96 protein-coding genes (1 of these 96 running past the window's edge) are annotated in these 115,343 nt (G+C 72.5%); 49 read left to right on the forward strand and 47 right to left on the reverse strand.

Going from position 1 to position 115,343, the window contains the following annotated elements; translation table 11 throughout:
• The 4 genes from ACWCPW_RS24865 to ACWCPW_RS24880 form a co-directional block, all read left to right on the forward strand.
• Positions 1-1,455: glycoside hydrolase domain-containing protein (locus tag ACWCPW_RS24865; RefSeq protein ID WP_449763805.1), on the forward strand; the 1,455-nt coding region annotated here is incomplete at its 5' end.
• Entirely contained in the window at positions 1,455-1,937 is a 483-nt protein-coding gene (locus ACWCPW_RS24870) for a hypothetical protein (RefSeq protein WP_449763806.1), read from the forward strand. The genes ACWCPW_RS24865 and ACWCPW_RS24870, both read left to right, overlap by 1 nt.
• Positions 1,934-2,362 (forward strand): hypothetical protein, encoded by a 429-nt coding sequence (locus tag ACWCPW_RS24875; protein ID WP_449763807.1) that lies wholly within the window; start codon positions 1,934-1,936, stop codon positions 2,360-2,362. The genes ACWCPW_RS24870 and ACWCPW_RS24875 overlap by 4 nt, the downstream gene beginning before the upstream one ends.
• Positions 2,359-2,721 (forward strand): hypothetical protein, encoded by a 363-nt coding sequence (locus tag ACWCPW_RS24880; RefSeq protein ID WP_449763808.1) that lies wholly within the window; start codon positions 2,359-2,361, stop codon positions 2,719-2,721. The genes ACWCPW_RS24875 and ACWCPW_RS24880 overlap by 4 nt, the downstream gene beginning before the upstream one ends.
• Before the next feature lie 69 nt (positions 2,722-2,790).
• Here ACWCPW_RS24880 and ACWCPW_RS24885 read toward each other — a convergent pair whose 3' ends face one another.
• The 7 genes from ACWCPW_RS24885 to ACWCPW_RS24915 all read right to left on the reverse strand — a co-directional run bounded on the left by ACWCPW_RS24885 (position 2,791) and on the right by ACWCPW_RS24915 (position 7,140).
• Complete coding sequence (locus ACWCPW_RS24885; protein ID WP_449763809.1) at positions 2,791-3,279, reverse strand: hypothetical protein; 489 nt, start codon at positions 3,277-3,279, stop codon at positions 2,791-2,793.
• Between the two features lie 13 nt (positions 3,280-3,292).
• Positions 3,293-3,736 (reverse strand): Panacea domain-containing protein, encoded by a 444-nt coding sequence (locus tag ACWCPW_RS24890; RefSeq protein WP_449763810.1) that lies wholly within the window; start codon positions 3,734-3,736, stop codon positions 3,293-3,295.
• A 425-nt stretch (positions 3,737-4,161) separates the two neighbouring features.
• The gene (locus tag ACWCPW_RS24895) at positions 4,162-4,407 is read right to left on the reverse strand and encodes a hypothetical protein (protein WP_449763811.1); all 246 of its coding nucleotides are present in this window, start codon (positions 4,405-4,407) and stop codon (positions 4,162-4,164) included.
• A gap of 70 nt (positions 4,408-4,477) precedes the next feature.
• A complete protein-coding gene (locus ACWCPW_RS24900; protein ID WP_449763812.1) occupies positions 4,478-4,726 on the reverse strand; it encodes a hypothetical protein in 249 nt (82 codons plus the stop codon).
• The gene (locus tag ACWCPW_RS24905; RefSeq protein ID WP_449763813.1) at positions 4,723-4,998 is read right to left on the reverse strand and encodes a hypothetical protein; all 276 of its coding nucleotides are present in this window, start codon (positions 4,996-4,998) and stop codon (positions 4,723-4,725) included. Before ACWCPW_RS24905 ends, ACWCPW_RS24900 begins: the two co-directional genes overlap by 4 nt.
• 55 nt (positions 4,999-5,053) lie before the next feature.
• Positions 5,054-5,602, reverse strand: a complete 549-nt coding sequence (locus ACWCPW_RS24910) for a flavoprotein (protein ID WP_449763814.1) — start codon at positions 5,600-5,602, stop codon at positions 5,054-5,056.
• Positions 5,599-7,140: a hypothetical protein gene (locus ACWCPW_RS24915; RefSeq protein WP_449763815.1), complete on the reverse strand. Its 1,542-nt coding sequence runs from the start codon at positions 7,138-7,140 to the stop codon at positions 5,599-5,601. The genes ACWCPW_RS24910 and ACWCPW_RS24915 overlap by 4 nt, the downstream gene beginning before the upstream one ends.
• A gap of 36 nt (positions 7,141-7,176) precedes the next feature.
• Between ACWCPW_RS24915 and ACWCPW_RS24920 the strand changes: the two genes are divergently transcribed.
• The gene (locus tag ACWCPW_RS24920; RefSeq protein ID WP_449763816.1) at positions 7,177-7,311 is read left to right on the forward strand and encodes a hypothetical protein; all 135 of its coding nucleotides are present in this window, start codon (positions 7,177-7,179) and stop codon (positions 7,309-7,311) included.
• Positions 7,312-7,619: 308 nt separating this feature from the next.
• Positions 7,620-7,826 (forward strand): hypothetical protein, encoded by a 207-nt coding sequence (locus ACWCPW_RS24925; protein WP_449763817.1) that lies wholly within the window; start codon positions 7,620-7,622, stop codon positions 7,824-7,826.
• A gap of 85 nt (positions 7,827-7,911) precedes the next feature.
• On the opposite strand, the gene ACWCPW_RS24930 is transcribed toward ACWCPW_RS24925, so the two are convergent.
• On the reverse strand, positions 7,912-8,316 hold the full coding sequence (locus ACWCPW_RS24930; RefSeq protein ID WP_449763818.1) for a hypothetical protein: 405 nt from the start codon (positions 8,314-8,316) through the stop codon (positions 7,912-7,914).
• 83 nt (positions 8,317-8,399) lie between these two features.
• Between ACWCPW_RS24930 and ACWCPW_RS24935 the strand changes: the two genes are divergently transcribed.
• Positions 8,400-9,179 (forward strand): GntR family transcriptional regulator, encoded by a 780-nt coding sequence (locus ACWCPW_RS24935; RefSeq protein WP_449763819.1) that lies wholly within the window; start codon positions 8,400-8,402, stop codon positions 9,177-9,179.
• A gap of 485 nt (positions 9,180-9,664) precedes the next feature.
• Here the strand turns inward: ACWCPW_RS24935 and ACWCPW_RS24940 are convergent, their stop codons facing one another.
• The 3 genes from ACWCPW_RS24940 to ACWCPW_RS24950 all read right to left on the reverse strand — a co-directional run bounded on the left by ACWCPW_RS24940 (position 9,665) and on the right by ACWCPW_RS24950 (position 12,520).
• Positions 9,665-10,816, reverse strand: a complete 1,152-nt coding sequence (locus tag ACWCPW_RS24940) for a bifunctional RNase H/acid phosphatase (RefSeq protein ID WP_449763820.1) — start codon at positions 10,814-10,816, stop codon at positions 9,665-9,667.
• A complete protein-coding gene (locus ACWCPW_RS24945) occupies positions 10,813-11,556 on the reverse strand; it encodes a zinc ribbon domain-containing protein (protein WP_449763931.1) in 744 nt (247 codons plus the stop codon). The genes ACWCPW_RS24940 and ACWCPW_RS24945 overlap by 4 nt, the downstream gene beginning before the upstream one ends.
• A gap of 136 nt (positions 11,557-11,692) precedes the next feature.
• Positions 11,693-12,520: a Nif3-like dinuclear metal center hexameric protein gene (locus tag ACWCPW_RS24950; RefSeq protein ID WP_449763821.1), complete on the reverse strand. Its 828-nt coding sequence runs from the start codon at positions 12,518-12,520 to the stop codon at positions 11,693-11,695.
• A gap of 168 nt (positions 12,521-12,688) precedes the next feature.
• On the opposite strand from ACWCPW_RS24950, the gene ACWCPW_RS24955 reads away from it, so the two are divergent.
• The 9 genes from ACWCPW_RS24955 (at position 12,689) to ACWCPW_RS24995 (ending at position 28,429) form a co-directional block, all read left to right on the forward strand.
• A complete protein-coding gene (locus tag ACWCPW_RS24955) occupies positions 12,689-13,996 on the forward strand; it encodes a PASTA domain-containing protein (RefSeq protein ID WP_449763822.1) in 1,308 nt (435 codons plus the stop codon).
• Positions 13,997-14,196: 200 nt separating this feature from the next.
• The gene (locus tag ACWCPW_RS24960; protein ID WP_449763823.1) at positions 14,197-14,967 is read left to right on the forward strand and encodes an SDR family NAD(P)-dependent oxidoreductase; all 771 of its coding nucleotides are present in this window, start codon (positions 14,197-14,199) and stop codon (positions 14,965-14,967) included.
• An 86-nt stretch (positions 14,968-15,053) separates the two neighbouring features.
• Positions 15,054-16,316: a sensor histidine kinase gene (locus tag ACWCPW_RS24965; protein ID WP_449763824.1), complete on the forward strand. Its 1,263-nt coding sequence runs from the start codon at positions 15,054-15,056 to the stop codon at positions 16,314-16,316.
• Complete coding sequence (locus ACWCPW_RS24970) at positions 16,313-16,984, forward strand: response regulator (RefSeq protein ID WP_449763825.1); 672 nt, start codon at positions 16,313-16,315, stop codon at positions 16,982-16,984. Before ACWCPW_RS24965 ends, ACWCPW_RS24970 begins: the two co-directional genes overlap by 4 nt.
• A gap of 340 nt (positions 16,985-17,324) precedes the next feature.
• Positions 17,325-20,459: a class IV lanthionine synthetase LanL gene (gene lanL, locus ACWCPW_RS24975; RefSeq protein WP_449763826.1), complete on the forward strand. Its 3,135-nt coding sequence runs from the start codon at positions 17,325-17,327 to the stop codon at positions 20,457-20,459.
• Positions 20,456-22,282, forward strand: coding sequence for an alpha/beta fold hydrolase (locus tag ACWCPW_RS24980; protein WP_449763827.1), 1,827 nt, complete (start codon positions 20,456-20,458; stop codon positions 22,280-22,282). The genes lanL and ACWCPW_RS24980 overlap by 4 nt, the downstream gene beginning before the upstream one ends.
• A 79-nt stretch (positions 22,283-22,361) precedes the next feature.
• Entirely contained in the window at positions 22,362-22,499 is a 138-nt protein-coding gene (locus tag ACWCPW_RS24985; protein WP_406281762.1) for a VenA family class IV lanthipeptide, read from the forward strand.
• A gap of 346 nt (positions 22,500-22,845) precedes the next feature.
• Positions 22,846-24,612, forward strand: coding sequence for an ABC transporter ATP-binding protein (locus ACWCPW_RS24990; RefSeq protein ID WP_449763828.1), 1,767 nt, complete (start codon positions 22,846-22,848; stop codon positions 24,610-24,612).
• Between the two features lie 2,104 nt (positions 24,613-26,716).
• Positions 26,717-28,429, forward strand: a complete 1,713-nt coding sequence (locus ACWCPW_RS24995; RefSeq protein WP_449763829.1) for an ATP-binding cassette domain-containing protein — start codon at positions 26,717-26,719, stop codon at positions 28,427-28,429.
• Between the two features lie 135 nt (positions 28,430-28,564).
• On the opposite strand, the gene ACWCPW_RS25000 is transcribed toward ACWCPW_RS24995, so the two are convergent.
• From ACWCPW_RS25000 to ACWCPW_RS25015, 4 genes are all read right to left on the reverse strand, one after another.
• A complete protein-coding gene (locus ACWCPW_RS25000) occupies positions 28,565-29,713 on the reverse strand; it encodes a hypothetical protein (protein WP_449763830.1) in 1,149 nt (382 codons plus the stop codon).
• A gap of 179 nt (positions 29,714-29,892) precedes the next feature.
• Positions 29,893-30,822 (reverse strand): 3-oxoacyl-ACP reductase, encoded by a 930-nt coding sequence (locus ACWCPW_RS25005; RefSeq protein WP_449763831.1) that lies wholly within the window; start codon positions 30,820-30,822, stop codon positions 29,893-29,895.
• A gap of 148 nt (positions 30,823-30,970) precedes the next feature.
• Positions 30,971-32,047, reverse strand: coding sequence for a Zn-dependent alcohol dehydrogenase (locus ACWCPW_RS25010; RefSeq protein WP_449763832.1), 1,077 nt, complete (start codon positions 32,045-32,047; stop codon positions 30,971-30,973).
• A 581-nt stretch (positions 32,048-32,628) separates the two neighbouring features.
• Positions 32,629-33,489, reverse strand: coding sequence for a MaoC/PaaZ C-terminal domain-containing protein (locus tag ACWCPW_RS25015; RefSeq protein ID WP_449763833.1), 861 nt, complete (start codon positions 33,487-33,489; stop codon positions 32,629-32,631).
• Between the two features lie 148 nt (positions 33,490-33,637).
• On the opposite strand from ACWCPW_RS25015, the gene ACWCPW_RS25020 reads away from it, so the two are divergent.
• Complete coding sequence (locus ACWCPW_RS25020; protein WP_449763834.1) at positions 33,638-34,342, forward strand: PaaI family thioesterase; 705 nt, start codon at positions 33,638-33,640, stop codon at positions 34,340-34,342.
• 151 nt (positions 34,343-34,493) lie between these two features.
• Here ACWCPW_RS25020 and ACWCPW_RS25025 read toward each other — a convergent pair whose 3' ends face one another.
• The 4 genes from ACWCPW_RS25025 to ACWCPW_RS25040 form a co-directional block, all read right to left on the reverse strand.
• Positions 34,494-36,068 carry an ABC transporter substrate-binding protein gene (locus tag ACWCPW_RS25025; protein ID WP_449763835.1) on the reverse strand — a complete coding sequence of 525 codons (1,575 nt, stop codon included), beginning with the start codon at positions 36,066-36,068 and terminating at the stop codon, positions 34,494-34,496.
• Between the two features lie 819 nt (positions 36,069-36,887).
• The gene (locus tag ACWCPW_RS25030) at positions 36,888-36,992 is read right to left on the reverse strand and encodes a DUF397 domain-containing protein (protein WP_449763932.1); all 105 of its coding nucleotides are present in this window, start codon (positions 36,990-36,992) and stop codon (positions 36,888-36,890) included.
• Positions 36,971-38,005: a helix-turn-helix domain-containing protein gene (locus tag ACWCPW_RS25035; protein WP_449763836.1), complete on the reverse strand. Its 1,035-nt coding sequence runs from the start codon at positions 38,003-38,005 to the stop codon at positions 36,971-36,973. Before ACWCPW_RS25035 ends, ACWCPW_RS25030 begins: the two co-directional genes overlap by 22 nt.
• A 416-nt stretch (positions 38,006-38,421) precedes the next feature.
• Positions 38,422-39,036, reverse strand: coding sequence for a TetR/AcrR family transcriptional regulator (locus tag ACWCPW_RS25040; RefSeq protein ID WP_449763837.1), 615 nt, complete (start codon positions 39,034-39,036; stop codon positions 38,422-38,424).
• Positions 39,037-39,535: 499 nt separating this feature from the next.
• Between ACWCPW_RS25040 and ACWCPW_RS25045 the strand changes: the two genes are divergently transcribed.
• The 4 genes from ACWCPW_RS25045 to ACWCPW_RS25060 all read left to right on the forward strand — a co-directional run bounded on the left by ACWCPW_RS25045 (position 39,536) and on the right by ACWCPW_RS25060 (position 43,124).
• Positions 39,536-40,435 (forward strand): SDR family NAD(P)-dependent oxidoreductase, encoded by a 900-nt coding sequence (locus ACWCPW_RS25045; protein ID WP_449763838.1) that lies wholly within the window; start codon positions 39,536-39,538, stop codon positions 40,433-40,435.
• Between the two features lie 92 nt (positions 40,436-40,527).
• Complete coding sequence (gene rarD, locus ACWCPW_RS25050) at positions 40,528-41,508, forward strand: EamA family transporter RarD (RefSeq protein ID WP_449763839.1); 981 nt, start codon at positions 40,528-40,530, stop codon at positions 41,506-41,508.
• A complete protein-coding gene (gene merB, locus ACWCPW_RS25055; protein ID WP_449763840.1) occupies positions 41,505-42,155 on the forward strand; it encodes an organomercurial lyase in 651 nt (216 codons plus the stop codon). Before rarD ends, merB begins: the two co-directional genes overlap by 4 nt.
• 324 nt (positions 42,156-42,479) lie before the next feature.
• Positions 42,480-43,124: a LysE family translocator gene (locus ACWCPW_RS25060; RefSeq protein WP_449763841.1), complete on the forward strand. Its 645-nt coding sequence runs from the start codon at positions 42,480-42,482 to the stop codon at positions 43,122-43,124.
• 207 nt (positions 43,125-43,331) lie between these two features.
• Here ACWCPW_RS25060 and ACWCPW_RS25065 read toward each other — a convergent pair whose 3' ends face one another.
• A complete protein-coding gene (locus tag ACWCPW_RS25065; RefSeq protein ID WP_449763842.1) occupies positions 43,332-45,014 on the reverse strand; it encodes a long-chain-fatty-acid--CoA ligase in 1,683 nt (560 codons plus the stop codon).
• Between the two features lie 181 nt (positions 45,015-45,195).
• Here ACWCPW_RS25065 and ACWCPW_RS25070 point away from each other — a divergent pair, with 181 nt between their 5' ends.
• Positions 45,196-46,494 (forward strand): NYN domain-containing protein, encoded by a 1,299-nt coding sequence (locus tag ACWCPW_RS25070; protein ID WP_449763843.1) that lies wholly within the window; start codon positions 45,196-45,198, stop codon positions 46,492-46,494.
• Positions 46,495-46,646: 152 nt separating this feature from the next.
• On the opposite strand, the gene ACWCPW_RS25075 is transcribed toward ACWCPW_RS25070, so the two are convergent.
• Complete coding sequence (locus ACWCPW_RS25075; RefSeq protein ID WP_395869481.1) at positions 46,647-47,849, reverse strand: lipid-transfer protein; 1,203 nt, start codon at positions 47,847-47,849, stop codon at positions 46,647-46,649.
• A 121-nt stretch (positions 47,850-47,970) separates the two neighbouring features.
• Positions 47,971-50,175 (reverse strand): acyl-CoA dehydrogenase, encoded by a 2,205-nt coding sequence (locus ACWCPW_RS25080; protein WP_449763844.1) that lies wholly within the window; start codon positions 50,173-50,175, stop codon positions 47,971-47,973.
• 193 nt (positions 50,176-50,368) lie between these two features.
• Here ACWCPW_RS25080 and ACWCPW_RS25085 point away from each other — a divergent pair, with 193 nt between their 5' ends.
• The 7 genes from ACWCPW_RS25085 (at position 50,369) to ACWCPW_RS25115 (ending at position 58,545) form a co-directional block, all read left to right on the forward strand.
• Positions 50,369-51,007: a class I SAM-dependent methyltransferase gene (locus tag ACWCPW_RS25085; RefSeq protein ID WP_449763845.1), complete on the forward strand. Its 639-nt coding sequence runs from the start codon at positions 50,369-50,371 to the stop codon at positions 51,005-51,007.
• 747 nt (positions 51,008-51,754) lie between these two features.
• Positions 51,755-52,747: a hypothetical protein gene (locus ACWCPW_RS25090; RefSeq protein WP_449763846.1), complete on the forward strand. Its 993-nt coding sequence runs from the start codon at positions 51,755-51,757 to the stop codon at positions 52,745-52,747.
• Entirely contained in the window at positions 52,737-53,840 is a 1,104-nt protein-coding gene (locus ACWCPW_RS25095; protein WP_449763847.1) for an N-acetylmuramoyl-L-alanine amidase, read from the forward strand. Before ACWCPW_RS25090 ends, ACWCPW_RS25095 begins: the two co-directional genes overlap by 11 nt.
• Positions 53,841-54,082: 242 nt before the next feature.
• The gene (locus tag ACWCPW_RS25100; protein ID WP_449763848.1) at positions 54,083-55,117 is read left to right on the forward strand and encodes a hypothetical protein; all 1,035 of its coding nucleotides are present in this window, start codon (positions 54,083-54,085) and stop codon (positions 55,115-55,117) included.
• Between the two features lie 111 nt (positions 55,118-55,228).
• Entirely contained in the window at positions 55,229-56,239 is a 1,011-nt protein-coding gene (locus ACWCPW_RS25105) for a hypothetical protein (RefSeq protein ID WP_449763849.1), read from the forward strand.
• 180 nt (positions 56,240-56,419) lie between these two features.
• Complete coding sequence (locus tag ACWCPW_RS25110; protein ID WP_449763850.1) at positions 56,420-57,298, forward strand: hypothetical protein; 879 nt, start codon at positions 56,420-56,422, stop codon at positions 57,296-57,298.
• A 233-nt stretch (positions 57,299-57,531) separates the two neighbouring features.
• Positions 57,532-58,545: an LLM class F420-dependent oxidoreductase gene (locus tag ACWCPW_RS25115; RefSeq protein WP_449763851.1), complete on the forward strand. Its 1,014-nt coding sequence runs from the start codon at positions 57,532-57,534 to the stop codon at positions 58,543-58,545.
• A gap of 69 nt (positions 58,546-58,614) precedes the next feature.
• Here the strand turns inward: ACWCPW_RS25115 and ACWCPW_RS25120 are convergent, their stop codons facing one another.
• From ACWCPW_RS25120 to ACWCPW_RS25135, 4 genes are all read right to left on the reverse strand, one after another.
• Positions 58,615-60,483: a serine/threonine-protein kinase gene (locus ACWCPW_RS25120; RefSeq protein WP_449763852.1), complete on the reverse strand. Its 1,869-nt coding sequence runs from the start codon at positions 60,481-60,483 to the stop codon at positions 58,615-58,617.
• A 339-nt stretch (positions 60,484-60,822) separates the two neighbouring features.
• Entirely contained in the window at positions 60,823-61,893 is a 1,071-nt protein-coding gene (locus ACWCPW_RS25125) for a prenyltransferase (protein WP_449763933.1), read from the reverse strand.
• A gap of 59 nt (positions 61,894-61,952) precedes the next feature.
• A complete protein-coding gene (locus tag ACWCPW_RS25130; protein WP_449763853.1) occupies positions 61,953-62,720 on the reverse strand; it encodes a class I SAM-dependent methyltransferase in 768 nt (255 codons plus the stop codon).
• Between the two features lie 65 nt (positions 62,721-62,785).
• The gene (locus ACWCPW_RS25135) at positions 62,786-64,201 is read right to left on the reverse strand and encodes a glycosyltransferase family 4 protein (protein WP_449763854.1); all 1,416 of its coding nucleotides are present in this window, start codon (positions 64,199-64,201) and stop codon (positions 62,786-62,788) included.
• A gap of 197 nt (positions 64,202-64,398) precedes the next feature.
• On the opposite strand from ACWCPW_RS25135, the gene ACWCPW_RS25140 reads away from it, so the two are divergent.
• The gene (locus tag ACWCPW_RS25140; protein WP_020554687.1) at positions 64,399-65,004 is read left to right on the forward strand and encodes a TetR family transcriptional regulator; all 606 of its coding nucleotides are present in this window, start codon (positions 64,399-64,401) and stop codon (positions 65,002-65,004) included.
• 133 nt (positions 65,005-65,137) lie between these two features.
• Here ACWCPW_RS25140 and ACWCPW_RS25145 read toward each other — a convergent pair whose 3' ends face one another.
• Both ACWCPW_RS25145 and ACWCPW_RS25150 read right to left on the reverse strand, forming a co-directional pair.
• Complete coding sequence (locus tag ACWCPW_RS25145; RefSeq protein WP_449763855.1) at positions 65,138-65,368, reverse strand: ferredoxin; 231 nt, start codon at positions 65,366-65,368, stop codon at positions 65,138-65,140.
• A gap of 82 nt (positions 65,369-65,450) precedes the next feature.
• Positions 65,451-66,914 (reverse strand): aldehyde dehydrogenase, encoded by a 1,464-nt coding sequence (locus tag ACWCPW_RS25150; RefSeq protein ID WP_449763856.1) that lies wholly within the window; start codon positions 66,912-66,914, stop codon positions 65,451-65,453.
• Positions 66,915-67,224: 310 nt separating this feature from the next.
• Between ACWCPW_RS25150 and ACWCPW_RS25155 the strand changes: the two genes are divergently transcribed.
• Positions 67,225-68,265: an MBL fold metallo-hydrolase gene (locus ACWCPW_RS25155; RefSeq protein ID WP_449763857.1), complete on the forward strand. Its 1,041-nt coding sequence runs from the start codon at positions 67,225-67,227 to the stop codon at positions 68,263-68,265.
• Between the two features lie 96 nt (positions 68,266-68,361).
• Positions 68,362-69,672, forward strand: coding sequence for a prenyltransferase/squalene oxidase repeat-containing protein (locus ACWCPW_RS25160; protein WP_449763858.1), 1,311 nt, complete (start codon positions 68,362-68,364; stop codon positions 69,670-69,672).
• A gap of 55 nt (positions 69,673-69,727) precedes the next feature.
• Here the strand turns inward: ACWCPW_RS25160 and ACWCPW_RS25165 are convergent, their stop codons facing one another.
• Both ACWCPW_RS25165 and adh read right to left on the reverse strand, forming a co-directional pair.
• A complete protein-coding gene (locus ACWCPW_RS25165) occupies positions 69,728-70,177 on the reverse strand; it encodes a DUF779 domain-containing protein (protein WP_449763859.1) in 450 nt (149 codons plus the stop codon).
• A complete protein-coding gene (adh, locus tag ACWCPW_RS25170) occupies positions 70,177-71,694 on the reverse strand; it encodes an aldehyde dehydrogenase (RefSeq protein WP_449763860.1) in 1,518 nt (505 codons plus the stop codon). Before adh ends, ACWCPW_RS25165 begins: the two co-directional genes overlap by 1 nt.
• 436 nt (positions 71,695-72,130) lie before the next feature.
• Here adh and ACWCPW_RS25175 point away from each other — a divergent pair, with 436 nt between their 5' ends.
• From ACWCPW_RS25175 to ACWCPW_RS25185, 3 genes are all read left to right on the forward strand, one after another.
• On the forward strand, positions 72,131-74,425 hold the full coding sequence (locus ACWCPW_RS25175) for a collagenase (protein ID WP_449763861.1): 2,295 nt from the start codon (positions 72,131-72,133) through the stop codon (positions 74,423-74,425).
• Positions 74,426-74,508: 83 nt separating this feature from the next.
• Entirely contained in the window at positions 74,509-74,829 is a 321-nt protein-coding gene (locus ACWCPW_RS25180) for an antibiotic biosynthesis monooxygenase family protein (protein WP_449763862.1), read from the forward strand.
• Between the two features lie 41 nt (positions 74,830-74,870).
• On the forward strand, positions 74,871-75,086 hold the full coding sequence (locus ACWCPW_RS25185) for an FmdB family zinc ribbon protein (RefSeq protein WP_449763863.1): 216 nt from the start codon (positions 74,871-74,873) through the stop codon (positions 75,084-75,086).
• 234 nt (positions 75,087-75,320) lie between these two features.
• Here the strand turns inward: ACWCPW_RS25185 and ACWCPW_RS25190 are convergent, their stop codons facing one another.
• Positions 75,321-75,995 (reverse strand): restriction endonuclease, encoded by a 675-nt coding sequence (locus ACWCPW_RS25190; protein WP_449763864.1) that lies wholly within the window; start codon positions 75,993-75,995, stop codon positions 75,321-75,323.
• A 179-nt stretch (positions 75,996-76,174) separates the two neighbouring features.
• Positions 76,175-76,996 carry an SDR family NAD(P)-dependent oxidoreductase gene (locus ACWCPW_RS25195; protein ID WP_449763865.1) on the reverse strand — a complete coding sequence of 274 codons (822 nt, stop codon included), beginning with the start codon at positions 76,994-76,996 and terminating at the stop codon, positions 76,175-76,177.
• Between the two features lie 229 nt (positions 76,997-77,225).
• On the opposite strand from ACWCPW_RS25195, the gene ACWCPW_RS25200 reads away from it, so the two are divergent.
• From ACWCPW_RS25200 to ACWCPW_RS25220, 5 genes are all read left to right on the forward strand, one after another.
• The gene (locus ACWCPW_RS25200; protein WP_449763866.1) at positions 77,226-77,531 is read left to right on the forward strand and encodes a GNAT family N-acetyltransferase; all 306 of its coding nucleotides are present in this window, start codon (positions 77,226-77,228) and stop codon (positions 77,529-77,531) included.
• A gap of 43 nt (positions 77,532-77,574) precedes the next feature.
• Positions 77,575-78,069 carry a (4Fe-4S)-binding protein gene (locus tag ACWCPW_RS25205; protein ID WP_449763867.1) on the forward strand — a complete coding sequence of 165 codons (495 nt, stop codon included), beginning with the start codon at positions 77,575-77,577 and terminating at the stop codon, positions 78,067-78,069.
• 120 nt (positions 78,070-78,189) lie between these two features.
• Positions 78,190-78,723 carry an arsenate reductase/protein-tyrosine-phosphatase family protein gene (locus ACWCPW_RS25210; protein WP_449763868.1) on the forward strand — a complete coding sequence of 178 codons (534 nt, stop codon included), beginning with the start codon at positions 78,190-78,192 and terminating at the stop codon, positions 78,721-78,723.
• A gap of 11 nt (positions 78,724-78,734) precedes the next feature.
• Positions 78,735-79,547 (forward strand): serine hydrolase domain-containing protein, encoded by an 813-nt coding sequence (locus ACWCPW_RS25215; protein ID WP_395869538.1) that lies wholly within the window; start codon positions 78,735-78,737, stop codon positions 79,545-79,547.
• Positions 79,548-79,743: 196 nt separating this feature from the next.
• A complete protein-coding gene (locus tag ACWCPW_RS25220) occupies positions 79,744-80,685 on the forward strand; it encodes a hypothetical protein (protein ID WP_449763869.1) in 942 nt (313 codons plus the stop codon).
• Positions 80,686-80,741: 56 nt separating this feature from the next.
• Here the strand turns inward: ACWCPW_RS25220 and ACWCPW_RS25225 are convergent, their stop codons facing one another.
• The gene (locus ACWCPW_RS25225) at positions 80,742-81,002 is read right to left on the reverse strand and encodes a hypothetical protein (protein WP_020554669.1); all 261 of its coding nucleotides are present in this window, start codon (positions 81,000-81,002) and stop codon (positions 80,742-80,744) included.
• Positions 81,003-81,278: 276 nt separating this feature from the next.
• On the opposite strand from ACWCPW_RS25225, the gene trxA reads away from it, so the two are divergent.
• On the forward strand, positions 81,279-81,635 hold the full coding sequence (gene trxA / locus ACWCPW_RS25230; protein ID WP_449763870.1) for a thioredoxin: 357 nt from the start codon (positions 81,279-81,281) through the stop codon (positions 81,633-81,635).
• 467 nt (positions 81,636-82,102) lie between these two features.
• Here trxA and ACWCPW_RS25235 read toward each other — a convergent pair whose 3' ends face one another.
• From ACWCPW_RS25235 to ACWCPW_RS25260, 6 genes are all read right to left on the reverse strand, one after another.
• Positions 82,103-83,266, reverse strand: coding sequence for a PrsW family intramembrane metalloprotease (locus tag ACWCPW_RS25235; RefSeq protein ID WP_449763871.1), 1,164 nt, complete (start codon positions 83,264-83,266; stop codon positions 82,103-82,105).
• Positions 83,263-83,853, reverse strand: coding sequence for a hypothetical protein (locus tag ACWCPW_RS25240; protein ID WP_449763872.1), 591 nt, complete (start codon positions 83,851-83,853; stop codon positions 83,263-83,265). The genes ACWCPW_RS25235 and ACWCPW_RS25240 overlap by 4 nt, the downstream gene beginning before the upstream one ends.
• 117 nt (positions 83,854-83,970) lie before the next feature.
• Entirely contained in the window at positions 83,971-84,426 is a 456-nt protein-coding gene (locus ACWCPW_RS25245) for a tellurite resistance TerB family protein (RefSeq protein ID WP_395869548.1), read from the reverse strand.
• 274 nt (positions 84,427-84,700) lie between these two features.
• Positions 84,701-85,936, reverse strand: coding sequence for an Ig-like domain-containing protein (locus ACWCPW_RS25250; protein ID WP_449763873.1), 1,236 nt, complete (start codon positions 85,934-85,936; stop codon positions 84,701-84,703).
• 235 nt (positions 85,937-86,171) lie between these two features.
• The gene (locus ACWCPW_RS25255) at positions 86,172-87,737 is read right to left on the reverse strand and encodes a DEAD/DEAH box helicase (RefSeq protein ID WP_449763874.1); all 1,566 of its coding nucleotides are present in this window, start codon (positions 87,735-87,737) and stop codon (positions 86,172-86,174) included.
• Positions 87,738-88,116: 379 nt separating this feature from the next.
• On the reverse strand, positions 88,117-88,320 hold the full coding sequence (locus ACWCPW_RS25260) for a cold-shock protein (RefSeq protein ID WP_020554660.1): 204 nt from the start codon (positions 88,318-88,320) through the stop codon (positions 88,117-88,119).
• A gap of 348 nt (positions 88,321-88,668) precedes the next feature.
• Between ACWCPW_RS25260 and ACWCPW_RS25265 the strand changes: the two genes are divergently transcribed.
• A complete protein-coding gene (locus ACWCPW_RS25265) occupies positions 88,669-89,145 on the forward strand; it encodes a hypothetical protein (RefSeq protein ID WP_449763875.1) in 477 nt (158 codons plus the stop codon).
• On the opposite strand, the gene ACWCPW_RS25270 is transcribed toward ACWCPW_RS25265, so the two are convergent.
• Complete coding sequence (locus ACWCPW_RS25270; RefSeq protein WP_449763876.1) at positions 89,136-89,900, reverse strand: rhomboid-like protein; 765 nt, start codon at positions 89,898-89,900, stop codon at positions 89,136-89,138. The two genes, ACWCPW_RS25265 and ACWCPW_RS25270, sit on opposite strands and share 10 nt — an antisense overlap.
• Positions 89,901-90,107: 207 nt before the next feature.
• Here ACWCPW_RS25270 and ACWCPW_RS25275 point away from each other — a divergent pair, with 207 nt between their 5' ends.
• A complete protein-coding gene (locus ACWCPW_RS25275; protein ID WP_449763877.1) occupies positions 90,108-91,070 on the forward strand; it encodes a DMT family transporter in 963 nt (320 codons plus the stop codon).
• Positions 91,071-91,088: 18 nt separating this feature from the next.
• Complete coding sequence (locus tag ACWCPW_RS25280) at positions 91,089-92,732, forward strand: tetratricopeptide repeat protein (RefSeq protein ID WP_449763878.1); 1,644 nt, start codon at positions 91,089-91,091, stop codon at positions 92,730-92,732.
• 46 nt (positions 92,733-92,778) lie between these two features.
• On the opposite strand, the gene ACWCPW_RS25285 is transcribed toward ACWCPW_RS25280, so the two are convergent.
• Positions 92,779-93,264 (reverse strand): DUF1269 domain-containing protein, encoded by a 486-nt coding sequence (locus ACWCPW_RS25285; RefSeq protein WP_449763879.1) that lies wholly within the window; start codon positions 93,262-93,264, stop codon positions 92,779-92,781.
• A gap of 95 nt (positions 93,265-93,359) precedes the next feature.
• Complete coding sequence (locus ACWCPW_RS25290; protein ID WP_449763880.1) at positions 93,360-93,860, reverse strand: DUF7144 family membrane protein; 501 nt, start codon at positions 93,858-93,860, stop codon at positions 93,360-93,362.
• Between the two features lie 251 nt (positions 93,861-94,111).
• On the opposite strand from ACWCPW_RS25290, the gene ACWCPW_RS25295 reads away from it, so the two are divergent.
• Complete coding sequence (locus ACWCPW_RS25295) at positions 94,112-95,341, forward strand: hypothetical protein (protein WP_449763881.1); 1,230 nt, start codon at positions 94,112-94,114, stop codon at positions 95,339-95,341.
• Between the two features lie 65 nt (positions 95,342-95,406).
• Complete coding sequence (locus ACWCPW_RS25300; protein WP_449763882.1) at positions 95,407-96,213, forward strand: YhjD/YihY/BrkB family envelope integrity protein; 807 nt, start codon at positions 95,407-95,409, stop codon at positions 96,211-96,213.
• On the opposite strand, the gene ACWCPW_RS25305 is transcribed toward ACWCPW_RS25300, so the two are convergent.
• From ACWCPW_RS25305 to ACWCPW_RS25320, 4 genes are all read right to left on the reverse strand, one after another.
• The gene (locus tag ACWCPW_RS25305) at positions 96,204-97,022 is read right to left on the reverse strand and encodes an AraC family transcriptional regulator (protein WP_449763883.1); all 819 of its coding nucleotides are present in this window, start codon (positions 97,020-97,022) and stop codon (positions 96,204-96,206) included. The genes ACWCPW_RS25300 and ACWCPW_RS25305 overlap by 10 nt on opposite strands.
• Before the next feature lie 46 nt (positions 97,023-97,068).
• Positions 97,069-97,983 (reverse strand): carbohydrate ABC transporter permease, encoded by a 915-nt coding sequence (locus tag ACWCPW_RS25310; RefSeq protein WP_449763884.1) that lies wholly within the window; start codon positions 97,981-97,983, stop codon positions 97,069-97,071.
• Positions 97,980-98,894, reverse strand: coding sequence for a carbohydrate ABC transporter permease (locus ACWCPW_RS25315; protein WP_449763885.1), 915 nt, complete (start codon positions 98,892-98,894; stop codon positions 97,980-97,982). The genes ACWCPW_RS25310 and ACWCPW_RS25315 overlap by 4 nt, the downstream gene beginning before the upstream one ends.
• A gap of 141 nt (positions 98,895-99,035) precedes the next feature.
• On the reverse strand, positions 99,036-100,436 hold the full coding sequence (locus ACWCPW_RS25320) for an ABC transporter substrate-binding protein (RefSeq protein ID WP_449763886.1): 1,401 nt from the start codon (positions 100,434-100,436) through the stop codon (positions 99,036-99,038).
• A gap of 414 nt (positions 100,437-100,850) precedes the next feature.
• On the opposite strand from ACWCPW_RS25320, the gene ACWCPW_RS25325 reads away from it, so the two are divergent.
• Positions 100,851-102,572 (forward strand): beta-galactosidase, encoded by a 1,722-nt coding sequence (locus ACWCPW_RS25325; protein ID WP_449763934.1) that lies wholly within the window; start codon positions 100,851-100,853, stop codon positions 102,570-102,572.
• 75 nt (positions 102,573-102,647) lie between these two features.
• On the opposite strand, the gene ACWCPW_RS25330 is transcribed toward ACWCPW_RS25325, so the two are convergent.
• A complete protein-coding gene (locus ACWCPW_RS25330) occupies positions 102,648-103,535 on the reverse strand; it encodes a LysR family transcriptional regulator (protein ID WP_449763887.1) in 888 nt (295 codons plus the stop codon).
• Positions 103,536-104,001: 466 nt separating this feature from the next.
• Here ACWCPW_RS25330 and ACWCPW_RS25335 point away from each other — a divergent pair, with 466 nt between their 5' ends.
• The gene (locus tag ACWCPW_RS25335; RefSeq protein ID WP_449763888.1) at positions 104,002-111,219 is read left to right on the forward strand and encodes an SDR family oxidoreductase; all 7,218 of its coding nucleotides are present in this window, start codon (positions 104,002-104,004) and stop codon (positions 111,217-111,219) included.
• Positions 111,216-115,343: the 5' portion of a beta-ketoacyl synthase N-terminal-like domain-containing protein gene (locus ACWCPW_RS25340; protein WP_449763889.1), read on the forward strand. It continues 447 nt past the right edge of the window; 4,128 of the gene's 4,575 nt are visible here — the first part of the coding sequence; its start codon is at positions 111,216-111,218; its stop codon lies beyond the right edge, outside the window. The genes ACWCPW_RS25335 and ACWCPW_RS25340 overlap by 4 nt, the downstream gene beginning before the upstream one ends.

The raw sequence follows: 115,343 nt of genomic DNA on the forward strand, positions 1-115,343 counted from the left end.
GCCAAGTCCGCCGGCCACAGCTTCGCGATCTCGTACCTCACCGACCTCGACACCTCCCACCGCGTCAAGGCGTGGACTCTCGCCGAGGTGCAGGCCTACCGCGCCGCGGGCCTGGGTGTGGTGGCGGTGTGGCAGGGCGGCGGCTCTGACCGCACGACGGCGTGGAAGGGCGGCTACGACCGCGGCAGGCGTGACGCACTTCGGGCGGCGACGCAGGCGACTGCGCTGGGGCGGCCTGCGGGCAGGCCCGTGTACTTCGCGATCGACGCGGACGCGACGTCGGCCCAACTCGTGCTGATCGGCCTGTATTTCGATGGCGTGGCCAGCGTGTTCGATCGCGCGAACGTCGGCGTGTACGGCGGCCGGACGGTCATCGAGTGGGCTCAACGCACGCGCGCCGCCTCGTGGTTCTGGCAGACCGGGGCGTGGAGTAACGGCGTCGTGGTCCCCGGCATCCATCTCTTCCAGCGGATCCCGCCGACTCGCCTCGCGGGCTACGACATCGACATCGACGACGCGATGCGGGCCGACTACGGCGCGTGGTTTGACGCGCCCACGAAGGGACACATCATGCAGCTCGTTCCCCGCAGCGCCTGGGGCGCGCGGGCGTACAAGTCCCCTGGCGGGGCGACGGCTTACAGCGGGTCCCGCCGCGGGGTGAAGGTCCACTACCTCGGGACCGCCTATCGCCCTGGCGGTCACGACACGTGCGCGGCCTACGTGCGGTCGCTGCAGGCATCGCACATGGACGGCAACGGCTGGTCGGACATCGGCTACTCGTTCCTCGTGTGTGTGCACGGCTACGTGTACGAGGGGCGCGGCTTGAAGCGGCGCAACTCGGCGAACGGCACGACGTCGTTGAACGAGGCGCATTACGCGGTGTGTGGCCTGGTCGGCTCGTCCGGGCACACCCAACCGACGACCGAACAACTCCACGGGATCCGGGACGCGATCGAGTACTGCCGCGCGCAGGGCCCGGCCGGTTCGGAGATCCGCGGTCACCGTGACGGCTACTCGACCGACTGCCCCGGGGGCCCGCTGTATGCGTGGGTCCAGGTCGGGGCCCCACGACCCACCACCGCACAGGGAGATGAGTTCGATATGGCCAACGTTGACGAGGTCGTGGCCAAGGTCACGGACGCGGTCGAGCAGCGTCTGCTGCGGACGCCGATGCTCGACACGACCTTCCCTCTCGGCGAGGAGCCCAAGTACGCGCCGATGGGCCGAGAGGGCACCCGCGGCTCGATCCTGGCCCAGCTCGCGGCCGAGGCGGCTCGGGACGGCGTGGCCGCGCTGTCGGCGAAGGTCGACGCGTTGGCGGAGCGGATTGGCGCGCCAACCCCGGTGACGGTGGACGCGGTGGCCGTGGCCGCAGCTCTGGCGGCCGACAAGTCGTTCCTCGCGGCGATCGCCAAGGCGGTCGCGGACGAGGACCACAAGCGGACGGAGGCGTGATGGCGACCGCGACTCTGACCTCGGGTGCCGCTCTGGCCGGCCTGGCCGAGCGGGCCGGCTGGACGTTCCTGCAGGTGTTCCTCGGCGGCCTGATCACGGCGAACTCGCTGGACCTGTCGGTCGCCCAGGCGGCCGCGCTCGCCGCTGTCCCGGCCGGGTTGAGTGTGCTGCTCAACGCGGTGCGCGGATGGTCGGACAACCGGGCGCTCGACCAGACCCTGCGCACCGGAACGGCCTGGTTCGTCGACTTGCTCCAGCGGACTGCGGCCACGTATGCCCTGGCTGCGGGCGGGGCGTGGATGCTGTCGGGCCGGTATGACCTGTCGACGGTGCAGGTGGCCCTGTATGGGGCGATCCCGGCGGCGCTTGCGGTGATCAAGGCTGCCGTGGCTCGGCGGGTCGGTGATCCGGGGTCGGCGGCGACGTTGCCGGGGTCGCTGGATCCGGCGGCTCCTGTGCCGGTTTTGGCGGCTGCACGGTGAGGCTCGCGGCGGCTCGTGCGCGGCAGCGTCTGGGCCGCCGCGGCATCTACCTGCTGGGCGCGGGCCTGGGGAAGGTGTGTCTCGGTGTCAGTTACCTGACGGGTCCGCTGACGACGGTGAGCCCGCTGACGTCCGTGATGCCCGTGTGGGCGTGGGCGTGGCTGTGGATCGTCGTGGGGGCGGCGGTGTTCGCGGGTGCGTGGATGCCGGTCGGCCGTGACGGCCCGGCGTTTCTCGTGGCGCTTGTGCCGCCGGTCGCGTGGGCGGGGACGCTGTTGTGGGCGTGGTGGACCGGCGACTATCCCCGCGGCGCGGCTTTGTGGGGGTGGCTGATGTGCGGCCATGTGTGGGTGATCCTGTGGGCGAGCACGGTGCCTGAGCACTCGGTCCCGCCTGCGGACCAGGTGAGAGCGAGTGACTCGTGAGTGAGATATGGGGCCTGGCGGGGATCATCGGGAGTGCTGCGATCACCGCTGCCGGCGGGTGGTTCACTCTGCGGGCGACGCATCGGGCGACTCAGGCGGGTATCGAGGCTCAGCGTGCGGTGGCCGAGGTTGCGGCGGAGCCCGAGCAGCGGCGTCAGGATCTTGAGGCGTTCCGGGCGATTCGGGCGGAGCAGTCGGCTGAGATAGACGAGATGCGTGCGGAGACGCGGTCGCTTCGGTCGCTGGTGCGGGCGTTTGCTCTGTATGTGGGGCAGTTGACCGCGCAGATGCGTCAGCAGGGGATCGAGCCGCCGGCGCCGCCGGATCGGGTGGACGAGTACAACCGAACTGGAGTGTGACCTCCGGACGCACGTGAGCCCCCGCTGCTGCCCTTCGTGGGCGGCGGCGGGGGCTTCTCTTCGTTTGCCTCAGGTGCCTTTCTTGGGGGCGGGCCAGACCTTGTGGTCCGGATCCCACCACAGGATCGAGAACTCATGCCCACGTCGAATGCCGTACAGGCGCTTCGTGCCGCTGAGACGAAGGCGACTGACGCCGTCGACGGCCTCCAAGTCCAGAGCAATCAGGCGCCTGGGCGCCTCACCGTTCGGACACTGGGTCATGTTGTTGTAGTCCTTGCCCGGGCCGGTCCCACTCTGGGAGAAGACCTCGGCGACGGTCATGCTCTCGAAGCCTCGCAACTTGCCGATGAGGTCCGCATGGTCTTCCGGAGTGATGTGCGTCAGACACCAGGGCCCTCCGACGTCGACACGGTCGAATCGGAAGCGCAGACAACGCCGTTCCTCGCCCGCCGACGGCGTCTCCACGGGCCGCCGACCGCCGTAGCCGCCGGCGGCCGCAGGGATCCTCTTGCCGTGGGTGGCGGCGGCCTTGGGCTTCTTGCTGTTCCCCTTGCTCACGAAGGCCCCCGCCCTACTCGTCCGTGCCAACCAGCCCGTCGTAGTACTCGTGCATCGCCGTGGTGGTGATGACGGCGTTACTGCGGGCCCCCGCGGGGAGGTCGCCGCGGGCGTCGCGCCAGGGCGATTCGCGGTGCGTGAGTTCGCTCAGCTCGTGAGCGGGGCGGCCGCCGTAGAAGCCGAGGACGATGTCGACGGTGGATGCCTCGACGGGCGAGAGGGCTTCGGCTTTGCCACTGGGCCAGTCGCCGACCTGAAACTGGCCGCGGTGGTGGTTGTACAGCTCGGGGCAGACGGGCCCGTTCGCCCAGGCTTCGAAGTTCTCGGGGAAGAGGGGCTTCTCTTCCCAGACGAGGTTCCATGCCTGCGAGTAGTAGCAGAGCTTCTGGAGCTTCATCGCGGTCATCGGGCCGCGCTTTTCGAGAACGTACGCGGCTACGTCGTGGACGCTGACCATGCTTGTACCCCTCTCATGCGCCTCGGCTCGTTTTCCTTCAGGGTAACGAGCGTGAGGTCCCCTATCGCACGTGGGATCCGTACTCCGTATTGATGACATTGTGGCGCCCCCCACCGACATTCGCATGTCCGTTCGAATGCTGGACACTGTCCGTTGAGTCTCCGGACTGTAGTCGCGTCCGGCGCCGGGTTCGATGGCTTCACGGAATCGTCATGCTGTTGTCGCACGGGCGGCGTAGTGCACCGGAGTGCTGTCCACAACCCGCCCGCTTATCCACAGGTCCCCCGCGGCCGCCCGCTTCCGCCCCTTCGCCCCGCCACGCTCTCCCCACGGGCCGCCCGGCCCTCGAGGAGGCGTCATGTGGGATGCGGTAGCGGCGGTTATCGGCGCGGTGGGCAGTGTGGCGGCGGTGTTGGTCGCCCGCCCTACTCGCCCGCGGCCTGCCGCGCCCGGTACAGCGCGACGACGGCCGCCCGTGCCTCGGCCTGCACCCGCTCCCACTCCCCGACCCAGGCGGCGTGCTCGGCGTCCCACGCGGCCCGCTCGGCCTCGTCCTCGGGCGGGGTCGCGTCGTTCCGCCGGCCGGTCCGGGCGTGGGCTTTGACCGCGGCGTCGGCCGCGTCCCATCGTGCTTGGGCGGCGTCGAGCGTGGTGTCGTGCGAGTCGTGCATCCGTCCGACGCTACCTGCCGGGTCCGACACCGGGCTCGTGGGCGCGGCCGGCGTCCGGGTGGCGGCTCGGCTACCAGGCCAGCGCGCGAACCACGGTGACGGTGAGGACGGACGCCGACACCTCGTACTCGATGATCACCGTGGACACCGAGGCGGACCGCCGGTCCTTGTCGCCGCGCACGGCCGAGGACCCACAGCCGTAGGGGTCGCGGCCGATGGTCCGCTCGATCTCCGCTTTGACGTTGGCCCGGCTGGTGGACGACAGGCCGGCCAGGCCCGTCTCGGCCCGGTCGGTGTAGGCGACGTAGTAGCGGCTCACTGCGGCTCCGGGGGCTCGAAGGGCGTGCCGTCGGCGTTGTGCAGGCCGGAGAAGTCGCCGGCGCGGAGACGGGCGATCTGCTCCTCGTCCTCTTCGTGGGCCTCGTCGGGGAGCGCGAAATCGAACAGAGCGACCTGGGCGATCTGCCGGAGCGGGGTGCTCCCGATCACGCGGTCGAACTCTTCGCGTCGTTCCTCGGGGAGGTTGGCGCGGATTTCGTCGAGGGTGTCGGGCAGGACGATGGTCTTGCCGCGGACGTGTGTGATGGGCATGCGCCCAGCGTGGCATCGCGCCGCCCGTGATCGGTAGCCGGCGCACTCGCGCGGGTTACTCGCCGGTCGTGCGCCCCTCTAGGGCGTCGAGCACCCGGGCCCACGGGTAGGTCGGGATGCGGCTGCCGCCCGTGCCCGGCGGGTGCGGCCGGAACCCCTCGTCGCCGTACAGGACCCGGACCCCACAGCCGCGGAGGGTCGCGACCGCCCGATCGACGGCGGGGTGGGCAGCCTGGGCCGCGTTCCAGAACGGCATCGCGACGAGGGGCAAGTCGAGTCCGATCGCTTCGGTGAGGACCCCCAAGGCGTAGGTGTCCGCGTGCCCGTCCGCCCACTTGGTGGCGGTGTTCATGGTCAGCGGTGCCACGGCGACGGCGTCCGCCTTCGGCCACCGGCCGGGCTCGTCCGCGCGCCGGTAGCGGTGCCGGATCGGACGCCCGGTCGCCGCCTCGATGGCTGCGCGATCGACGAACCCACCGCTCTCGGCCGCAGGCGTCGCGATCGTGCAAACGTCCCAGCCCCGCCCGATCGCGTCGTTGATCAGCGTGACGACGTGCGGCGCGGGTCCCGCCGCGCACACGACCAGGTACAGGACACGACTCACAGGGGTACTCCCGATCGGACGGCCAGGGATCGCAGTTCCGGGAGTCGACCGTACTCGTCGCGACGCACCAATTCGCCGGTGAGGTTCCGGGCCACGGCGCGGGAGTGGATCTCCTCGGGCGCCTGCTCCTCGGCGGTCAGGAGTGCGATCCCGGCCTGCTCGGTGCGTCCACATGCCGCGAGGGAGCGCGCGACGTCGAGCCAGAACACCGCCCGCCGCTCGGCCACTTCAAGCTTTGACACGTCGACGCCGCGCGCCGCTTCGACGGCGTGGCCGGCATTGCCCAGGGCGAGGGCGAGCGACACGCGGTGGACCTTCACGTTAGTGGGGCCGAATGCGGTCCATTGCCGGTTGCCGTCGCCGTCGAGCATCCGGGCGGCCTGCTCGGCGTCGGCGAGGAGGGCGGCGGCGGTGTCTCCCTGGCCGGCTTCGGATGCAGCCCACGCCGCTCGCAGCAGGAGCGCGCCGAACACCGAGACCAGTTCGGGTGTGTCCTTCCTGAGGTAGTGGGTGAGGTCGTCGGCCGCGAGGGCGCCGTGCTTCACGGCTTGTCGATGGTGGCCGACGGCGCCCATGGCGTGGACGACGATGCGCGTTGCGCTGCCGGTCGCCGCGGGGTCGTCGAGTATGTGGGCGGCACGCGCGGCGCGGTCGGCTGCGATCCAGGCCGAGGCGGCATCACGCCGCTTGAGAAGGAGGCTGGCCGCCACGTGGTAGGCGGTGACCGCGGCATGCTGCACGCGGGGATCGTCGGTGTGGTCCTGGGTTCCGCGCACCGCAGCGAGGAGGCCCGGGAGGCCGGCGAGAAGGACCTCGTAGCGGCACGCCTGCATGTGACCTTTGGCCGATCGGGCACCGCGCAGCAACTCGTCGGGATCCATGGTGGGTCCGCCGTGTGCGGTGAGTTCGGCGCGCACGGAGTCGAGGGGGTCCGCGGGCGGGTCGGCGAGAAGCTCGGCGGGGCTGCGCGGCAGTCGCGGCGGGACGACGGAGACGGCTACGGACGAGGCGAGGAACGTTCGTCGGTTCATGTCTTCATCGTCGGGTGCCGCGTCCTCGGCTCCGGCAGGGAGGGTGACGCTGGGCGGGATGAATCCGAGGCGCTCGATGGGCGTGTCGAACAGGGCGGCGAGCACTCGTCTGGCGGGTGGGTGCGGCCAGCCGGGATTGGTCGATTCCCAGCGGCGGACCTGGCGCGCGGAGACCGCCACACGTTCGCCCATCTGGAGAGCACGCAGGTCGAAGGCCTCGGCGAAGTCTTCCTGTGAGTGCCAGCCCTTGGCGTGGCGTGCGGCTACGAGGGCGGGATTGCCTGGCGTATACGGCCGCATGGTGGCGTCCTCCGGGGAGCGAATCGTCCCTTCACGGTAGGTGCTCGGCGGTCGTTCGGGCACGGAAATGGCCGGATGAATGGCCTCGACAGTGGCCTTTGATCCGGCCTCGTCTATGGCCTTGTCTCGCGGTTCGCTAGGGGCATGCACAATCCGGCGATCACGGGAGTGGACATGACGGTGTCTCAGGTTGATGACCGACCCCATGTCGGCCCGTCCGGCGATTCACACCGTCCGATCCGCGTGAAGCTGCCGGACCGCGAGCCGACGGACATGACTCACGACGAACTCGTCGCGCTTCAGCACGAGATCCGCGTGTACCTGCTGTACCGGGTCCCGGCTCCGCCGATCGGCCGGATCTCGAACTCGGGCGGCTGAGCCCCGCCCGACGCCGCCCGCAATCAATCTGCGGCGGCACCCCCGGCTGTTCGCCCTTCGCCCGGCGGACGGCCCGGCCCGGCGGCTGGTAGACCGCCGGGCCCTCGACTCCGGTCCCGCCGCCACCGGCGCGGTAGCGGGGCCGGCCCACTGTCGCCCGCCCTTCCGTTCGACGGGCGACACGGCCCGGTGGCGCTGGTATCGCCGCCGGGCCCCCAACACCTTGCCCGGCCGGAGGAGATCGCGCCCAGCGCGCCGGCCGGGCGAGGTTCCACCACGCCCGCCCACCCACCTGATGGAGATACGTGATGGCCCACGACGCGCGACCGCCCGGAGACGGCGACCACGTCGAGTACACCCTCGATGCCCAAGGGCGTTCGCCCGGGATCGTGCAGGGCCGCCCCCAGCGCGGCCGGGTGTGGGTGAAGCCGAACAACGGGGACGCGAAGTGGTCGGCTCCGATCAAGGACGTTCGGGTGATCCGCAGGTACCAGGCCACCAGGCCCACCTGGTAGGCCCCATAGACCACCGCCGGTCCAGGCGGTGCCGCACGGGCGGGGTCAAGTCTGCGGAGGCACGGCCCCGCCCGATGACCAGTTTCTACTCCATCCAGGTGATTCGCGCACGCATGACAACCACCCCGTCCTGCTCGATCCGATGCTCAAGCGAGTCGGAGAGTGCATCCACCAGGACCAGCCGCGGATGTTCGCTCAGGTCTGCCGGATCGGCCGACGGTTCCGGCCGGCGCTCGCGCGAGGTGACGATGACGGTGCACTCACGGTCGGACCGCTGTACTTCGGCCTCAATGTCACCCTCGGCTCCTTGCTCGATGGCCTCAGCAAGAAGTTCGGCGACGACCTGCTCCACGGGCAGGCACCCGTCGGAGTCACCGAGGTTCAGGCGGACCCACGCACGCACGAGCGGAGCGCTCGCCAGGTCGGCTGGGACGGTGATTCGTGCGGAATCCATGCGGGCACTCCAGCCCTCGGCGCCACTGATGGTCACTCAGCGTACAGGTTATGGGCATAACTGGAGACCGTCGCAGAAGGTGACATCCTTGGCCCTGCTGAGTGGCTGGAGGAGTCCTGGTGGCCGGTGTCCCGCACGGAGAGAGACCCGCCTACGTGCGCGTCGCGGACGAGCTGCGCGAGCGCATCCGAGCGGGCGAATTTCCCCCTGGGTCCCGCATCCCGTCACGCGCCGAGATCATCGCGACGTACCACGTCGGCAACACGAGCGCCCTCGAAGCACTGAGGCTGTTGACGTCCGAAGGGCTGGTCGAAGGCCGACAGGGCAGCGGGACGTACGTCAGGCAACGGCGGCGGGGGGTGCAGATCGTGCGCCATTGGCATGAGCGCCTCGGCTACAACATGCCGTACACGGCAGCGATGGTCGGCCAGGAGGGCACGGCCCCGACGTGGACCGTCGACACCGAGACCGCCGTCGAGGCGCCGCCCGCGATCGCCGCCCGCCTCGGCATCGAACCGGGAGACCGGTGCGTCAGATCGGTGTACGTGTTCCGGATGTCCGGCGCCGTCGTGATGCTGCACACGAGCTGGGAGCCCTACGCCATCACGGGCGGTACGCCGGTCCTCCTGCCCGAACGCGGACCCTTGGCGGGCGCGGGGGTGCCCACCCGGATGACGGAGATCGGCTACCCGGTCGTGCGTGCGGTCGAGCGCCTGGTGGCTCGCCCCGCACTGGCGTCGGAGGCCATCGCCCTGGAGGTTCCCACCGGGACGAGCCTGCTCGTCGTCGCGCGCGAGTGGTGGACCGCCGACCAGCCAGTCGAGTCCGCGGACATCCTGATCCCGGGGCCGAACGAGGTCCAGTACGACCTGCCGACCCACCCCCCTGCGGCGCGCTGACCTGCACACAAGGGTCCGGTTTCCAGCGGTGTCAGGGGGAGTCTCTGGGGAGTTCGGGGAGTTTCTGGGGAGAGCCAGAGCGACACCGCGTGAAACCACAGGACCCCACCCGACACCGCGACTCAGCCTCTTTATGCAGTTCAGGCCCTGTTCGACTCCGGTAAGCCCAGCTCAACCAAAATCGGGAGACAGAACCCGGCGTAGAGGCCGACTCATCCGTCGTCTTCCTTTTTCTCGCCCCTCCCCTGCCGACGCGGCTCGCCGGTCGGCGGCGCGGGAGGCGCGGGGCCGGCCGTGACGAGCCGTCCCGGGCCGCTCGGGCGAAGACGAAAGCCCCGGCCTGAACCCAGGCTCGGGGCTTTCGGAAGTTTGGTCCTCCGCGTGGTCCGCCCGGATTCCTACTGGCGGGCACGCTGAAGGCGCTTCCGACTATGACACACGTCGGGCGGCGCCGTCAAACCTTTGTTCGACCACGCCGCCCGATGTCAGACGCCGCGCAGGTGCGCGGTCTCGTTGAACACCCGCAGCGACGCGTTGCCGTCCGACCACCACTGGACCGCGCTGATCGCCGCGGCGGACAGTTCCATCCGGAACATCGACTCCGGCGGGGCGCCGAGCGCGATCCGCACCAGTGTCTTGATCGGCGTCACGTGGGTGACCACGAGCACGGTCCTGCCGGGGTGCCGGGCGATCGTCTTGTCCCGGGCCACCTCCACCCGGCGGGCCACCTCGGTGAAGCTCTCGCCACCGGGCGGGGCCGCGTCCGCGTTGGTCAGCCACGCGTCGAGGGCGTCCGGGGTCTGCTCGCGCGCCTCGGCGAAGGTGAGTCCCTCCCACGCGCCGAAGTCGGTCTCCCGGAAGCCGGGTTCCTCGCGCACCTTCAGGCCCAGTCGTTGTGCGACCGCCTCCGCGGTCTGCCGGCAGCGGCCCAGCGGCGAGGACACGATCGCCTCGATCGTGCCGCGCTCGGCGAACGCCTCGGCCGCGCGCGCGGCCTGCCAACGACCACGCTCGGACAGGTCCGGATCGGCGCCGGTGCCGGAGAAGCGCTTCTGCGGGGTGAGCACCGTCTCGCCGTGCCGCAGCAGCACCAGCGTGGTCGGGCGGCCCAGGTCCGGGCCCCAGCCGGGGGCGGTCGGGCGGACCTTGGTGGTGATCGGCTCCTCGGCCACCGGCTCCGGGGTCCGGGGCGTGGCGAACGCGGTGGACTCCTGCGGGGTCCAGGCCCGACCCTTGGCCGCCGCGTCCATCGCCTCGTTGGCCAGCCGGTCGGCGTGCTTGTTCTGCTCCCGAGGGATCCACGTGTAGGTGACCTGCCCGGGCGGATGGATGCCCCGGGCCTTGGTCGCCAGGTCGCGCATGTCGGCGTGCTTGATCTTCCAGCGCCCCGACATCTGCTCGACCACGAGCTTGGAGTCGGCCCGCACCTCGACGGTCGCCGTCGGGTCGATCGCGTGCGCCGCGCCCAGGCCGGCGATCAGACCGCGGTACTCGGCCACGTTGTTGGTGGCCACGCCGATCGCCTCGGCCACCTCGTGCAGCACCTCGCCGGTCTCGGCGTCGCGCACCAGCGCACCGTAGGCCGCCGGCCCCGGGTTGCCCCGGGAACCGCCGTCGGCCTCGACGACGAGCCTCACAGGCCCGACTCGGCCGTGCGGACGAGGATGCGCCGGCAGTTCTCGCAGCGCACGATCGCGTCCGGCGCGGCCGCCCGGATCGCGCCGAGGTCGGTGATCCCCAGCTCCAGCCGACACCCCTCGCAGCGGCGCTGGAACAGCGGGGCCACGGCCACGCCGTGCGACTGCTCGCGGATGCGCTCGTACAGCTTCATCAGGTCGGCCGGGATCGCCGCCGCGATCACCGCGCGCTGCTTGGTGGTGGCGGCCGCCTCGGTGTCGATCTCCGCCTCGGCGGCGGCCCGCCGGGCCTCGGCGGCGTCGCGCGTGGCCTGCGCCTCGTCCCGCTCGGCGACCAGCTTGGCCAGCCGGCCCTGGATGTCCTCGCGGCGTTCCATCACCTCCAGGACGACCTCTTCGAGGTCACCCTGGCGCTTGGCGAGCGAGGCCACCTCGCGCTGGAGGTTCTCCAAGTCCTTGGGCGAGGTCACGTGGCCCGAGTCCAGTCGCTGCTGGTCGCGTTCGGCGCGCTTGCGGACCTGGTCGACGTCCTGCTCGGCCTTGGTCTGGTCGCGGGCCGCGTCGCTCTCCTCGGTCTCGCCCGCGACCACGAGGTCGCGCAACCGGGCGAGCCGGGAGCCGAGGCGGTCGATCTCCTCGTTCTCCGGCAGCGTGCGCTTCTTGTGGGCGAGCAGGTCGATTCGCGAGTCGAGGGCCTGGAGGTCGAGCAGGCGGAGCTGGTCGGCGGGCGCGGCGTTCAGCGGGGGCTCCTTGGATGCGGCTCGGGTGGGCGGGAGATTGCTTCCCACCCGCCCACCCGTTGCGTTTCGGTGGGTGGCTTCGGGTGTTGCGGACGACGGTCGGGCCGATCGGGCCACATGCGCGTCGTCACGGCGCTCAGCGGTGCGGTGTGTGGAACGTCCACGGGTCCGTGACTAGTTCCGACACGTGGGTTTCCACCGTAGTACCGGTCGCGGCGAGCGCACGGGTCAGTTCCTCGGCCGCGTACGCCAGCCACGGCCACTCGGTGGCCCAGTGCGGGGCGTCCAGCAGCGCGGGGCCGCCGTGTTCCAGCGCCTCCGAGGCCGGGTGGTGGCGCAGGTCGGCGGTGACGTAGACGTCCGCGCCGCTGCGGCGGACCGCGTCGAAGAGGCTGTCGCCCGCACCGCCGCACACCGCGACGGTGCGCACCAGGCGGTCCGGGTCGCCGGCCACCCGCAGGCCGGTGGCGGTGGCGGGCAGCGCCCGGGCGGCTCGGGCGGCGAACGCGGCGAGCGTCTCGGCGGCGGCCAACTCGCCGATCCGGCCGATGCCCCGGCACTCGCTCGGGTCGGCCGGGGCCGGGTCGAGCGGGGCGGTGACGGCCAGTCCGAGCGCGGCGGCGAGCGCGTCCGAGACGCCGGGGGCCGCCGAGTCGGCGTTGGTGTGCGCGACGTGCAACGCGCAGCCGCCGGTGATCAGCGTGTGCACGACGCGCCCCTTGAAACCGGTCGCGGCGACCGAGTGCACTCCGCGCAGGAACAGCGGGTGGTGGGTGACCAGGAGGTCGGCGCCGCGCGCGAGCGCCTCGTCGGCGACCGCCCGGGTCGGGTCCACGGCGAACATCACCGAGCGCACCTCGGCGTCCGGGTCGCCGCAGACCAGCCCCACCGCGTCCCAGGATTCGGCCCACTCGGGGTGGTAGATCCGTTCGAGGGCGCTGACGACGTCGGAGAGCTTGGGCACGAAGGGAGGTTACCGCTCCGAGGTCGCCGCCCGGATTCGGGCATCCGGGGCGGACGGTGACACAGTGCACCGGAGTGCCCCCGGATTGTGGGAACTCGGTCCCATCCGAAGCGTTTGTGCGGTAGGCAGGCTCGCACTGTCGTACGACCGACGAGGGGGACGACGACGATGGTGCACTGTCTGCTGTGCGGTACGCCCTATCTGGAGACGGACGCGTACTGCCCGGGCGAACAATGCGGCACCGACCTGCACGGCCAGCGCATGGGCGATCCGGCCTGCGCGGTCCAGGCATGGTGCGAGCCTCGTCGGACCACCGCGGCTCCCGGCGAGACGGTGATGGTGACGCTGACCCTGCGCAACGCGGGCAGCGCGCCGGACCGCTACGACCCCGAACTGCCCCGGGACCTCGGCCGGCGGATCGGCCTGGACCACTCCGGTTCGCCCGACGTGTATCCGGGTGAGACCCGGATCTGGACGATCGTCTACACGGTGCCTCCGGACATCGAGGACCAGGTCGCGCCGGGCGCGATGTTCGGTCTGGGCGAGGTGGGCGCGGACAGCGGTGGCAGCGCCTTCGAACCGGTGTCCCGGGTGGTCGAGGAGAGCGAGGTCCCGGTGCGGGTGGTGTCCGCCCGGGACATGCGGGTGTCCGCGTGCGCGCCGTTCTCGGTGCGGGTGGTGTCCACGGACCGCGACCCGGACGGTGGTCGGCGACCGGTCGGCGCACCGGCGGATCCGTACCACGACGATCGTGAGCGTCGGGGCGGCAAGCGGCGGACCAGGATCACCGGCGCCGTGGCCGCGACGGTGGCCGCGATCGTCGCGGCGCTGCTGATCGGCATGGCGATGGCGGGCTCGGACGACAGGAAGCCGGCGGCCAAGACCGACCCGACGGGGTCGACGGGGTCCTCGGCCACGTCCTCCCCGGCCGCCGTGCCGACCACCGAGCCACCGGTGACCAGCACGCCCGACCCGTCCGACTCGGCCTCGCCGAGCACCGGCGCGCCCGGGAAGCTGACCGTGCCGAACGTGGTCGGGATGACCGAGGCGCAGGGGGTCGCGCTGCTGCGGGAGAAGGGCTTTCGCGGCGTCGTCAAGGGCACCGGCGGCACGATCGCCTCCACCGACCCGGCGGCCGGGAGGAAGGTGGACCGGGACAAGGCGGAGATCGTGGTGACGATGTCCGGGGTTCGGACCACGCCGCCGGTCATCCGGCCGCCGATCACGATCAGGCCCACCGATCCCGCCGCGTCGTCGGCTCCGGCGACGACCACGGTCCCGCCGCTGTCCGGCCTGACCGTCGCCGACGCGACCACGGCGCTGAAGAACGTCCGCCTGAACATCGCGCTGCCCGCCGGGGCCTCCCGGAGCGACGTGGTCACCGGCTCGACCCCGGGTTCGGGCGCGGTGGTGGCGATCGACACGACCGTGACGGTGAGCGTGGCCCCGCGCGCGACCGAGACCAATCCGGGCTGACGCGCGGCGGCCGGCCGGGCCGGCGCACCGCGGGCAGACCCGGGCCGGCGCACCGCGGGCAACCGGGGCCGGCTCGCCGCACGCGATCCAGGCCGGCCCGGCCCGCCCACCGGAGCTGACCCACCGTCAGATGCTCTGGTCGCCTCCCCTCCCCATGCAATAGCTTGCCTCAGTCAAGAACAAGCGAGGGGAGAACACTCATGCTGGACCTCACAGGCGCGTCCGCGATCGTCACCGGCGGGGCTTCCGGGCTCGGCGAGGCGACCGCCCGCCGACTCGCGGCCGGCGGCACCTCGGTGGTGATCGCGGACAAGAACGAGGAGCGCGGCAAGGCGGTCGCCGCCGAGATCGGCGCCGGCGCCGTGTTCGTCGCGACCGACGTCACGAACGAGGAGCAGATGCGCGCCGCCGTGGACGCGGCCGTCGCCCTCGCGCCGCTGCGCGCGCTGGTCTCGTGCGCCGGCACCGGGATGGGCGCGCGCACGGTGGCCCGGGACGGCTCGCCGCACCCGCTCGCCGCCTTCGAGTTCATCGTCCGGCTCAACCTGATCGGCACCTTCAACGCGGTCCGGCTCGCCGCCGCCGCGATGGCGAACGCTTCGCCGCAGGCGGACGGCGAACGCGGCGCGATCGTGTGCACCGCGTCGGTGGCCGCCTTCGACGGGCAGATCGGCCAGGCCGCGTACGGCGCGTCCAAGGCCGGCGTGGCCGGCATGACGCTGCCCGTCGCGCGCGATCTGTCCGCGATCGGCGTACGGGTCAACACGATCGCGCCCGGCACGATGGACACCGCGCTGTTCGCCGCCGCACCGCAGGCGGTCAAGGACACCCTCGGGCGGCAGGTGCTGTTCCCCAAGCGCATGGGCGTCCCGGACGAGTTCGCGTCGCTCGCGTACGAGTTGCTCACCAACAGTTACCTCAACGCCGAGGTGATCCGGCTCGACGGCGGGATTCGCTTTCAGCCGAAGTAGTGGGAATCGGTCCCAATCAGGACGATCGCCGCGCCGGTCGGCGCAGACGGTCGGCAGGCCCGCCCCAATGATGTTGGGATGGGGGCGTGAGCGATCCGACCTCGGCGTGGCAGCGCCCCCTGCCCTTCCATCTCCCCGGCCTCGCGCCGCCGATCCGCCGCGACTGCGCGATCGGTGCCGTGGTCCTCGCGGGCGCGCTCGTCCTGCTCGTCACCAACTCCTACCTGATCTGGGGCGCGTGGGACCCGAACCGGTGGCTGCGCCTGCTGCCGCTGCTGCCGTTGACCGTCGCCGAGTGCCATCGCAGCACGTCGCCGCGCTTCGCGGTGTTCCTGGGCCTGGCCTGCGAGAGCGTGGACATCGCGCTCGGGCCCTCCATCGGCGGCCTGATCATGTGGTCCGACGTGCTCTACGCGGCGTGCCTGTACGGCACGTCGCGACTGGCGTTCGGGCTGCTGTACGGCAACGTGGTGGCGCTGATCCTGGGCGCGGGCACGGTCTGGGCGGTGACCCGCGAGTTCCGGCTGTTCGTCCTGTCCATCTTCTATATCGGACTGGTCGGCATCTCCCCCGTGCTCACCGGCTTCTCGGTGCGCGAACACCGCGAGAAGGCCGAGGTGGAACGGTTGCGCGCGACCCAGACCGCGCGGCTGGCCGAACTCGACCACCAGGCCGCCGTGGTCGCCGAACGTGCCCGGATGGCACGCGAGTTGCACGACGTCATCGCCAACCACCTGAGCGCGGTGGCGGTCCAGTCCACCGCCGCGCTGTCGGTGAAGAGCATGGACGAGGCCCGACTGCGCGAGACGCTGGAGGTGATCCGGGAGAGCAGCCTGCAGGGACTCACCGAGATGCGCCGGATGATCGGCCTGCTGCGCTCGGAGAACACCCCCGAGGAACCGGTGTCGGTACCCCGTCTGGCGGAGACCGATCGGCTGGTCGAGCACGTGCGTCGGGCCGGGCTGATCGTCGACATCGAGGTCACCGGCGTGGTGCGGGAGTTGCCCACACCCGTCGACCTGGCCGCCTATCGGGTGGTCCAGGAGACCCTGACCAACGCGCTCAAGCACGCCACACCGCAGCGGTTGCGCATGGTGTTCGCCTATCGTGCGGACGTCGTGGTGATCATCGGGGACAACGGGATCGATCCCGAGCACGTGACCCGACTGCCCGGCGCCCGTGCGGGACTGGTGGGCATGTCCGAGCGCGTCTCGCTGCTCGGCGGCGTGTTCGAGGCGGGGCCGCGCGACGGCAGATGGTACGTACGGGCCGAACTCCCGTGCGGTGACGACGTGGTGCGCGGCGCCGGAGACAACGCCTCGATGGGGCCGAAGGGTGGGACCGGGTGAGCGACATCGAGACACTGCGCGTGCTGGTCGCCGAGGATCAGGCGGCGGTCCGGGCCGGACTGGTGCTGATCCTGGACGCGGCAACGGGCATCGAGGTGGTGGGCCAGGCCGTCGACGGCGAGGACGCGGTGGAACTGGCCCGGTCGTTGCGCCCGGACGTGGTGCTGATGGACGTGCGGATGCCCCGCCTGGACGGGATCAGCGCCACCCGCGAGCTGACCGCGGAAGGGCTCGACGTACTGGTGTTGACCACGTTCGACCTGGACGAATATGTGTTCGGCGCGCTGCGTGCGGGCGCCGCGGGGTTCCTGCTCAAGACGGTGGACGCCGAACGCCTGGTCGAGGCGGTCCGGTTGGTCGCGCGCGGCGACGGCTTCGTGGCGCCGGAGGTCACCCGCCGGTTGATCCACGCGTTCGCGAGCCCGACGCGCCCGGGACCGGCGGACGGGCCCGAGGTGGGCGCCGAGGCGCTCGCGTCGCTCACACCGCGCGAGGGCGACGTGCTCGCGTGCCTGGGCCGGGGCATGTCGAACCAGCGGATCGCCGAACACCTGGACATGGCCGAGGCCACGGCCAAGACGCACGTGAGCCGGATCCTCACCAAACTGGGCCTGCGCAGCCGGGTCCAGGCCGCGATCCTGGCCCAACAGCGCGGAATCGGCGAGTAACCCGATCAGCCCATTCCCAGCCGCATGGTTGCCCTCATGCCATCCCGTTGACCTGCACCGATGTCGACTGTTCGGAAATATGCAGATCAACTGACCAACCAACCCTCAATGCGGGTCACTTCACTCAAAGGGGTGAAGGCTGCCGCAACTCGTTGAGGTGGCCCGAACGCGCTGCGTACGGTCATGCCGTCCCGCCGGGGGGAGCGATCCGAGGCGGGGCTGCCACGTCGGCGGCCGAGTCACAACGGTCGTTCGACAACCGTTTCCGGGCACCGGTCGACGAGCGTGACGAGCGTCGTCGACCGGGGCGCGAGGACACAGTCGAGGGGGAAGTCCAGGGATGGCGACGACGACTCGTGGGCACCGTGCGGAGCGCACCGGCGGCCACGGCGCGCCGGGTACGAACCTGGTCGACCGTGTCCGTGCGGCGCTCGACCGCGTTGCGGTCGGTGCCCGGGAACAGGATCACGACGTTCGGGCCGCCGGTCGGTCCGACTCGGCCGAGGCGGGCGCCGGACGGGCCGCCGGTCGGTCCGACTCGGCCGAGGCGGGCGCCGGACGGGCCGCCGGTCGGTCCGACTCGGCCGAGGCGGGCGCCGGATGGGACGTGCGCTCGGACGACTTCTGGTGCACCGTACGACCGCCGGGCCACGCGGCCCGCGCCCAGGGCTGGAAGATCCACGTCAGCGCGCGCACCGGGGACGCCCCGCACGTGCTCGGCCGGGTCTGCGACGTGCTCCTGCCGCGCCGGGTCGCGTTCAAGTTCGCCGGCGACGTGGAGCGGCTGCGGATGCTCAACTCGCGGGAGGCGGACCGGGCATCGGCGGGCAAGTTCATCACCGTCTACCCCGACGACGACGAGCAGTTCATGGAGTTGGTGGACGCGCTCGACGAGGTGACGCGCGAGCTGAGCGGACCGGGCATCCTCTCCGATCGGCCGTGCCGACCGGGCAGCGTCGTGCACTACCGCTACGGCGGGTTCGGCCGACGTGCGGTGCTCGGCAACGACGGCGGCTACCGGGCGGTGCTCACCGACCCCGACGGGCTGACCGTGGACGACGCCCGGGAGGCCTGGTTCACCCCGCCGCCGTGGGCACCGGATCCGCTGGTACGGCGGGCCCGTTCGGCGCCCGCCGCCGCGCCCGCGCCGGCCCGGCCCCCAGGGGTGCTGATCGCGGGCCGCTTCGCGGTCACCTCGGCGCTGCGGCACTCGGCCAAGGGCGGCGTCTTCGTCGGCCGGGACACCACCGACGACACCGATGTCGTGGTCAAGCAGGCCCGCGCGCACATCGAGGTGGACCGCTCCGGGCGGGACGCGTGCGCCGCGCTTCGGCACGAGGCGATGCTCATGCGGCGGCTCGCGCACACCGGCCTGACCCCTCGGCACGTCGCGCTCGTGGAGGAGGCCGAGACGATCTTCCTGGCCCAGGAGCGGGTTGCGGGCGAGCCGCTGCGCACCTGGGTCGGCCGACACGCGCGGGACCCGGACGTGCCCTGGGACCGGGCCCGGGGCCTCGTCGAGGAACTGATCCGACTGGTCCGGACGGTGCACGACGAGGGCCTGGTGATCCGCGACCTGTCGCCGACGAACGTGCTGGTCGGGCCGGACCACGCGGTGCGTCTGGTGGACCTGGAGCTGGCCGCCGAGATCGGCTCCCGGGCGGGCGCGGCGGGTACTCCCGGCTATCGGGCGCCGGAGCAGCGTCCCACCGCCGACGGCGGGCACCCCGTGCACCCCGCCGCCGATCTGTACGGCCTGGGCGGCCTGTTCTTCCTGTTGGCCACCGGCGCCGACCCGGCCCTGCCCGAGGACGTGGGGGCGAGTCGCAGCACGGTGGAACGCCTGGGCGCGTGGCTGGAGTTGGCGGCACGGCAGGGCGACACGGCACGGCGGCTGGCGCCGGCGATCCGCGGCCTGTGGCACGAGGAGCCGACGGCGCGGTGGACGGTGGAGCGGTTGGACGCGTACGTCGCGGGGGTGGGTGACGGGGTCGGGGCGGGCTCGGGCTCCGGAGTGGGCTCGGGAGTGGGTGTCTCCGGTGGCGACGGGGAGGGTGCGGACGGAGATCGGGACGGCGGGGACTGCGCGGACGGCGGGGAGCGCGCCGCGGTCGGCCGGGATGGTGATGGCGGCGCCGTGGCCGGGCGGGACGACGGCGGCCGGGGGGTCGCGGGGGCGGGCGCGAGTGCCGGGATCGGTGTGGCCGCGCGGCAGGACGCGCCGGACGGGCCCCGGCCGCATCCGGACACCGAGGGCGACAAGGTCCCGCCGCATCCGCAGCCGCCGGAGGACGACCCGCTGCTTCTGGACGGGCTCGCCCACCTGATCGCGACGATGACGCCGGGGCGGGTGGATCGGCTGTGGCCGATGACGGCCGGCGCGGCGGCGATGGATCCGTGCAGCGTGCAGTACGGCGCCGCCGGTGTGCTGGGCGTACTGGCCCGGGCCGCGCACACCACCACGCTCGAACCTCGACTGCGCTACGCGCTGCATCGCGCGGTCGAGGACGGCGCGGTGTGGCTGCGCGATCGGGCGGCGGCCGAACCGGTGGTCCTGCCCGGCCTGCATTTCGGGCGTTCCGGCACCGCGTGGGCCCTGCAGGACGCGGCGGCCCTGCTCGGCGACGAGAAGCTCGCCGCCGCGGCCGTCGACGAGGCGCTGCGGGTACCGATCGCGTGGCCCAACCCGGACGTGTGCCACGGCGCCGCCGGGGCCGGTCTGCTCCAGGTCCGGATGTGGCGGGCGACCGGCGACGAGCGGTTCCGGCAGCGCGTCCTCGCGTGCGCCGACGCGCTGCTCGGCGCGGCCCGGCAGGCCGGCGACCTGACCCTGTGGCCGGTCCCGAAGGACTTCGACTCGCGCCTGGCCGGCGCGGCACACCTCGGCTTCGCGCACGGCGTCGCCGGCGTCGGCACGTTCCTGCTGGAAGCCGCCCTGGCCACCGGCCGCGAAAGCTGCCTCGACGGCGCCCGGGCCGCGGCCCGCACCCTGACCCGGACCGTGCGCGCCGACGGCGACGCCGCATGGTGGCCGCAGGGCCCCGGCGATCCGGCGGGCGTACGACTGGCGCACTGGTGCAGCGGTTCGGCCGGCGTCGGTACCTTCCTGGTCCGGCTGTGGCGCGCGGACGGCGATCCGCAGCACCGCGACCTGGCCGAGCGGGCGGGCGCGGCGGTACATCGGGCCCGCTGGCACTCGGGCACCGCCGCGTGCCACGGCCTCGCGGGCAACGGCGAGTTCCTGCTCGACCTGGCCGAACTGCTCGACGACGAGAGCCATCGCACGCGCGCCGCCGACCTGGCCGACCAGCTCCGGGCCCGGACCGCGCTGATCGAGGGCCTGCGGGTGCCCGCCGACGAGACCGCGATCGGCGTCTCGGCCTCGTACGGCACCGGTGCCGCGGGCGTCCTCGGCTTCCTGCTGCGGCTCGGCCACGGCGGCGGCCGGCTCTGGTTGGACGGTGAGGACGCGTGAACACCGTGGTGACGACGCGGCCGCTGCGCCGGATCAGTTGGTCGTTCGCGGCCGACGGAGGGCACGCGGCGTGTCTGGCCACGCCGGGCGACGGCACCTGGCGGGTCGAGTCCTGGTCGTTGCGGCCCGGCCGGGCCAGTGGCGCGCTGCCGGTGGGCACCGGGGCGCCCGAGCGGCTGCACAGCCAGTTGCTCGCACTCTCCGACGGCCGGGTGCTGATCTGCCGACACCAGCCCGGCCGGCACGAGTTGGCCCTGTTGGAGGCCGACGAAGCGGGCAGCGAACGGCACTTGACCACGGTTCGCCTCCCCGGTCTGCGGCTGCTGCCGTCGCCGAGTCCGGACGCGCTCGCACTCGCGCTCGGGGCCGACACGACGCCGTCGACCACGGTGTGGCTGGTCCGCGAGGACGGCCGGTTGGACCCCGTGGCGGAGTTGTCCGGCCTGTACGGCGGCGGGGTCCGACTCGACCCGGACGGCCGGCGGTTGGCTCTGGACCAGGTGTGGGACGGCCGGATCAAGACCGTCGTCCTCGACGTCGAGGCCGCCACCGTGCGGCCCTTCCTGGAGCTGACCGAGGCCAGCAACGACCGGCTGCTGCTGGCCGATCCGGTCGGCGGCCTGCTGGTCATCGCGAGCGACGCGCCGGGCGGCGACCGGCTGGGCTGGATCCGGCTGCCCGCCGACCGCGCGCAGGCACCGGGGCGGGTGCGCTTCCCCGAGCTGGTACATCTGCCCGACGCGGCGGTGCGGCCGATCGCGATCGCGCCGGACGGCCGCCGGGTGGCGCTCCAACTCGACCGGGGCGCGATCTCGCGGCTGGCGGTGTGGACCCCCGAGGACGGCACGCTGGTGGAGGTCGCGACGCCGGACGGTTGCCTGGGGGCGGTCGGCCGGTGGACCGAACAGGGGCTGCGGATCCCGTACTCCGCGCCGGATCGGCCCAGTTGCCTGGCCCGGCTGGACCCGGACCGGCCCGGCACGTGGCGCCAGGACGGCGAACCGGGCCCGTTCATCGGGTTCGACGACGCGTCCCGCCCGGCCTGGCGACCGGCCCATCTGGAGCTGCTGGTCGGCGGCACGGGGCCGGTCGAGTCGATCGTGTACGGCGGTCCGGACTGGCGCGCGGCCGAGCACGTGCTGCTGGCCCTGCACGGTGGGCCGGCGGCGGCGTGGCGGTTCGAGTTCGACCCGCTGTTGCAACGGCTCGCGGCGGCGGGCATCGCGGTGGTGGCGCCGAATCAGCGGGGCAGCACCGGGTACGGCGCGCGGTTCGCCCGCGAACTGCACGGCGCGTGGGGCGGCCCGGATCTCGCCGACGTGACCGCGATCGGCCGCACGATCGGCGCCGAGCGGGCCGCGTTCGGGCTCGCCCCGCCCGCCCTGTTCGGGGTCAGCTACGGGGCCTATCTCGCGCTGTTGGCCGCCTCGTTCGCGCCGAACGTGTGGTCGAGGTGCCTGGCGGTGGCACCGTTCCTGTCCGGACCGCGGTTGATCGCCGAGGCCTCGGTGCCGATCCGGGCACTGATGACCCGGCTCGGTGGCGACAGCGAGTACACCGACGAACAGGGGCCACGCGACGTGGTCGCGGTGTGCGATCGCATCGCCGTACCGCTGCTGTTCGTGCACGGCGATCGGGACGACACCGTCCCGGTCGGCCAGTCCCGCACCCTGCGCCACACCCTGCTCGGCCACGGCCGGGTCGAGGGCACCGAATTTCGCTACCTGGAGCTTCCCGGTCTGGGCCACGACGTCCTGACCGGGGATGGGGCACCCGATCTCCACGCCCGCCTGACCGGTTTCCTGCAAACCGGCCGGGTGTGACGACAGGGGGGAATCGCCCCGCACCACCCGTCGCGGGCGACCGCTCGCGACGGCGGCACCGTCCCGAAGGAGAATCACCATGGAGCACATCGAGACCGACCTCGCGGCCCTGCAGCAGCTCCCCGAGACCGAGTCGGTCGAGCTGGGCGGCCACGGCGGCAACGGGTGTCAGTTCACCTGCCTGCTCATCACCTGCCTGATCTTCACGATCAGCTAATTCCGGGATCGCGTCGCCGGCCGGTCGGGTGGTGTACGCGTCGACGTACCGGCATCCGTCCGGGTGAACCGCTGTTCGCGGCGGTGAGCCGGTGGTCGAACAGCCGGTGGTCGAGCCGGTAAGTACGAACCCGGGACCGGGAGTTCCTGCCGGAATCAGGAGCTCCCGGTCTCGGGCCGGTCCTCAGCATGGCAATCGCGGACGGTTCCGGGTCGGCGGCACGCCGCTCGTGCTTCGTTCTTGCTTCCTGCTTCCTCGACTTGCTTCTTCGACTTGCTTGTTCGTCGCGACGGTGCCGTAAGGGCGCCGCCCCGTTCCACGGTCCGCGCACCCGAGGAGTCACGCTGTGGCCGATGTGCCGATAGCCACGCAGACCGCCCCGAAGCGGGTGGATCGCACCGGCACCGGGTTTCGTGCCGCGCTGCGCACCGCGCCCGGGCCGACCCTCACGCTCGCCTTCGCCGTCCCCGCCGGGTCGATCGCCGCGTTGTTGCTGCCCGCGGCCGTCGCCGGCTCCGTGGACGCGGTGGTGCGCGGCGACTCCGCGACGGGACCGACCGTGCGACTGGTGGCCGTACTGGCGCTGGGATTGCTCGCGGGCATGCTGGCCGAAATGGCCGGTCCCGGATTGGCCGCCGACCTGACCGCGCGGTTGCGCCGGCGGCTGGCGGTACAGGTCACCGATCTGGGCACCGGCGCGCGGAATCCTTTTGCCGCCGGAGACGTCACCTCCCGGCTGGTCGGCGCGGCGCCGGACGCGGCCGGCCTGGTCCCCTCGCTGCTGGGCACGCTGGGCGCGCTGGTCACCTCGATCGGCGGCATCGTCGCGCTGGCGCTGATCGATCCGTGGCTGGCGGTCGGCTTTCTCGGCGGGCTGCTGCCCGGGCTGCTCGTGGTACGGCTGTTCATGACGCGCGCGACCGGTCTGTTCACCGACTACCAGGTGGTGCAGAGCGGCCTGGCCGCCCGGCTGACCGACGCGCTCGCGGGAGCCCGGACGATCCGGGCCTGCGGCACGCGGGATCGCGAGATCGCCCGGATCCTCGCCCCGCTGCCCGAGTTGTCGGCGGCTGGCCACGGCCTGTGGCGGGCCCAACGCAACGCGGTCGCCCAGGTGTTGCTGCTCGCGCCGATGGTCGAGTTGACCGTGTTGTCGATCGCCGGGTGGCTGCTCTCGCAGGGGCGGATCCCGCCCGGCCAACTGGTCGCGGCGGCCGGGTACGCGGCGCTGGGACTGGGCTTCCTGGAGCAGGTCGAGGCACTGGTCGGGGTCGCCCACGCACGGGCCGGGCGTACTCGGGCGGCGGAGTTGCTCGCGGTCGAGCCCGCCGGGTACGGAACGGCACGCACGCTGCCGCCGGGGCGCGGCGAGTTGACCTACCGACGGGTGAGCGTGCGGGTGTCGGAACCGGGTGGGAACGCGGACCGGGTGGTGCTCGACGGGATCGACCTGACGGTGCCGGCGGGCGCGTGTGTGGCCCTGGTCGGGGTGTCCGGTTCGGGCAAGTCCACCCTGGCCGCGCTGGCGGGGCGGTTGCGCGAGCCGGACGAGGGCGAGGTGCTCCTGGACGGGATGCCGGTGACCCGATTGGCGCGCGGCGAGTTGCGACGCGCGATCGCGTACGCGTTTCCGCGGCCGGTCCTGGTCGGCGCGGATCTCGCGGGGGCGCTCGCGTACGGGCGGCCCGGGGCGGATGTGGAGGCGGTGACGGAGGCGGCTCGGATGGCGTTCGCGGACGACTTCGTCCGTCGGTTGCCGGCCGGCTACGCGACCCGGACCCAGGGGCTCGCGCTGTCCGGCGGCGAGGTGCAACGGCTGGGCCTGGCACGGGCGTTGGTACAGGACGCGCGGGTGCTGGTGTTGGACGACGCGACCAGCGGCCTGGACACGGTCACCGAACACCACATCCACGACGCGTTCCGAACCGGGCTCGCGGGCCGCACTCGACTGGTCGTCGCCCACCGCGCGACCGCGGCGGCCGGCGCGGACTTCGTGGCCTGGTTGGCCGCGGGTCGCATCAAGGCGATCGGCACCCACGCCGAACTCTGGAGCGACCCCGCCTACCGCGCGATCTTCGCCACCCGCACCCCCGACCCGAACACGACCCGATGAGGCACGGGGTCACATGACCGACGACACCAACGAACCTCCGCCGAACCACCGCCCCACCCCACCCGTACCAGGAGACGGGCAACGCGGACAGCCGGCACGGGGAGCCGGCAACACGCGGGTCGCCCCGAACCAGCCGACAACCCACGAACCACCGAAGGCCGACGACACACGGGACCGGCCGAACGACCGACCGGGACACGTCCGAGCGGAGAAGGACCCCGGGCGGGGGGATCCCGAGGAGCGAACGGGACGCGCGGCGGCGGCAGGCGCGACGGATGCCGACGGCCGGCAGGGCGCCCCGGGTGAGCGGGCGGGGCGCGCGGCGATGGACGGCGACGGCGGGTCGAGTGCCCCGGATGAGCGGGCAGGGCGCACGGCGGCAGGCGGCACTGTGCGGGACCGCCCGGGTGAGCGGGTAGGGCGCGCGGCGGTGGAGGGCCGGGCCGGCGAGTGGGCTTGGTGTTCGGCGGTGACCGTGCACGCGGCGCGCTCGGCGCTTCCGCGGAAGGGGCGACCGGCGCCGATCGCCGCCGAGGACAGCACGGAGCCCGGCGATCCGGCCGGGGCCGAGGCCGAAGGGGGAAGCCGGATGACCGACGACGGACCGCACGACGACCGGACCACGGAGCCGAACCCCGCCCCTGACCAGCCCACCGGGCGACGCCGACGTGTGGTGGTCCCGGTATGGGACCCGAGTCGACGTCGCGCCGGACCACCAGGCATGGACGGGCCCGAGGAAACATCCCGTGCGGCGCGCGGGTCGGTGGGCAAAGGCTCCCGGACGGAGCCGGGGTGGGACCCGGACACCTCCCGCGCCTCGCACACCACCGGCCCGGACTCCGGCGAGGCCCTGGCGGCCGAGGCCCCCGGCCCGCGTGTCCGGCGGTGGCGCTCCCGAGCCGCACGAGGGCGGAGCGCTCGGCGACGGGCGTCGTGGGCGAGCGGATCCCCGGGGGTGACCACGGACTCCTCGTACGGTCCCGCCACCGGCGGCGAAGGCACGGAGACTGCCGGCGAGGGCACACGCCGGCGCGCGCCCCTGGCGGACGCGGACCCCGTGCCGAACGAACACTCGTCCCTCGCTCCCGAAGACGACAGCGGCACAGCCCCGGCTCCCGATCGTCCCGGACGCCGGCGACTGGTGTGGGCAGGCGCCGACCCACAATCGCAGGAGCTCCCCGCACCCACACCGCAGAACGATGCCGACGCGTCCCGGGACCCCGATCGAAAGGGGCGACGGCGCCAGGCGCCCTGGGCAGGCGCGGGCTCGGAATCGGAAGGATTCGCCGCACCCACACCAAAGGTGCACACAGACGCAGCCGAGACCCCTGCCCGGAGTAGGCGACGGCAGGTGCCCTGGGCAAACGCCGGCCCACCATCGCAAGAGCCCCCCGCGCCCGCGCCGGAGGACGACGCGGACGCCTCCCGGGCCCCCGGCCGACGTGGGCGACGGCGGCGGGTGTCCTGGGCCGGCGCGGACCCGGGATCGCGGGAATCCTCCGCACCGGCACCGGCGGACGACCCGGGCACGTCCCAGCCTCCCGGCCGAACGGGGAAAAGGCGGGAGGTGTCGTGGGCGGGCGGCGGCTCGGCGTCGGGAGGGCTCTCCGCGCCGGTGCCGGAGGAGCACACGGGCGCGGGCGAGACTCCTGGTCGGAGTGTGCGGCGGCGGGTGTTGTGGGTGGGGGGCGCAGCGGAGTTCGGGGAAGACGCGGTGCGGGCGGACGCGGACGAGGGTCCGACCACCGAACCCGTCGCTCGCGGGCGCCGACGGCGGACTCGGGGGGCCGAACGGTCGAGCCGCCGGGAGGACGCCGGGCGAGGCGCCGAAGTCGCCGATCCGGGTCCGGGGTTGTGCTCGATCGCGGAGCACGGGAGCGAGCCGCCCGGATCCTGGCCGGAGCCGGCCGCAGACCCCCCGCCCGGAGCCGGCACCTCCCCGCGCCGGCCCCACGACTCCCCCCGTGCCCCCCGGGCCCGGCCGCCCCGCCGCAGGCGGCACAGTGCCGGACCCTACGGTGGTGGGCTGCGGGCCGGGCAGGCGTTGTTGGCGGGGTTGTTGGGGGCGCGGCGGGCGGCCTTGGGGCGGGTGCTCGGGTGGTCGGTGGCGGAGGGCATTCCCGCACTGTTGTCGGGGGCGTTGCTCGCCGCCGCGCTCGATCGCGGGTTCCTGGCCGGGCGGCTCGGTGTCGGGTTCGTGCTGCTCGGCGTGCTCGCGTTGGCGATGCTGATTCGGGCCGCCGCCACGTACGCGATGTTCCCGCATCTGGCGGCCGTGGTGGAGCCGATCCGGGACACCCTGGTGCGCCGGGTGGTGTCCGACGCCGTGCTGGACGCGACGTCCGGGCGTCCCGGCGCGGGAAGGCGCGCGGACGCGGCGGTGGCCCGGCTGACCGAACAGGTGGAGAGCTGCCGCAACCTGACCGCGTCGCTCCTGCGCACGCTGCGCCAGCTCGGCGTGACCATCGTGGCCGCGCTGCTGGGCCTCGCCGTCCTCGCGCCGATACTGCTTCCGCTCGTGGTGATCCCGCTCGGCCTGGCCACGTGGTTGTTCGTGCGCCTGCTGCCGCCGCTGGCCCGGCGCCGGCGCGCCCTCGTACTCGCCGACGAGGAGATCGCCGCCCACACCGGCCGCACCGTCGCGGGTCTGCGGGACGTGGTCGCGTGCGGCGCGCAGGAGCGCGTCGTGGCCGAACTGGGCACCGCCGTGGACGCCCGAGCGCGCGCCGCCAAGCTGCTCGCCCGCGCCTCCTCGCTACGCCTGCTCGTGGTCGCCCTCGGCGGCCAACTCCCGTTGCTCGCCGTGCTGATCGCGGCGCCCTGGCTGGTCCGCGACAACACCCTGAGCACCGGCGAGGTGGCGGGTGCCGCGTTGTACCTGGCCCAGCACCTGGAGCCCGCCGTGCGCGCCGCGACCGCGACCGTGGGCGGCTGGTTCCTGGAGTTGCTCGTGGTCGCCGGCCGCCTGGCCCAGACGACCGACCCCGCGCCGGTGCCCGCCGCCCGCCCCGCGCCGCCCGCCCCGTCCGGCTCCGGCGGTCTCGTCCTGGACCGGGTCACCTTCGGCTACGGCCCGTTCGCCGAGCCGGTCGTCCGCGATCTGACGATGACCGTCTCCGCCGGCTCGCATCTCGCGGTGGTCGGCCCGAGCGGCATCGGCAAGTCCACCCTCGCCGCCCTGCTGGCCGGCCTGCTGGCGCCGGATCAGGGCACCGTCGCCCTCGCCGACACCCCGCTCCCGAACTGGCCCGAGCCCGCGCTGCGCCGCGCGATCGCGGTGGTCCCGCAGGAGGCGTACGTCTTCGCCGGGTCCGTGCACGAGAACCTGAGCTACCTCGACCCGAACGTCGCGCGTGCCGATCTGGACCGTGCGGTTCGCCTGGTCGGCGCGGCCGAACTCATCGCCCGGCTCGGCGGGTACGACGCGCACATCGCCGACCCCGGCGCGCTGTCCGCCGGCGAGCGCCAACTGATCGCGCTGGCCCGGACGTACCTGTCCCCCGCCCGCTTCGTGATCCTCGACGAGGCCACGTGCCACCTGGACCCGCCCACCGAGGCGCTGGCCGAGGCGGCGTTCGCGACCCGCGCGGGCGCCCTGGTGGTGATCGCGCACCGGATCGACTCGGCGCGCCGGGCGGACCACATCCTGCTCATGGACGGCAACCGGCCGACGCTGGGCACCCATCACGAACTGCTCGCCGAATCGGCGCTGTACCGCGACCTGGTGGGCGCGTGGGAGCAGCGACCGACCGACCCGGTCGGCTGGTTCGAGCGCAAGCCCGCCCGCACCGAGGAGAACGCGCGGGGCCGGGTCTGACTCGCCCCGATCCCGCGCGCCCCGGGGCGATCGAACTCGGCCACCACCCCACACGCCGTCTCACACACCCGTCTCAGGCCACCCGTCTCGGGCGCCTCTCACGCGCCGACTCGGGTGCCGACTCAGGCGCCGGACTCACGCGCCGTCGAGGATCTCGGTGAAGCCGTACGGCTTGTGCGGGCCGAAGAACAACTGCTCGACCACCCCGACCCCCGCCCGACCCGCGCCGGTCAGCTCGGTCACCCGGATCACCTGCTGCTGGTGCTGGCGGTCGAACTGCAGCGGGTCGACCTTGTCCAACTCCCAGCTCTCGTAGCCGACCTTGAGCTCGCCCTGCCAGACCGCGTGGCCCCACTCGGAGTGCAGGTAGCCCAGGCCCGCGAGCAGCCCGCGGGTGCCGATCGGCTCGATCCGGTAGGCGAACGGCTCACCCGCGCCGTCGGTCATGTGGAACTCGCCGCCCTGGACGCGCCGGGTGCCCGGGACCCAGGTGAGCGCGTGGTGATGCGGCGTCAGCTTCTCGAACGCGGGCTGATCCTCGGGTACCGGGACGTCCGCCGGGTCGGGCGTCGTGCCCAGCGGCGTCGCGGCCACCCGCTTGCCGTCCACGTGGTACATGTGCCCGTCCGCGCGCTCGAACGAGGCCCACAGGCTGACCTCGTCCGCCCAGTGGATCGGCGTCCACAACCACAACATCGGATTGAACGGCTTGGGCGCGCCGCCCTCGCGCTCGCCCACCGGCCGCACTCCCCACGAGCGGTCCCGAGTGCCCAGTGTGGTCGCCGGGTCGATCTCCAGGATCCGGCCGCCGGGCAGCGTCACCGTCCCCGACCACACGCCGAGCTGGGTCAACCGGGTCGAGTCCATGATCACGTGATGCCCGTTGCGGGTGGTGGTGCGCTCCTCCTCGATCGCGGCGGCGCGCGCGGTGAAGGTCAGGTCGCAGCCCAGCCCGTGCTCGTTCGGCTCGACGTACACGCGCAGCACCTTCAGCGGCGTGCGCACCTCGATCCCGACCGGGCCGACGGTGAGGTCGAACCGGTCCAGCGGCGCCCGGCGGGACGCGTGCAGGCTGTGCTGGACACCGTCCACGCTGATCGTGAAGTGCGCGTCGGCGACGAACCGGTTCGGATACAGGCCGTGCGAGAACGCGAAGTAGAACGCGCCGTCGCGGTCGTAGCCGTTGAACCAGTAGCGGTCGTACGCGTTGCGGTCCGAGGTGGCGGGCGTGGCCACCGGCTCGGGCGTCTGGTGGATCGGGAAGTCGTCGGCGGAGGTCAGCACGGGGAACCCCTTCTTGGTGCGGTACGAGGGACGCCCCTCGTACCGGCGGCCGGCCGGCGCGGCCCGATCGCGACGATCCGCGCGGAGCCCTGCGCGGCCGCGGCACGACACGTGTCAACGGTGCGGGCGAAAGCGGGGCCGGGGGCGATTCCGCCGCTCCCGGCCCCGCGGATCGGGAATCAGCGCGGGTCGCGCTTGAGGAACAGCAGGTCGTCGGCGGTGTAGCCGGCGCCCAGCTTCTTGTCCGCGTAGTGCGCGGAGAGCACCTGGTCCAGCTCGTCCGGCGTGAAGGTGGCCTGCTTCGAGTCGAACTTGGCCTGGAGCGTGGGGCGTTCGATCACCGCGACGAAGCCGCCGTGCACCACGAAGGCCTGGCCGGTGATCTGCTCGGCGGCCGGACTGGCCAGGTAGGCGACCAGCGGCGCGACGTGCTCGGGCGCCAGCGGGTCCATCTCGCCCTCGGCGATGTTGTTCGCGCTCTCGCCGAACACGTGCGTGGTCATGCTGGTGCGCGCCCGCGGGCAGATCACGTTGGCCCGCACGCCGTACTTGACCAGCGCGTTCGCGGTGGACATGGTCAGGCCCACGATCGCCGACTTGGCCGCGGCGTAGTTGGGCTGCCCGGCGGAGCCGGCCAGCCACGCCTCGGACGCGGTGTTGATCACCCGCGCGTACACCGCGCCGCCGCTCGCCTTGGACTTCTCCCGCCAGTACTTCGAGGCGTGGTGGGTGGTGTTGAAGTGGCCCTTGGCGTGCACCGCCAGGACCGAGTCCCACTCCTGCTCCGTCATCGAGAAGATCATCCGGTCGCGCAGGATGCCCGCGTTGTTGACCACGATGTCGATCGAGCCGAAGGTGTCGATCGCGAGCTGGATCAGCTTGCCCGCCGCGTCGAAGTCGGAGACGTCGCCGCGGTGCGCGGCGGCCTTGCCACCGGCAGCGACGATCTCGGCGACGACGTCGTCGGCCGGGTTGGGGCTGCCTTCGGGGGCGAAGTCGTTGATCACGACGGCCGCGCCCTGCTTCGCGAGTTCGAGGGCTTCGGCGCGGCCGAGGCCTCGGCCGGCGCCGGTGACTACGGCGACCTTGCCATCCAGCGACGTGGTCATGCGGTAACTCCCGTGGGGTCGGTGGCTTTGCTGCGGTCGCGTCTTGGTTGGCTTGGGCGTTGTCGTGCCCACCCGCCCACCCGTTGTCCGGGTGGGCGGGCTGCGGATGACGGCGCCGCTTGCTTTGAGGGGCTCTGGTGCTGCTCGGTCAGAGGGTGACGATGGTGCGGATCGACTCGCCGCTCTTCATCAGGTCGAAGGCGTCGTTGATGTTGGCGAGGGTGAGGCGGTGCGTGATCATCGCCTCCAGGTCGAGCCGACCGGCCCGCCACAGCTTGGTGATCCGCTCGTACTCGGTGACGATGTCGCCGCCGCCGTAGATGCTGCCGATGATGCGCTTCTGGTCGAAGAACAGCTCGAACATGTTGAACGAGACGTTGTCGTCCATCGCGCCCGCGCCGACGATGATCACGTCGCCGCCGCGGCGGGTGAGGTCGTACGCGCTGCGCGCGGTGAACGACTTGCCGACCACCTCGAAGACGTAGTCGAAGCCCTGGTTGGCGGTCAGGTCGCGCTTGGCGTCCGCGGCCTGGTCCGGGGTGATCGCGTGCGTGGCGCCGAACTGCTTGGCCCACGCGTGCTTGGACTCGGCCGGGTCGATGGCCACGATCTCGGCGGCACCGGCCGCGCGCAGACCCTGGATCACCGCGATGCCCACACCGCCGGCGCCGATCACCGCGCAGGACGCGCCCGGCTCGATCCGCGCGCTGTTGAACACCGCGCCGACACCGGTGGTGACGCCGCAGCCGATCAGCGCCGCGATCTCGTACGGCACGTCGTCGGCGACCTTGACCGCGCACGGCGCGGCGACCACGACCTCCTCGGCGAAGGTGCCGGTGCCGGTGAAGCCGTACGACGGGGTGCCGCCGAAGGTGAAGTTCTGCGTGCCCGCGTTCATGAAGCCCGCCAGGCACAGGTTGGACTGGCCGCCGCGGCAGTAGTTGCACACGCCACAGGGCGGCGCCCAGCAGATGATCACCCGGTCGCCGACCGCGACGGTGCTCACGCCCTCGCCGACCTCGACCACCTCGCCGGCGCCCTCGTGGCCGGGGACGAACGGCGCGGGCTGGGGCAGGACGCCGGTCATCGCCGACAGGTCCGAGTGACATACGCCGGTCGCGTGCAGCTTGACCCGCACGCGTCCCGGGCCCATGCCCACGGCCTCGACGTCATCGCGGACGTCGAGCTTGTCCTGGCCGGTCTCGTGCAGAACCGCTGCGCGCATGGGGGCTCCCTCGTCTTTCTGCGAACCAATACTTGGCCCGGTCAAGAACTATAACTTGTTCTCGTTTTGACTCAAGACCAATGACACGGTCAAGGTATCCGCCCCCACGAGAAGGCGAAAGGCATCCGGCCCGGGACAAGGGAAGGTCACACACCCGACTCGGCGGGCACACACCACACGGCAACACGACCACGGGCACGGACGAGGCGCGCGCGGCCACCGGTACACGGCGGGCGCGGGCACGTCGGGCGCGCGGCGGGTGGGCGCGGGTGCGGATGCGCGCGGCATGCCGACGCGGTCGCGGTCGCGAGCAGCGCGGGCGCGGCACGTGCGGAGCAGATGAGGCTCGGGCAACCCGCCCGACGACTGCGCGCGGGCGCGGTGCGTGGCGCGCGTACAGCGAGGACGGGGCGGCGGGGACCCGGGAGGGCGCGGGCGGCACGGGCCGGCGCGGCGGAGCCGTGCGGGTCGGGTGATATGGCCCCGGGCCCGGGGTGGGCCGGCGCGGCGCGCCGGGGCCGCGAGGTCGAGGTGACCTCGGGCTCCCCGGCGTACCGCGCCGCTTCGGCGAAGACGCGTCGTCAGGAGGTGTACTCCACCACCGTGTCGGAGAGCACGATCGCGTCGTCGCGCTCGACGGCGGAGGTGTTGATCAGCAGCTTGCCGTCCTCCTCCCAGATCCGGACGCGCATGGTCTCGCCCGGGAAGAAGATGCCGGCGAACTTGGTGCGGTAGCGCTTGACCCGCGAGACGTCGCCGCCCAGCACGTTGTCCACGACCGCCTTCAGGGTCAGGCCGTACGAGCACAGCCCGTGCAGGATCGGGGTGTCGAAGCCGGCCGCCTTGGCGAAGTCCGGGTCGGCGTGCAGCGGGTTCCAGTCGCCGGACAGGCGGTACAGCAGCGCCTGGTCCGCGCTGGTGGGCACGTCGATGGTGTGGTCGGCCGCGCGCTCGGGCACGTCGATCTTGGTCACCGGCCCACGCTCGCCGCCGAAGCCGCCCTCGCCGCGCACGAAGATCTCGGCGCGCGAGTCGTACAGCTTGGTGCCGTCCTCGAGTTCGGCCGACGACTCCAGCACGATCACGGCGGCCTTGCCCTTGTCGTACACGTCCGCGACCCGGCTGGTCGCCTTCACGCCCTTGGCCTTGGCCGGCAGCGGGTTGTGCACGACGATCTCCTGGCCGCCGTGCAGCACCGCGCGCAGGTTGATGTCGATGCCGGGCAGCGCGGAGAGGCTGCCGCCGACCTTGGTGCCGGCCACCGTCGCGAAGGTCGGCAGCACGTGCAGGTTCTTCTCGTACGTGTAGCGCAACTCGTCCGCGCCCGTGGCGGGCGTGCCCGCGCCCAGGCCCAGGTGGTAGAGGATCACGTCCTTGTTCGACCAGGCGATCTCACCCGTGCGGGGCTCGGCTCCGGTGGCCTTCGCGGCATCGATCGGCATGACGTCTCCTCTACTGTGACTGCGATTCCGTACGACGACGGCGCCACCTGCGACGGGCGGCCCGTCAAAACTAGAACTCGTTCTTTTTACATGCAATGATCGGCCATTCGCCCGGCCGAAGCCAGGCCACTCCGACCCAGGAGCCGTCATGACCGCCGCCGCCCGCGAACCCACGGACACCCGCGAGCCCGACGAGGCCCTCGCCCCACCGCCGATACCGGACGACGTACTGCGCGAGTTGCGCCTGACCTGGACGCCGCGCCCGGACCCGGACAGCGCCGGACGCGCGGCGCGACACCGGCTGGCCGAGGCGACCCGCCGCCTGATCGAGGCGGTGAAGTCGGTCGACCCGGAGGGTGCCGAGAGCACGCTGGAAAGCGTAGCTGACGATGTATCAGATTTGGCGGATCGCATCGCCGCACTGGCCCGTGTGGGCGAGCGCACACCCACCTCGCGCGATCTCGCGCTGCACGAACGCGGCCCGCTCGTGGGCGCCGCGAACCCGCTCGCGCCACCGCTGCACATCACCGGCGACGGGCAACTGGTGCGGGCGCACGTGACCTTCGGCGCCGCGTACGAGGGGCCGTACGGGCGCGTGCACGGCGGCTGTGTCGCGGCGGCCTTCGACGAGGTGATGGGCTGCGCGCAGTCCGGCGCGGGGGCACTGGGGATGACCGGGTGGCTGACCGTGCGGATGCGCCGCGCGACGCCGCTGCACACCCGCATCGACTACGAGGCCGGCGTCACCCGCGTGGACGGGCGCAAGGCCTGGGTCACCGCCCGGTCGTACGCCGACGGCGAACTGGTCGCGGACGCCGAGGCGTTGTTCATCCGGGCCGCGCCGCGCGGCTGATCCGAGCGGCCCGTAGCCGCTCCGGACCGGGTCCGGCCGGTCCGGGTACAGCCGGACCGACATCACCTGACACGACGTCAGGGACGTACCGTGGGTACGTCCCTGACGTGGCGTCACTTCACTGCGCCGACTCGGCCGGCGTCGGGTGCGACTACTTGAGCGCGATCCGGTCGAAGAGGATCAGGCCGTCCTCGAACAGCGCCAGGCCCTCGATCTTGGTGTTCTTGCCCTGGACCGCCGCCGCGAAGGACTTCTCGTAGGAGAAGAACGGGACCTCCTTGACGATCTCCGCCTGCACACTCTGGTAGGCGGCCTTGCGCACCGCCGCGTCGTCGCTGTTGCGGGCCTCGTCGAGCGCCTTGTCCACGACCGGGTCGTTCCACTTGGTGCGGTTCTCCGAGCCCTTGGAGTGGGTGAAGTTGTACAGCACCGGCTCCGGCTCGTCGAAGGTGATCACGAACTCCGAGGCCTGGAAGTCGTTGTTGATCAACACCTTCTGGATGTAGGCCGCGCCCTCGAGGAACTCGGTCTTCATCGAGATGTTCTTCATGTTGCCGAGCTGCGTGAGCCAGTACTCGGCCGTCAGGCGCGCGCTCGCGCTGCTGTTGGTCGTGTACGTGAAGTTCAGCGGCTTGCCCTCGGCGGCCAGTTCGTCGAGCAGCTTCTGCGCCTCGACCCGGTTGTTGGTCGCGTACACCGCGTCCGGGTTGGCGAACGGCGAAGCGGGCTGGAACAGGGTCTTGAGCGTTTGGCCCGGCGAGCCCTGGATGGTCTGGTTACGGTCGTCCGGGTTCATGATCAACGCGAACGCGCGGCGGGCGCGCGCGTCGTTGAACGGCGGCTTGGACGTGTCGAACATGGTCATGAAGCCACCGCTCTTGGGATCGAGGGTGACCGTCATGCCGTCCTTGCGTGCCTGCTCGGTGGACGGGAAGTGCGCCGTCGTCATCAGCTGGGCCTGACCCGAGGACAGCGCCGCCAGGCGCTGCTTCTGGTCCATCACCGGCTTGAAGATCAACTCCTTGAGCGCGGGCTTGCCCTGGCTCCAGTACGAGTCGTTGCGCTCCAGCGTGAGCTGCGAGTCGCGCATCCACGTCTTGAGCTTGAACGGGCCCGCGCCGACCGGCTTTTGCGCGAACAGCTTGGGGTCCGCCTTGATCGCGGTCGGCGAACCGATGAACGCCAGGTTGTGCGCGACGACCAGGTCGAAGTGGGCGTTCGGGGCGGGCAGCGTGACCTTGACGGTCTGCGCGTCGACCGCGTCGAACTTCATCCCCTTGACGGCGGTGAACTGCACCGACCGGTTCGCCGGGTCGGCGTGCCGTTCCCAGTTGAACTTGACCGCCTCGGCGTCGAGCGCGGTGCCGTCGGAGAACTTCACGTTGGGCTTGAGCTTGATCGTCCAGACCGAGTTGCCCTCGCCGGCGGTCGCGCTCTCGGCGATCTGCGGCTCGGCCTTGCCGGTCTTGGGGTTGATCCAGAAGAGCATGTCGAACACGGCCGCGGCCTGATTGCCGCCGGTCAGCGACGACACGGTGGTCATGATCGGGTCGATGCCCTTGGCCTCCTGCGTGATGAGCACCGTCATCGAGCCGGAGGCTCCGCTGCCGGCGTCGTCGCCGCCACCGCACGCGGTGGCACCGAGCGTCAGGCCGGCGAGGCCCGCGAGTACGCCCGCGCGGCGCACCAGGCGGGTCTTGAGGGGTGTCGAGTTCACGGTTCGCACGGGACGCTCCTGCGTTCGGGAAGCACAAGGCACGCCGTCCCGGGAGCGGGGTGGCGTCGTTTCCTTGATCCAGACGTGGATGTACGGCCACGGTAAGGAGAAATCTGACGGTCCGTCAAATAACAATTCCGCACCGTCCGTGACGGTACCGCAGCCCCAATCCCCAAATTCCACCGATCGAGGTGACTCTCCGTCAGTTTTCCCTGACCCAGCGACCGATGCCCCGATATCCCCCACCTGGAACCCCACCCCCAAGCCACATCACGCACCCCCGAGCCAATTCACGCACCATCCGATTCACGCACCCAAGTCCCGATCACGCACCCCCGAAGCGCCCGGAAATCGATATGGACCACGCAGGGGGACGGAGCGGAACGGACGGGGACGGGGACGGGCGACGCGCAGCGGGCGGTGGGCGGGGGGCGGGGGCGGAGCGGAAGCTGCGGATCCGAGACCCCGGGGCTCACGCGCGGCGGGGCGGCGGCACGGGGCGGGACGGGACGGGACGAATCGGATCGGGGCGGCGCGGCGGGGCGCGGGACGGAGCATCGCTCGACGCTTCCAGCGAGAGGAACGTTCCTCGCCGGCTCGGAGCCGGTGGCAATCGGTCCCGGAGTTCGGTGCTTCACCGCATCGCCGACTGCCGGATCCGCGGCGGCGGTCGCGACCGGAAGCACTACCTCTGCAAGATCGCGGAACGAAGATTCCCGCCGAGGCCCGCAGTCCCTCACACGACGCTCTCGAATGTCACCCGTCGCATCGTGAAACCAGATCGACGCGACCGGCCCGCAACAGTCACCTGACCCACAAAGGCGCAGATCAGCGACGGGCACGCTCTATCAGGTGGGCCCACGAGGCCGGGTTGACCGCGATCACCGGCGAGTCGGCGACCTTGCTGTCCCTCACTCCGACGGACGCTCCCAGAACCGCAACCTCGACACAGTTTTCTCCTCCGCTGTGGCTGCTGGTTGTCCATCGCCCGCGAGCATCCATGCCGTCTCCAATTCCGCGAGCCTCTGTGCCACGAGGTGCATCGACTCGTCGGCTGTGAGTGCTGCTGCCTGGAGTCGATCGTAGGCGAACGCGTACGCCGCGAGACATGCCGGCCGCGAAGTCCACGAAGCCCCGGTCAGGGCCTCGGTGTACACGACTCGCCTGTCTCCGAGGTCGAACAGCACGAACGGGCCGGCCATGCCGGGATGACCGCCGGCGGAGAGTGGCACCACCCGAAGTTCCACATGGGGCAGGGCAGACACCGTGACGAGCAAATGAGCAAGCTGATGACGCAGGATCGCCTCGCTACCGACCGGACGATGCAGGACGGGCTCGTCGATGATGTACAGCAGTGCACGAGACCCATCGGAGCGCGCCGTCAGGTCGGCCAGCCGTTCGGTGCGCCTACGTGCCCGCCGAATGACTTGATCCTCGGGCAACGCGGGCACGAACGCGCGAATCGCCGCGACTGCGTACTCATACACCTGAAGAGGCCCAGGGATCAGACTGGACTCGTATGTACGCGTGACCACCGCACGTTGTTCCACCTGTACCAGGCGGTCGACGCGAGCGGCAGACCCTTCGTTCGGGTCGGTCCGCCACCACCCGGACTGCTCGCCCTCGTGCAGGCCTTCGACGATGTCGACGACCTGGGCGCTCGCGATCTCCTCCTCGAACCGGCGCGAGCCGACCGGTGGCGAGAAGCCGAGCATGGTCAGCGGCAACCCGAACAGCGCCTCCAGCACCGTTTGGTAGTCGCTCGACGGCCACGGCGGCTCGGCACTCTCCCAGCGCCGGACCTGACGCACGCTGACACCGATGCGAAACCCGCATTCGACGGCCCTCTGCTCGAACGCGTCGGCGAGCCGCTGCTGGGAGTGCCACCCACGCTGGTGCCGCGCGGCGACGAACGCCGGGTTGCCCGGCTCGATCAAACGTTTCACGACGCCCCCAAGGTGGTCACCAAACACACGGTAACGACCTTGATCGGCCCATTTCGCCGATTCATGCTTCTTCGCAGGTGGCGGATGGTGGCGACCCGGCAGCGGCGCGATTCGCCGGGCGTACCGATCGCCGAACCGGGGTCGCGACCCCAGCGGTCCACAGCTTCACGCCCTCGACATCGGCGTAGGCGCACACCTCGCCGAAGGCACCGTGCCACAGGCCGGGTCGGCGGGGACGGCAGAACCCAACCAGCGGGCAGCGTACGGGAGTTGCCAGTGCAGGCAGACCGAAGCACGGCGCCACGAGCCGCGCCCTGGTCACGCTCGGACACCCGCTCAGCCGCGAGCGCATCGGAGCGCGCTGCCGATTGCGGCTTGGGAGCGTCGGTCGTCGGTCTGGCGTGGGGGGCCGGCTCTCAGGGGCGGAGGGCCTTGAGGGTCAAGTCGACCAAGGCGTCGGCGTATTGCTCGGTGAGGGGGCCGGAGCGGAGGAGCCAGCGTTGGTAGAGGGGGGCGTAGAGGAGTTCGAGGGCCAGGTCGAGGTCTATGTCGGGGGCGATCTGACCGGCTCGTTGGGCGCTGCGTAGGCGTTCCTTCTTGGCCTCGTCGACGGGGGCGGCCATCTTCTCGTGGTAGAGCCTGGCGAGCTTGGGGTCGTTGATGATCTCGGCGTTGAGTGCGCGGATCGGGGCCTCGAACGCGGGGTCGGCGAACTCGGCGACGGTCTCGCGCATCAGATACTTCAGGTCCGTCGCGACGTCGCCCGTATCGGGCAGCACGATGCCCTCTCCCGGGTCGCTCAGCGCCAGGAACGCCTCGAAGACGACCTCGCCCTTGGAGCCCCACCACCGGTAGATGGTCTGCTTGCCGACGCCCGCGCGCGCCGCGATGGCCTCGATCGTGAGCTTCGCGAAGCCGAGCTCGGAGACCAGCTCCCGGGCCGCGGCGAGGATCGCGCGGCGGGACTGTTCGCTGCGCCGGGACGGGTTCGGCTTCGCGGCCGGGCCGCCGCTCGTGTTGTCGGTGCTCATGGACACAGCATAGCCGATCCACGAGACGAACCGTCTCGTCTTGACATGAGGATCCGGAGCATGCATGCTCAGATCTCGAAGCGAGACGAACCGTCTCGTCTCACATCGTGCTCGTCCCGCACGACTCGCGCCATCGCATCTCCGAGGAGTTGTCACTCATGTTCCGCACCCCGACCGCCGCCGCACCGATCACCGCCCCCGCGACCGACGCGAGCGACGCGTTCTCCGTCGTCGATGTACGAACCGCGACCACGACCGGCCTGCGAATCTCCGCCACGGCCGCAACCGCCGCTCGTGTCGCGCCCCCCGCCGAACCGCCCCGACCGCGACACCGACGCGAGGCACGGATCACCGCACCTCGTCCCGCGACGGCCGGCCGCCGCACGGCGACCTCGTCCGGCTACCGACCGAGGTGAGCCCGATCCCGACCTCCGCGCGAACCATCCCGGCGACAGCCTCCGAACCCTCCGACACCGCCCGCACGAAGGAGCCCACGCTCATGACCACCGCCACTGTTGCCGACACCGGCACCTCCACCACCGCCACCGCCACCGCCCCGACCACTGTCACCAGCGCCACCGACCGCGAGCCCCGCGTCTGGTTCATCACCGGCGCCTCGCGAGGCCTGGGTCGGGCCTTCGCCGAGGCCGCGCTCGCGGCGGGTGATCGAGTCGCCGGCGTCGCACGGGGCGTCGCACCGCTCGCCGACCTCGTCGCGCGGTACGAAGGCCGCTTTGTGGCCCTCCCCCTCGATGTGACCGACCGCGGAGCGGTATTCCGCGGCGTGGCCCGCGCCGTCGCCGCCTTCGGCCGGCTGGACATCGTCGTCAACAACGCCGGCGTCAGTCTGATCGGCATGGTCGAGGAGGTGACCGAGGAGCAGGTTCGGGCGCACTTCGACGTCAACTTCTTCGGCGCGCTGTGGGTGAGCCAGGCAGTGGCGCCCTACCTGCGCGAGCAGGGCTCGGGGCACATCCTCCAGATCGGTTCGATGGGCTCCGCCGTCGGCTTCGCGTCCACCGGTCTGTACGGCGCGGGCAAGGCCGCGCTCGAGAACGTCACCGGTGCCCTGGCGATGGAACTGGCCGCCTTCGGGGTGCACGTGACGCTGGTGCAGCCCGGCGGTTACGAGACGGCGCTGTTCACCCACGGCCTGACCATGACCACCGAGAACGAGGCCTACGCGCCACTGCGCGCCGAAGTGGCGCAGATGTGGGCCGAGTCGAAGGACGCCGACCCGGCCAAGGCGGCCGCGGTGCTGCTGCGACTCGTCGATCTGCCCGAACCGCCCCGCCGGATCATCCTGGGCGGCGCGGCCTACGACATGATCGCCGAGCTGGACCGGGCCCGCCGTGAGGAATACGACCGCTGGGAGGCGATGAGCCGTGCCGGCGACTGAGGCCCCGGGGGCACCCGGCCGCGCGAGGGGCGGATCCACTCATTCCGGATTGGCCCCTGACGGAAGGCCAATTCGCCAGTACCGTCTGCGGCATGGGTTCAGAACGACGCGGATTGCTCCTGGGCACGGCCGCCTACGTCATGTGGGGTCTCTTCCCGCTCTACTGGCCCCACGTCAAACCGGCCGGCGCCGTGGAGATCCTCGCGCACCGGATGACCTGGTCCCTGCTGTGCATGATCGTTCTGCTCGCCGCGCTCCGGCAGTGGTCGTGGATCCGCGAGATCGTGCGTGCCCCGGCCAAGTTGGCCACGGTCACGCTGGCCGCCGTGATGATCTCGATCAACTGGGGCGCCTACATCTACGGCGTCAACCACGACCAGGTCGTGGAGACCTCGTTGGGCTACTTCATCACACCGTTGGTGCTGATCGGCATCGGCGTCGTGGTGCTCGGCGAGCGGCTGCGGGCGATCCAGTGGACCGCTGTGGGGATGGGCGTCGCGGCGGTGGTGGTGCTGATCGTCGCCTACGGCCGGGTCCCATGGATCGCGCTGAGCCTGGCCGCGTCGTTCGCGACCTACGGCTACGTCAAGAAGCGGATGAACCTCCCCGCCACCCACTCGATGACGGCCGAGACGGCGGTGATGTTCCTGCCCGCGCTGGGCTACCTGACCTGGTTGGCCTGGACCGGCGAGGGCACGTTCGGGCACGAGGGGACGCCGCAGGCGTTGATGCTGATGACGGCGGGGCTGATCACCGTGATCCCCATGCTGTGCTTCGCGGTCGCCGCGAACACGGTGCCGCTGAGCACGATCGGCATGCTGCAATACCTGGCCCCGATCATCCAGTTCGGGATCGGTGTCGCGGTCTACCACGAGCCGATGCCCGCGGCCCGGTGGGCGGGCTTCGCCCTGGTGTGGACGGCGCTCGCGGTGCTCACCTACGACGCGATCCGCCAGTCCCGCCGTAATCGGGTCGCCGCCCTCGCGCCCGAGCGGGAGCCCGGGGCCACTGTCACCACCGCGCCCCGGGAGACTGCGGTCACCGTCGCGCCCGAACGAGAGGCCACCTCGTGAGCGTCGAACAGTTGCGCCTGGCGGTCTATCGGGGCTTCGCCGACACCGGGCGAGCGCCGTCCGATCAGGAGTTGGCCGCGATCCTGGGCGTCTCGGAGCTCACCGTGCGCGCGGGGTTGTGGACCCTGCACGAGCAGCGGCACATCGTGCTGCGCGACGGGGCGATCGTGATGGCGCATCCGTTCAGCGCGGTCCCGTTGGGCTTCTCGGTGATGGGCTCGCGCACGTTGTGGTGGGGCGGCTGCGCGTGGGATTCCTTCGCGGTGCCGCACCTGGTGGACGAAGAGGTCCTGGTCGCGACCCGCTGTCCGGGCTGCGCGGGGGCGCTCGCCTGGAACGTGGGCACCGAACAGCCGCCCAAGGGCGACGAGGTGGCGCACTTCCTGGTCCCGATCACCATGCTGTGGGACGACGTGGTGCACGCGTGCGGCAACCAGCGGCTGTTCTGCGACCAGGGCTGCGTGGATCGCTGGCTCGCCCGCACCGGCCAGACCCGCGGCTACGTGCTCGACCTGACCACGTTGTGGCGCCTGGCCGAGCGCTGGTACGAGGGCCGCCTGCACCGGGGCTACGAACGCCGCGACCCGGCCATGGCGGCGGCCTACTTCGCCTCGATCGGTCTCGAAGGCCGCTTCTGGGGCCTGTGAGACGCGACGTCGCCGCCCCGCCGACACCACCCGCCAGTGCCGGCACGGCCCACCTGCACCGGAACGCGCCCGGCACCGCGCCCGCTCCGAGCCGTCCCCGCACACATGCAGGGCACCCGCCGACGCGACCCCGGCCCCGGCCTGGCCCCGGCCCCGGGTTCCTGCCCCGCCCAACCCGGGCCCGGTACCGGCCGTCCGCCCCGGCCGTACGCGACCTCGCCCGAACCGCCCGCCAGGACTCGGTCATGACGACGTGTCAGCACCTCGCGCGACCGGTCGTCGCCCGCCGCCGGGGCCCTCGGGCGAAGCCGGCAGCATGACCGCATGGACGTGTTGACGCACCTCGCCTCGTTCGCCCTGGTCGCCGGGCTGTTGACGATCATCCCGGGCCCGGACACCGCGATCGTGTTGCGCGCCGCCCTCACCCGGGGATCTCGGCACGGGTTCGCCACCGCGCTCGGCATAGGGTCCGGCACGCTGGTCTGGGGTGCCGCGGCGGCGGCCGGCGTCTCGGCGGTGCTGACCACATCCCGAGTCGCCTATACGAGCCTGCGCATCATCGGCGCCTGTTACCTGCTGTGGCTCGCGTACGGGCTGCTGCGGGCCGCGTGGGCGAACCGGTACACCGATGTCGAGGTCGACGCGAAGGCGGGCGCCAAGGCCGCTCCGGGACTGTGGTCGGCGTGGGGGCGCGGCGTGCTCACGTCGCTGACCAATCCCAAGGTCGGCGTCTTCTACATGGCGATGATCCCGCAGTTCATCCCGTCCGGGACGCCGCATCTCGCGTTCGGGATACTGCTCGCGCTGGTCCACGACATCGAGGGCATGGTGTGGTTCGCGGTGATCGTCCTCGGCGCGAACAGCCTGCGCGCCAAGCTCCGTCGCCCCCGCTTCCGCCGCACCCTCGACGCCTCGACCGGCACCGTCATCGGCGCCTTCGGCATCGGCCTCGCCGCGTCCGACGGCTGAAGCCGCCGCCCCTCCCCGCGCACCTCCACCGGCGACCGGCCGCGACGGGATGCGGGCGTCGGCCCGACCCCCGAGTCGGGGCCGAGCCGGCCGCGACGGTGCATCAGGTCGGTGCGCCCGCGCCCGAATCTCCGACCGCCCCCGAACCGACGCCCGCCCCCGGCTCCACGCGCACCCTCGCCGTCGCCTCCGGTCCCGCCCCGCCCCCTACCCCTCCCGTTCCATCAGCGCCAAAATATGCGCCCGGCCCCGGTCGGCGAACGCCGTTTCCAGCGTTTTGCGATCAGCCTCGGTGAAGGGTCGGTACGGGCCGTCCTTCGCGTCGCGCCACCACAACTCGTCCGCGCCGGTGTACCAGGCCTGGCGGACCAGGACGCGGGTCAGGATCTTGTTCGTGCTGGTCTGCGGGAGCGTCGCGGCGATCCGGATGTAGCGCGGATGCCAGGCCCGGGACAGGTCCGACTGGGCCGCCAACCACGCGGCGAACTCCGCCGGTTCGAAGCTCGCGCCCTCGCGCAGCACCAGGGCCGCCATCGCCTGGTCGCCCGCCGCCTCGTCGGCCACGCCGTACACCGTCGCCACCGCGACGTCCGGGTGGCGGGACAGGATCCGGGTGACCGGTGTGGCGCCGAAGTTCTCCCCGCCCACGCGCAGCCATTCACCGCTGCGGCCGGCGAAGAAGATCAGGCCGTCCTCGGTCCGGTAGGCCAGGTCGCCGCTCCAGTACCAGCCCTTGCGCATGCGCTGCGCGGTCGCCACCGGGTTGTTGTAGTAGCCCTCGAAGGAACCCGCGCCGCCGATGTTGACCAGTTCGCCGACCGCCTCCTCGATGTTGGTCATCCGGCCCTCGGCGTCGAAGACCGCCGGCGGGCACTCCTCGCGGGTGTCCTGGTTCAGGATCCGGATCTCGCCGTTGGGCCGGCCCAGCGCGCCCGGCGGCATGTCCGGGACCGGTACGAAGGACAGGCCACCCTCGGTCGAGCCGAACCCGTCCCGCACCGTGCAGCCGAACCTCCGGGCGAACCGCTCGACGTCCTGCGGCCCGCCCTCGTTGCCGAAGACGCGCGCGAGCGGGTTGTCCGCGTCGTCGGGCAGTTCCGGTGTGGCCAGGATGTACGACAGCGGCTTGCCCACGTAGTTCGCGTAGGTGACCTTGAACCGCCGCACGTCGGGCAGGAAGCCGGACGCGGAGAATCGCCGGCGCAACACCAGTTCGGCCCCGGCCGCGACCGCCGGCGCCCAGCACGTGACGACCGCGTTGGAGTGGAACAGCGGCATCGCGCAGTAGGCGACGTCCGCGCCGGTGAGCCGTTCCATCGCCACCACGCTCGCCCCCTGCGAGGCGATCTTGCCCTGCGAGCAGATCACCGCCTTGGGATGCCCCGTGGTCCCCGAGGTGAGGATCAGCATGAAGGTGTCCTCGGCCGCCGGTCGCTCCGCGGGCGGCTCGGCGTCCGCGTACGGCTCCAGCGCCGCCGCCCAGGACGGGTCGTCCACGCACAGCAGCCGGTCCGCCGGGAAGTCCGGCGCGGCGGTGCGCAGCTGCGCCAGGTGCGCGGCGTCGGTGATCACCAGCGAGCAGTCGGTGTGATCGATGTCGCGCGCGAGCTCGGTGCCGACCCGGGTCGGGTTGAGTCCGACGATCACCGCGCCGGACAGCGCCGCGGCCCCCAGCAGCAGCGGAAACTCGGGGACGTTCTCCAGCATCACCCCGATGTGCCACGGCCGGCCCTCGACCCGCATCCCGCGCAGCAGCGCCGCCCGGCGCGCGGACTCGGCGACCACTTCGGCCCAGGACCACGCCCGGTCCTCGAATCGGAGCGCGGCCGAGGAATCCGCGGCCCGCTCGCGCAGCAGTTCGTCCAGGGTGGTGGTCCAACGTCCCGACACGGCACGACTCCTGACGGACAGACACACGTACATGGCACGATCAAGCTTTCGCTTGGCAACCTAACCCGGGTGCGCACGGATCGGAAGACGGCCAAGATCGGAACCGGACCGTAAGTGGCCTCGCTTGCCCGCACGTGACGCGTCGGACAGATTGAAGCCGTACGCATCGGGGGAGGCAGGCATGGACATGAGTATGGATTCGGGCATACCAGGCAGAATTCGCAGCGCGCTTTTTCTTGACTTTGACAATATTTACAGCGGGCTGCGCGAGACGGATCGGGCTTCGGCGGAGATTTTCGCCCGCAAGCCCTCCCAGTGGTTGGAGTGGTTGGAGAACGAGGCGACCGAGCGCGGCCTGCGCCGATCGTTGCTCGTGCGCAACTGTTACCTCAACCCGGTCATGCACGACCGTTACCGGGCCTTCTTCACGCGGTCGGCCTTTCGCGTGATCGACTGCCCGCCGCTGACGGGCAGGGGCAAGAACAGCGCGGACATCCACATGGTGATGGACGTACTCGACACGCTCCAACACTCGACCCGGTTCGACGAGGTCATCATCATGAGCGCGGACGCGGACTTCACGCCCGTGCTGCTACGGCTGCGCAGCCACGACCGGCGCACCATGGTGATCGCGAGCGGTCCGGCCGCCCAGGCGTACGTCGCGGCGGGGGACGTGGTGATCAGCGACCAGGAGTTCATCGAACGGGCCCTGCGCGACGAGATCGACGTGGCGCCGGCCGACGAGGGCGTGCGTGAACAGGTGATGGCGCACGTGCGCGAGCAACTCGGCGGGTCCGAGGAGCCGATCGTGCTCGCGACGCTGGCCCACTCGGTGCTCCAGCAGGTCGGCCGGGAGCAGGTCACCCGCACCCGCTGGGGCGGCGCGGCCACCTTCTCGTCCCTGCTCGAACTGATGCTGGAGCAGGGCTCCGACGAGAAGCTGCTGATCAGCCGGGTCCCCCCTGGATACATTTACGACCGGACCCGACATCAGCCGCCCTCGGCACGTCCCAACGGCCAGGGTCGGATGGACCACGTACGCGAGCCGGTCCGCGACCTGATCGACCGGGTGGCCACGGTCACGGGTGCGCCCCGGCTGTCCCCGGAGGAGTACCACGTGCTCTTCGAGGAACTGCACGCCGAGGTCAGCGAGAACGGCTTCCAGGGCAACCAGACCTCGGGCGCGGTCCGCGACCGGTGCGCCGAGCGCATGCAGACCATCGCCCGCAAGGCGATCGCGTTCGTCACCACGGGGCTGGTCTACTCCGGCTACTGGTCCTCCACCGCACACCCGGTCGCCTCCGCCGACGACCTGGCCGTCGCGTTCCTGCGCAACGTCGAGACGTTGTGCGCCAACGCCCGGCTGTACCTGAACGACACCGAGCGCGCCATGCTGGCCGAGTGGCTGCACGGCAAGACCACGACCGTGGACCGGGTCGCCCCCGACCTCACCGTCGTCCCGGGCACCAACGGCGGCTGACCGCACCCGACGACGGGTGCGGCCCCACGCCGCACCCGTCACGGTGCCGAGCCGCCCCATGGAGGCCGACCCGGCGCGGCAAAACCGCGACAACCCGAACGGCCGGGAGCGACCGACGACGACCGGTGTCGACCGGCGACAACCGGCGACGACTAGAACTGACCCCGGCGGTACAGCCCCACCACAGCCGCGCCGCCCAGACCGATGTTGTGCGTCAGGCCGACCTTGGCGTCGGCGACCTGGCGCGCGTCCGCCAGCCCGCGCAACTGCCAACTGATCTCGGCGGCCTGGGCCAGACCGGTGGCACCCAGCGGGTGGCCCTTGGAGATCAGACCGCCGGACGGGTTGACCACCCAGCGCCCGCCGTACGTGGTGGCCCCCTCGGCGACCAGCTTGCCGCCCTCCCCCTCGCCGCACATGCCCAGCGCCTCGTAGGTGAGGATCTCGTTGATCGAGAAGCAGTCGTGCAGCTCGATCACGTCGACGTCCTCGATGCCCAGACCGGACTGCTCGAAGACCTGCCGACCGGCCGCGGCCGACATCGGCTTGCCGACCACGTCGATGCACGTGTTCGAGGCGAAGCTCTCCTCGGTGTCGGTGGTCATCGACTGGGCCACGATCTCGATCGCCTGGTCCTGAAGGCCGTGTTCGCGCACGAAGCGCTCGCTGACCACGAGCGCCGCGGCGGCGCCGTCCGAGGTGGGCGAGCACTGGAGCCGGGTGAGCGGCGAGTGGATCTCCTTGGCGCCGAGCACCTCTTCGAGCGAGTACTCGACCTGGAACTGCGCGTACGGGTTGTTCACCGAGTGCCGGTGGTTCTTGACGCCCACGTGCGCGATCTGCTCGGCGGTGGTGCCGTAGCGGGCCATGTGCTCGCGCGCCGCGTTGCCGAAGATCTGCGCGGTCGGCGGCGCGGTCATCGAGAACCCGTGCGCGTCGCCCATGATCTTGTAGTGCCGCGCGACCGGCGACGTCGAGAAGTCGCCCTCGCCGCCCCCGCCCAGCGATCCGCGCTTCATCTTCTCGAAGCCGATCGCGAGCACACAGTCGTTCAGCCCGCCCGCGACGAACTGACGCGCCATCATCAGCGCGGACGAGCCGGTCGCGCAGTTGTTGTTGACGTTGTAGACCGGCACCCCGGTCAGGCCCAGCTCGTACACCGCGCGCTGGCCCGCGGTGGACGCCTGGAAGCAGTAGCCGACCGGCGCCTGCTCGACCAGGTCGTAGCCGACGCCCGCGTCCGCCAGGGCCTTGTCGCCGGCCTCCTTGACCATGTCCCAGTACTGCCAGTCGCGGCTCTCCGGCTTCTCGAACTTGGTCATGCCGACGCCGACGATGAACGCCTTTTGTGCCATGTCGCGAACTCCCACTGAAAGAGAACCACTGAACGGAAAACTGAATGAAGGGAATGAACGAAACGAACGGAACAAATCGACCGAACGAAGCGAACAGACCGAACCGAATGAAACGAAGGAACTACTTCTCGGCCGGCTGCGGGTCCCTCGGCAGCCCGAGGATGCGTTCGCCGACCACGTTGAGCTGGACCTGCGTGGTACCGCCCGCGATGGTCAGGCAGCGGCTCATCAGGAAGCCGAACGCCGCCCGCTGCCCCGCGCCCTCGTCCACCGCGCCCAGCGGACCAAGCAGTTCGAGCGAGAGTTCGGACTCGCGCTGCTGGTGCGGCGTGCCGACCAGCTTGCGCACCGACGCGCCCGCGCCCGGCTCCAGACCGGACAACCGGGCCAGCGTGGTGCGCAGTTCGATCAACGCGAGCGAGGACGCCTCGGCCACCAGCGCGCCGAGCCGCTCGCGGAAGCCGCCGTCCACGAACTCACCCGCCGGACCGTTCACCGCCGCGACCAGGTTCGCGATGCCCGCGCCGAACGAGCTGCCCGCGCCCATGTGCACCCGCTCGTTGCCCAGCGTGTTGCGGGCCACCTGCCAGCCCTCGTCGACCTTGCCGACGACCATGTCGTCCGGCACGAAGAGGTCTTCGAGGAAGATCTCGTTGAACATCGCCAGGCCGCTGATCTCCTTGAGCGGCCGGATGTCCAGGCCCGCCGCGGCCATGTCCACGATGAAGTAGGTCAGGCCCTCGTGCTTGGGCTTGTCCGGCGAGGTGCGCGCGAGCAGGATGCCCCACTGCGACTCCCGGGCCCGCGAGGTCCACACCTTCTGCCCGTTGATCAGCCAGCCGCCCTCGGTCCTCGTCGCGCGCGTGCTGATCGCGGCCAGGTCCGAACCCGCGCCCGGCTCGGAGAAGAGTTGGCACCACTGGATCTCGCCGCCCAGCGTGGGCGGCGCGAAGCGCTCCTGCTGCGCCGGCGTGCCGTACGCGATCAGCGACGGGATCACCCAGTTGCCCATGGTGATGTCCGGCAGCCGCACGCCCAGCGCCTTCATCTCCTGCTGGATCACCAACTGCTCGACCGGACCGGCCCCGATGCCGTACGGCTTGGGCAGGTACGGCGCCGCGTAGCCGAGCGGGGCCAGCCGGGCGCGCTGCTCGGCGCCGGACTCGCCGGCCACCTCGGTCAGGATCGCGCGCGCGGTGTCGCGCAGGCCCTCCGCCTCCTCGGGCAGGTCCAGCACCAGTTCGCGGCGCGCGCCGGCGCTCGCCAGCTCGCACACGCGCAGCCGCCAGTACGCGGCGGGCCCGGCGTACTGGCGCAGCGTCAGACCGCGGCGCAGGTAGATGTGCGCGTCGTGCTCCCAGGTGAAGCCGATGCCGCCGAGGATCTGCACGCAGTCCTTGGTGGTGGTGAACGCCGCCTCGATCGCGTACGTGGCGGCGATCGCCGCGGTCAGCGACCGGGTCGGCGCGTCCGAGCCCGCGTCGATCGCGCGCGCCGCGTCCCAGGTGACCGCGCGCGACTGCTCGACGCGCACCAGCATGTCCGCGCACAGGTGCTTGATCGCCTGGAACTGGCCGATCGGCCGACCGAACTGCTCGCGCACCTTGGCGTATTCGGTCGCCGTGGTCAGCGCCCAGTCGGCCACCCCGCACGCCTCGGCGGACAGCAGTACGGCCGCCAGGTCGCGGGCCAGGTCCTCGTCCACGCCGCCGAGCACGCGCCCGGCCGGGACCACGGTGTCCACCGTGACCTCGGCGCTGCGCCGGGTCGGGTCCACGCTCTTGAGCGCCCGCACGCTCACGTCCGCGGCGTCCACGACCAGGTACGCGGGTGTGCCGTCGGCCCGGCGCGCGGCCAGCACCAGTACGTCGGCGAGCGCGCCGCCCAGGATCGGCGTGGCCACGCCGGTCACCCGCAGGCCGCCCGCCTCCTCGCTCGCCGCAACGGTGCCGGGGCCGACCGCGACCGCGCCGATCAGGGTGCCGTCCACCAGGCCCGGCAGCAGTTCCTTGGCCGCGTCGCCGCCGTCCGCCTGGATCAGCGCCGAGGCCAGGACGGTGGGCAGGAACGGACCGGGCAGCATGCCCTGACCGGTCTGCTCCAGCGCCACGGCGGTCTCCACCAGGCCGTATCCCGCGCCGCCGAACTCCTCCGCGACATGCATGCCGAGCAGGCCCTGTTCGGCCAGGCCCGCCCAGTGACCGGGCCGTTCCTCGGTCTCCGCCTCCAGCACCCGGCGTACCTCTCCGATGGGTGCAACACGTTGCACCCACCCGTGTACCGATTCCGCCAGAGAGCGGTGCTCCTCCGTGATGCCGATGGCCATATCGCGCCTTCCGTGACTCGGTCCAGTACTTGCGATAGTAGAACCCGTTTCAATTAATCGGGAGACCGAAGTGCCGTCGAGGGGCCCGATGTGGCCCCCGACACGGTGCCGCGGGCGCGGCTGCGGCAGCATGGCGGCCCCGGGGTCGCACCGACCCGGTGCGCCGCGCGGCTCGATCAAGGAGAACCCCAGGATGAGCACCATCGACCCCGCCGTGCGGGCCGCGTTCGAGGCCGCCACCGGATTCATGCCCGCGAACGAGGGCGACGCGCTGTACGCGGCGGCGACCGAGGCCGCCAAGGTCGGCCCGCTGGTCGAACTCGGCACCTACTGCGGTCGCTCGACGATCCTGCTCGCCGCGGTCGCCCGCGACGCCGGCACCGTGGTGGTCACCCTCGACCACCACCGGGGCTCCGAGGAGCAGCAGCCCGGCTGGGAGTACCACGACCCGACCCTGGTCGACCCCGAGGTCGGCGTGATGGACACGCTGCCGCGCTTTCGGCGCACGCTGTACCGAAGCGGTCTGGAGCCGTACGTGGTGGCCCTGGTCGGGCACAGCCGGGTGATCGCACCGCTGTGGAACACCCCGGTGGGCCTGGTGTTCATCGACGGCGGGCACACCGACGAGCACGCGCGGGGCGACTACGAGGGCTGGGCGCCGCACGTCGCGGTCGGCGGGCTGCTGCTGATCCACGACGTGTTCCCGGATCCGGCCGACGGCGGCCAGGCGCCGTACCGGGTCTACCTGCGCGCGCTGGCGTCGGGCGCGTTCGAGGAACTGCCCGGCGACGGGTCGCTGCGGGTGCTGCGGCGGATCGCGCCGGGCATCTGAGCGGTCCCGGGGACGGAAGCGGGCCGGGTCCGGCCCAGGGCGACTCGGGCCCAGGGCGGCCCGAACCCGAGGCGGCCCGGCCCCGAGACGCCCCACGCCCGAGGCGACTCGGACCCGTCGAGGCATCCCACACCCGAGGCATCCCACACCCGAGGCGACTCGGCCCCCACCCGACCAGGCCCCCCGCGCCCCGGACCCACCATCGCCGCGCCCCGGACCCGCAGGTCCAGCCGTCCGCCGCGTCGCCCCCACGCGCGCCCCGCGGACCCGGTCAAGAGTGAATCGAGCCTGATTCGATTTCCGAAAGCAATCGGATCCGGTCCCGCGCGGGTCCCGTTTGCTGGGACAATGCCGTTCCGGGAAGGACGCGGGGGGATCTTGATGTCCGATCAACAACAGCACGACGACCGGCCCGGCGAACCCGAGGCGAACGGCGAGCGTTTCGAGACCGTCTGGGACCGTTCGGCCAACGGCGGCGTGGGCGGTTGGGTCCGCCGGCCGGCCGCGCCGCCGACCGTGGTGAACCCGGACGCGCCGCCGCCGCGACCGCACCACCAACCGACCGCACACCTGCCGGCCGCACCGCCGGGGCCGGCCGCACCGCCGACATCACCCGCACCGCCGACATCACCCGCACCACCGACACCAGCCGCACCGCCCACACCAGCCGCACCACTCGGGCCACCCGCACCACTCGGGCCGCCCCCTCCGCCCGGGCCGCCTCGCCCGTTCGGGGACCAGGACACGGTGGACAACCCCGCCGCGCGTGGTCTGCCGGCCGGGCCGCCGCCGCCCGCGTGGCCGGTTCCCGCCCCGCCCGCGACGCCCCGCCCGTCCGCGCCGGCGGGCGAACCGGCCCCGACCGCCGACTGGTTCCAGCACGAGCGCGGCCCCTCGCCGATGCCCCCGGGCGGCACCTTCGCCGACGCGGCACATACTCCCGTGCACGGCATCGGGGTGCCGCCGGCGCGGGACGTACCGACGGCGCCGGACTGGTATCGCGCGGCCGGCCCGCCGCCACCGGGACCGCTGTCCCCGACCCCGCCCGGCCCGTCCTTCGAGCGCACGCTGCTGTTCATCGTGGTCGCCGTCGTCTTCGTCGCCGCGCTGGGCACGCTGTTCGCGCTGCGGCCTTGGGAGGACGACAAGAAGGAGTCGGCCGCGCACGGCTCGGAGAATGCCGGGCAGTCCGCGGCGACCGCGCCGAGTCCCTCGGCCGACCGGTCCGCCATGCCCCCCGCCCCGCCCCCGACGCAGAGCGCGGCGGTGACCACCCAGCCGCCGACCACCGCCCCGCCGGACGGCCGCACCCAGGCCGCGGCGCTGGACTCGCTGCTCTCGCGCAGCGGTTCGTCCCGGCAGGCGGTGATCGACGCGGTGAACAACGTCGGCTCGTGCTCGGCGCTGGCCGCGTCCCGCTCCGCGCTGCTCGACGCCGCCGCGCAACGCGATCAACTGGTCACCCAACTGGACGCGATGCGCTTCGACGGCGTCCCGGAACTCCAGTCCGCCGCACCGACGTTGCGCACCGCGTGGACCGCGTCGGCGCGCGCCGACCGGGCCTTCGCCGCATGGGCGCAGTCGGCCGCCGACTCGGGCTGTCCGGGTACCCGATCGCTCTACGACGACGGCGCCGCGATCAGTGCCGAGGCGTCCACCGCGAAGAAGTCGTTCGTCGAGACCTGGAACTCGCTCGCGTCGCGGTACGGCCTCACGTCCAGGAGTGAACTTGACCTCTGACCGCCGCGACGACCGCGGCCGTCCCGACGACCCCGGCTTTCCGTATCGCCGAGAAGCCGGCTTCTTCGGCCACTCCGCGTCGCACGAGGCCCGACTCGAGGCCGCGCGCGACCGGTTGCGCCGGCGTCGCCGGATCACCCTGACCGTGCTCGCGCTCGCGCTCGCCGCGACCGGCACCACGATCGCGGTGGCCTGGCCGGACGGGCACGACCAGGGCCGCGCCGACGTCGGGCGGTCGATCCCGACCGTCGTCACCACCGACACGCCGGCCGGCTCCGCCGACCCCGCGACCGCCGGCGGCGCGCCGGCCCCGCAGGCGACCTCCTCGCCGGGCGGGCAACAGCCGTCCGGCGCACCGCCGATCGGCGAGCCGGCGACCTCGGCCGGCCCGCCGCCGCGCGCCGGGACCACCGGACTGCCGCTGTCCGGCCGGGTGGTGATGATCGACCCGGGCCACAATCCGGGCAATGGCAGCCATTCCCGCGAGATCAACAAGCAGGTGTACGCGGGCGGGTTGTCCAAGGAGTGCGACACCACCGGCACCGAGACCGACAAGGGCTACACCGAGGCCGAGTTCACCCTGGACGTGGCACATCGCACCAAGCGGCTCCTGGAGGCCCAGGGCGCGACCGTGCTCTACACGTGGGAGACCGAGGCCTGGGGTCCGTGCGTGGACGAGCGGGCGGCGCGCGGCAACACGGCCCGGGCGGACGCGATCGTGTCCATCCACGCCGACGGCGGACCGGCGAGCGGGCGCGGTTTCCATGTCATCCTGCCCGCCCCGGTCAAGGACAAGAACGTCGACACCACCGCGATCCTGGCCCCCTCGCGCGCCTTGGGCAGCACCCTGGCCGCCGCCTTCCGGGCCGCGACCGCCACGAGCCCGGCGACCTACCTCGGCACCGACGACGGTCTGGTCACCCGCAGCGATCTCGGCGGGTTGAACCTGTCCACCCGACCCAAGGTGTTCATCGAATGCGGCAACATGCGCAACGCCTCGGACGCCGCGCAGTTCATCGACCCGAACTGGCGTGAGCGCGCCGCGTCCGGGATCGCGACCGGGATCACGGCCTATCTCCTGAAGGGGACGTGAGGCGCGGGTCACTCGTCCCCTAGGGTCTTCCCGACCGTTCCCGCCGCGCACGCGGCGGTGACGGTCCCCGCTTCGCGGCGTCCACGCGCGCCGTGCACCACCGGACGGTTCCGGGTCGGGCCAACCGACCGCCGCGAGCCGCACGCTCGGGCCCGGCACGAGCCGTCCACGCACCGCACGTCCTACGGCGCTCCCCGCGCCGTCGGCGGCACGTCCCCCTCCGTACCTCCTAAGGAGAAACGTTGAACCGGAAAGGGATCACGAGGGGCGATGCGATCGTCATTCTCGCGATCGTCCTGATCTTCATCTTCTCGTTCTTCAAATACTACGAAATCAGCGCGTCCTTCGGCGGCAGCAGCAGCGACGACGACGACCCGCTCGGCAGCGGCCGTAGTCAGAGCAAGGGCTGGAACGCCTGGACGGTCAACTTCTATCCGTTGATGCCGGCCGTGGTTCTGGTGCCGCTGCTGGCGGTACTGCTCATGGTGATCGGCCGCTTCGCGGCCCAACCGGACAAGCCGGCGCTGGGACTGGCCCCGCGCCAGTGGGCGATCGCGTTCGGCGTCACCGGCGCGATCAGCGGCTTCTTCGCCCCGTTCGGGGCGGGCGGCATGCTCGGCGACATGTACGAGGGCTCCGGCTCCTCGCGCTACTCGATCGACACCGGACCCACCGTCTTCGCGTGGTTGATGATGGTGGCCGGGCTCGTCGCGGCGCTCTTCCTGATCATCGGGGATCGCATCCCCAGCCTGGCCGCGCCGCTGTTCAGCCCGGTGCCGCAGCAGCCGTGGGGCTATCCCCCGCCGAACGGGACCGGCGGCTACCCGGCTCCGGTCGACCCGAACACCGGCTACCCGCCGCCGAACGCCACCGGCGGCTACCCGCCGCCCGCCTACCCCGCTCCGGGCGCCACGGGCACCGGCGCGCCGATGGCCGGCGTACCGGCCCACATGCCGCCGCCGGACGCCGGCACGGGCACCGGCACCGGCACCGGCACCGCGGTCGCCGGCGGAACGGGCCTCACGCCGGCCGCCGGCGGGCAGCCCGCCCCGGCCGCGGCCGGCCAGGACACGCGCGAGTTCGCGCAGTTCTGGTTCGCCGTACCGGAGGCTCGCCCGCTGGCACCCACCGAGGGTCTGTCCAAGACGCCGGTGGCGACCCTCCAGACCGGCCAGTGGTACCTCGCGGTCGCCCCGCACCCGGGCGGCGTCCTGGTCGAGGTCGACGGCGTCCGAGGGGTCCTCGGCGACGTCTCCGGGATCCAGCGCGGAGAATGACGGTACGTCAGGCTCCGGTGCCGGTGCGCTCACCCGCACCGGCACCGGCCCGGCGCAGCAGACGCACGGCAATTCCGAGCAGTACGAAAAACCCCGTCAGGGAGGAGCACGATGCCACGCAAAGGCGTCACCCGAGGTGATCTGATCGTCGCGGTGGCGGCCATCGGAGTTCTGGTCTTCTCGTTTCTCCCCTGGTACACGGTGACCACCAAGGGCAAACGCATCACCGAGGGGACCACCGACTATTCGGCGTGGATCGGCGACTTCTGGCCGCTCGCGCCCGCCGTCGTACTGCTGTCCTCGATCTCGCTGGTGCTGCTGCTGATCGGCCGGTACACCATCCGGCCGGGTTCGCCGCAGCCGACCGAGATCCAGTTCGGCGGCCTGGCGTTTCGCCAGTGGGGCATCGCGTTGGGCGTCGCGGCGGCGTGGAGCGCGGTGTGGGCCGTGTTCGGCGCGGACGGCGGCTACGAGAAGTTGGCGCACACCGCCGAGCGGATCGCCCGCTCCAACGGCGACGCGCAGGCGACCGTGGACGCCGGCCACGGCTGGGGCGCTTGGGGGCTGGCGGGCTTCGCCGTGCTCCAGGCACTGCTGCTGCTGACCGTCGACCGGATCGGCGGGCTGAACGTCCCGCTGGTGCGTCCGCGCGAGAACAACTGGCAGGGCTACCCCGGCGGCGGCTTCCCCGGCGCTCCCGGCGGCTATCCGCCCGGCCCGCCCGGCACCGGCGGCTTCCCGGTCCCGCCGCCCGTCGCGCCGCCGGTCTACGGCCCGTCCGGCAACACTCCCCCGCCACTGACGCCGCCGATGCAGCCGCCCGCCGTGCAACCGCCGGTTCTGCTGTACAAGTCGGACGAACCGGAGCCGGCCCCGGCCGCGGAGCCGGTCCACACCCCGGAGCCGGAATCGGGCGATCCGGGCACATTCGAGCAGTATTGGCTGGCCGTGCCCGAACAAAGGCCGCTCCGGCCGCTCGACCACCCCGGCGACGCGGTGGCCACGCTGCACCCCGGCGTGTGGTACCTCGCGGTGGGCGTGCGAGACGGCGGCATCGTCATCGATATCGACGGCCTACAGGGCGTGTTGACCGATCTGACGGGCATTCAGCGGGGCGAATAGACATCTTTGACAAAATGCCCCCATACGGCGCGTCGCGTGGGGTCGGGGTACAGATCGTTCCCCCGTCTGGCACAGTGTCCCCGGACCAATGCACCGGGGACGCGCGGGGGCGACGTCGGTGGCACGACTTGGGTCGCCCCCGTACGCTGTCGGCGCCCATCCCCCTCGGGAGGAGTATTAGTGGACGTCAGAAAGCTTTCGCGTGGCGACGCGGTCATCGGGGTCGCCGCCGTGCTCATCTTCATCTTCTCGTTCCTGGATTACGTCGGTGCCAAGGACGACCGCCTCGACTACAGCTGGAACGCCTGGTCCGGGTTCCTGGCCCCGACCATCTCGGCGGTCGTCCTGACCCCGATCATCGCCGGTGTGCTGTTCGTCCTCGGCGGGCTGCTGCCGCAACTGCGCGACCGTCAGATCCTCGGTCTGACCGCGCGCCAGTGGGCGTTGCCGCTCGCGGCGATCTCGCCGATCAACGCACTGTGGTCGATCGGCAGCGCCGACGACGGCGTGGAGATGAAGTTCGGCGGCATCATCATCATCCTGCTGGTCCTCGTGCTCAGCGGGACCCTGATCGCCAGCACGCTGGTGCCCGCCCTCCAGGCGCCGCTGCTCGGCGCGGCCGGCCCCGCGGCGGGTCCGCAGGGTCAGTTCGGCGGCCCGCAGGGTCAGCAGCAGTACGGCGGCGCGCCCTACGGCGGCCAGCCGGGCCCCCAGGGTCCGCAGTCGTACGGCGGCGCCCCGCAGCCCGGCGGCTTCGGCGGCCCGGCGCCGCAGGGTCCGCAGGGTCCGCAGGGTGGCTTCGGTGCTCCCGGGCCGCAGGGTCCCGGCGCGCAGCAGCCCAACCCCGCCGCGGCATCCGGCGGCGCACCGTTCCAGCCCTTCTGGTTCTCGGTGCCGGACTCGCGTCCGATGCTGGACGAGCACACCAACCAGGAGAAGGGCGTCCTGAACACGGGCGTCTGGTACCTGGCGGTGGCCGAGCACCCCAACGGCCTGCTCGTCGAGGTCGACAACGTGCGCGGCGTGCTCCAGAACACGATCGGCATCCAGCGCTCGTGACTCCGGTGCTCCCGAGGAACCGGTAGTACCGAGACACGAACCGCGACTCGACAACACGGCAAGGGCGTCGTCCACACCGGACGGCGCCCTTTCGCCTGTCCGGGGCACGGGAGTCCGCGCGCCCGTCCGACAGCCGTCGAAAGACCGTGCGAGGGGAGTCGGTCTCCCCGGGAACTAAAACGTGTTCTAGTCTGCGGGGGCGATTCGCCGTGCAACTCCGTGGAGGTAACGCCATGAGGCTGGGTCTGACGTTCGGGTACTGGGGCCGAGGCCCGTCCGCCGACTTCGTCGAACTGGCGCGGGAGGCCGAACGACTCGGGTTCGACGCGGTGTGGACCGCCGAGTCGTGGGGCTCGGACGCGTTCACGCCGCTGACCTGGATCGCCGCGCACACGTCACGGATCAAGCTGGGCACCGCGGTGACCCAGATGACCGCGCGTACGCCCACCGCGACCGCGATGCACGCGCTGACCCTGGACCACCTCTCCGGCGGGCGGGTGATCCTCGGCCTCGGCCTTTCCGGGCCGCAGGTGGTCGAGGGCTGGTACGGGCGGCCGTTCCCGAAGAGCCCGCTGACCTTCACCCGCGAATACGTGGACGTGATCCGCCAGGTGCTGCGCCGCGAGGGACCGGTGGTCGCCGAAGGGCGCTACGCCCGGCACCCGTACACCGGCGAGGACGGCAGCGGGCTCGGCAAGTCGCTCAAGTCGATCACGCATCCGTTGCGCGCGGATCTGCCGATCTTCCTCGGCGCCGAAGGGCCCAAGAACGTACACCTGACCACGCGAATCGCGGACGGGTGGCTGCCGTTGCACTGGGCGCCGACCCGGCCCGAGGTGTACGCGGACGCGCTGCGCGACAAGCCGGACGGTTTCCGGATCGCGCCGATGGTGCAGGTCGCGCTCGGCGACGACGTCGAGCGGGCGATGTTCCCGATCAAGGCGGCGATGGGCTTCTACGTCGGCGGGATGGGCGCGAAGAACAAGAACTTCCACGCCGACCTGATGCGCCGGTTCGGCTACGCCGAGGAGGCGGACCGGATCCAGGAACTGTTCATGGCCGGCAAGCGGGACGAGGCGATCGCCGCCGTCCCGAGCGGCTTCGTCGACGAGATCGCCCTGGTCGGCCCGGCCGACCGCATCCGCGAGCGCTACGCCGCGTGGGCCGCCGACCCGCACGTCACCGACATGATCGTCACCACCCGCAACCCCGTGGCCCTCAAGCTCCTCGCCGAACTCGCGAACTGACCGCCGCCCCGCCGTCGCCGCCCCGCGGCCCGCGGGCACGGGAGCGGCGGCCGGGCCCCGGGCCGGGCGTCAGGGCAGCGGGGCCATGCACAGTTCCTGGCCGCGGGACGGCAACGGGTAGTAGACCGGCGAGCGGCCCGGGCAACTGGTGGCGTTCGACGCGGTCATCGGGTGCACCTCGTCGATCCGCAGACGCGCCGGGCGATCCGGCGGAAGCGGCCCCTGGCACGGCACCAGCGAGGCCAGGAAGGCCCATTGCCGGCCGTCGCGGGTCTCCGCCGGGACACACTCGCCCGGGCGGAAGATCCGCTCCAGGCACAGCGCGGGCACACCGGGCGTCGCCGGCCAGCGACTGCGCCCGTCGGTACTCATGCAGTCGCTCGCGCCGCCGCTCGCCGAGGGACGCGCCAGCACCCGCTGCCGGGCCGCCGGGTCCTCACAGGGCAGCGCGCGGGGCGCGGCGGGGCGCCACCCGGACGTGCCGTCGCTCGCGAAGTCCACACAGCCGCCCACCGGTACGCTCGCCACCAACGCCGCGACCGGGTCGCCGGGCGGAACCGAGGCGCGGGCGTCGGCCGTACCCGCCTTGCCCCGATCACGATCCTCGCGCCCGCGCTCGTAGGCGACACCCGCGAGCAGCCCACCCACGAGCGCGATCACCACGAGCGCGGCGACCAGGAGCCACCCGGCCCCACCACCCTCGTGCGGCTCGGGCGGGCCGGGCAGGTCGTAGGGGTCCTGGCGGTCGTCGCTGTCGTCGATCCGCGGCACCATCGCGTCGACGATCCGGGCGAGTTGCATCGTCTCGGCGACGGCCTCCTCCGGCTCGGGCGCGCCTGCCCCGGACTTCGCCGCACCGGCCTTCGCGGCCCCGCTCGGCACGGCCTCGCTCTTCGCCGAACCCTTCTTCGCCGAGCCCTTCTTCGCCGCGGCTGCCGGCCCCGACACGGCCGCACCCTCCCGGGCCGGCTCGGCGTCCTCGGCCGGAGCGCTCGCCTCGGCGGGCTCGGCGGGCTCGGCGGGCTCGGCGGGCTTCGCAAGCCGGACGGACTTGCTCGGGCCGACCTTGTCCCCGACCGAACCGCCGTGTGCGGAACCGCCCTTCGGCGCGTCGCCGAATCGATCGCCGAGCGGCACGGTCGGCGGGTCGCCGACCAGACGCCCCCGCCGGTGGTACGCGTCGATCAGCTCCACCGCGGGTCCCGGCAACCACGACGCGGCGCCGTACGCCCCCTGACGATCCGCCAGTTCGGCGGCCGACTCCTCCAACAGCGCGCGCGGCGTGGGCCGATCCTCCGGATCCCGGGCCAGGCAGGCCCGGATCAGCTCGGCCAACTCCTCAGGCACATCGGCCAGTTCCGGCTCACCGCCGGCCACACTGCGGCGGATCGCCGCCTCGCTCTCGCCGGCGTGCGGCGGCCGTCCGGTCGCCGCGAAGCACAACAACGCGCCCAGCGCGTAGACGTCGGACGCGGGCCCCGGCTCCTCGCCTCGGGCCTGCTCCGGCGCGAGGTACCCGGGCGCGGTCAGCGGACTGCCCGCGCCCTCGATCCCGAATCCGGTCACCCTCGGTCCGTCCGAGGCGACCACTATCTGCGCGGGTCGCAGATCGCCGTGCGTGAGCGAGGCCTGGTGGATCGTCACCAGACCCTCGGCGATCCCGGCCGCGAGCCACCGCACCGCGTCCGGCGGCAGCGGGCCGCACGAGATCACCAGGTCCCCCAGCGACGGCGCCGGCACGTACACCGACGCCACCCACCGATTGCGGGTCGCGCCACCGCTGCCGATCACCTCGATCACACCGGGCCCGCGCACCTTCTGGGCCCGCTTGATGCCGCGCTGCTCGCCGTACAACATCCGCACGGCCATCGGCCGCCCGGCGCCGGTCCGCGCGAGGTACACCCACCCGGGGCTGCCGGCGCCCAGCAATCCCACCACCGTATAAGGACCTATCCGGTCCCCCGGCCCCAACCCAGCCGCCATGCCCACCCTCGTCACGCGAGTCGCCCAGCCCCCCACGCGAACCCTATTGCCGCCCCAACCGACCGAGTACACCCACACCGACTACCGACCCATCAGGCGCTCAAACAAAAGCCCCGCCACACCCGAGCCCAAGCCAACCGACCCCTCCAGCCCGTCCGGTGCCAGAGAACAAGATCCGCCATGCTCCCGCCAGAGCCAACCGACCCCTCCAGCCCGTCCGGCGCCTGAGGACAACCCTCCCAGCCCGTCCGGCGCTTGAGGACAAGCCCGTCCGGCGATTGAGGACCCCCGGCCTCAAACCCCGTCCACGCACAGCTCCGAGCCACACCGCACCTGCTCGGGCGCCAACCCGACCGGCAACCCGTCGCCCGGGAACGCCGAGCCCACACCACCGAACACCGCCGTGGTCGCCGGCTCGCCCCCCAGCACGGCCGTGGCCAGGATCATCGCCCCCGCCGTCCACGCCGTGCGCTCCACGGGCCAGATCGCGTCGTCCTCGAACACGTAGCCGGTCCAGTACAACCCGTCCTCGTGCCGCAACCGCTGGATCCACGACACGATCTCCACCGCGCGGTCGCTCTCGCCCAACGCCCAGAGCGCGATGGCCAGTTCGCAACTCTCCGCACCGGTCACCCAGGGCCGGTCGGAGACGCACCGCACGCCCAGGTCCGGCACCACGAAGGTGTCCCAGCCGTCCTTGATCCGCTCGTCCGCCGCGGGCCCCCGCAGCGCCGTGCCCAGGATCGGGTAGTACCAGTCCATCGAGTAGCGGTTCTTGTCCAGGAACCGCTCGGGGTGCGACAACACCGCGTGGCCCAGCCGACCCGCGGCCAACTCCCAGTCCGGCTGCGGCTCGCCGAGGTGCTCGGCGATCGCCAGCGCGCAGCGCAGCGCCTGGTACATGCTCGCCGAGCCGGTGAGCAGCGCGTCCGGCACCGGCACGCCGTGTTCGTCGCGCTTCCAGCGGATCTCGCCGCCGGGCGCCTGGAGGTCCAGGATGAAGCCCATCGCCGCGCGCAGCTTCGGCCACATCCGGACCAGGAACTCCTCGCCCCCGGTGAGCAGATGGTGGTGCCACAGGCCGACCGCGAGGTAGGCCGTGAAGTTGGCCTCCTTGTTGCGATCGGTGACCACGCCGTCCACGTAGGCCGCGTACCACGAGCCGTCCCGCTCCTGCCGGCTCGCCAGCCAGCGGTAGGCCCGCTCGGCCTCGTCGTGCCGGCCGGCCACGTCGAGCGCCATCGCGGCCTCGGTGTGGTCCCACGGGTCCAGGTGCCCGCCGACGAACCACGGGATCGACCCGTCCGGCCGCTGCACGGCGGCGATCCCGTCGATCGTCTCGGCCACCTGCCCGACGGTCAACACGCCTTCCAGCGCCAGCAGTTCGAGCGCCGACTCGGGGCCGCGACGGCGACCCGCGAGGCTCACGCGCGTGCTCCGGCGAGGTCGCCGTCGGTGTCCGCCGCGGTGTCGCCGTGCGGCCGGGGCTTGGTCGCGTAGACCACCAGGCTCTTGCCGATCAGCGGATCCAGCGCCTTCTCCGCGAGGCGGGTGGCCAGCGGGCGCTTCATGATGTCCCAGACCAGGAGCTTGTGCCAGGCCCGGACCGGGAGCGCCTTGTCGTTGTCCACGCCCACCGCGCACTTGATCCACCAGTACGGCGAGTGCAGCGCGTGCGTGTGGTGGGTCCCGTACGGCCGCAGCCCGGACTCGCGGATCCGGGCCAGGAACTCGTCGCCCTTGTAGATCCGGATGTGCCCGCCCTCGACCTCGTGGTACGCGTCCGACAGCGCCCAGCAGATCTTCTCCGGCCCGTAGCGCGGCACGGTCATCGCGGCCAGGCCGCCGGGCTTGAGCACCCGGAACAGCTCGCCCAGGACGCCCTTGTCGTCCGGGATGTGTTCGAGCACCTCGGAGATGATCACCCGGTCGAAGCTGTCGTCCGGGAACGGCAGCGCCAGCGCGTCCCCGACGAGCGCCTCGGCACGCGCGCCCTCGGGGACCTCACCGGCGGCCAGCATCGAGGCGAACATCGCCTCCACCTCGGCGATGTCCTTCGCGTTCTGGTCGAGCGCGACCACGTCGGCGCCACGCCGGTATGCCTCGAAGGCGTGCCGGCCGCCACCACACCCCATGTCCAGGACCCGATCCCCCGGGGCCAGGGGAAAGCGGGAGAAATCCACGGTGAGCAAGTCGGCGACTCCGTCTCGTATTGCGCGAACCGGTTGCGGGGGCGGCCGGCGAGGGTGGGGTGTGGTCAGCGGTTTCCGGGTCCGGCGCCGTGCGACGCGGGCGGGGGCAGCCGGCGGCCGAACGGGGAGCGGCCGAGCAGGACGTCGCTCGCGCGCTCGGTGAGCCCGCGTCTACCGGCGCCGGCCGTGGTCGGCGCGGTGGGGCCGGCCTCGAGCGCGGCCCGGTAGCGCTCCGCGGTCAGGACCGCGGTGTTGCGCCAGGTGAACCGCTCGAGCACCCGGGCGCGGCCCGCCTCGGCCAGCCGGGCCCGCAGTTCGGGGTCTTCCAGCAGGCGGGTGAGCGCGGCGCGCAGCGCCTCCGGGTCGCCCGGCGGCACCGCCAGGCAGGTCTCCCCGTCCGGCCCGGCGACCTCCGGGATCGCACCGCCCGTGGTGGCCACGAGCGCGGTCCCGCAGGCCATCGCCTCGGCGGCGGGCAGCGAGAAGCCCTCGTACAGCGAGGGCACGCAGGCGATCTCGGCGCTGCGGATCACATCGACCAGTTCGTCGTCGCTGAGCCCGGACACGAAGCGGATCGCCGAGGTCAGCCCCAGCCGGTCGATCGCGCGCAGCACCGGCCCGTCGCCCTTGGGCCGGCCCACCACCACGAGCTCGACGTGGTCGTGGTCGGCGCGCAGCTTGGCGAGCGCCTCGACCAGGTGGATCAGACCCTTGAGCGGCACGTCCGCGCTCGCGGTGGTGACGATCCGGCCGGGCACCTTCGGTACCGAGGCGTCCGGCGCGAAGCGGTCGGTGTCGGCGCCCACCGGCACCACGGTGACCCGGCTCGGCGAGACGCCGAGGTGGTCGATGATCTCGGCCTTGGACGAGCCGGACACGGTGAGCACCTCGCTCAGCCGGGCGGAGACCCGCTTTTGCATGGTGGTGAACCCGTACCAGCGGTGCAGCGTGGCCTTGCGGCGCAGCGTGGTGGCCTCGCCGATCTCCAGCGCGCGGTCGACCGTGATCGGGTGGTGGATCGTGGTCACCAGCGGGAAGCCGAGTCGGGGCAGCGCGAGTTGGCCGTAGCCCAGCGTCTGGTTGTCGTGCACGACGTCGAACTCGCCGCGCCGGGCCGCCAGGTGCCGCCACGCGCGCAGCGAGAAGGTCAGCGGCTCGGGGAAGCCCGCGGTCAGCATGCCGCCGACCTCGAGCACGTCGATCCAGTCCCGGTACTCGTCGAGCCTGGGCAGCCGGAACGGGTCCGGGTCGCGATACAGGTCCAGGCTGGGCAGTGTGGTGAGCTTCACGCCCTCGTCCACGACCGCGTACGGGGGGCCGGAGATCACCTCGACGTGGTGACCGAGCCGGGTGAGTTCGCGGGACAGGTGGCGGACGTAGACTCCCTGTCCGCCGCAGTACGGATCGCCTCGGTACGCCAGCAGGGCGATTCGCAAGGGTCGCTCCGGGGAGGTCCGCGCCGGGTCCACCTGGGTATCCACAGCGGTTGCGGTCTCCCGTATCACGAATGGCCCCCTATCGCTGCCCTCGTCGGAGCATAGTAGTCGCGTAATCTAGAACAAGTTTCAGTATCTGCTCGTCGGAGAGCAGCCAAGATACCGCCGGGTACCCACTGCGACGAGCACCGCGTGACCCGTAACACACCAGCCGGCGAACCGCCGCGCACCGAGGGGCTGACATGACCACGTACACGAAGGCCGACCGGGCGCCGCTGACCGAGCGGCAGGAGGCGCGCCGCCGCCGAATCCTGCGCGCGACCACCCAGTTGGCCGCCCGGGGCGGCTACGAGTCCGTCCAGATGCGCGAGGTCGCCGAGCTGTCCGAGGTGGCGCTCGGCACGCTGTACCGCTACTTCCCGTCCAAGGTGCACCTGCTGGTGGCCACCATGTACGACCAGCTCGACCAGCTCCACGCCCAGCTCCGCCGGCGCCCTCCCCGGAGCGCCGGCTCGCGCGAGCGGGTGGTGGACACGCTGCTGCGCGCGTTCAAGGGCATGCAGCGCGAGCCGCACCTGACCGAGGCGATGATGCGCGCGCTCCAGTTCGCGGACCGTTCGGTCGGCGCCGAGGTGGACACGGTCAGCCGGGAGACCACCACGATGATCCTGGAGGCGATCAGCGGCGACGAGCCTGCCGGCGAGCCGACCGCCGAGGACCTCGCGGTGATCCGGGTGATCACCCACACGTGGCACTCGTCGCTGATCGCGTGGCTGAACGGCCGAGCCTCCATCGCCCAGGTCCGCACCGACATCGAGACCGTCTGCCGGCTGATCCCCGAGGACTGAGCGCGCCCGTCGCCGTCGTGACGCCGCACGGCCCCGGTCGACGACGACCGGGGGCCGCGGCTTCCGTGCCGGCTCGTCCGCGGCGACGCCGGACCGACGCCGCGGCGCGCCGACGTCGACCGCGGGCCGGCCCCTAGTCCGGCGGGAACACCGTCTTGCCCGAGCCGACCTCGATGATCGAGATCGCCTCGACCGGGCAGCTCTCGGCCGCCTCCAGGATCGCGTCCGAGGCGTCCATCTCCTCGGCCCTGGGATGCGATTGCCGGCCCGCGTCCAGCTTGAAGTCGGTCGGGGCGCTGCCGATGCACATGCCCGAACCGATGCAGACGCTTCTGTCGACCTCGACGCGCCAGCGATCACCCATCAGAACACCTCTTCTTCGCTCGGCCCGGCAGGGCCTGGAACCGCCGGGCCCGCCCCGCGCGGAGGCGGGCCGGCGGCGACGGTCAGATCTGCGCGTCGTAGCCCGCGGGCAACGCGATCGACTTGGCCTCGGTGTACGCGCCCAGGCCCTCGATACCGAACTCGCGGCCGATGCCCGAGTTCTTGAAACCGCCGAACGGGCCGAAGAAGTCCAGGCCGAACGTGTTCACCGAGTAGGTGCCGGTGCGGATCCTGCGGGCGACGTCGATGCCCTTCTCGATGTCGGCGGTCCACACGCTGCCGGACAGCCCGAAGTCCGAGTCGTTGGCCAGCGCGATCGCCTGCTCCTCGTCGTCGTAGGGGATCAGCGCGACGACCGGGCCGAAGATCTCCTCCTGGGCGATCCGCATCGAGTTGTCCACATCGCCGAACAGGGTGGGCTCGACGTACCAGCCCTTCTCCAGCGCCTCGGGACGACCGCCGCCGGCGAGCAGCTTGGCGCCCTCCTCCTGGCCGATCCGGATGTAGTCGAACGAGCGCTGCTGCTGGCGCTTGGCCACCAGCGGGCCGACCTGGGTGTCGGCCGCCATCGGGTCGCCGACCTTGAGCTCGCCGACCCACGCGGTGAAGCGCTCGGCGATCTCGTCGTAGCGGGCGCGCGGCGCCAGGATCCGGGTCTGCGCGACGCACGCCTGGCCGTTGTTCATGTACGAGTTGGGCAGCAGCGTCGTGGCGGTGTGCTCCAGGTCCGCGTCGGGCAGGATGATCGCCGCCGACTTGCCGCCGAGTTCCAGGGTGACCCGGGTGAGGTTGCGCGCGGCGACCTCCATGATGCGCTTGCCCGCGCCGACCGAGCCGGTGAACGCGACCTTGTCGATGCCGGGGTGGGCGACCAGGTACTCGCTGACCTCGCGGTCGGCGGCGACGATGCTCAGCACGCCGTCGGGCAGGCCGGCCTCGCGACAGATCTCGGCCAGGATGTACGAGTCGAGCGGGGTCTCCGGGGACGGCTTGAGCACGATCGTGCAGCCGGCCGCGATCGCCGGCGCCAGCTTGGCGGCGGTGACGAACTGCGGGACGTTCCACGGCACCACGGCGGCCACCACGCCGACCGCCTCGCGGCGGATCAGCAGCGGGTTGAGCAGACCGGCCCGCTTCTCCTCCCACTGGTAGTCGCGGGCGATCTTGGCCACCGTGTCGTAGATCATCCCGGCACCGATGGCCTGCGCGAACAGGCCCCAGCCGACCGGCGATCCGTTCTGCGAGGCGACCACCTCGGCGATCTCCTGCGACCGCGTCATGAAGCCGTCGCGGATCTTCTCCAGGATGGCGATCCGCTCGTCCAGCGACATCCGCGGCCAGGGGCCCTCTTCGAACGCCTTGCGCGCGGCGGCGACCGCGGCGTCCACGTCCGCGGTCGAGGCGTGCGGAACGCGCGCGATGACCTCTTCGGTGTGGGGCGAGACGACCTCGATCGTGTCCTTGCCAAGGGGGTCGACCAGCTCTCCGCCGATGACCAGTTGGCTGTGCTCCACGATATCCGTCATCACGGTCCTCCTCGGTGCGGGCGTGCACACACGCTGCGCGATACAGGGGCTTGCGGGCTATGAGCAGAACTCTGACTAGAACAGATATCAGTTTGCCGATGAGGGGACAACGCATTCGCGGCTCGAATGAGACTGGAGTCTCATCGGCTGACAGGTAAGGATCGTACGTGCCGGATCTCGATCTGACGACCCCTCAAGTCATCGGCGCGGTGGTGTATGAGAGAACGTGTTCTATGGTGATCATCGAAGTCGGGCGCGCACCCGGCGTTCGACTGGCGCCACTTCGAGTACATCGAGAAGGAGGCCGCCCGTGACCACCGCACCCAGCCGCCCCACCCCGCCGACACCTCGGGTCGCCGATCTGGGCAACGGCGTGTGGACCGTCCCGGTTCCGATCCCGAACAATCCGCTCGGTTGCACCCTGGTCTACGTGCTGGAGACCGACGCCGGACCGGTCCTGGTCGACTCGGGCTGGGACGACCCGGTCTCCTACCGGGCCCTGGTGGACGGCCTCGTCGAGGTCGGCACCTCGATCGAGGAGGTGCACGGCGTCCTGGTCACCCACGCGCACCCCGACCACCACGGGCTGTCCGAGAAGGTGCGCGAGGTCTCCGGCGCGTGGGTCGCGCTGCACGCGGCGGACGCCGAGCAGGTCGAACTGATCAACAACGCGCCGCGCTCCGCGTGGCTGCGCCACCACCTGGAGGTGCTCGCCCTCGCGGGCGCGCCGCAGGAGGCGCTGGACGCGCTCACCGGCCTGCGCACCGCGACGGCCGGCAGCCGCCCGCGTCTGCACTACGCGGTGCCCGACCGCGAGTTGGTGCACGGCGAACTCGCGCCCGCGCCCGGTCGCACGGTACGCACGGTGTGGACACCCGGGCACACGCCCGGCCATGTCTGCCTGCACCTGGAGGGCGGCGACGGCCGGTTGCTCTCCGGCGACCACCTGCTGCCCTCGATCACGCCGCACATCGGTCTGTACGACGAGGCCGAGGAGGCCGACCCGCTCGGTGACTTCCTGGCCTCCCTGACACGTGTCGCGCGGCTGCCGATCACCGGTGTGCTGCCCGCCCACGAGCACGCCTTCGAGGACGCGGCGGGTCGGGCGGCCGAGGTGGCCCGGCTGCACGAGGACCGGCTCGCGGCGCTGCACGCGCGCCTGTGCGCGGCGTCGCTGACCCTGTGGCAGATCGCCGAGGGCATGGACTGGAACCGGCCGTGGGCGCGATTGGGCGCGCAGAACCGGCAACTGGCCCTCAGCGAGGCCGCCGCGCACCTGCGCCACCTGGTCAAGCGCGGGCGCGCGGGCGCGGAGCCCGGCGGCGACCCCGTGCGCTATACGGCCCTGTGACCCTCGGGTCCGCAGGGGCGCACGGGTAGGGTGGCCGGGACCGTCGACCGTCGGTTTCGCGGTCCGATCCGCTCAGCGTTCAGCGAAAGGCACTGCATGCCCTCCCCCCGACGCCGCGGGCGTGCCGCGGCGGCCTCCGTGCTCACGACGGCGCTGCTGTGCTCGGCCTGGACGGGGGGTGTGGCCGCCGCCGCGCCGACACCGCCGCCTCCCGGCGGCTCGCCCAGGGCGGTCGTGGGCGACTCGGCGCCGCGCGCCACCTCCGCGTCGGCCGTCGCGCGCGTCTCGGTCGACAAGGCCCAGGCCGGACCGGTGCCGCTCGCGCTGTACGGCAAGAGTGATCCGACCTCGGACGGGGTCTACCGGCAGTCGCTGGCCATCCTGGCCCTGGCCTCCACGGACAGCCAACCGGCCCCGACCGCGATCGAGTGGCTGCTCGGACAGCAGTGCGCGGACGGCGGCTTCACCGCGTATCGAGCCGATCCGGCCGCGCCGTGCGACGCCGCTCGGGAGGACACCGTCGCGACCGCGACCGCGATCGAGGCGCTGCACGCGCTGCGCACCTACGACACGCGGGTCGCGCGCGGGGTCGACTGGCTGCGGTCCAAGCAGCTCGCGGACGGCTCGTTCGCGACCGTACCCGCGCCCGACGCCACCGGTGACCCGGCCGCGACGGCGGCCGCGATCAGCGCGATCGTCACCGCCGGCCGCTCGCCGGAACTGCTGAAGTCGCCGCAGGGGCGTACGCCCACCGACGCGCTCAAGGCGACCCAGTCGCGTTGCGCCGCGCCCGAGCCGGATCGCGGCGCGTTCGCCGCGCGGCCGGGCGGTCCGGTCGATCCGACGGTGACCGCACGCTCGGTGCTCGCGCTCGGATACGGCACCCAGCCCGCCGTACCGGCCCCCTCCATCGCGGTCACCCCACTGGTCTGCCCCGGTGCCGAGCCGGGCCGCGCGTTGGCCGCGCAGGGCGGCGCGGCGTGGCTGATCGCGAAGCTGAAGGCGGGCGGCAACCACTTCGGCGGGCCGAGCGACTTCGACGCCACGGTGGCCGCCGTCCAGGCGCTGTCCGCGACCGGCCACCCGGCCGAGGCGGGCGCGGCGGTGGACTGGCTGGCCTCGGGCGCCAAGACCATGGCGGGCAACGACCCGGTCCGGCTCGCCTCGCTGATCCTGGCGGCCGAGGCGACCAACCGCACGGTGACCACCTTCGGCGGCCTGGACCTGCCGAAGCTGCTCCAGGCCACGGGGCCGGCCGCGACCCCGACGCCGGACATGGCCAACCAGAGCAACCTGATCGACGGCCCGGCGGACCACACCCTGCGGGACACGCTGGGCGCGGTGATCGCGGTGCTGCTGGCGGCCACCCTGATCCTGGGCATGCGACGCGGCCGCCGCGAGGACTGAGCCGATCGCGCCGGCGGGCCCGGGACGGGAGCGATCCCGTCCCGGGCCCGACCGTTCAGTGCCGGCGGCCCGGCGGCGCCTGGTCGCTCTCCAGTCGGCGCGCCTCGTCGTCGGTGAACACCCGCGAGCGGATCAAAAATCGCCTGCCGGTCGGCGCCTCGACCGAGAACCCGCCGCCGCGACCGGGCACCACGTCCACGGTCAGGTGGGTGTGCCGCCAGTACGCGTACTGCGCCGCGGACATGTAGAACGGCTGCTCGGCGACCCAGCCGAGCAACACGTCCGCGTCGCCGACCAGGAACTCCCCTCTCGGGTAGCACATCGGCGAGGACCCGTCACAACAACCGCCCGACTGGTGGAAGAGCAACGGCCCGTGCTCGGCCGCGAGTTCGACCACAAGTTCGGCGGCGGCCGCGGTGATCGCGACCTTCTCGACCGGGGTCCCCGGCCGGTCGGGCACGCCGGGCGGGTCGGCCGCGCCCGGCGACCGCGGCGACTCGGTCATCAGAAGAATCCGAGCTTCTTCGCCGAGTAACTGACCAGCATGTTCTTGGTGTTCTGGTAGTGGCCGAGCATCATCCGGTGGTTTTCCCGGCCCATCCCGGAGGCCTTGTACCCGCCGAACGCCGCGTGCGCCGGGTAGGCGTGGTAGCAGTTGGTCCACACCCGGCCGGCCTTGATCTCCCGGCCGAACCGATAGGCCCTCGTCGCGTCCCGGGTCCACACGCCCGCGCCCAGCCCGTACAGCGTGTCGTTGGCGATCCGCAGCGCCTCGGCGTCGTCGCGGAACGTGGTCACCGAGACCACCGGGCCGAAGATCTCCTCCTGGAAGATCCGCATGTCGTTGGTGCCCTTGAAGATGGTCGGCTCGACGTAGTAGCCGTCCTCGAAGCCCTCGACCACCTTGCGTGCGCCGCCGATCAGGACCTCGGCCCCCTCCTGCCGGCCGATGTCGAGGTAGGACAGGATCTTCTCCAACTGGTCGTTGGACGCCTGCGCGCCGACCATGGTCGCCGGGTCGAGCGGGTTGCCCTGCACGATCGCCCGGGTGCGCGCCAGCGCCCGTTCGATGAACCGGTCGTAGATCGACTCGTGGATCAGCGCCCGGGAGGGACACGTGCAGACCTCGCCCTGGTTGAGCGCGAACATCACGAATCCCTCGACCGCCTTGTCGAAGAAGTCGTCGTCCTCGTCGGCCACGTCGGCGAAGAAGATGTTCGGGCTCTTGCCGCCGAGTTCGACGGTCACCGGGACGATGTTCTGCGACGCGTACTGGAGGATCAGCCGCCCGGTGGTCGTCTCGCCGGTGAAGGCCACCTTCGCCACCCGGTTGCTGCTCGCCAGCGGCTTGCCGGCCTCGAAGCCGAAGCCGTTGACCACGTTGACCACGCCGGGCGGCAGCAGGTCGGCGATCAGTTCGATCAGCACCAGGATGCTCACCGGGGTCTGCTCGGCGGGCTTGAGCACCACGCAGTTCCCGGCGGCGAGCGCCGGCGCGAGCTTCCAGGTGGCCATCAGCAGCGGGAAGTTCCACGGGATGATCTGCGCGACCACGCCGAGTGGCTCGTGGAAGTGGTACGCGACGGTGTCCTCGTCGAGTTGCGAAATGGACCCTTCCTGGGCCCGGATCACACCGGCGAAGTAGCGGAAGTGGTCGACGGCCAGCGGTAGATCGGCGGCCAGGCACTCGCGGACCGGCTTGCCGTTCTCCCACGTCTCGGTGACCGCGAGGCGTTCGAGGTTCTGCTCGATGCGTTCGGCGATCTTCAGCAGGATCAGCGACCGCTCGGTGACACTGGTCCGCCCCCACGCGTCCGCGGCGGCGTGCGCGGCGTCCAGCGCGAGTTCGACGTCCTCGGCGGTGGAGCGGGCCACCTCGCAGAACGGCTGTCCGGTCACGGGGGTGATGTCGTCGAAGTACCGGCCCTGCACGGGCGGTACCCACTTGCCCCCGATGTAATTGTCGTACCGAGGTTCGAAATTGACGATGCTGTCCGGTTGGCCGGGCTGACTGTAGACCACACGAGCCTCCGCTTCCCTTGCCGTGCACTGGGCATGACGGACCATCAGCGGCACACATCCGACCGGGTCGCGGCTCGGGGCGCCTGCGGCCGACGCTAGTCGCCGGCGAGCCGAAGGTCACGGGTTCATCGGCGGGAAATGCCGGCTCGGGGGCGTCGCGGGCGGGGGCGCTCTTGCGCCGCCTGTCCCTGTCCTGTGCGAGACGGGCGGCGTCCACATCGGGGGCGGGCTCCGCGACCACTTCCGAACGGACTTCCGATCCCCGCCCTGAACGATTCAACGTGAATCCATCTGGATGTCACGTGTGACATATGCCATTGTACTCAGCGTCGTGTTCTCACTGTGGACCGCCGACCGTGGTCCGCCCGTGCCCGAAGGGCCGTACATGAGCACTCACGCACGCCGCAGGAAGTGGTTTGCCACAAGCGTTCCCCTCTTGGCACTGGCCGTCGGCGTGCTGCCGATCGCAGCTTCGCCGACGGCCTCGGCCGGCCCCGTCCCGAGTGCGAACTCGCGGGTCGGGCACGCGAACACGGCGCCGGCGGCCGATCCGGGCGACGAGGTCGACCGGATCGGTTCGCCACTCTCGCTCGGCCCCGACCGGGGCCCGGGTCCGGTCGACGGGAGCAACGCGAAGCCGCCCGGCCGGGGCCCCTCCCCGGCGGACCTCCCGATCGGCCCGCCGGCGCACCGGCGAGCCCAGGCCGCCGCCCTGCCGGCCGGCTGCACGCTCGCCGAGTTCTCCGCACTGTCCCCGCAGGCCCTGGCCGACTTCCTCACCCGCGCCGACGTCGGACCCGACTGCCTGCGCGGCTTCCTGTGGACCTACACGCCCGAGTTGGGCCGGGTGCTGACGCCGGCTCACCTCCAGGCGGTGCTGGCCCGGATCACCGCGCTGGCCCCCGGCTACGACGGCTCGAACACGTCGCACCTGTACGAACTCTGGTACTTCACCCACGCCGCGCTCTACCTCGACTGGGACAACCCGGCCATCGACCTGCGCGGGCCGGCCGTGGTGGCCGCGATCAACGCGGCGGCGGACGCCTTCCGCGCCGCACCGCACGCGTTCGACCTCACGCCCACCTCGGGCGCGCTGCTGCGCGAAGTGCTGATCTGCGCCGACCTCGACGGCGTACGCGGGCGGCAACTACCCCTGCTGACCCGGATGTTCCGCGACATGGACGGCAGTACGGCGGCATGGCAGAACGCGGCCCGGCGAGACGCGGTGCTCTCCGCACAGACCCTCGCCTACCACGGCATCTACAACGGCGACGCGGGCTTCGTCGCCGCCGTACAGGCCGATCCGGCCTACCGCGCCGGCCTGAAGGCGTTCGTCGGCTACCGGCACCTGAACACGCCGAGCACCTCCGGGCTGCTGCGCAACGGCGTCTACGAGTACGGCCGGCTCGGGCAGATCCCGAGCCTGACCGCCGAGACGGTGACCGGGCTGAGCACGATGCTCACCGACACCGAGGGCTGGTACGGCCGCTTCTCGGTGCCGTGGAGCGAGGTCGCGCACTGGCTGGAGACCTACGGCCGCTGTCACGCGGCGGGGGTCTGTCGGGCCGACGTGGAGGCGACCGTGTTCCCGAACACGTACACCTTCGACCGGGGCGACATCGAGGTGCACACGTCCCTCGACCGGGCCACCGTCGAGCAGTTGTACTACGCCTCCAAGCAGGTCAAGGAGCAGTTCTTCCGCACGGTGGGCGCCGACCAGCCGCTCGCGGGCGACCCGAACCACAAGCTGACCGTCCGGCTGTACGCGAGCATGGCCGACTACCGCACGTACCAGCCGTTCCTGTACGGCTACTCGACGAACAACGGCGGGTTGTACATCGAGCGAGGCGCGACCTTCTACACCTACCAACGCGTCGTGCCGCGCGATTCCCTCCTCCACCTCGAGGAGTTGTTCCGCCACGAGTACACCCACTACCTCAACGGCCGCTGGGCGGTGCCCGGTTCGTTCGGCGAGGGTCCCTGGTACGCGGAGAACCGAACCACCGCCTTCGACGAGGGCATGGCCGAGTACATGGCGGGCGCGACCCGCGACCAGGGCGTGAAACTCCGCAGGTCCCTCGTCACCAAGGTGATCTCGGACGTGCGGAAGTACGGCAGTCGGCCGTCCGTCCGCGAGACGCTGCACTTCAAGTACGACGACGACGGCTACTTCTTCCGCTACTACGCCTACGCCGGCGCGTTCTTCTCGATGCTCGGCCAGGACCACCCGGACCTGCTCGCCGAGATGTACACCCACCTGCGGAACAATGACGTCGCCGCGTTCGACGCCTTCATCGACCGGGTGAGCGGCCCGACCTTCCAGGCCGAGTTCGACACCTACCTCGACGGCCGGATCGCCGACGTGGACAACCTGATCGTGCCGGTGGCGACGTACACCCCGACCGGGAAGCTCACCGCGACCGACGCCGACCGGGTCCGCCGGGCCTTCCACCGGTCCACCTCCAACAACCCGACGTCGTGCACCGCGACCCGCGACAGGCTCCCCCGCTTCACCTGCACCGGCGCGATCACCGCGAACATCGACTCGACCGACCCGGGCCGGATGCACACCGCCATGGCGGCCACGGTCGACTACTTCATCCTCACCCGCGCCGGCGCGGCCCTCGACAACCTCGCCGACATGAACTGTCACTTCACCCCACCGAGCCCCTGGACCAACGCCCGGGCCGCCACCTCCACCTACACCTGCGAAGGCCCCCTTCGCCCCTGATCCGCCCCCGCCCCCACCGACGACGGCCCCCGAGCGCTGCCCACCCCGCGCCCGGGGGCCGTCCCGTGCGGCAGACTGGGGGCATGTCCGTGGTGAAGATCAACGCGCTGACCGTGCCCGCCGAGATGCGGGAGACCCTGGAGCAGCGATTCGCGTCGCGTGCGGGAATGGTGGACTCGCAGGACGGGTTCGAGTGGTTCGAATTGTTGCGGCCGGTCGAGGGGACCGACCAGTACCTCGTGTACACGCGCTGGCGCAGCGAGGAGGACTTCCAGGCGTGGATGTCCGGGACCATGAAGGCCGCGCACGGGCAGGGCGACGGCGCCGAGCGGCCGAAGCCGGCATCCACCGACTCCGCGCTGTGGTCCTTCGAGGTCGTCCAGAGCACCGGCCCGAAGGCCTGACCTCCTCCGCCGGTGCCGCCCCCGGTACTAGCCTTGGCGCCATGCCACGCTACGACTACCGCTGCCGCGCCTGCGACATCACCTTCGAGCTCAACCGCCCGATGTCCGCCGCAAACGACCCGGCCACGTGCCCCCAGGGCCACGGCGACACCACAAAACTCCTGTCCACAGTCGCAGTAACCGGCACCGCCTCCACCCCCCGCCCCACCAACCCCGGAGGCGGAGCCGCCTGCTGCGGAGGCGGCTGCTGCAACTAACCCAAGCCCAGCCGGCACATGACCCCAATCAACCCGGCCAACCCAGCCCGGCCGGCGTTTGAGGCCAAGTAGCCCGGCCGGCGCTTGAGGCCAAGTAGCCCGGCCGGCGTTTGAGGCCAACCCAGCCCGGCCGGCGTTTGAGGCCAACCCAGCCCGGCCGGCGTTTGAGGCCAACCCAGCCCGGCCGGCGCTTGAGGCCAACCCAGCCCGGCCGGCGCTTGAGGCCAAACCCCGCTACGCCGCCAACGGCGCCGGCACCTCTTTGTCACACTCCCAATGCGCCAACGCCGCGCGATCCAAAAGCACCACACCCGCAGAAGCCGCAACCGCCGCCGCCTTGGCCGAAAAGCACCCGGCCGTCGTCGCGAGCAACAACGCCCCCGACCGATCCGCCCCCGCACCGGCCTCCTCGGCCGCAGCCCCGTCCGCGTGAGCGACGAGCGCGCTCACGAAGTCCTGGACCACGCCCCCCGCCACCGGCCCGGGCCCCTCCGCACTGCGACACCGCAACACCGCCGGCGTCCCGTCGACGCGCCTCGCGTGGATGTCCACCGCGTAGGCGTCCTCGACGACCCGCACCGTCTCCACCTCGGCCAGCCCGTCCCGCTCGCACAGGTCGGCCACGTGTTCGGCCAACCGGGCCGGATCCATCCGGTCCAGCCGCGCCTTCGCGTCCCGCAGCGCGGTGTCGTCGCAGTGCTCGACGAACTCGTCGGCTCGGGGCCGATATCCGCCCAGCCAGATCGCCGAGCCGAGCACCGCCGCGGCGCACACGTAGACCACCATCATGCTGTCGGCCTGGTCGACCCGGATGCCCTCGAGGACGAACCAGATGCCGATGGCGAGGAGTTCGAGCCCGGCGACCAGGATGGCCAGATTGAGGTAGGCCCTCACCGTCGTACGTGCCATGTCCGTCGTCCCCCCGGTGACGCTGTGGCCGGTCGTGCTCGTGTCGTTCACGCTGTCCCGATCCGATCGGCGCCACCGACTCCGCGGCCACGCCATCGTTCCCTCTTGCTGTCCCGACGTACGGGACACCTGCCCGGTTCCCGACCCGAACAACAACCGGACACCCTACGAAATGCCGCTCACGCACCATCCGGCAGGTTGGTCCAACCGCGACCGTCCGCCCGCCCGTACCACCCGCTCGCGGCGGTCGTACCGCCGTCCACCGGGATCAGGTGACCCGTCACATACGACGATGCGGCACTCGCCAGGAAGAGCACAACCTTCGCGTAGTCCTCGGGTTCGCCGAACCGCGCCATCGGCACCCACGAACCGATCAGCGCGGGGTCGCGATCACGCAATTTCGCCTCGTATGTCGTCTGCGGCGTGTTCGCCATGTCCGGCGCGATCGCGTTGACCCGCACCCCCTTGCGTGCCACGTCGACCGCGAGACTCTTGGTGAACGCGATGATCGCGGCGTTGTACGCGGAATAGACCGGGCAGCCCGGGATGCCGCGCAGCGCCTCGACCGTGGACACGTTCACGATGCTGCCGGAGCCGCGCTCGATCATCTGCGGCAACACCGCGTGCGTGACGCGCAACACATGTTCGAAGTTGATCGCGTGCAGCGCCCGCCACTCCTCCTCCGTGCTGCGCAGGAACGTGGTGGAGGGCCGATAGTCGCCGACGTTGTTCACGAGTACGTCCGCGCCACCCGCCGCCAGCGCGGCATCGCGCAGCCGGGCCACCGCGGCCGACTCGCGGATGTCGCCGAGTACCACCTCCACCCGCCCGCCGGCCGCCTCGATGTCCACCCGGGCCTGCTCGGCCCAGTCCGCGTCGATGTCGTTCAGCAGCACCAGCGCGCCCGCGCGGGCCAGCAGCCGGGAGACCCCGCCGCCGATGCCCGCGGCTCCGCCGGTGACGACCGCGACCTGACCGGCGAGGGGTTCGGGATCGAGCATGAGTGGTGCCTCCCAGCAAATATGACGATGCGTCAGATCTGCGCATGCTCTCCCAGGTCGCGTGCGAGGTCAACGGCGGACCACCGACCGGAACGAGACAAACGATCAAGCGCGCGGACCGCCGCGGCGATCGCCCTGGGTCGCACCACACCCGGGTATGCGTTCGAATGGATTCGAGAGAGAGTGTCGGGTCGGCATCCGCCGATCCGCACCACAACGAGGGGATCACATGGACATCGCGGTCGAGGACGTTCCCGCACAGAACCGCTTCGAGGCCCGGGCCGACGGCGACCTGGCCGGCTACGCCGAGTACATGACCACCGACACCCTGATCGTGTTCACCCACACCGAGGTGGACCCGGGGTTCGAGGGCAAGGGCGTCGGCGGTGCGCTCGTGCGCGGCGCGCTCGACCTGGTGCGCGGCGGCGACCGCAAGGTGCTGCCGCTGTGCCCCTTCGTGAAGGCGTGGATCGGCAAGCACCCCGACTACTTCGACCTCGTCTACGACGCCCCGCCGAGCACGGTCACGGACTGACCCGTCCGACGGTCCCCGCTCCGACCGATCCGAGTTGATTCAGATGAGCACCGCCCCAGGTCCCGACCGAGGCGAGGAGTATCCGGCCGAGGACATCGTCGTCACCTTCGACGCCAAGCGCTGCCTGCACTCCGGCGAGTGCGTACACGGCCTGCCCGAGGTCTTCGACACCGATCGGCGGCCCTGGATCGACCCGACGCGGGCCCCGGCCGAGCAGGTCGCGGAGGTGATCCGGCGCTGCCCCAGCGGCGCGCTGCACTACACGCCCACCGGCGGGGCGCCGGAGATGCCGACCCACCCCACCCGGGTGTACGTCGTCGACGGCGGCCCGCTGGTGCTGCGCGGTCATATCCAGGTGACCATGCCCGACGGCACGCACCGCCACGAGACGCGGGCGGCGCTGTGCCGCTGCGGCTCGACCGGCAACGTGCCGTTCTGCGACCGCAGCGCCGGGTGCGCGCTGACCGGCCGCGACTGGGGCCAAGCCGACCCACCCGGCCGACCGGCCCCCGAACCGCCCGGAACCGGACCCACCTGACCGGGCCGCCCACTCCGCCCCGGCGCCGCCGAGCCCGGACCCACCCCGGCCCCACCCCGGACCCGACCGCGCCCCGACCGCGCGCCGACCGGCCCCGATGGCCGGCCCCATGATGTACGGATGACCTCGCTGCTCTTCGTGTGCACCGGCAACGCCACCCGCTCGGTGATCGCCGGCGAACTGGCCCGCACGGCCCGGCCCGAGTGGCGCGTGGCCACCGCCGGCACCTTCGTGGTCGAGGGCCTGCCGATCAGTTGGCGCACCCGTGCCGCGCTGGAGCGGCTCGGCCTGAGCGCCGCGGGCCACCGCAGCACCCAGCTCACCGACGCGCACGTGGCCGCGGCCGACCTGCTGATCACGCAGGAGTACCAGCACGTGCGGTACATCCGCCGGCACCACCCGGAGGGCGCCGCGCGCACCGCGACCCTGCGGCGCCTCGTCCGCGACCTGCCCGCCGCCGGCCCGGCCGGCGAATCCCTGGCGCACCGGCTCGCCGCGCTCGACCTCGCCTCGGTCGAGCTCGAACCGGACTGGGAGGACGTGGTCGACCCCGGCGGTGGCGAAGAGGCCGATTTCGTCGCGTGTGCGCACGAACTGGCCGCGCTGATGGCGGATCTGATCCCTCGGTTGGGCGAGCGCGTACCCTCGCCGTAGGCTCGACTCCCGTGAACAGCCTGCGCATGATCGACACGTGGCCCGTCGGGAAGGCCGCTGCGGCCGTGATCACCCGGGACGGGGTGGTCAAGGGCGAGCACGGCCCGGTGGACGAGCCGTTCCGACTCGCCTCGGTGACCAAGTTGCTCACCGCGTACGCGGCGCTCGCCGCGATCGAGGAGGGCGCGATCGAGCCCGGGGACGCGGCCGGGCCGCCCGGGTCCACGATCCGGCACCTCCAGGCACACACGTCGGGCCTGGCCTTCGACGAGGACCGCGTACTGGCCGGCCCCGGCCGCAAGCGCATCTACTCGAACACCGGCTTCAACCTGCTCGGGGCCACCATCGAGAAGGCCTGCGACATCCCGTTCGACGAGTACGTCCGCCAGGCGGTCTTCGAGCCGCTGGGCATGACCGAGACCACGATCGGCGACTCCCCCGCGGCCGGCGGCGTGTCCACCGTGCGCGACCTGAGCCGGTTCGCGGCCGAGCTGCTCGCGCCGCGCCTGCTGGCGCCGGAGACGGTGCGCGAGGCCACCACCGTGGTCTTCCCCGGCCTGGACGGCGTGCTGCCGGGCTACGGCACCCGGCGGCCCAACGACTGGGGGCTCGGCTTCGAGATCCGCGGCACCAAGTCGCCGCACTGGACCGGGACCACCAACTCGCCCGCGACGTACGGCCACTTCGGCGCATGCGGCACGTTCCTGTGGGTGGACCCGGAGCTGGACGCGGCCTGCGTGTGTCTGACCGACCGCGAGTTCGGGCCGTGGGCCGCCCAGGTATGGCCGGTGCTGAACGACGCGGTGGTCGCCGAACTGCGCTGAGCCGGCGAATCGGGCCGCCCGGTCCGGCAGTTCGGCGCGCGCCGAGAGGCCGCGCCGGAAGGCCGCGCCGGAAGGCCACACCGAAGGCCCCGCCGGCCGGCCTCCTCGGCGTGCCTCGTCGGACACCATTCCCGGTCACCCCTTCGCACCGCCCGTCCTGCGCCGCGCGGGCCGAAACCACGCATACCGTCGAACCGTGTTGTTCTCCGTGCTCGCGGCGGCGGCCGCCGCGCTCTGTTACGGCGTCGCCACCGTGCTCCAGGCACTGGGCGCGCGGCGCACCGCGGGCACGAGCGGGCTCGATCCCAGGGTGCTGGTCCGGGCACTGCGGCAATGGCCCTTCGTCCTCGGTACCGGACTCGATCTGGCCGGGTACGTCTGCCAGTTCGTCGCACTGCGGCAACTGCCGATCTTCGCCGTCGAGGCCGCCCAGTCGGCCAACCTCGCGGTCACCGCGGTGCTGGCCGTCCCGGTCCTGGGCGCCCGCCTGCACAGTCGCGAATGGGGCGCGGTCGCGGCCGTGTGCGCCGGCCTGGCCCTGCTCGGCGTCTCCGCGGGGCACGAGGGCCCGGCGCACACCCACGCCGCGTTCCGCTGGTCGCTCCTGGGCTGCGTCGCCCTGCTCGGCCTGGCCGGCCGGCGCTGCGCGCGCCTGACCGAGCCGTGGCGCTCGCGCCTGCTCGGCCTGCTCTCCGGGCTCGGCTTCGGCCTGATCGCGCTGGCCACGCGCGTACTCACCGACCTGTCCCCGTCCGCCCTGGTCCGCGACCCCGCGTGCTACGCGCTGCTGGTCGGCGCCGCGCTGACCTTCCTGCTGTACACGATCGCGCTCCAGGGCGGCGTGGTCACCGCGGTCGCCGCCGCCCTGGTGGTCGGCGAGACCGTACTGCCCGCCGCCGTCGGCATCGTCTTCCTCGACGACCACAGCCGCCCCGGCCCGTACGTCCCGCTCGCGCTGATCGGCTTCGTACTGGCCGTCGCGGGCGCGATCACCCTCTCCCGATTCGCCGAGGCCGAGCCCGGGCCGGCCGGTACGCCCGACCCGGACACCCGCGCGACGAAGGCGGGTCCGACCCCTGGTCCGACCGACGAGGAGGGCGGGCCCCGGGAATGCCGACGGCTCCCGCCGAGCGCGTGACGGGAGCCGGTGCGAGGTGAACTGCCACGACCGGGCGAGCCCCGATCGCGGTCCGCTCACTCCTCCGGTTCGATGATCTGGTAGTCCAGCTCACCGATCGAGTGCGCCAGTTCGGCCGGGGTGTACACGGCACCGTCGTAGACGAACGCGGGCTCGATCGCGGTCTCGGTCAGCCCCTCGGCACTGGTGTCGAGCACGACGATGGCCCAGCCGATGACGGGGCACAGAACGGCCTCTTCGCCGGCCTTGGTCACCTCGACGTCCCACCCGGGTTCGGCCGGGGCCAGACTGACGACGCTGCGGCGGGTGTAGCGCATGGCGGGACTCCTCGGCTGCACGGTAACCGGCGGTCGGCGCCGGTTCGAACAAGCCTATGGTGCGGGTGTGACGGTTGGGGTCACGGGGCGTGTGCAGTGCGGCGGTCGGCTGGGTAGGTGTTCGCGGAACGCGCCCGCAGGACCCCGTCGACGCCCCGCGCGGTCGTCCCGGAGTCCGGCGGACGGGCTCGAGACAAGCCCAGGAATGCCCTCGCCCCCGCGCCTGTTGACAGCCACGTAGACGCAAACCACGGGGCACGACGTTTGGGAGGACGCATGGCCACGGTCGCACTGACCAAGGAGAACTTCGAAGAGGTCGTATCCGGCGACGGACTGACCGTGCTCGACTTCTGGGCGTCCTGGTGTGGGCCCTGCCGATCGTTCGCGCCGACCTTCGAGAAGGTCTCCGAGGCGACCCCGGACGTGGTGTTCGCCAAGGTGGACACCGAGGCGGAGACCGACCTCGCGCAGGCGTTCTCGATCCAGTCGATCCCGACCGTGATGCTGGTCCGGGACGGCGTCGTGGTGTTCTCGCAGCCGGGTGCGCTGCCCGAGGCGGCACTCGTCGACCTGATCAAGCAGGCGCAGGGGCTGGACATGGACGAGGTCAAGCGCAAGATCGCCGACGGCTGACCGACACCCTCGGCCACACCGACGCCCCACGGCCGGCGGGGCCCGAAGGCGCGGCCGACGCCCGAAAGCCCGCCGGATCGAATCCGGCGGGCTTTCGTGTCGCCTGCTCCAGGCAACCGGGGTGGCGGTGACCGGGGTTGCCGCGGTGTGGCCGACCGCGATGACGCGGCCGAGAGGGGCCCATCCACTTCTCGTGGATCCTGATTGCGCGGTGCGCGGTCCGACTTCGATCGCTTCTCCGCGTCTATCTCCGTCGGACCCCTCTCGCTCCATCAAGTAGAACTCCACCGCCGCGAAGTTGCAAAAGATCCCGCGCCGGCGTGTGCGAATCCGAGACGGCATCGAACTCGGGGCACGAGAGGGGCGCACGAGACACGAGAGGGGTCGGGCACGCGACCGAGAGGGGCCCGCGCGCGGGACGGGGGAAGGGCCGAGCACGGGACACGAGACCGGTGCCGACCACCCGTTCACGAAGGCGGCGGCGTCGTCCCCTCCGGCCACCCCGGCACATCGGCGACCGGCCTCGCCCGCAGGTGCGCCCGCAGCGTCGCGATCTCCGCGCGCAGCCGCTCGGCGCGGGCCGGCGCCTCCGGATCCGCGCGCGGGATCCGCGCGGCCACGAGCGCCAGTTGGGCCTCCTCGATCTCCCCGATCAGCACCCTCGTCGGCCGCGGGCGCGGACCGGCGCGGGCCTGTCGCCGACCGTGGCGCCGCGGCAACAACGCGGCCTCCTCCGGCCGGATCGCGCCGCTCGCGGCCTCCTCGGCGGCCACCTGCCGGAACCTGGCCAGGTAGTGCCGGCGCGCGGCCCGGTAGACCAGCAGCGCGATCACCAGGTTCGCCGCCGGCTTCATCAACGCGCCACGCCATCCGAACACCGTCGGCGCGTTGAAGGACACGTGCATTCCCATCGCGAGCAGCCAGCAGCCGAGCGCGACCGCCAGTCGCCGGGCGAGCGGTCGACCGTCGCGCGCGACCAGGTAGCCGATCCCGGTGCCCGCCACCGCGCTCATCGCCCAGTGCGAACCCCACCCGGTGATCCCGACCCGGGCCACGAACGACGCGTCCACGGACGCGCCCGGATCGGTCGCGCCGTCCAGCAGGATGGTGTTCAGCGCGTACAGCAGGTTCTCCACCACCTGGAAGCCCAAGCCGACCAGGGCTCCGTACACCCAGCCGTCGATCGGCGCGCGGATCGCGCGCGACGCGGCGAACGCGAGCAGCAGCACGCCGCACAGCTTGAGCGTCTCCTCGTTCAACGGCGCGGTCACCGCGGCGCCCCACCTGTCGGCGAAGTCGATCCCCCGGGTCTTCGCCCAGATCCCGCCCAGACCGGTGTTCGCCAGGATCGCGCAGCCGGTCGCGGCGGTCATCCCCCACCCGACACACGCGAGCGAGGCCGCGTGCGGCGGCGGCGCCACCGGCCGGATCCGCCGGGGCAGCAGATAGCCCACGCCCAGGGTGAGCACGAGCAGGAATCCGGCGAGCGCCGCCGCGGCCGGGAACACCCGTACCGTGTCCCGGTATTCGTAGCCGATCACGCCGAGGCCGAACAGGCACGCGAGCAGTCCCACCGTCAGGGCGGTCGGTGCGGGACGCTCACCGGAGGGTCGGACCGCGACAGCGCTCACGCGGCTTCCTCGGTGAACGTCAGCGAGCGCATCACGTCCCGTACCGGCAGCCAGTCCGGATCGGCGGTGTCCGGCGGCGCGAGCGCGATCAGCCGGATCGCGAACGCGTCCTCGGGGCCGGGATAGATCGCCGCCCGTCCGGTGTCGTCGCCCTGGTCCAGCGTGCCGACCATGCCCTGGGCTCCGGCGTCGGCGGTCAGCGGTCCCGGCGCGCCGAGCCGGGCGTGCCGGTCGCCGACCCGGACCGTGTCGCGCAGCCCGGTCCACAACGCGTCCGCGTCCTCGGCCCGAGGCAGCGAGATGTACGCGATCGACAGGTCCACGGCGCCGTGCCGCAGCACGAACACGCGCGAGGGTGTGGTCGCCGCCTGGTCCAGCGTCCAGCCGGAGCCGACCCGGAACCACGCGCGATGGTCGTCGTCCGGTCCGACCCGGAAGACCGTGCCGGCCCGGACCCGCTTGTCGCCGGCGATCCACGAGTCGATCAGCGGCCACCCGCCGGCGAGCAGCACCACGACGACGGCGACCGCGAGCGGACCCCACCGGCGAGCCCGCCGCGGCCCGGGGCGGAAGCGGGCGTCGGTCATGTCACCAACGTCCGACGAAGCGGGGGATTCCGCCCGACGAACATCGGCCGTCGGGCGGAATCGGTCCCTCGAAAGGGTTGGCGGACCCGCTCCGGTGATCGGCGCGGGCCCGTGCGATCAGAGCCCGAACTCGACGGGGGCCAGGTCGAGGGCGAAGCACGCGTCGCGCACGACGGCCTGCTCGGTCTTGTCGAAGTGGCCGTCCGCGCCGCCGATGACGATGCCGATCTGGATCACCGCGCGCGCCTCGGTCGGCTTCTTCTTGACCTTGCCGATGTCCTGGAGCAGGGATACCTTGCCCAGCTCGAAGTCGGCGGTGAGCTTGGCCAGATAGGCCTCGAAGCGCTGCTCCAGGTCGCTCGCGGCGAAGTTGCGCAGCACGTCGTTGGTGGTGATCAGCGTGGTGACCCGCTGCCGCTCGGCCGGATCGATCGAGCCGTCGGCCGCGGCCACCAGAGCGCAGATCGCCATGCTCGCGTCCCGGAAGCCGCCGCTCTTGAGCTCGTTCTTCTTCGCCTCCAACTGCCCCTGCATCGTCTGGGCCGACTGCTTGAACTTGTCCCACAGAGCCATCGGGATCCCCTGCCTCTCGCACACACGCGCTCGGAACTTGATCTACAGACTCGTAGAAGATACATGTCCCGCACACCACCCGCAGAATCCATTCGCCAACCGTCCGGCGCGACGAGGCGTCCCGCCGTCGCGGCGCCGGGGGCGTACGGCCGTTCCGTCGGTGACCGGCGGCGTCCGGGTCGGGCGGCGGGGCGCCGCGGGCCCGGGGCCGCGTTCCGGCACGAGAAGCGACCAGGGCCCGACCGGTCCGGTCGGGCCCTGGGGTGTACGCGGCTCAGCTCGCGAGGGCGCTCTTGGCCTTCCACTGGTCGTAGGTGAGCTGCCAGTTGCCGAAGCCGTTGCCCGGCTCGGTGGCCTCGGTGTTGTTCGAGCCCTTGACCACGACCGGGTCGCCGACCTGGACGCGGTTGTAGAACCACTCGGCGTCCGGGACGGTCATCCCGACGCAGCCGTGGCTGGTGTTGGCGACGCCGATGTTGGCGGTGTTCCACGCGGCCGAGTGGAAGAAGGTGCCGGAGGAGGTGAAGTGCACCACCCACGGGACGTCCGGGAGGTTGTAGCTGTCGCCGAGGCCGACCGTGGTCGAGTCGAGGGTCTCGGTGGCGTTCTTGTTCAGGATCACGTGCGTGCCGCCGCGCGTGGGGAACTCGTTCGAGCCGGCCGACATCTTGATCGTCTTGACCGCCGTGCCGTCCTCGATCACGGTCAGCCGCTTCTTGGGGATGTCCACCTCGACGACCCGGTTCGTGCCGACCGTGAAGGTGCTCTCGTAGTCACGGGTGAAGTAGGTGCCCGGACCACTGGCCACACCCGCCAGGTTCGCGTTGAGGGTGACCTTGGTACCGCTCGGCCAGAACTCGCGTGGCCGCCAGTCGACCCGGTCCTTGCCGGACTGGTCCTTGGTCCAGCCCCACGAGCCCTCGACGTTGGGCGCGGTGGCGACCTTGAGGTTGCGCTCGACCTCGGCCTTGTCCTTGACCGCGTGGTCGAACATGATCGACACCGGCTGGCCGACGCCGAACGTGCCGCCGTTGGCCGGACGCAGCGTGACCTTGTTCACGGTGTCGGCCTTGAGCGTGCCGAACTTGCTGGTGACGGAGGTCTCCGCGCCCTTCTTGCCGCGCGTGGTGGCGGTCACCGTGTAGGCCGCGCCCGGTATGGTCCGCGTGGTCGAGGTCCAGGTGCGGCCGTCCGCCCCCACCGTGCCCTCGATCGCCCGGTTCTGCGCGTCCACCACGCGCACCGAGGCCAGCGTGCCCGAGTCGGCGGTCACCGTGATCGGCTTGCCCGGCACGACGCCCTGGGTGCCGTCGACCGGATCCACGCTCACGCGCGCCGGTGTGTCCTTGGCCTCGTTCCCGTCCGAGCCCGGTTTCGCCTGCGCCTCGGACTTCGCCGCCTTGTCGGCCCCTCCCGAACCGCACCCCGCGAGCAGTACGGCGGCAGCCGCCAGGGGCAGCGCGACCATGCGAATTCCCTTGCGGGAGCCGGATATCAGGGGCTTGCGCACGTGCTGACCTCGCGAACTTGGACGACCGGGGATCGTTCAACAGTAACAATGCGGATCAATTCCCCATGCCCGTGCGGGGTGTGACGGTTTCGACACCCTTGCGGCGCAACCGCCCGGCCCGGCACGGCACGAAGCCGCGCCCGGAGGAAATCCCGGACGCGGCTTCGGAGTTCTCGAAGGCTCGCGCGACGGTCGACGACCGCGGCCCACCCGCCGCAGGCGGGCCCGACCGTCGCTACGCGGCGGCGGTGCGCCGGCGCGGGGCGCCGCCGCCGGTGGAACCGCCGGAGCGGCCCGAGGAGGCGCCGGAGGCCGCGGCGGACGGACGACGGCCCGTACCGCTGCCGCCGCCCTGGCCGGGACGACGGCCGCGACCGCGCCCACCGGCCGAGCCACCGCGACGCGGCGCCTCGGAGACCGGCGAGGAGATCACGACCGGGACGCCGGAGGGCACCTGGGCGCCGGTGACGCGGGTGAGCTCCTCGTCGCCCGAGCGGACCTGGATGGTCGACGCCTCGATGCCGGCGATCATCATCAGACGGGCCATCTCGCGGCGCTGGTTCGGCGTGACCAGCGTCACGACGCTGCCCGACTCGCCGGCGCGCGCGGTACGACCGCCGCGGTGCAGGTAGTCCTTGTGGTCGGTCGGCGGGTCGATGTTGACCACCAGGTCCAGACCGTCCACGTGGATGCCGCGAGCCGCGACGTTGGTCGCGATCAGCGCGGTCACGTGCCCGCTCTTGAACTGCTCCAGGGTGCGGGTGCGCTGCGGCTGCGACTTGCCGCCGTGCAGCGCCGCGGCGCGGACGCCGCTCTGCAACATCTGCCGGGTGAGCCGGTCCACCGCGTGCTTGGTGTCCATGAACATGATGACCCGGCCCTCACGCGCCGCGATGTGCGTCGCGGCGGTGTGCTTGTCGGCCTCGGTCACGTGCAGCACGTGGTGCTCCATCGTGGTGACCGCGCCCTGCGAGGGGTCGACCGAGTGCACCACCGGGTCGGACAGGAAGCGCTTGACCAGGCGGTCGACGTTGCGGTCGAGCGTGGCCGAGAACAACATCCGCTGGCCGTCCGGCTGCACCTGGTCGAGCAGCGCGGTGACCTGCGGCATGAAGCCCATGTCGGCCATCTGGTCGGCCTCGTCGAGCACGGTGATGCCGACCGCGTCCAGTCGCGCGTCGCCGCGGTCGATCAGGTCCTTGAGCCGGCCCGGGGTGGCCACCACGACCTCGGCGCCGTTGCGCAGCGAGCTGGCCTGGCGGCCGATCGACATGCCGCCGACGACCGTGGTCATCCGCAACTGGACCGAGTTGGCGTACGGCATCAGCGCGTCGGTGACCTGCTGCGCGAGTTCGCGGGTGGGCACCAGGACCAGGGCGAGCGGCTGCTTGCTCTCGGCCCGGCGGCCGGCGATCCGGGCGAGCAGCGCGAGGCCGAACGCGAGCGTCTTGCCCGAGCCGGTCCGACCGCGACCGAGCACGTCCCGCCCGACCAGCGCGTTGGGCAGCGTGGCCGCCTGGATCGGGAACGGCTCGGTGACACCCTGGCGGGTGAGCGCGGCCAGCATCGGCTTGGGCATGTCCAGCTCGGCGAACGAGCCCACCGCGGGCAGCGAGGGGGTCGTGCTGACGGGCAGCGCGAACTCGGCCACGGGGCCGGCGGTCATCGGCTTGCGCCGGTTGCCCGACGGGGCGCCGCCGCGGCCGCGGCCGCCGCCACCGCCGTAGCCGCCACTGCGGCCGGTGCTGCTGCCGCCGCCGCCGCGGCTGTATCGGTCGTTGGAGCGGGGGGTGCGATTCATGGAGAACCTTCCTCGATGCGGCGCGTATCGAGGACGTCTCCGCGGCGTGACGCCGCACAAGGAGTCGCAAGAACGAGCCGAACTAGCTGAAAAAGAACCGACGTGGTGACTCGGGTCACTCGCGTCGAGATAGTGCGCAACGGTCGGGCGCCTGCCGAAGAGCGGCGGCCGATGTGCCGGACCGTGCGGGGCCGAGGCGACGAGGTCGCGTCGGGCAGGGTCCTGATCGGCGGATGTCGGGCATCCGCCTGGGGTGCTGCACCGTGGCCTTCTCGGTCGGATGACCGTCGACCCCGATGGGGCCGCGGGCCACGGGAAGGGCCCGCACCGTGCGGCGCGGGCCCTCGCTGCACGGCCGAAGCCGCGCCCATGAGCGGGTTCAGACGATGTTGATGTTCTCCGCCTGCGGGCCCTTCTGGCCCTGCGTGACGTCGAAGGAGACCTTCTGGCCTTCCTGCAGCTCACGGAAGCCCTGAGCGTTGATGTTCGAGTAGTGGGCGAAGACGTCGGGGCCGCCACCGTCCTGCTCGATGAAGCCGAAGCCCTTTTCGCCGTTGAACCACTTCACGGTGCCAGTAGCCACGTATCTTCCCCTTCGGGGCAGTACCGGGATCTCGCACCCTGCGAGACCCGAATCGTTGCTGATTACCCCGCCCGGAGTTGGACACCGGAAAAACAAAAGTGCACCTGTTGGCTACAACCAGCAGGCGCACAGAAAATTCCATGGGAACCACAGCAGCAATTAACGTTAGCACGCCAGGCGGCCGGGCCGGCGGGATCGTCTCGATCTTGTGCGGGCCGGCGAATCCCGGCCGCGGTCGCGCGATGCCGCGCCGGTCCCGTGCCGATCCCGCGCTCGCACGCCGGGTGCGACCATGGACGCTCCTCCGCCCCGCCGGCCTCCCGGCACCAGCTTCCCCGAAGGGTTCGCGTGTCCTCCTCCGACTTCCCCGCGTCCGACGACTCCGCCCAGCCGATCCCCCTGCCCACCGTCGGCAATCCCCTGAGCCTGGAGGACGTCAGCGCGGTCGGCGGCTGCGGCGACGGGTGCGGGTGCGCCGGCGGCGGTGTCGACATCGACGCCGATCTGCTCGACGCGTTCGTCACCGAGCAGGTGCTCGTCCGCCTCGAATCCGAGCCGGCCTTCGTCGCCCGGTCCATCGCGGCGCTCGCCGCGACCGACGACCTGGACGCCGAACTGGCCGAGGAGATCGAGGAGTTGGAGTCCGACCCGGTGCTCCTGCTGGACGTGCTCGGGGCCACCCGGCAGACCCTGCCGGACATGGAGTCGGACGCCGTGGTGCTGCTCTTCCGCTATGTGATCGACCATGTCGCGCTCGGCCCGGAGGAACTGCCGCTGGAGGACCGGGTGCTGATCGAGTGGCGGGTGCCGCCGGTTCAGGCCTGACTCGAACGCGTCCCGCGTGGCGGCGCGGAGCCGTTCCCGGCCGCCTCCGGGCGCGGCTCCGCGGCCGGGAGCACGGCCTCCGCGGCCCGCGGCGCGCGCTCGGACGCGGGCCGCCACCGGCCCGAGAACAGGAATCCGGACCCGAGACCGATCAGCGCCGCCGAGAAGTGGCCGATCGTGGTGAAGTCCGGGAGATCGCCGTACCACTGCGCGGACGAGAACGGGTACAGCAGGCACGCGAGCGCCCACCACGGGCGCAGCCGCCCGGGCAGCAGCGGCGTGATCGCCGCTATGGCCGCCATCGAGGCGTAGCTCACCCCGTAGTCGAGCGTGTACCGGGTGTCCTGCGGATAGGTCCCGTGGTGGATCGCCGCGATCAGCACCACCGCTGTGACGAGCGTCGCACCCACGTGCCCGAGCACCGTGATCCCCACCGCGCGCAGCGTGCCGATCCGGTGCTCCAGGAACGCCATGCACACCCCGATCCCGAACCCGATGGTCAGCAGGTTGCCCATCAGCGTGCCGTGTACGTCCGCCAGCATCAGGCTGCCCGCCATCGCGCGCAGCGGGCGGTGGCCGAGGTTGTCGAGGTTGGTGCTGATGTCGGCCAGGAGCCGGTCCGCGGCCGCGTCGGACATGAGCCGGCCGACCACGATCCCGTCGATCGCGAGCAGGACCAGCACGGCGAACGTCGCCGGGCTGCGGCGCGGGTATCCGACGAGGCCGCGCACATGGCTCGCGGGGTTCCGACTCACGGTGCGACTCTCCTTGTGCCGGCGCGGGGACGCGGCGGGAAACCACCATGCTGCATCACCTCGACGGGTCGGCGCGGCCCGGCCCCCGGATCCGGGCGGCCGACGGTTCGGTGGGCGCCGAAACGACCCGCGCCTACCGTCGTGCCCGAAACCGAGTCCGCCGCCGGCGCGCACGTCGCGCACCGGCACCGCAGAGGGGTCCACTCGATGTCGGATGTACGTCTTCGCCCGGCGACCGGTCCCGATCGGCGCGCCCTCGCGGCGGCCGGGGTCACGGTCTTGTTCTGGGCGTCCGCGTTCGTGTCCATCCGCAGCGCGGGCGAGCACTTCGCGCCCGGGGCGCTGGCCCTGGGGCGCATGCTCTGCGGTTCGCTCGTGCTCGGGGTGGTCCTGCTGGTGCGCCGCGAGGGCCTGCCGCCGCGCGCCGCCTGGCCCGGCATCCTGCTCTCCGGCGTGTTGTGGTTCGGCCTGTACATGGCGGTGCTGAACTGGGGCGAGCGCGAGGTGGACGCGGGCACTGCCGCGATGGTGGTCAACATCGGCCCGATCGCCGTCGCGCTGCTCGGCGGGTGGCTGCTCCGGGAGGGGTTCGCGCCGCGCCTGCTGGCGGGCATCGGGGTCTCGTTCGCGGGCGCGGTCGTGGTCGGCGTCTCGATGTCCGACGGCGGCGGGGCGCCGCTGCTGGGTGTGGGCCTGTGCGTGCTGGCCGCGCTCTCCTACGCGGCCGGTGTGGTCGCGCAGAAGCCCGCGCTGCGGCACGCCTCCGCGCTCCAGGTCACCGCGTACGGGTGCTTCGTCGGCATGACGTGCTGCCTGCCGTTCGCGGGACAACTGGTCACGCAGACCGCCGGCGCCCCGCCGGCGGCCACACTCAACGTGATCTACCTGGGCGTCTTCCCGACCGCGCTGGGCTTCACCACGTGGGCGTACGCGCTGGCCCGCACCAGCGCGGGCCGCATGGGCAGCACCACCTACGCGGTGCCGGCCGTCGTGGTCCTGCTGGCCTGGGTCTTCCTGAGCGAGGTGCCCGGCCCGCTGACCTTCGTCGGCGGCGCGTTGTGCCTGGCCGGCGTCGCGGTCTCGCGCGGCCGTGGCCGGCGGCCGGTCGCCGGGTCCGATCGCGAGGCCGCCGATCCGCCGCCGGTGCGGCAGGATCTTCCCGGACGGTGATGGAACGAGGGAGATGTCGTGACAGTGGTGGGTCGGGTCCTGGCGGATCGGTACGAACTCGTCGAGCAGCGCGGTCGCGGCGGCCTCGGCCGGGTGTGGGCCGCCCGGGATCTGACCGAGTCCCGCGACGTCGCGGTCAAACTGCTGCACGGCCCGCCGGACGACGAGGCCGCGGAGGTGTTCGTGCGCGAGGCACGGGCCGCGGCGGCGCTGACGCACCCCGGCCTGGTCCCGGTGACCGACGCCGGGAGGGACACCGACGGCACGCCGTTCCTGGTCACCGAGCTGCTCACCGGCCGCGACCTGCGGGCGACGCTGCGCGCGGGGCTGCCCGAGGTGTCGAGCGTGCTCGCGTGGGCGGCGCAGATCTGCGCCGCGCTCGAACACGCGCACGGGGCCGGTTCGGTGCACGGCGATCTCAAGCCCGCCGACCTGTTCGTGTCCGAGGACGGCCGGGTGCGGGTGCTCGACCTCGGCCTGGCCGGTCGCCTCGCGGCGGTCGTCGCGACCGGCACACACCTGCTCGGGACCCTCGCCTACACCGCGCCCGAGCGCCTGCGCGGACAGGCCGCCGACCCCGGCTCGGATCTGTACGCGCTGGGCTGCGTGCTCTACGAACTGCTCACCGGAACCCCGCCGTTCGGCAACGGTGACGTCGCCGCCACGGTGTACGCCCAGCTCGATCGGGTCCCCGAGCCGCCGGAGCGGCGCCGCCCGGAGCTGCCGCCGCACGTGAGCCGGCTGGTCCTGGACCTGCTGGCGAAGGACCCCGCGCACCGCCCCGCCGACGCGGCCGCGGTCGCGGTGCGGCTGACCCAGGTGCCGCCGCCCGCCCCCGCCGATCGCCCCCGACCGCCCGCCGCACCGCCGATGATGCCGCCCCCACCCCCGCCCGGGCCGCCGCTCCCCACCGCCCGCCCCTCCTTGGCGAAGCCCCTGCCGGCGGCCGTCGAGGCGCACGCCGAGGACGACGAGCGGCAGCTCCGCGGGGCGGCGGCGGCCGGCGACCCGGACGCCGCCGTGCAACTCGCCTTCCACCTCGCGGACACCGGCCGGGAGAGCGAGGCCGAGGCGCTGTACCGCGAGGCGCTCGCCCGCAACCACCCGGAGGCCGCGAACGACCTCGCCGACCTGCTCGCCGCGCACGATCGCGCCGCCGAGGCCGAGGAGTTGTACCGCCACGCGCTCGCCCAGGGGCATCCGGACGCCGCGAACAACCTCGGCCGGCTGCTGGTCCGGCTCGGCCGGGCGCCGGAGGCGGAGACGCTCTTTCGGCACGCCTCGGCGCACGGTCACGACGACGCGGCGAACAACCTCGGCCTGCTGCTCGCCGGTTCCGGCCGCCTCGACGAGGCCGAGCGGTTGTTCCGGCACGTGTACACGCAGGGCCACCCGGACGCGGCGGTCAACCTGGCCGGGCTGCTCGGCGCGCGCGGCCGGTTCAAGGAGGCGGAGAAGCTCTACCGCCGTGCGTTCGCCGAGGGCCACCCGGACGCCGCCCTCGGCTTCGCCGGGCTCCTGGAGCGCCGGGGCCGCACCCGCGAGGCGGAGGAGATGTACCGCCGTGCCCTGGCCGAGGGGCATCCGGCGGCGGCCGGCCAACTCGCCCGCTTCCTCGACCTCCTCGGGCGCGGCCCGGAAGCGATGTGGCTGCGCTCGTAGCACCCGCGCGCGGCGGCGGGCCGGGCCCGCCGCCGCGGCGCCGAAGTCAGTCCGCGAAGACCTCACGGAGCTTGGCCTCCTGATCGCCGGACAGGTTGCTGCGCACCAGCTCGGCCTGGGCCCCGCCGAACGCCTCGTGCACCCGGTCCACCACGGCGTTCGAGGTCATCACGAACAGCGCGGAGGTGCCGGGGGTGATCTGCTGCCGCACCTCGGCGACGAAGTCGTCGTCGATGCCGACGTCGCTCATGCTGCCGCCGAGCGCGCCCGCCGCCGCGCCGATCGCCGCACCGAGCAGCGGCACGAAGAAGATCAGACCGAAGAGCATCCCCCAGAAGGTGCCGGACAGCGCGCCGATCCCGGTGAGGCTGTTGAGCTGCTTCGTCTTGGGCTTCTTCGCGTCCTCGGGCCACGACACCACGGCCGCGTCGTGCACCTGCACGAGTTCCTGCTTCTGGAGCGCGAGCAAGGTCTGTTCGGCGTCGGCGGCGCCGTGTGCGGTGGGGAACTTCCAGACGGTGAGCGTGGACACGGGACAACCTCCGGTATCGACAGGAAACCGCCACGCACGGGGCCCTCGCGGGTCCGTGCGTGGCGGATGGTGCGGACGGTGCGGACGGTCGGGGGTCAGGACATCGGTTCGTCGCGCTCGATGTCCCTGCGGTGCGCGCCGGTCCCGGTCCGATGGGCCTCGTCCCGGGCACGCCATTCGGAAACGCTCTCCTCCGAGTAGCCCTGCGCGGCGCCCCAGCGGACGGTCAGCGCGAACAGGACCACCAGGTCGAGCGCGATCACGATGGTGGACCAGACCGGGTGTGCGGCCAGGAAGCCGATCTGGCCGATGATGTTCAGCATCACCAGCACCGAGCCGACCACGCGGGCCCAGGTCGCGCCGGTGAGCAGTCCCATACCGACGAGCAGTTGCAGCCCGCCGAAGATCAGCAGGATCACGCCCCACGTGTCGTAGCTCCACACCAGGAGCTGACCGGAAGTGGTGACGAAGTACCCGTCTTCGAACAGTGCCGCGAACCCTTGGAAGAGGTTGAGCACACCCAGGACGAGCAGCGTGCAGGCAGCGAATGCCACCCATCCGGACCAAGCGCTCGTCCTGCCCATTTTGCTGTTCATGGCCTACTCCCAACCCCGGCCGGGCGGCCGGGCGGTGTTGCCTGCCGCTTGCCTGCCATCGCAGGGGATCCACGACCGTACAAGTCGGCTTCTCGCACCTTGACACGAGATGCGGCTATATGCACCTTATGCCCGCTAATCTCCCGTACATCATTGGCCCACCGCGAGTAGATGTCCGATTTCCATGGAACTGGCTCGGAACACAGGGTCACCCATGGTCACGAATGGTCACTTGCGGGAGGGCGCCTCCGATGTCCCAGTCAGCCGAGCAGGTCCGGAGCCGGCACCGATTGCGGCTCGCGGCGGCGTGTCTGCTGCTGGCCCTCGCGTGCGTCCTCACCCCGGTCGCGGTGGTCGCCGTGTGGGCCGACGACGAGATCGGCAACACCGATCGTTTCGTCGCCACGATGGCGCCGCTGTCCTCGAACGAGGCCGTACAGGACGCCGTCGCCGACCGGGGCGCCGCCGCCGCCGTGCGGGCGGTGAACGTGTCCGGCCTGAGCGACGCACTGCGCGAGGCGCTCGGGCTGGACCCGAACAGCGGGTCGGGGCCGGTGTCCGGATCGATCCGGGGCCTGTTGAACGAGGCGGTCGGTCAGGCCGCGCAGGCCTTCGTGGCCAGTGACGCGTTCGCCGTCGTGTGGCGCGAGGCGCTCCGCGCCGCGCACTCCTCCGCGCTGGCCGCGCTCGAGGGCGAGGACGAGGGCGCGGTGACCTCGACCGGCGGTGAGGTGGTGCTGGACCTGGGGCCGGTGGTCGACGGGGTCCGCAGGAATCTGGCGGCCACGGGCATCCCGCTCGCGACCGTCATCCCGGACACCGATCGCCGGTTCGTGCTGTTGCACCGCGAGGGCCTGCGCAAGGGCCAGGACGTGTTCCGCGTCGTCGACGAGGCCGGGACCTGGCTGCCGATCGTCGTGGTGCTGCTCTTCGTCGTGGGCGTGTGCGTCGCGCCCCGGCGGCGCCGGGTGATCATGTGGGCGGGTGTGGGCATCGTGCTCGCGATGATCGTGCTCGCCATCGCGCTGGTCGTCTCCCGTCGGATCTACCTGGACGATTTGCCCCGGGACATCTCCCGGGACGCCGCGGCGGCGATCTTCGACGCGCTGATCCGATTCCTCCGCGATACCACCCTCACGCTGGCGATCGTCGCGGCCGCGGTCGCGATCGCGGCGTTCCTGGTCGGCCCGGCGCGGTCGGCCGAAAGGCTCCGGCGCGGGCTGGCCGCCGGGCCCGACGCGGCGGGCGGCGCGCTGGCCCGGACCGGTGCGGGCACCGGGTCGGCGGGCCGGTTCGTGGCCGCGCGACGAGGCCCGCTGTACGCCCTCGTGGGCGTGCTCGGCGGGATCTGGCTGGTGCTGTGGGACCACCCCACGGTGGGCTCGGTCCTGCTGGTCCTGGGGGTGGTCGTGGCCGTCGTGGCCGTCCTGGAGGTGGTCGCGGCGGCCGGGACACCGGAGCCGGTCGCGGTCGACCGGTGAGTGTGCGGGCACCGGCCGGGGGGTTCGGTCCGCGACTGCGGGGCCGGGTGAAGGACTTGCCGGTGATGGCCTTCGTGGGTCGGCTGACCACCAGGTTTCTGGTGGTCAACAGCATCGAGGCGGCCACCACGCTGGCCGCGAAGGTGTTCCTGGCCGGCGTCCCGGCGCTGTTCGTGTTCGCCGCGTTCGCGCCGGAAGCGGTGCGCGAGGAGTTGCGCGACTCGCTGCGCGCCGTGCTCGGCCTGCCGGCCGGCTCCCTGGACGAGGTCGCCCGGGTCCACGACGCGGGTGCGCACCTGCGCCAACAGACCGGTGCGGCCAGTGCGGTGTTCACCCTCCTGATGGCGGTCCAGGTGGCCCGGTCGTTGCAACGGTTGTGCCGGCGTGCGTGGTTCGTGCGCGCGACCGGCTTCAGTCTGCGGCTGATCCTGCGCTGGCTGCTGTGCATGTCGGTGTGGCTGGTCGCACTGCTGCTCCAGTCGCAGTTTCACGAGGGGTTCGGCGTCGGGCCCCGGCTTGGCGTGGTGCTGCTGTTCGTGGCCTCGATGCTGGTCTGGTGGTGGACCCAGTACCTGTTCCTGGAGGGCCGGATCGGCTGGCTGCCGTTGTTGCCCAGCGCGCTGTTGGCCGCGCTGGGCACGGTCGGCGTGCAATACGGCTCACATCTGGTGATGCCCAGGGCGGTGGCCCGCAGCGTGGCCGAGTTCGGTCCGTTCGGACTGATGCTGACCCTGATGTCATGGCTGGTCGTGGCCTGCGCGGTGGTGGTCTTCGCGATCACCATCGGCGCGTTTTTGGCCGAGGAGGAGCCGCTGCGCGGCCTGCTCGGGGCACCCGCGCCGCCGTCGACCATCGACCCCCCTCAATTCTGACCGGAGGTCTGTCCCGTGCGCCGGAACTCGGACGGCGACTGGTGCACCCGGCGGGAGAACAGCCGGGCGAAGTAGGCCGGATCGTCGTAGCCGACGTTGCGGGCCACCTCGTGGATGGACTGGTCGGTGGCCAGGAGCAGGCGTTTGGCCCGGGACAGCCGGGTGCGCACGATGTACTCCTTGGGGGTGGTGCCGGTCGCGCGCTGCATCTCGCTGCGCAGGCCCGCCTCGTCCAGGCCCAGTCGGCGGGCGTGTTCGCCGACGGTGAGCGGCTCGGTGGCGTGTTCGTCGAAGTAGCGGACCACCCGCGAGCCGTCCTCGTCGACCCGGATCGTCTTCAGGTCGATGATCAACTGGTGCACGATCGCCGAGGTGACCACCTCGCGGTTGGGCGCGCCCGGCTCCACCGCGGTCAGCAGGCGGTCGAAGCCCTGGCGCAGCGGCCGCACCCCGCCCAGCGACATCACCGGCTCGGTCCGGTCCAGGAAGCCCAGGTCCTCGTACGCCGCGGCGGTCGGTCCCTCGAACAGCACCCAGTGTTCGCGCCAACCGGTGGGGTCGGGGCTGTACGCGTGGTACTCGCCGGGGAAGAGCAGGAAGGCGGCGGGCGCCTGGACCGGGATCCGCGGCGCGTGTCGGTTGCCCGAGCGGAACCAGCCCGATCCGCCGGTGATCAGGGTGAGTTGGTAGCAGCCCAGCACCCGGCCCTCGAACTGCATCGCGGTGACCTGCTGCCACCCCACGCCCAGGCACACCAGGCCGAGCCGCTGGTGTTCCCGGGCGGGCGTGAGGTAGCGCGCGAAGATCATGGTGCGCCGATCGTACGGCGGCGCGCGGTGGGCGCGCGGCGGTTGTTCACGCCTTCACCCCGCCCGCGACCAGGTCGGTGCGCCAGAACCGCTGGAGCGACCAGAAGGCGGCGACCAGCGGGATCACCGACACCAGCGCGCCGACCACGACCAGGTTGGCGTGCGGCTGGTTGGGGTCGCTGTTCCACGCGTTCAGGCCCAGCGTGACCGGCCACAGGTGCTGGTCGTTGAGGGTGATCAGGGGCAGGAAGAAGTTGTTCCAGACCGCGACCAGTTGGAACAGGAAGATGGTCACCAGCGCGGGCGACATGATCCGCAGGCCGATGGTGCGAAAGATCCGGAACTCGCTCGCGCCGTCCAGGCGGGCCGCCTCGATCAACTCGTCCGGCACCGACGCCTCGGCGTAGGTCTTGGCCAGGAACACGCCGAACGGGCTCACCGCGGCGGGCAGCAGCACCGCCCAGACGGTGTCGACCAGGTGCACCTTGGAGAGCATCAGGTAGATAGGCAGCGCGAGCATCGGTGTGGGGATCAGCACCGCGCCCAGGATCACCGAGAAGATCGCGCCCCGCCCGCGGAATTGGTACTTGGCCAGCGCGTAGCCGGCCATCGCGGCCAGCAGGGTGGCCACCACGCCGCCGCCGACCGCGTACAGCACCGAGTTGAACACCCAGCGCAGGAAGATGCCGCCGTCCTCGGAGAAGAGTTGGCGCAGGTTGGCGCCCAGGTTCCAGTCGGCGAACCAGAAGCCGTTGCTGCCGAACAGGTCGCTGGAGGACTTGGTCGAGGAGACCAGCAGCCACCACACCGGCATCAGGAAGTAGGTCGCCACCAGGAACAGGAACGAGGTGGTCAGCACCTGCGAACGCATGGGCGTGGTACGGCCCTTGCCCAGCTCGGTCGCGGGTCGCGGGGTACGTTCGCGGACCGGGCTCGCGGGCGGGGTGGTCAGCGTCGTCACAGCGAGGACCTGCCGTTCGTGAGCCGGGCGGAGAGCTTGAGGACCGCGAAGGACAACACGCACGTGCCCAGGGCCAGCAGCACCGAGACGGCGGCGCCCTGGCCGTAGTCGTTGTTCTCGACGGCCTTGTGGTAGGCGGACATGATCGGTGTGTAGTCCGCGTCCACGGACGAGGTCAGCGGTCGCAACACGCGCGGTTCGGTGTAGAGCTGGAGCGTGCCGATCACCGAGAACACGGTGGTGAGCGCGATCGCCGGGGCCACCAGCGGAACCTTGATCCGCCACGCCGTGCGCCACGGCCCGCAGCCGTCCAACTCGGCCGCCTCGTACAGCTCTTGCGGGATCGCCTGGAGCGCGGAGTAGATGACCAGCATGTTGTAGCCGGTCCAGGTCCAGGTGACCACGTTCGCGATCGACCACAACACGGCGTCCTCGCCGAGGAAGTCGGAGGGCAGGCCGACCGCGTCGAGCACGCTCACCACCGGGCTGGAGCGCGGCATGTAGAGGAAGGCCCACAAGATGGTGGCGACCACGCCGGGGATCGCGTAGGGCAGGAAGTACGCGGTGCGGAAGAAGCCCTTGAGCCGGGCCGACTTCGCGTCCAGGAGCAGCGCGAGCACCAGCGCGAGGCCGAGCATCACCGGCACCTGGACCACGCCGAACAGCAGCACCCGGCCCACGCCGTGCCACAGCGCGTCGTCGCGCAGCGCCTTGGTGTAGTTCTCGAAGCCCGCGTACACCCGCTCGGGCGGGGTCAGGCCCAGGCCGGAGCGCCGCATCTTGTGCAGGCTCTCGACGATCGCGTAGCCGACGGGGACCGCGTACATCGCGGCGAACAGCACGCCGAAGGGCGCGAGGAAGATCAGGGGTGCGGACCGCCGGCGCTTGCGCCGCGGGATCGGTGCGCTCAAGGGCGGGCTCCCGGTGGATGGTGCGGTTGGCTGGAACCGGTGGATGGGGCCGACGGCGGCGTGCCCGCCGTCCGCGCGAGGTGACGCGGGACGGCGGGACACGGTGCGAACCGCCCGCGACGTCGGGGTGGTGACGGCGGGTCAGCCCGCGGCGGCCTTCAGGCCCTTGTCCTGGACGGCCTTGATCGTGGTGCCCTGGACGCCGGTCAGCGCGTCGGCGAGCCTGCCGTTGCCGGCGCCGGCCTTGCCGAGCCGGTCGGTCAGGTCGGCGGAGACCTGGGTCATCGTGGGGCCCCACTGCCAGCCGGCCGGGGTCTGGGCGGCGGACTCCTTGAAGATGTCGTAGATCTTCGTGTTGCCGAAGTACGCGGACGGCTGCCGCATCACGTCCAGGCTCGCGCCGGACGTGGCGGCCGGGTAGATGCCCGCGTCCTTGACCAGCGTGGTCAGGCTCGCGGTGTCGCTGCTCATCCAGTCCGCGAAGGCGACCGCGGCCTTGGTGTTCTTGCAGCCCTTGAGCACGGCCGTGCCCGAGCCGCCGATGTTGCCGGTGGTCCTGCCGTTCGCGTCCCACTGCGGCATCGGCGCGACCGCCCACTTGCCCGCCGCGTCCTTGGCGTTCTCCTCGAGCAGGGCGGTGAACCAGACCGGGGCGACGTAGCTGGCCACGCTGCCGTCGCCGAAACGCTTGTACCAGTCGGGGGTGAAGGTCGGGTCGGACGAGACCACCTTCTTGTCCAGCAACTGCTGCCAGTACTGGGTGACCTTCTGCGTGCCCGGCTCGGTCAGCGAGACCTTCCAGGTGTCGCCCTCGGGCTTGAACCAGGTTCCGCCGTTCTGCCAGGCCATGCCCGCGTACCACCACGGGTCGTTGCCGCCGAACGCCGAGTAGGCCACCGACGGGTCGGCCGCGTGCACCTTGTCCGCCTGCTGCGCGAACTCGTCCCAGGTCTTGGGCGGGGTCAGGCCGTTCTTGGCGAACACGTCGGTGCGGTAGAACATCGCGACCGGTCCGGTGTCCACCGGGATCCCGTACGTCTTGCCCGCGACGCTCATCTGCGACCAGGCGCCGGCCGAGTACTTCGACTTGGCCGCCGCCGCCTCCTTGTCCACGTCCTGGAGCGCGCCCTCGACCAGGAAGCTGGGCAGCGTCTCGTAGCCCATCTGCGCCAGGCACGGCGCGTTGTTCGCCTTCACCGCGGCGAGCATCTTGGCGTAGCCGCCCTTGGAGCCCGGCTCGACCTTGTTGTAGTTGACGTGGATGTCGGGGTGTGCGGCGTTGAACGCGGCCACGGCCTTGTCGTAGGCCGGGTTCCAGCCCCAGAAGTCGAGCTGGGCGGTGCCCTGGCCCCCGGCCTTGTCGCCCTGTGCCGCCTTGTCGGTCCGGTCGCCGGAGTCCGAGTCGGAGCCGCAGGCGGTGAGCACGGTCAGGGCCGCGATCGTGGCCGCGACGGCGGCGCGCCGGGTCGTCCTGCCGGCTCGACGCGAGGTGCGCGAAGCGGCGGGTGACGACGGGCGCGGAACGCGGGTGCTACCCCACATGAGGTGGCCGTCCCTTCGGGAAATGGGCAGGACTCGACGGAGCCCGGCGCGTGGTCGGAGGCAGTGGAGGCTGTCTTGGCCGCCGATCATGTGCCCTGCCCGACAAGGCGTCAACGGGTTGCCGCCACCCTCGTGCCTTAGTCGCAATGATCCTCAAGAAAAGTCCAAGTGCGTGGTCACCGAATGGCAAGGACAGTGAACCAGAGAGTATCCACCCTGGTGAGAGCCCCGACCGGACGGGTGGTGGGGTGCACAAAAGTCCACGACACCGTGAAGAAGAGTGCACATCCGAGCCGCGCGCCTCGTGCACGATGATCCGGTCCCACCGCACGGATCTGCCCGAGGAGTGTCTTGACCACCCCCAGCCTCGTCCCGAGTCGAGACGGCTTCACCCTCGACGGCAGGCCGTTTCGCATGCTCTCCGGCGCCTTGCACTACTTCCGCGTCCACCCGGAGCAGTGGGACGACCGGCTCGCCCGGCTGCGCGGCCTGGGCCTGAACACGGTCGAGACCTATCTCGCCTGGAACGTGCACGAACCCGCCCCGGGACGCTTCGACTTCACCGGCGGCAAGGACCTGGTCGCGTTCTTGCGCGCGGCCGAGCGGCACGGGCTCAAGGCGATCGTCCGGCCCGGCCCCTATATCTGCGCGGAGTGGGAGTTCGGCGGCCTGCCCGCGTGGCTGCTCAAGGATCCGGGAATGCGGCTGCGGTGCGCCCACCCGCCGTACCTGGCCGCGGTGGACCGCTATCTGGACGCGGTGATGCCGCTGCTGGAGCCGCTGCTCGCCGAGCACGGCGGGCCGGTGATCGCGCTCCAGGTGGAGAACGAGTACGGCAGCTACGGCAACGACGTCGCCTACCTGCGGCACCTGGTCGAGGGGCTGCGCCGGCGCGGTGCGAGCGGGCTGCTGTTCACCTCCGACGGGCCCACCGAACCGATGCTCCAGGGCGGGACCGTGGCCGGCGTGTTGCCCACGGTGAACTTCGGCTCGCGCGCGGACGAGGCGTTCGCGACGCTGCGCCGCTGGTCGCCGGACGGGCCGCCGGTGTGCATGGAGTTCTGGAACGGCTGGTTCGACCACTGGCGCGACCCGCACCACGTGCGGGACGCGGCGGACGCGGCGGGCGTGCTCGACGACATGCTCGCGGCCGGCGGGTCGGTGAACCTGTACATGGCGCACGGCGGCACCAACTTCGGGCTGATGAACGGCGCCAACGAGCACGAGGGCGTCTACCGGCCGACGGTGACCAGCTACGACTACGACGCGGCGATCGGCGAGGCGGGTGAACTCACCGAGAAGTACTGGGCCTTTCGCGAGGTGATCGCGCGGTACGCGCCGCTGCCGGTCGAGCCGCCGCCGCTGCCGCCCCGGATCAAGCTCGGCGAGGTCGCGCTGCCCTCGGCGGCGGCCCTGCTCGCGCACGTCGAGGACCTGTCCGCGCCCGTGTACTCGCCCGGCACGCTGACCATGGAGGAGCTCGACCAGGCGTACGGCTTCGTCCTGTACCGCACGTGGGTCAGCGGCCCGCGCGAGGCGGCGCCGCTGCACGTGGACGGGTTGGCCGACCGGGCGCAGGTGTTCCTGGACGGGGTGCCGATCGCGGTGCTCGACCGCGGCGAGGGCGGCTCGACCTCGTGTGAGTTGGCCATTCCCGCGGGCGGCGCGCGGTTGGACCTGCTGGTGGAGAACTGCGGGCGGATCAACTACGGGCCCGGCCTGCACGACCGCAAGGGCATCACCAAGGGCGTGCGGTTGGAGCGGCAGAACCTGTTCGGCTGGCAGATGTACCCGCTGCCGTTGGACGCGCCGGGCGGGCCGGTGTTGCCGGACGCCGCCGGGCCGATCCCGGCGGGCGTACCGGTGCTGCGCTCGGGCACCTTCGAGGTGGAGACGGTCGGGGACACCTTCGTCCGGCTGGACGGGTGGACCAAGGGGCTGGTCTGGATCAACGGCTTCCTGCTCGGTCGCTACTGGAGCGCCGGTCCGCAGCGCACGCTGTACGTTCCGGCACCGGTGCTGCGCGTGGGGGCGAACACGGTGACCGTGCTGGAGCTGCACGGCCCCGGCGGGGCGCAGGTGACCTTCACGGACGCGCCCGACCTCGGCGAACCTGCGGCGGCGCCGATCGAGTAGGCGGGCGCGGTCGCCCGCCGGGTGGACCCACCGTCGGCTCGCGCCGGCCCCGGTCCACCGATCGGGCGGCGGGTCTCAGTCCGCGTCCGGTTCGCTGTGGCCGGCTCGGCGCGCCAGGTCGACGAACAGTCGCGCCGAGCGGGTGCGGGCGTTCTCCTTGCAGACCAGCATGATGCCGCGGCGCAGCGGCGGGTCGAGCGAGCGGATCACGGCCGAGTCGCCGAACACGTCCTCGGCCACGTCCCGGTACCAGATCAGCGAGCCCTCGCCGTTGAGGACGCCGGCGACCCAGTTGACCCGGTCGTTGTGCTCGCAGGCGCTGATCGGCCGCACGCCCATCTCGGCGAACATCGCCTCGAATTGCGAGCGCCGCTCGCTGCCGCGCTCCGGGAGCACCATCGGGAGGCCGTCCAGCGCGCTCCACGGCACCGGGTCCGGCAGCCGCGTGTCCGGCGGCGAGACGAGCACCACCTCGGCGTCGGCCAGCCGATAGGTGCGCAGGTCGCCGGGCCCGGGCGCGTCGGCCACCCCGATCTCGGCGGTGCCCGCCCGTACCGCGGCCAGCACCGCGCCGCGCGCGTCGTGCCGGGTCACCTCGATCGGCGCCTCGGGGTGCTCCCCCGCGAACGCCGCGACCAGTCGGGCCACGCGGCCGATCGCGAGCGTGGACGTGGTGGCGACGGTCAGCGTCGGCTCGGACACCGGGCCGGCCACCCGGCCGATGTCCTCGATCGCGGTGACGGTGTCGAGCACGGTCCGGGCGAGCCGGACCACCCGAGAGCCCTCGGCGGTCAGTCCCACCGTCCGGCCCTCGCGCACGAACAGTTCGGCGCCCAACTCGTGTTCGAGTGCCTTGAGCGCCCGGGACAGCGCGGACTGGGCGACGTAGAGGGCTTCGGCGGCGGCGGTCATGGTGCCGAAGTTCGCGACGGCGACGAGGTAGCGCAGTTGCTGGAGGGTCACGCGCCGCACCATAACGGTCACACCACCCATACCGGCAGGGTGCGAAACCGGCCAATTCCCTTTCCTGGAACGGCCGTCGGGGCGGGTCCGGCGGATCTCCAGGGCATCGGTGTATGCCGAGCGGGCAAGGTTCGACTTTGCGGAGGCCGTGCTTCCGGGGTGGTCCGGCGGGCCTCGCCCCATGTCCCGCTTGGGCGAGCGGGGTCCCGGGCGCACTCACCGCGGGCAGTTCGGACACGTCGCGGCGGGGCGCCCGTCGTTGACTCCTCCTTGCCGGAAACCGACGATACGGCGCAGTGATTCGGCTGCGGCCGATTTTTTCGACTTCACCCGGGTTTCGGCTGCGGGACGTGTCCCGGCAACGGCGTGGACGCGTCGATTCGCCGTGCCCGGAATCGAGTTCGCGCGCTCTCTCCACCGCACCGTTCATCCTGCCGCACGGTTTTCCGAACGGAGGCACGCCCCCATGACGTCGCAGTCCCCGCGTCGCGATCAGGTTCTCGCAGTGAGCCCCTTTGGTCGTCCCAACGCCCGACTCGTGATCGCCGCGCACCGGGCCGGCGCGCTCGGGGTGCTCGACCTCGGTCGCGATCGCGACGCGGCGCTCGGCGAGTTGGCCGAGGCGTCGGCGGTCCCGTCCTTCGGGGTCCGGGTGCCGGTGGGCTGTCCGCTGGAACCGGGTGAACTACCCGCGCACGTGGACGTCGTGCTGCTGGCGCCCGACGCGCCGTGGGCGCCCGGGACCGTCGGGCCGGGGCGGCGGGTCCTGGTCGAGGTCACCTCGGCCGAACAGGCCCACGCGGCGGTCGCGGCCGGGGCCGAGGGGGTGATCGCGCGCGGCGCCGAGAGCGGTGGGCGGTGCGGCGAGCTGACCACGTTCGTGCTGCTCCAGCAGTTGCTCGCGGACGAGCGGGTGTCGGTCCCGGTGTGGGCGGCCGGTGGCATCGGCCCGCACACCGCCGCGGCGGCGGTCGCGGGCGGTGCCGCCGGGGTGCTGCTCGACACCCAACTGGCCCTGGTGGCCGAGAGTACGGTGCCCGCCGACGTCGCGGCGGCGGTGCGCGCGATGGACGGCAGCGAGACCGTGGTGATCCGGGGCCACCGGGTCTACCGGCGTCCGGACCTGCCGATCGCGCGGCTGGCCGGACAGGCGGGCGATCCGGCCGCCGTGTCGGGCGCGCGCGGGCTGCACCGGGAGTTGCTCCCGGTCGGCCAGGACGGCGCGTTGGCGGGCCGGCTGGCCGACCGCCACGGCACGGCCGGCCGGGTGCTGCACGCGGTGCGCGAGGCGATCGTGGACCACGTGGCCTCGGCCGCCCGGCGCGGTGTGGGGCCCAGGCCGGTGCAGGGGCCGATGACCCGGGTCAGCGATCGGGCGGCGTTCGCGCACTCGGTCGCCCGGGCGGGCGGGTTGCCCTTCCTGGCGCTGTCCCTGTTGCGCGGCCCGGAGGTGCGCGCGCTGCTCGCCGAGACCGCCGAGGCCCTGGGCGACCTGCCGTGGGGCGCGGGCCTGCTCGGCTTCGCCCCACCGGAGCTGCGCGAGGAACAACTCGCCGCGGTGCTCGCCGCCCGGCCGCCGTACGCGCTGATCGCGGGCGGGCGCCCGGGGCAGGCCGCGCCCCTGGAGGCCGCCGGGATCCGCACCTATCTGCATGTGCCCTCCCCCGGACTGGCGGCGCAGTTCCTGCGCGAGGGTGCCCGGCGGTTCGTCTTCGAGGGCACCGAGTGCGGCGGGCACGTCGGGCCGCGCGCGAGCTTCCCGCTGTGGGAGGCGCAACTGGACGAGTTGTTGTCGTACGCCGAACGGCACGGCGGCGCGGCCGGGTTCGATCTGCTCTTCGCGGGCGGGATCCACGACGCGCGTTCGGCCGCGATGGTCGCCGCGGCGGCGGCGCCGCTGGTCGAGTTGGGCGCCTCGGTCGGCGTGCTGATGGGCACCGCGTACCTGTTCACCCGCGAGGCGGTGGACGGCGGCGCGATCCTGCCCGGTTTCCAGGCCGCGGCGCTCGAATGCGCGTCGACCGCGCTGGTGCGGACCGCCCCCGGGCACGCGACCCGCTGCGCCGGCACGCCGTTCGTGACCGCGTTCGAGGACAGTCGACGCGAGTTGGAGGCGCGCGGCGTGCCGGCCCGGCAGGTCTGGGCCGAGTTGGAGCAGCTCAACCTGGGCCGCTTGCGGATCGCCAGCAAGGGTCTGCGGCGCGAGGCGGGCGAGTTGGTCGCGGTGGACGCGGACGCGCAGCGTCGGGACGGGATGTTCATGCTGGGCCAGGCCGCGGTGCTGCGATCGGCGCCGACCGACGTCGCCACGCTGCACCACGAGGTCACCACCGGCTCGGCCGCGTGGCTGGCCCGCCGGGTGCGCGAGTTGGGCGGGTCGCCGCGATCGGCCGCACCCCGGCCCCAGGACGTCGCGATCGTGGGCATGGCCTGTGTGCTCCCGGGTGCCCCGGACCTGGCGAGCTACTGGCGCAACATCCTGGCGGGCGTCGACGCGGTGACCGAGGTGCCGCGCGAACGCTGGGACGTGGAGCGCTACTTCGCGCCGAGCTCCGAACCGGGCGCGACCGCGCGCGGTTCGGTCAAGGGTGCCGGCCCCGGAGCGGTCCCGGCCGGGCGGACCCCGTCCAAGTGGGGTGGATTCGTGCCCGCGATCGGGTTCGACGCGACCGGGTACGGCATCCCGCCCGCCTCGCTGGCCTCGATCGAACCGGCCCAACTGCTCGCGCTGCACGTCGCGTCGGGGGCGCTGGCGGACGCCGGCTACGGGCCGGGGCGGACCTTCGCGCGTGAGCGCACATCGGTGATCTTCGGCGCCGAGGCGGGTACCGACCTGGCCGGCGCGTACGGCTTCCGCGCGCTGTTCCCGGGCTGGTTCGGCGAGTTGCCCGACGACCTGGATCGGCAACTGCCCTCCCCCACCGAGGACTCCTTCCCGGGTGTCCTGGCCAACGTGATCGCCGGTCGGATCGCCAATCGGCTCGACCTGGGCGGCGTCAACTACACCGTGGACGCCGCGTGCGCGGCCTCGTTGGCGGCGCTGGACCTGGCCTGCAAGGAGCTGAACACCGGGTCGAGCGACCTGGTGTTGTGCGGTGGCGTGGACACCCACAACGGGATCAACGACTTCCTGATGTTCTCCTCGGTGCGCGCCCTGTCGCCGTCCGGGCGGTGCGCGACCTTCGACGCCGACGCGGACGGGATCGCGCTGGGCGAGGGCGCGGTGTGCGTGCTGCTCAAGCGGCTCGCCGACGCGGAGCGCGACGGGGACCGGGTGTACGCGGTGGTCAAGGGCGTCGGCGGGTCCAGCGACGGCCGCTCGCTCGGGCTGACCGCGCCGCGCCCCGAGGGCCAGCGGCGGGCACTGGAACGCGCGTATCGGGCGGCCGGCGTCTCACCGGCCGAGGTCGGCCTGGTCGAGGCGCACGGTACCGGCACCGTGGTCGGCGACCGTGCCGAACTGGACACGCTCACCGAGGTGTTCGCCGCGCACGGCGCGGCCCCGGGGGCCTGCGCGGTGGGCTCGGTGAAGTCCCAGATCGGCCACACGAAGTGCGCGGCCGGTCTGGCCGGACTGGCCAAGGCCGCGCTGGCGGTGCACTTCGGGGTCCGCCCGCCGACCCTGCACCTGCGCCGACCGCCACACCCGAGCCCGTTCGTGTTCGACGACCGAGCCCGCCCATGGAACACGCCGATCGGCGAACGCGTCGCGGGTGTCAGCGCGTTCGGCTTCGGTGGAACCAACTTCCACGCGGTGCTCGCCGGTTCGCCGCGATCCGGCGAGGCCGGGGCGGGCGGTGCGGACGCCGCGTGGCCGGCCGAGCTGTTCTGCTTCCGGGGCCCGGATCTCGCGGCGGCGCACGCCGCGCTCGACCGGCTGGCGGTTCGGCTGGACGCGGCGGAGGAAGTGCCGCTGCGCGGGCTGGCGGCACTCGCCGACGACGACGCGGGGGTCCGTGTCGGGGTCGGCGCCGGGGTGGGGATCGGCGGCGCGTCCGGAATCGACGTGGACGCCGGGACCGGGCCCGGAACCGGGGCGGACGTCGGATCCGATGGCCCGGACCCGGTGTGGATCGCCTTCGTCGCGACCGATCACGCCGATCTGCGGGTCAAGCTCACCCTGGCCCGGGCGGGTGCGGTCGATCCCGGTGGCGAGATCTTCCACCGGACGGTGATCGAGAACAGCGGCGGCGGCGTCGAGGCCGGAGTGGGGGCCGGGGCCGGGGTCGACGCCGATCCGGCCGGGCGGGTGGCGTTCCTGTATCCCGGGCAGGGCAGCCAGCGGCCCGGGATGCTCGCCGATCTGTTCGCCCGTTTCCCCGAACTGTGCGACGGCCTGCGGGACACCTCGCCGGAGTGTGTGGGGGCGATGTTCCCACCCGCCGCGTTCGACGCCGCCACGCGCGCCGAACAGGTCGCCCGGATCACCGACACCCGGCACGCGCAGCCCGCGCTCGGGGTGGCGGCGGTCGCGCTGACCCGGCTGCTCGACCGGTTCGGGGTGTGGCCGGACCAGGTGGCCGGCCACAGCTACGGCGAGGTGGCCGCGCTGTGGTCGGCGGGCGTGTTGTCCACGCGCGATCTGGGCCGGCTCGGCGAGATTCGGGCGGCGGCCGTGCTGGCCGCCGCGGGCCCCGAGCCCGGCGCGATGGCGGCGGTGTCGGCGGGCGCGGATGACGTGGCCGAGGTGCTGTCCGGCATCGACGGCGTCGTGCTCGCCAATCGCAATACGCCGACCCAGACCGTCGTGTCCGGCTCCGAGCGGGCCCTGAAGGCGGCGCTCGCCGCGCTGGACGGCGCCGGGCTGTCCGCGCGTCGCCTGCCCGTGGCGTGCGCGTTCCACAGTCCCGTGGTCGCGGCGGCGGCCGACACCCTCACGGCCGCCGTCGCGGACCTGGACGTGCGCCCGCCCGGGATCCCGGTGTGGTCCAACAGCACCGCGGCGCGCTACCCGGACACGCCCGCCGGGGTACGTGCGCTGATCGCCCGTCAGGTGGCCGAGCCGGTGCGGTTCGCCGAGCAGATCGAGGCGATGTACGCCGCGGGTGCGCGGATCTTCGTCGAGGTCGGGCCGGGTCGGGCGCTGACCGGCATGGTGCGGGCGATCCTCGGCGATCGGCCGCACACCGCCGTGCCCTGCGACGTGCCCGGCGAGGACGGCCTGCGCCGACTGCTCACCGCGCTCGCCGAACTCGCGGTGGCCGGCGTGCCGGTCCGGGTCGCGGGCGGCCTCGCGGGCCGGATCCGGCCGATCGACGTCGAACCGGGTGCCCGCCCGGCCTGGACCGTGGACGGCCACCTGGTGCGCACCGCCGACGGCCGCCCGGTGCCCGGTGGACTGCGCCCGGCGACCCCGGTGGCCGCGCTGCCCCTCGCACCGGCGGCCGGCGGCCCGGCCGCGCCGACCGGCTCCGCGCGGGACGCGGTGCTGCTCGAATACCTGGCCGGCGCCCGGGCCTCGGTCGCCGCGCAACGCGAGGTGCTGCTCGGCTACCTGGGCGTTCCGGGCGGCGTGCCGCAGGCGCCGTCGCCGGCTCCCGCGTCGTGGCCGGCTCCCGCGCGGGTGCCGTCGGACCTCCCGGAGGCGACTCCCGGGGAGGCGGCTCCCGGCGAAGCGGCTCTCGGGGGATCGGCTCCCGGGGGATCGGCTCCCGGGGGATCGGCTCTCGGGGGATCGGCCCTCGCGACCGAGGCGCCGGCCGGACCGCTCACGCGCGAGCACGTGCTGGCCGTGGTGCTGGACATCGTGGGCACCCGCACCGGCTACCCGAAGGACATGCTCGACCCGACGCTGGACCTGGAGGCGGACCTGTCCGTCGACTCGATCAAGCGCACCGAGATCATCGGCGAACTGGCCCTGCGGCTGCGCTTGCCGGCCGCGGCCGGCGCGGTCGACGAGGCCGTGGTCGAGCGGCTGGCCAAGGTCAAGACGATCGACGCGATCGTGTCCGGCGTGCTGGAGGCGGGCACCGAGCCGGGCGGATCCACCGCACCGGGCCAGGGCCCGGCGGCGCGGCCCGCCGAGTTCGCCGCACCCGCCGCACCCGCCGCACCCGCCGCGCCGTCCCGCGAGGATTCCTCGCCGCCGCCGATCGGCGACCGCCCCACCCGGCACCTGGTCGAGTGCGTGCCGATCGAGGATCCGCCGCCCGGCGCATCGGCGGACCCACCGACCGGCGAGGCGCTGCGCGGTCGCCGGGTGGTGCTGGTCGAGGACGGCGGCGGGATCGCGTGGGCGCTGGCCGACCTGCTGGAGGCACACGGCGCCGTGGTCGAGGTCCGCGCCCGGGATCGGGCCGAACCGGCCGGCGAACACCCGGATCCGGCGCGGTCGCACGTCCCGTGGTCGGACGTCGACACGCTGGTCCACCTGGCCGCGCTCGGCGACGGCCCGGACCCGGTCCTCCCGGACGCCTTCCCGCTGCTGCGGGCCGCGCTGGTGGGCGGCGTACGGCAGGTGTTCCTCGGCACCGCCGGCGGCGGCGACTTCGGCCGCTCGTCGGAGCCCGCCGCCGGCCCCGACCCGGTGCCGGGCGCGGGCCTGGCCGGGTTCGCCCGCTCCGCCGCGCTCGAATACCCGGACCGCGTGGTGCGCGTCCTGGACGTGGATCCCAAGGAGGAACCCGCGCGGCCCGCCCACCGTCTGCTGATCGAACTGGCCCGCACGACGAACCGGCCCGAGCCCGGGGCACCGGTCCTGCTCGGTCTGGCCGACGGCCGCCGGACGACGCTGCGCACCCGGCCGGCGTCGCTGCCGGAGATCTCCGCCGCCGATCGGGACGCGCTGCTGCGCGAGCGGCTCGGTCCGGACTCGGTGCTGCTGCTGACCGGCGGCGCCCGGGGGATCACCGCCCGGGCGGCGCTGGGCCTGGCCCGGGCCACCGGTTGTCACATCGAGCTGCTCGGTCGGACCGGCGACGGCGGCGAACCGGAGCCCGCCGCGCTCGCCGCCGCGACCGACGCGCCGGCGCTGCGGGCCGCGCTGATCGCGTCCGGGGTGCGTGAGCCGGCCCGGATCGAGGCCGAGCTGACCCGAGTGCTGAACCGCCGCGGGGTCCGCGCGACGCTGGCCGAGCTGGCCGAACACGCGGCCTCGGTACGGCTGCACGTCGCGGATGTCACCGACGCCGACGCGGTCCGCCGGGTCCTGGCCGAGATCGCCGAGCGGCACGGTCGGCTGGACGGGATCGTGCACGGCGCGGGCGTGCTGGCCGACCGGCTCCTGGTGGACAAGACGCCGGAGTCCTTCCGAGCCGTGTTCGACACGAAGGTGACCGGCGCGCGCACCCTGGTCGCGGCCCTGCGCGCGCTGCGGCCGACCCTGGCGCCACCGGCGTTCCTGGCCATGTTCGGCAGTGTCGCGGGCGTGTACGGCAATCGGGGTCAGAGCGACTACGCCGCCGCGAACGACGCGCTGGCGACCCTGGCGCGGCACTGGTCGGCGGGCTCGGGTGACACGCTCGCCCCGGTGGCGGAGCGGGTGGTGACCATCGACTGGGGTCCGTGGGCGGCCGAGGGCGGCGGCATGGTGACGCCGGAGTTGGCCCGCGAGTACGCCCGGCGCGGCGTCCCGCTGATCGATCCCGGGCACGGTGTGCACGCGCTGCTCGCCGAGTTGGCGCTGGGCACGGACCGGCAGGCCGTGTACGCGTGCGTCCCGGCGGCCGGCCCGGTGTCCGGGTGAGCGCCCGCACCGGCGGACCCGGGCCCGGGCCGGACGACGCGGCGATCGTCGGGATCGGCGCGATCTTCCCCGGAGCGGCCGACCCGGCCGGCTTCTGGCGGCTGATCGAGTCCGGTGTCGACGCGATCACCGACGTGCCGCCGAACCGCTGGGACCCGGCCCTCTACTACGCGCCGGGCACGGCCGGCGAGCCCGCCCGCAGCGATCGCTTCTACTGCCGACGCGGCGGATTCGTGGACGATCTGGCCACGTTCGATCCGGTGCGCTTCGGCATCATGCCCGCGGTGGTCGCCGGTGCCGAACCGGACCAACTGCTCGCGCTGCGCGCCGGCGCCGAGGCGATCGCGGACGCGGGCGGCGAGGCGCGGCTGCCGGACCGCTCCCGGATCGGCGTGGTCTTCGGCCGCGGCGGCTACATGGGCGTGGCCACCGCCCGGCTCGACCAGCGGGTCCGCACCGCCCACCAACTGGTCTCGCTGTTGGGCGAGTTGGCCCCGGAGCTGGATCAGGCCCGACTGACCCTGATTCGTGAGGCGTTCCGGGACGCGATCGGCCCGGAGCGGCCGGACGCGTCGATCGGCCTGGTGCCCAGCTTCACCGCGTCCCGGATCGCCAACCGGCTGGATCTGGGCGGGCCCGCGTACACGTTGGACGCGGCCTGCGCGACCTCGCTGCTCGCGCTGGACCAGGCCGCGGCCGAGTTGCGCTCCGGGCGCTGTGACGCGGTGCTCGCGGGCGCCGTGCACCACTGCCACATCGCCACGCTGTGGAGTGTGTTCACGCAGTTGCGCGCGCTCAGCGCGAGTGAGCGGATCCGGCCGTTCGACCGGGCGGCGGACGGCACGCTGATCTCCGAGGGCACCGGTGCGGTACTGCTCAAGCGCTTCGCCGACGCCGAACGCGACGGCGACCGGGTGTACGCCGTGGTGCGCGGCGTGGGCGTCTCCAGCGACGGCCGCGCGGCGAGCCTGATGAGTCCGCTGGTCGAGGGGCAGGTACGGGCGCTGGAGCAGGCCTGGCGGGTGGCCGGGCTCGATCCCACGACACCGGGCCTGCTCGGCCTGGTCGAGGCGCACGGCACCGGTACCCCGGTCGGCGACGAGGCCGAACTGACCACGCTGGGCAAGGTCTTCGGGCCACGTGCGGGCGACGGCCCGGCCGATGTCGCGCTGGGCACGGTCAAGTCCAACATCGGCCACGCGATGCAGGCCTCCGGGATGGCCGGTCTGATCAAGGCCGCGCTCGCGCTGCATCACCGGACCCTGCCGCCGACGTTGCACGTCGAGGATCCGCATCCGGCCTTCGCCGGCACCCGGATGCGGCCTCAACGGCAGGCCCTGGAGTGGCCGGTCAACCCGCACGGAAGCCGCCTGGTGGCGGTCGACGCGTTCGGCTTCGGCGGCGTCAACGCGCACGCCGTGCTGGAACAGCCGCCCGCGGGCCGGGCGGTCGCGCTGCCCACCGGACCGGGCCGCTCTGCCGTGACCGACGTCCTGACCCTGGCCGCCGACTCGGTGTCCGAGCTGGCCCGTCTGCTGGCCGAGGTCACCGCCGGACGGCCCGCCCCGACCGGACGGCCCGGACCGTGCCGAATCGCGGTCGCCGACCCGACCCCCAAGCGCCTCGCGCTGGCCGCCCGCGTCCTCGATCGCGGCGTGCCGTGGCGCGGCCGGGCCGAGATCTGGTTCACCCCGCGCCCGCTGCTGGGCCCGTACGCGCGCACGCCGGGTCGGGTCGCGTTCCTGTTCCCCGGTCTGGAACCCGAGACCTCGCCGCGCCTGGACGATCTGGCCGACGCGTGCGGCCTGCCCCGGCCTGAGCTGACCGGCGCCGAGGATCTGGTCGGGCGGGCCGTGGACGCGCTGACCGCCGGTCGATTCCTGGCCGCCGAGTTGGAACGGGCGGGCCTGGTTCCGGATCTGCTGGCCGGGCACAGCATGGGCGAGTGGACCGCGATGGTCGCGGCCGGGATGTACCCGCGCGCGGCGGTGGACGGCTTCCTCGGCTCGCTGCGCCCGGACTCGCTGGCCGTGCCGGACCTGGTCTACGCGGCGGTGGGCTGCGGGGCGGACGACGCACGGCGGCGGGTCGGCGCCGGTCCGGTGGTCGTCTCGCACGACAACTGCCCGAACCAGAGCGTGTTGTGCGGTCCGCCCGACGCGGTCGCCGAGGTGTTGGCCGAGTTGCGCGGCGCCGGCGTCGTGGGCGGCGAACTGCCGTTCCGCTCGGGCTTCCACACGCCGATGTGGGCGCCCTACCTCGGACAGGTGACCGCCGCGTTCGAGCGACTCCCGCTGCGCGTGCCGCGCGTGCCGGTGTGGTCGGCGACCGCCGTCGGTCCCTACCCTCGGGACGCCGCCGCGGTCCGCGAATTGACCGTCCGTCACCTCCTCGAACCGGTCCGGTTCCGGGAGTCGGTCGAGGCCCTGTACGCGGACGGGGTACGGGTGTTCGTCCAGCCGGGCGCGGGCAGCCTGGTCGGGTTCGTGCACGACACGCTGCGCGGGCGCGACGCGCTGGCCGTCGCGGCGCACTCGACGCTGCGGCCGGGCCTGGCGGGATTCCGGCGGGCGGCGGCGGCACTGTGGGTGGAGGGTGCGGCGATCGACCCGGCCGCCCCGACCGGCCCGGCGCCGGCACCGCCTCCCGCGGCCGCCCCGACGCCCACCGGCCCGGTCGTCCGGCTCGATCTCGGGTCGCCGCTGGTCGCGCTGGGCTCGGCCGCCGGGCCGCTGCGGTTCGCGGGTGGGCATCGCCCCGCTTCGGCGGCCGGCGGGCATCCCGTCCTGGCGGCCTTCCACGCGGCGCTGGCCGAGGCCGACCGCTCGCTGACCGAGGTCGCCGACCTGGCCCTACCCCCCTCGGCGGCCTCCCCGCCGGCGCCGACCGGGGCTTGGGAGCACCGCGCGTACCGGTTCTCCCTGGCCGAGCACCCCTACGTCCGCGACCACTGCGTCTACGAGCAGCCCGAGTGGTGGCCGGACGCGGCGGACCGGTTCCCGGTGCTGCCGATGACCACGCTGATCCGGCTCGCGGGCGAACAGGCCCACGCGGCGGCCGGACCCGGGCGGGTGGTCGCCGGGTATCGGGACGTCCGGTCCCTGCGCTGGTTGCCGGTCGCCCCGGCCACCGACACCGAACTGATCCGCACACCCCTGGCCGGGGACCGGGTCCGGATCGAGTTCGGCCGGTACATGTCCACCGAGGTGCTGCTCGCCGACGAGCACACCGCCCGGCCGGCGCCGGCGCCCGACCGCACCCCGCTCACCGGCGAGGGCCCCGCGCCGGTGCGCGCCGAGGATCTGTATCAAGATCGCTGGATGTTCCACGGCCCCGGTTTCGCCGGGGTCGAGCAGGTGTTGACCGTCGCCGACGACGGCATCCGGGGCGTCCTGCGCGCGCTGCCCGCACCCGGCGCGCTGCTCGATGCCGCCGGCCAACTCCTGGGCCACTGGATGCAGTTGCGACTGAGCACCGATCGCCTGGTGTTCCCGATGTCGGTGGCCGCGATCGACGGGTACGGGCCGCCCGCCGAGCCGGGCGCGCGGTTGCTGGCCACCGCGCGGATCCGGGAGATCGGGCCGACCACGGTGCGCGGCGACGTCGAACTGGTCGACCCGGCCACCGGCGCGGTCCGGATCCGGGTACGCGACTGGATCTACCGCCGATTCGCCGCCGACGAGCGGGTGTGGCCGATGAAGTTCACCCCGCACACCACCGGGATCGCCGAACCACAACCCGAGGGCTGGTGTCTGCTGCGCACCCGCTGGCCCGATCCCGCGGCGCAGGAACTGGTCACCCGCCGCTACCTGGACACCGCCGAGCGGGCCGAGTTCGCCGCCAAGCCGCCCAGGGAGCGCCGGGGTTGGCTGCTCGGCCGGGTCGCGGCCAAGGACGCGGTGCGCCAGTGGTTGTGGGCGGCGGGGCACGGTCCGCTGTATCCGGCGCAGGTCCGGATCACCGCTGCCGGCAGCGACCGTCCGCTCGTGCGCGTGGTCGTGGCGCCGGACACCCGCGAACCGGTTTCGCCGTACCTCTCGTTCGCACACAGCCATCGGCTGGGTGTGGCCGTCGCGGGCGCGGGAGCGACCGGGATCGCCATCGAACTCCTCGACCCGGCACCC

Source organism: Embleya sp. NPDC001921 (assembly GCF_053594475.1).

Coding starts and splice junctions, on each gene's coding strand:
- lanL (WP_449763826.1), top strand. CDS start 17,325: ATGGCGACGACGACTCGTGGGCACCGTGCGGAGCGCACCGGCGGCCAC.
- ACWCPW_RS25245 (WP_395869548.1), bottom strand. CDS start 84,426: ATGGCTCTGTGGGACAAGTTCAAGCAGTCGGCCCAGACGATGCAGGGG.
- ACWCPW_RS25195 (WP_449763865.1), bottom strand. CDS start 76,996: ATGCTCGATCCCGAACCCCTCGCCGGTCAGGTCGCGGTCGTCACCGGC.
- ACWCPW_RS25040 (WP_449763837.1), bottom strand. CDS start 39,036: ATGAGCACCGACAACACGAGCGGCGGCCCGGCCGCGAAGCCGAACCCG.
- ACWCPW_RS24915 (WP_449763815.1), bottom strand. CDS start 7,140: ATGGGGTCGGTCATCAACCTGAGACACCGTCATGTCCACTCCCGTGAT.
- ACWCPW_RS25070 (WP_449763843.1), top strand. CDS start 45,196: ATGGACATGAGTATGGATTCGGGCATACCAGGCAGAATTCGCAGCGCG.
- ACWCPW_RS25210 (WP_449763868.1), top strand. CDS start 78,190: ATGACCTCGCTGCTCTTCGTGTGCACCGGCAACGCCACCCGCTCGGTG.
- ACWCPW_RS24955 (WP_449763822.1), top strand. CDS start 12,689: ATGGTGCACTGTCTGCTGTGCGGTACGCCCTATCTGGAGACGGACGCG.
- ACWCPW_RS24890 (WP_449763810.1), bottom strand. CDS start 3,736: ATGGTCAGCGTCCACGACGTAGCCGCGTACGTTCTCGAAAAGCGCGGC.
- ACWCPW_RS25205 (WP_449763867.1), top strand. CDS start 77,575: ATGAGCACCGCCCCAGGTCCCGACCGAGGCGAGGAGTATCCGGCCGAG.
- ACWCPW_RS25140 (WP_020554687.1), top strand. CDS start 64,399: ATGACCACGTACACGAAGGCCGACCGGGCGCCGCTGACCGAGCGGCAG.
- ACWCPW_RS25185 (WP_449763863.1), top strand. CDS start 74,871: ATGCCACGCTACGACTACCGCTGCCGCGCCTGCGACATCACCTTCGAG.
- ACWCPW_RS24870 (WP_449763806.1), top strand. CDS start 1,455: ATGGCGACCGCGACTCTGACCTCGGGTGCCGCTCTGGCCGGCCTGGCC.
- ACWCPW_RS25240 (WP_449763872.1), bottom strand. CDS start 83,853: ATGACCGACGCCCGCTTCCGCCCCGGGCCGCGGCGGGCTCGCCGGTGG.
- ACWCPW_RS25290 (WP_449763880.1), bottom strand. CDS start 93,860: ATGAACAGCAAAATGGGCAGGACGAGCGCTTGGTCCGGATGGGTGGCA.
- ACWCPW_RS24960 (WP_449763823.1), top strand. CDS start 14,197: ATGCTGGACCTCACAGGCGCGTCCGCGATCGTCACCGGCGGGGCTTCC.
- rarD (WP_449763839.1), top strand. CDS start 40,528: ATGGGTTCAGAACGACGCGGATTGCTCCTGGGCACGGCCGCCTACGTC.
- ACWCPW_RS25225 (WP_020554669.1), bottom strand. CDS start 81,002: ATGCGCTACACCCGCCGCAGCGTCGTCAGTCTGGCCCCGGCCGAACCC.
- ACWCPW_RS25080 (WP_449763844.1), bottom strand. CDS start 50,175: ATGGCCATCGGCATCACGGAGGAGCACCGCTCTCTGGCGGAATCGGTA.
- ACWCPW_RS25060 (WP_449763841.1), top strand. CDS start 42,480: ATGGACGTGTTGACGCACCTCGCCTCGTTCGCCCTGGTCGCCGGGCTG.
- ACWCPW_RS25300 (WP_449763882.1), top strand. CDS start 95,407: ATGGCCTTCGTGGGTCGGCTGACCACCAGGTTTCTGGTGGTCAACAGC.
- ACWCPW_RS25045 (WP_449763838.1), top strand. CDS start 39,536: ATGACCACCGCCACTGTTGCCGACACCGGCACCTCCACCACCGCCACC.
- ACWCPW_RS25275 (WP_449763877.1), top strand. CDS start 90,108: ATGTCGGATGTACGTCTTCGCCCGGCGACCGGTCCCGATCGGCGCGCC.
- ACWCPW_RS25005 (WP_449763831.1), bottom strand. CDS start 30,822: ATGACCACGTCGCTGGATGGCAAGGTCGCCGTAGTCACCGGCGCCGGC.
- ACWCPW_RS25085 (WP_449763845.1), top strand. CDS start 50,369: ATGAGCACCATCGACCCCGCCGTGCGGGCCGCGTTCGAGGCCGCCACC.
- ACWCPW_RS25200 (WP_449763866.1), top strand. CDS start 77,226: ATGGACATCGCGGTCGAGGACGTTCCCGCACAGAACCGCTTCGAGGCC.
- ACWCPW_RS25150 (WP_449763856.1), bottom strand. CDS start 66,914: ATGACGGATATCGTGGAGCACAGCCAACTGGTCATCGGCGGAGAGCTG.
- ACWCPW_RS25115 (WP_449763851.1), top strand. CDS start 57,532: ATGAGGCTGGGTCTGACGTTCGGGTACTGGGGCCGAGGCCCGTCCGCC.
- ACWCPW_RS24925 (WP_449763817.1), top strand. CDS start 7,620: ATGGCCCACGACGCGCGACCGCCCGGAGACGGCGACCACGTCGAGTAC.
- ACWCPW_RS25165 (WP_449763859.1), bottom strand. CDS start 70,177: ATGACCGAGTCGCCGCGGTCGCCGGGCGCGGCCGACCCGCCCGGCGTG.
- ACWCPW_RS24985 (WP_406281762.1), top strand. CDS start 22,362: ATGGAGCACATCGAGACCGACCTCGCGGCCCTGCAGCAGCTCCCCGAG.
- ACWCPW_RS25305 (WP_449763883.1), bottom strand. CDS start 97,022: ATGATCTTCGCGCGCTACCTCACGCCCGCCCGGGAACACCAGCGGCTC.
- ACWCPW_RS25180 (WP_449763862.1), top strand. CDS start 74,509: ATGTCCGTGGTGAAGATCAACGCGCTGACCGTGCCCGCCGAGATGCGG.
- ACWCPW_RS25020 (WP_449763834.1), top strand. CDS start 33,638: ATGACCGCCGCCGCCCGCGAACCCACGGACACCCGCGAGCCCGACGAG.
- ACWCPW_RS25010 (WP_449763832.1), bottom strand. CDS start 32,047: ATGCGCGCAGCGGTTCTGCACGAGACCGGCCAGGACAAGCTCGACGTC.
- ACWCPW_RS25335 (WP_449763888.1), top strand. CDS start 104,002: ATGACGTCGCAGTCCCCGCGTCGCGATCAGGTTCTCGCAGTGAGCCCC.
- ACWCPW_RS25105 (WP_449763849.1), top strand. CDS start 55,229: ATGCCACGCAAAGGCGTCACCCGAGGTGATCTGATCGTCGCGGTGGCG.
- ACWCPW_RS25295 (WP_449763881.1), top strand. CDS start 94,112: ATGTCCCAGTCAGCCGAGCAGGTCCGGAGCCGGCACCGATTGCGGCTC.
- ACWCPW_RS25255 (WP_449763874.1), bottom strand. CDS start 87,737: ATGAATCGCACCCCCCGCTCCAACGACCGATACAGCCGCGGCGGCGGC.
- ACWCPW_RS25145 (WP_449763855.1), bottom strand. CDS start 65,368: ATGGGTGATCGCTGGCGCGTCGAGGTCGACAGAAGCGTCTGCATCGGT.
- ACWCPW_RS25325 (WP_449763934.1), top strand. CDS start 100,851: ATGCTCTCCGGCGCCTTGCACTACTTCCGCGTCCACCCGGAGCAGTGG.
- ACWCPW_RS25320 (WP_449763886.1), bottom strand. CDS start 100,436: ATGTGGGGTAGCACCCGCGTTCCGCGCCCGTCGTCACCCGCCGCTTCG.
- trxA (WP_449763870.1), top strand. CDS start 81,279: ATGGCCACGGTCGCACTGACCAAGGAGAACTTCGAAGAGGTCGTATCC.
- ACWCPW_RS24905 (WP_449763813.1), bottom strand. CDS start 4,998: ATGCCCATCACACACGTCCGCGGCAAGACCATCGTCCTGCCCGACACC.
- ACWCPW_RS25015 (WP_449763833.1), bottom strand. CDS start 33,489: ATGCCGATCGATGCCGCGAAGGCCACCGGAGCCGAGCCCCGCACGGGT.
- ACWCPW_RS25160 (WP_449763858.1), top strand. CDS start 68,362: ATGCCCTCCCCCCGACGCCGCGGGCGTGCCGCGGCGGCCTCCGTGCTC.
- ACWCPW_RS24895 (WP_449763811.1), bottom strand. CDS start 4,407: ATGCACGACTCGCACGACACCACGCTCGACGCCGCCCAAGCACGATGG.
- ACWCPW_RS25075 (WP_395869481.1), bottom strand. CDS start 47,849: ATGGCACAAAAGGCGTTCATCGTCGGCGTCGGCATGACCAAGTTCGAG.
- ACWCPW_RS25190 (WP_449763864.1), bottom strand. CDS start 75,995: ATGGCACGTACGACGGTGAGGGCCTACCTCAATCTGGCCATCCTGGTC.